Origin of the sequence: Massilia sp. 9I (assembly GCF_902506415.1) — a bacterium.
Lineage (GTDB): Bacteria > Pseudomonadota > Gammaproteobacteria > Burkholderiales > Burkholderiaceae_D > Telluria.
This window is the reverse complement of record NZ_LR733275.1, coordinates 682,486-794,744: the sequence shown is the minus strand read 5'-3', so window position 1 is coordinate 794,744 and position 112,259 is coordinate 682,486. Positions and strand designations below refer to the sequence as shown.

The window sequence follows — 112,259 nt, the reverse complement described above, 5'->3', positions numbered from 1 at the left end:
TGGCCCGACAGGTCCGGGATGTCCTGCATCACGGCCACGTGCACGTAGCCGGTGCGGCCCTGCCAGGCATCCTCAGGCAGCGCGTCCGACACCACCGGGATGTACTGGAAGTCCGGCAGCGTGGTTTCCCAGGCGCGGCACAGTTCGTCCATGTACAGGTCCTGTGGGCGGCGGCCGCCCCAGTAGAGGCGCACGGGGCGCGTGGACTTCAGGTGCATCAGGTGCTCGACCAGCGCCTTCACCGGGGCGAAGCCGGTGCCCGAGGCCAGCAGCACGATCGGCTTGCTGGATTCTTCGCGCAGGAAGAAGGTGCCGAGCGGGCCTTCGAAACGCAGGATGTCGCGCTCCTTCATGGCGCCGAACACGTGGTCGGTGAACAGGCCGCCCGCCAGGTGGCGGATGTGCAGCTCCAGCGGTCCGCTGAACGACGGCGCGCAGGCGATACTGTAGGCGCGGCGCTTGCCGTCCTTGAGCAGGAATTCGATGTACTGGCCGGCGCGGTAGGCCAGCGCCTCGTTGGCCGGCAGCTGCAGCGTGACGATGGCGACGTCCGGCGCGGCCTTCTTGATGCCGGCGATTCGGGTCGGCATCTTGCGCACCGGGTACTCGGAACTGCCGCCCACTTCGCGCGCTTCGATCACCAGGTCCTGCTGCGGCACGGCGCAGCAGAACAGGGACATGCCCTGGGTCTTTTCGATGTCGGACAGGGCGCGCTGCTGATGCGGCTTGTGGCTGAGTTCCCCTTCGAGCACCTTGCCCTTGCACGAGCCGCAGGCGCCGTTCTTGCAGCCGTAGGGCAGGCCGATGCCGGCGCGGATGGCGGCGGAGAGAACGGTTTCGTCGGCCTCGCAGCTGAACTGGTGGCCGCTGGGCTGGACGGTGATCTGGAACGTCATAAATGGCTTTTGCAGGTTGTATAACTCTTGGCTATTTTACACGTTGCAGGTGCGTCCCGCAGGCCGCTATCCAGCCTGGGTTTTCTGCCGGCCCTGCCAAAAGGCATGGGCGATACGCTATACAATCCATCGGCATCGACTTCTCGAGGAACCCCATGCAAGCCAGTGATACCCCGGCCGCGGCGCCGAACACCACCATCCTCCAGGTGCCTCATGGCGCGGGGCTGGCCTGGCTGGCAGCCGGGTGGGCCTGTTTCCGCCGTCGCTGGCAGCCGCTGGTCGTGCTCAGCGCCGGTGCGCTGATCCTGGTATGGCTGCTCGGCACGCGCGGCGGGATCCTGTATCCGATGGTGGCCACCATCTACCTCGGGACAGTTGCGGCTTACTGCCGCATGGACCGCGAAGGCGAGGCCTTCCTGGCCGGCAGCGGCGCCTGGCGCAATCCCTCGCTGTGGCTGCTGGCGCTCATCCTGGCCGCCGTGTCGATGGTCCAGGTGATGATCGTCGGCGCGATCGCCACCGGCGCCGCCATGCAGGGCCTGTACAGCGCCACGCACTTCGGCAAGGGCATGTTCTATGCATTCGCCTTCGCCCAGCTGCTGGTGATGCTGGTGTTTTCCACCATCTGGATGGCCCCGGCGCTGGTGGTGGAGCGGCGCGTCAAGGTGGGCCGCGCGCTGGTCCTGAGCGTGGCGGCATCGCTACGCAATCCGCTGCCCTTCCTGACGGTGGTCGTGCTGGGCGCGCTCATGACCCTGGTGGCGATGCTGCCGCTCGGCCTTGGCCTGATCGTGGCCATGCCGGTGCTGGCTGCGGCGGCAGCCAGGGCGGCCGACGATACCGTCGCCTGAGCGACGCGCGGCCGGCTCGCATACAATGCCTGCCGTGATGACCAAACCAAACCTGTTCAGGCGGCCGCGCCTGCTCGTCGTCGGTTGCGGCGACGTCGGCATGCGCCTGCTGCCGCTGCTTGCCGGGCGCTTTCGCCTGTTCGCCCTCACCAGCCAGCGCGAGCGCTGCGCCGAGCTGCGCGCCGCCGGGGCAGTGCCGGTGGTGGCAGACCTCGACCAGCCCGCGACCTTGGGGCGCCTGCGCGGCCTGGCCGACTGGATCGTGCACCTGGCGCCGCCGCAGCCGGAAGGCAGCGTCGATCGCCGCACGCGCCACCTGGTCGCGGCGCTCGGCAAGACCGCGCGCCTGGTCTACGTCAGCACCAGCGGCGTGTATGGCGACTGCGGCGGCGAACTGGTACATGAGACGCGGCCGGTGGCGCCGCGCAACGCACGCGCACTGCGGCGCGTCGACGCCGAGCGCGTGCTGCGCGCCTGGGCGCTAGCAAGGGAAGCGCGCCTGGCAATCCTGCGCGTGCCCGGCATCTACGCCGCCGACCGCTTGCCGCTCAAGCGCCTGGAGCAGGGCACGCCGGCATTGCGTGCGGAAGACGACGTGTACACCAACCACATTCACGCCGACGACCTGGCGCGCATCGTGGCGCGGGCGCTATTTCGTGCGCGCGGGGGACGGGTGGTGCATGCGGTGGACGACACCCGCATGAAGATGGGCGACTATTTCGATGCGGTGGCCGATGCCCATGGCCTCGCGCGTCCGCCGCGCCTGCCGCGCGCCGCGCTGCAGGCGGTGGTGACGCCGACGCTGCTGTCCTTCATGTCGGAGTCGCGGCGCCTCGACAATACGCGTCTGAAACGCGAGCTCGGCGTGCGCTTGCGCTATCCCGACGTGGCGGCGGCACTGGCGGCTGCAGTAGCCGAAGCGCGTCGGCCTCCCGTACAATCGGGCACTTGAAAAGAGAGGCCAGCATGACCTATGAAGAATACCTCGACGAAGTCACCACCCTGATCGTCGAAAAATACGGCGTGGCGGACGCCGCCGCCATCAAGATCGTCGTCGCCGCGCAGGACAAAGAATATTTCGTAGCACACGACGACAAGCCCGAGATGCGCACCCTCGAGCGCGCCCACACTGACGCCCGCACCCTGTACCAGGGCAGCGCTCTGGCCAAGGCCGCAGCCAAGAAGAAGTAAGCCTGCCGCCGTCCCGTGTCCGGGACGGCATCCCCCGCCATACCGACGCCATCCGGACACCCGCCGGAGGCCTGCGCACGTCGATCCGTATTGGAGCTTGGCTTCGAAAACGGCGATGCCTTGTGCAAAAATATATCCAAATGTGTATCATTTCGCCCCTGAGGTAAAAAGCCGTACAAATGATGCCATTTTGCCTCTGTGTGCAAATAATTCCTTAAAGATCACGGAAAGTGACAAATATTTAATAATCCTGAAAGATTCGCATGCCCATCAGACGCCTTCCGCCCGGAGCGGAATACGACCCCAACCGCGTCCTCGACGCCATCATCGCCAAGCTTCGCCTGAAGAACGACGCCGCCCTGTCGCGCTTGCTCGAAGTAGCACCTCCGGTGATCAGCAAGATCCGCCACAACACACTGCCGATCGGTGCCACGCTCCTGCTGCGCATGCATGAGGAAAGTGAACTCAGCATCCGCGAACTGCGCGCGCTGATGATCAAGCCATACGTTCAGTTGCAGTCCTTCGCGACCTAAAAAAAGGCGCTGTCACCGTCGAATGTGGAAGCGGTTTAATGCCGCTTGTAGCAGGCGTTCCGGCGCCGCGATGCGGTCCCCATCCAGCGCCCAGCGCCAGGCGAGGTAGTTCGGAAGGTAACGTGAGGCGACGCCATGAAAACGTGACAGCCAACTGCGCAGGCGCTGGTGGTAGGCATTCACATTTTGTACGTGGACCACGCCGCGCACGCGCTCGCCGGCTCGCAGGGTGACGAAGGCGTGCGCAATGCGCGCCTCGCGCGCGAACGTCCGGTAAGCCTTGTGTCCATCGGTTACCAGGAGGATCTCTGGGTCGAGCACGGGCAGCAAATACCGGTGCAGCTGCCTGGCCGTGACCGCCGCCCGTCCCGTGACGAAGGAGCAGGTCAGGCCGCTGCGATCGCGGGCAACGAGGATGCAATCGTGCTGTTGGCCTATGCCGCGGCGATGAGCGACGCCGCCACGCTTGCGCGCGGGTCGCTCGAGCTGGCGCGATCCCTTCTGCGATTCGAGCAGGAACATCTCATCGGCCTCGGCGATCCCGGCCAGGCGTTCCGGCTGGTCATGACGAACTCCGTGGAGGAAGCGATGGCGCCAGCGGAAGCTGGTGTTGCGGTGCACGCCGACCAGCTTGGCCGCCGCACGCACACTGCGTGAATCGAGCATCTCCTTGAGGTAATCCAGCCACTTGCTGCGATGGCGCAGCCTGGCGAGTGGCGTGCCGCTCAAGGCGCTAAAGGTGCGCCCACAATCACGGCAGCGGTAACGCTGAAGGCCCCGGACGATCCCGTGGCGGTAATGGCGTCCGCTGCCACAGCCAGGGCAGCCAGTGGGCGCGGGGCGTACGCCCTCGATTGCTGCGCACACCCTGTCCAGGCCGACGGCCGGGCGCAAGGCTTCAATCAGTTGCGAACGCTGTTGCCAGTTGAGCGAAGCGAGCTGCCGCAGCAAGCGGCGAAAGCCTTGGGACCTCATCGTACCTCCTGGTCATTCGGTCCAGGTTGGACATCCGCTCAGCTCAACAGTTCAGTTTCTACACGTAGCGATGACAGCGCCAAAAAAACGGCCGGTAGGCGCGTTGCGCCGTACCAGCCGTGAGGGGAACGAGTGAGGGAAACGAATCAGGCTGCGTGAGCCAGCGCCTTGCTGGCTGCATCGGCCTTTGCCTGTGAAGGCTTGTTCGGCGAAGAGCAATAGGCGAATGCTTCGTTGGCAGCGTTGCCCGGCTTGTTCGGTGACGAACAGTAAGCGGTCGCGGCGCCGGCTTCAAACTGCCTGTTCGGCGAGGAGCAATACGCGCTGGCGTCGTTGCCGGCGGCACGCGGTTTGTTCGGCGAGGAGCAGTAAGCGTAGGTCGCGGTGGCGGCCTGGCGTGGCTGGTTCGGCGAGGAGCAGTAGGCGTAGGTGCCATGGCCCGGCTTGTTCGGTGAGGAGCAGTAGGCGTATGCGCCTTCGGCCGACTTGTTCGGCGAGGAGCAGTAGGCATGCGCGTTGGCAGCCTCGCCCCGCTTGTTCGGCGACGAGCAATAGGCGGTCGCGGCATCGGCAGCGAGCGGCTGGTTCGGCGAAGAGCAGTAGGCGTATGCAGCGCCGGTCTGGAGCGGCCTGTTCGGCGAGGAACAGTATGCGTAGGCGGCGCCGGCGACGTCGAAGCGTTTGTTCGGCGAGGAGCAGTAGGCGTAAGCGTCGTTCGCAGCCGCCCCGGCGCCGAATTCGGCGTCGTAGATTTGGCGCATGCGCTCGCCGCCGGCGGCGTGGTCGCCATCGTTTGCGCTGGCGCCGATGCCGACATAGGGATAGTGGTGCAGGAAGTAGCCGAACACGGTCTCGCAGTCGAGTGCGTACTTCATCGTGTCCAGGATGTGGTAGTGCCAGAAGGTGTCGACGTCGACGCTGGGCGATGCTCCCGAGTCGGGATATTTCTTCATCAGGTGGAGGAAGCGGCGGTACTCCGCCTCCACCGCGTTGGCCCGCAGTGAGGACCAGCCTTCGCCGGACTCCACATGCATCAGTTTCATTTTGATCGGGGCAAGATCAAGCGTTTCAATCGCTGCGAATTCATTGGTCGACATTGTGATCACCTTATGGTTTCAAAGTTTATATAGGCATTTCTTTTTATCCCTAGTTTGAAGCGGTACGTCAGACTGTCCCTCCTGAATGAAGTGAACGTTACGCGTTAATCGGAAGCCGGAAACTGCTCGTTGACCGGAGGCAGTGATAACAATTGTCATGCGGACGGTCAGTGTTAATTTTGCGTTCTGTCAAGCAAGAAACTGCTGTGCGGAAATGCGACATACGGATACGGGCGCCATTGCAACACATGCTCATCCCACCGTGGACAGGACCAGGTTGCTGTCCTGCGCGGTCAGGCCGCGCACGCTTTGCTGCAGGCTGACAGGAATGGTGACGACGATGGTGGTGCCGGTATCCGGTCCGCTGCTGATCGAGAAACTGCCGCCGAGAATATTGACCCGTTCTTCAATGCCGACCAGTCCGAACGAACCGGTACGGTTGCGGCTGCCCGGCTGCATGCCGATGCCGTTGTCGCGAATCGTCATGGTCAGCATGTCGGCGTGCTGGTGCAGGTCGATGCGCACCTTGCTCGCGCGTGCATGCCGCGCCACGTTGTTGAGCGACTCCTGCAGGATACGGAACAGGGCGGTCGCGCATTGGTCGTCGAGGTGGTGTTCGTTCTCGTCTTCGACCAGCTCGCATTCGATGCCGGTGCGGCGCGCGAAGTCGCTCACCTGCCAGTCGACCGCCGCATTCAGGCCGAGGTCGAGCACGTTCGGGCGCAGGTCGTTGATGATCTGGCGCACGCTGCGGATCGTGCTGTCGATCTGGCGCACCGTGGCGGCGGCCCGCTCGTGCAGGCGGCCATGTTGGTCGCGCGTGCGGTTGGCCAGGATCTCGGCCTCGATCTTCAGCGCCAGCAGGTTCTGTGCGAGCTCGTCGTGGATCTCGCGTGCGATGCGCTTGCGTTCGCCTTCCTTGATCTGTTCCGCGTGCGCGGCCAGTTGGCGCAGTTTCTCGTTGGTGGCCTGCAGCTTGGCCTGGCTCGCGCGCAGTTCGCGCGTCATGTCCTCGGCCATGCGCAGCGCGCTGCGGCGCGACGAGGCCATGGTCTGGAACAGCGCGTAGAGCAGGGCGGTGCTGAGCGAACCGGCCAGCGCGGCCAGCCACGGATAGAACAGGTCGAAGCGCGTGTACAGGGCCGACTTGGCGATACTGAATTCGGCGTGCCATTTGCGCTGGTTGAATTCGATCGGCAGGGTGGCCCGCAGCAGCCCGGCATCGTCGAGCAGGCGCGGCGTGCGGACTTTCGCTTGCACATGGCTGTCGTACAGGACCGCGCTGGGCCGCTCTTCGCCCGGCGCCGGCGGTACGTCGTTGAGGTCGGTGAGCACCAGGCGCACGCCATTCACCGGGAAACCTTCGAGTGCGCCATTGACCATCTTGTTGACGCCGAAACCGATGCCGACCGAGCCGATGTAGGCCGCGCGGCGCTGGGTTACGGTGTCGATCGGCATGCCGCTGCGGTACACCGGCAGGCGCATTGCCAGGATGTTCTGGGTCGGGCCGGAGCCGGGCAGGATGTTGACCCGCAGGCCCGAGGCGGCGATCGTGTTGTTGTCGCGCGATTCCGCCGCCGTGCGCCGGATATAGCTGTTCGCTTCCAGGTCGAGGCCGAGCTTGTCCAGCGATTCCGGGATCGCCGGTTCCATGTAGACAAGGACCGTATAGGTGTCCCGTCCGGGCACGGGCCGCAGCTTCCTGGCAGGCTCCGGCATGCCGTATTGGCGCAGGCGACGGCGTACGTCGGCATCGACCGCCGCCAGGCCGCCCGGGCCGACCGTGCGCGCATAGTTCATGGCTTCGATGCCGGGAAAATTGCGGCTGATGTCGAGCTGCTCGACGTAGTGGCGGAAGTCGTCGGCGCTGGCGTCCGGATTGGCATGGAACAGTCCGGCCATGCCACGCAGGACGTCGGTATAGCTCTTGATGCGCGCGTCGATGGCGTACTGGGCGGTGCGCGTCATGCCGCGGAAGCGCGTCGAGGCGTCGCTTTCGATGGCTTCGGCCGTGGCAATGTACAAGGCAGTGCCGACCGTCAAGGAAAGCAGGGCCCCGGTCAGCATCGCTGTCGGCATGGCGACAAGATGGGTATGGGGGCGGCGGGGCGACATGATCCGTAATCTCGCTTGCTAGGTGAACTCGTCGCGTTAATGCGACAAACATTCATACGCTAAGCTTGTTTAGGAAACGAAGAACCTAGTAGGTTTGCTAGGTTTGGCGAGAATGCAACAAAGTAGAAAAAGTGGAAACGTTCTCGAAAGAAAAAGGCCCCGCAGATGCGGGGCCCTTCCATGCAAAACAGGCGCTAAGCGCGCTTATTTGCCCCAGCTGTCCTTCAGGGTGGTCACGCGGTTGAACACCGGTTTGCCCGGCGTCGAATCGACGCGGTCGGCGACGAAGTAGCCATGGCGTTCGAACTGGAAGCGCTGGTCGGCCACCGCATCCTTCATGCCCGGTTCCAGGTAGGCGGTCACGGTTTCCAGCGCGTTCGGGTTCAGCGCGGCCTTGAAGTCCTTGCCGCCGGCGTCCGGCTGCGGTTCCGTGAACAGGCGGTCATACAGGCGCACTTCGGCTTCCAGGGCGGTGGCGGCGCTGACCCAGGTGATGTTGCCCTTGACCTTGTAGTTGTCCGCGCCCGGCGTGCCCGACTTCGAATCCTCGAAGTACTTGACGTGCACCGCGGTCACCTCGCCGGCCTCGTTCTTGTCGAAGCCGGTGCATTCGACCACGAAGCCGTACTTCAGGCGCACGCGCGCGCCCGGCTGGTCGCCCACCGGCGGCGTGAAGCGGTGGTAGCCCTTGGTCGGGACTTCCATGAAGTCTTCCTGCTCGATCCACAGCTCGCGCGTGAACGGGAAGCTGCGCATGCCCATCTCCGGATGGTGCGGGTGGACCGGCGACGAGCACGCGACCGATTCGCCTTCGGGGAAGTTGTCGACGATGAGTTTCAAAGGACGCAGCACGGCGATCGCGCGCGGCGCCTTCGGATCGAGGTCGTCGCGCAGCGCGCCTTCCAGCGTGCTCATGTCGATCCAGCCGTCGGCCTTGGACACGCCGATGCGCTCGCAAAACAGCTGGATCGATTCCGGCGTGTAGCCGCGGCGGCGCAGGCCGACGATGGTCGGCATGCGCGGATCGTCCCAGCCCGTCACCACACCCTCGTCGACCAGCTGGCGCAGTTTACGCTTTGAGGTCACGACATAGGTCAGGTTCAGGCGCGCCATTTCGTACTGGCGCGGCACAGGGCGCGGGAAGAAGCCGCCGTCGGCCAGGGTCTCGACCAGCCAGTCGTACATCGGGCGGTGGTCCTGGAATTCGAGCGTGCAGATCGAATGGGTGATCGACTCCAGCGCATCCGAAATCGGGTGCGTGTAGTCGTACATCGGGTAGATGCACCAGTCGTCGCCCGTGCGGTGGTGGTGCGCATGGCGGATGCGGTACAGCGCCGGATCGCGGTTGGTCATGTTCGGCGAGGACATCGCGTCTTCGCTCATCTTGGCGCGCAGGATGTGTTCGCCATCCTTGTACTTGCCGGCCTTCATGTCGCGGAACAGTTGCAGCGACTCTTCCACCGGACGATTACGGAAAGGCGAGTTGGTGCCAGGCGTCGAGAAATTGCCCCGGTTCTTCGCCATCTCTTCCGGCGACTGGCTGTCCACGTAGGCCTTGCCTTCGCGGATCAGGTATTCGGCCATCTCGTACAGCTTGTCGAAATAATCGCTGGCGTAATGCAGGTATTCGCCGTCGCCCTGTTCCCAGGTGAAGCCGAGCCATTTCACGGAATCCATGATGGTGTCGACGTATTCCTGATCTTCCTTCTCCGGATTGGTATCGTCGAAGCGCAGGTGGCAGCGGCCGTTGTAGTCGCGCGCCAGGCCGAAGTTCAGGCAGATCGACTTGGCGTGGCCGACGTGCAGGTAGCCGTTCGGCTCCGGCGGGAAGCGGGTGATCACGGGCGGCATGCCCGGGCGCGCATGGGTGCCCGCCGCCAGATCGTTTTCGATAATGGCGCGCAGGAAATTAGACGACGGGGCATTGCCCGTCGCCGGGGTGTTCTTCTCGTTGCTCATGAAAAAAGAGTTTTGGATAGGTAAAGTTATAGACATTTTACCGTAACGCAGGAGCTGGCTGCCTCTGTATGTGGTGGAGCGCACGGTCAGACACGTTGAGCAGATACATACTGGGGACAATCGACCCATATGCAAGGCTCAACTATGAAAACCCTCGCTACCCATCCGGAACTGGTGCGCGCCTGGCTGCTGGCCCAGGCCGGCATGCCGCTGCCGCCACTGAAACAGGCCCGCCCCCAGGTTCCCGCCGAGAAGCCGCAGCCCCACAAGAAGCCCTTCAGCCACTGAATGGCTGGCCATCTGGGCAACTTGTCGTTTTCTATAGGATAATCTCGTTTTTGCCGTTTTGCGGCGCTGCCTGACGGCCTGTGCCGGGAGAGTTTCTTTGGAAAATTTATATGCGATCCTCGGCGTCGCGCCGAATGCCAGCGACGACGAGATCAAGAAGGTCTATCGCTCGCTCGCGATGCGCTACCACCCGGACCGCAACCAGGCGCCGGGCGCCGAAGCGCGCTTCAAGGCCGTCACCAAGGCCTATGAAATCCTGTCGGATCCCGCCAAGCGCGCCGAATACAACCAGAGCGTCAACCACCGTATCGTGCTCGACGCCGAGGCCGAAGCTTTCGAGCTGTGGCGCTCGCTGTTCGCCTTGAACGGCGTAAACCTCCAAGCCTGACGGCCGGCGCAGCCGCGCCATCACGAACAACAGGACACACAATGAAAAACGTACATCCCGAATTCTCGTTCCAGTCGCGCGAGCTGGAAGGGCAGATCGAGGGCACGCTGGGCGACCCGCCCAACAGGAAGAACTACGACATGATGGTCAGCGCGCTGGTCTCGGAATACGCCGCCGGCTCCGGCCTGGACGACGTCAACCTGATGGCCTTCGCACTCGTTGATTGCATCAAGTTCAAGGACCCGAAGGGCCTGATGCGCGAAGCGGCCGACTACGAAGGCAGCGATCCTGCGCGCGTGTTCGCGATGGCCGAGTGCGACTCCGAACAAGGCCGCGCCATGTACGAGGCGATGACGGCCAATTATCCGGAGCTGGCGCGCCAGGCCATCATCACGGCCTTCCTGTACAAGAACCAGGCCCGCTGGGAAGACGAAGACCGCGATCTCGCCCGCCTCGGCGAAGGCGACGAGGGTGAGGATGACGACGACCTGGACGGCACCGCCGCCAGCGACGACTTCACCCAGCTGTTCGATCCGGAAGGAGGAGAACGCGAATGAGCGACGAATCCAAGGAAAACAAAGGCGCCAACCTGCCGGCATTGACCAGGCAGGTCAGCGAACTGGTGCTGGCCGGCTCGCTGGAGCACGCCGAAGAAGCGTTCTCGGCGGCCGCCGACGAGCATGGCGACTACGCCGTCGTCGAAGTGCTGTCGACCCTGCCGCCGCAAGTGACCGCGCTGCACCTGTCCGGCTTCGACGGCGCCAAGACCTCGGTCGCGACCCTGCTGGTCCCGCCCAAGGCCTGGGCCGAGAGTCTGGCCTACATCGCAGCCACCTGGCCGGACAACCTGATCGAGGACGATCCGGAACGCATCGCCGAGAACCTGTTCAACCACGTCCACGGCATCGTCTACGCCAACGACGACGAGGACCGCCGCCACGAGCTGCTGCAGGAAGCTTCCGCTACCGACCACGGCGCCACCGTGTTCGCGATCCTGTGGTCGCTGGCGCCGAAAGAGATCCTGGAAGTGGCGGGCGAAATCCTGTCCAAGGGCCGCTACGTCACCGCCCAGACCAGCGGCGACAGCGACATCGCACCGCTGGCGGTCGACCTGGCCAAAGCCAGCGAGGACGGCTGGGAGCGTTCGCTGCTCGAGCTGTTCCCGGAATTCCGCCACAGCGCCGAGATGGCCGACGTCGAGCTGCCGGACGATCCGGACGAGGAATCGCCCTTCATGCAGCGCAGCACGCGCGAACTGCTGTACCGCCTGCGCAAGCAGGTGCCGTCGGTGCGCAGCATGCCGCGCCGCGGTACCCGCCGCAGCATGGGCACGGACATCTTCTCGTGAGCGGAGCGCCTGGAGCCATGCTGCCCGCAATCGTCATCGAGAAGCCGCCGCGCCTGGTCCGTGTGATCAAGCTGTTGGCGACCGAGGCCACCCCTGACGAAGCCGTGGTGCTGGCCGACGAGCTATCCGGCATCACCGCGATGGTGGCCGAAAAGTTCACCAACGACCGCACCGCCGAAGGCATCCAGCGCGCGCAGCTGCTGACCGTGGGCGGCGTTTCGCTGGGTCTCGAGCACCTGTGCGACAGCGATGACGACCTGGACGCGCTCGACATCCTGATCGAGGAGGGCGCCGAGCTGGTGTTCCAGCAGGGCTTCCGTCTGGTGAAGGAACTGTCTGCGCTGCCCGAGGACAGCCTGGTCGGCGAGTACGACACGGACCCCGTGTATTCGCAGCGCCGCCTGAAGGAACTGTTCGTCGACCTGTGTACGGCCGATCCGGGCGAGAGCTGGACCGGCTACGAACGCTACATCGGCCAGCTGCAGCAGCGCCAGGGCGTGCAGGCGATCGTGCGCGCGGCCCAGTGGATTCGCCGCCACCACTACGAAGGCCCGATCAACGACCCGGACCTGAACGCGGAAGGCGTGATCGCGCTGGCGATCATCTTCGCGATCGAGGGCGGCGGGCGCATCACGGCGCGCACCGGGCAGAAGGAATTCGAGCGCCTGGTAAAGTCGGTACGCAAGAACGATTCGGACTTCGAGGCCGGCTGGGCCGCGCTGATGGCGCAGGTCCCGGCGGCGCACCAGCCGATCATCGCGGAACGCATCGCAACCTACCGCGAGCACTGCACGGTGCTGCAGCACATCAAGACCAAGGCGACGATGAAGCAGCTCTTCACCGAGCTGGAAAACTACGCCGGATCCGAGCTCGACCCGGACCTGCCGTAACGGCCGCGAGATGAACACGGCGCGCGGTCCGATCGCGGCGGGAAGCCCGGAATTCCGCCGCATCAACCGCGCCATGGCCTTCGGCGGCTTCTCGGTGTTCGCGCTGCTCTACTGCGTCCAGCCCCTGATGCCGCTGCTGGCGCGCGACTTCTCCCTCACTCCCGCACAAAGCAGCCTGGCGCTGTCGGTGTCTACCGCGACCCTTGCCGTGGCGCTGCTCATGTCGGGCAGCGTGGCCGACCGTATCGGCCGCAAGCAGCTGATGGTGGCCTCGATGTATGGCGGCGCGCTGCTTACCTTGCTCTCCAGCTTTGCCCTCGACTACACCCAGCTGGTCGGGGTGCGCGTGCTGCTCGGCCTGGTGCTGGGCGGCCTGCCGGCGGTGGCGATGGCCTACCTCAGCGACGAGATCGAAGGCACTTCGCTCGGCCTGTCGATGGGCATGTACATCAGCGGCTCCGCCTTTGGCGGCATGAGCGGGCGGGTGCTGTCCTCGGTGATCAGCGACTTCGTCTCCTGGCGCGTCGCGGTCGGGCTGCTGGGTGCGGCCGGCCTGTATGCGGCCTGGGAGTTCTCGCGCAGCCTGCCGCCCTCGCGCCATGGCGAGTCGAAGCGGGTGCGGGGGCCGGGCTTTCTCGCCGGCCTGCGCACCCACCTCGCGGACGAAGGCCTGCCCTGGCTGTTCGTGCTGCCGTTTCTCCTGATGGGCTGTTTTGTGAGCCTGTACAACTACATCAGCTACCGCCTGCTTGCGCCGCCGTTTGGCCTCAGCCAGAGCGCGGTCGGCGCGGTGTCGCTGCTCTACCTGCTCGGCATGTTCAGCTCGATGTGGGCCGGGAAGCTGGCCGACCGGCTCGGGCGGCGCAACGTGCTGTGGCTGTTCATGGCCGTGATGATTGCGGGCCTCTTGGTGACGCTGCACGATTCCGTGGTCGCCATCGTGCTCGGCACCGGGCTGGCGACCTTCGGTTTCTTCGCCTCGCATTCGGTCACCAGCAGCTGGGTCGGTAGGCGTGCGCGGCCGCCCCAGGCGCTGGCCTCGGGCATCTACCTGTTCTGCTATTACGTGGGTTCGAGCGTGGTGGGCTGGTTCACCGGCTACGTGTGGGAGCACTGGGGCTGGAGCGGCGTGGTGGCCGTGCTCGGGGCGCTGCTGGGCGTGGGATTGGCGATCGCGCTACGCTTGCGTTCACTGGCGCCGGCGACGCCGCTCGCGCATGGCCCCGACACTGAAAACAGCTGAGGCGGTAGTCCACCCGAGCTCATCCGGCATCGCATCTATGCCAGATGAATTGTTTTGGCAGAAGTAATGGTTGTGCAGGCCGAGTAGGGCACAATGCCGGTCCCCACTCGTTTTTGGCTGTACTCGCATGCTTCGCCCATCGTTCATCGCCCTTTGCATCGCCACGCTGCCGGCCGACGCGCAGACCACGTCCACTTCCATTCCCGGTGAGCCCGCTCCCGTGAAAAAGGCGGAAACGCCGGCCAAGATCCAGCAGGTCGAGATCAAGGGTAACGCCAACACCTACGACCCGCGGCGCGACGACACGGCCAGCAAGATCGTGGTGACGAACGAGGAGATCAAGCGCTACGGCGACACCTCGGTGCTCGACGTCTTCAAGCGCCTGCCGGGCATCACCGTCAGCGGCGCGGCCGGGCGTGGCGGCGGCGAGATCCGCATGCGCGGCCTGGGCAGCGGTTACACGCAGATCCTGATCAACGGCGAGCGGGCGCCGGCCGGCTTCTCGATCGACCAGCTCTCGCCCGATGTCATCGAGCGCATCGAGATCCTGCGTGCGGCCAGCGCCGAGTTCTCGACCCAGTCGATCGCCGGCACCATCAACATCGTGCTCAAGAAATCGGTCCAGAAGGCGCAGCGCGAAGTGCGTGTCGGTGTCGGCAAGAGCCGCGACGCGACCAATCCGAATGCGAGCCTGCAGATGTCGGACCGGCGCGATGCCATGTCCTACTCGGTGAGCGCGAACGCCATGCTCTACGATTACGACCGCCAGTCGCCGGTCGAGGAATCCATGACCACACCCGATGGCCGGCTGACGATGCTGCGCCAGACCCGGTCCAGGGACAAGGGCAATCCGTACAACATCAGCCTGGCGCCGCGCATCAACTGGAACGGCGAACAGAGCGGCACGCTCACCTGGCAGTCGCTGCTGGCTGCCAGCCGCAACAGCTACCATGGCGACGCGGTGACGGATACGCTGCTCGGCCCCGCGCCGCTGTACGACCTGCGCGACACCGACAGCCGCGGCACCAACGCGCTCCTGCGCTCGGACCTGAACTGGGTACGCAGCCTGGCGGAAGGAGCGAAGGTCGACGTCAAGTTCGGCATCAACGGCATGCGCAATCGCGGCACCTGGCGCGAACACGACGATAGCGCCGGCCTGCGCGGCCGCGACGCCGTGGTGCTCAGCCGCACCTCGGAGCGGGGCCTTACCTCGACCGGCAAGTATTCGACCCCGTGGAAAACCGGTCATGCCCTCTCGGCGGGCTGGGACGGTGGCTACACCCTGCGCGACGACTCCCGCATCGAGGACGAATTCTTCCCGCGGAGCAGCCGCAGTGTGCAATCGGACGAGCGCTATGAAGCCACGCTCAAACGCCTGGCCCTGTTCGCGCAGGACGAGTGGAACCTCACGCCGCGCTGGTCCATGTACCTTGGGCTGCGCTGGGAAGGGCTGGAGACGACCAGCGAGGGCAATACCTTCGCCACGACGACGAATCGCAGCAGCGTCTGGAGCCCGCTGGCGCAGACCCTGTACAAGCTCCCCAACAGCCGCGACCAGCTGCGCCTGGCCCTGACGCGCACCTACAAGGCGCCCAACGCCAGCAGCCTGATCCCGCGCCGCTTCACGACGCCCAACAACAGCCAGACCGACCCCGACTTCCGGGGCAATCCGGATCTGAAGCCGGAACTGGCGACCGGCATCGACGCATCCTACGAGCACTACTGGGCCGAGAAGGCGCTGCTGAGCGCCAGCGTATCGATGCGCCGGATCCAGGACTTCACGCGCCAGGGGCTGATCCTGGAGAACGGCCGCTGGATCCAGACCCCCGTCAACGATGGCGATGCGGTGACGCGCAGCGTCGAGCTGGAAGCCAAGTTCCCGCTGTCGGCGGTGAAGAAGGGGGCGCCGGACGTGGACCTGCGCGCCAGCGTGTCGCGCAACTGGTCGCGCGTCGAGCAGGTGCCGGGTCCGTACAACCGCCTCGACCAGCAGACACCGTTCTCGAGCACGCTGGGCGTCGACTGGCGCGCGCCCGGCGGCAAGCTGTCGGCAGGCTCCAGCTTCGCCTTCAAGAGCGGTGGGCCGGTGCGCATCAACCGCAACCAGTCCGGTTACCAGAGCGTGCGGCGCGACCTCGACATCTACGCGCTGTACAAATTCAATCCGAAGTACCAGCTGCGCTTCGCCGTATCGAACCTGCTGCGCCAGGACTTCCTCGACGATTCCCTGTACACGGACGCGAATGGCACGCAGCGGCGAACGAGGGTGTTCCCGGGGTATGCCATGGCGCGCCTGACCCTCGAAGCGCGTTACTGAACGATGGCCTTACAATGGACGGCTACCGAACCTTGAGGAGCCGTCCATGTTACGAGGAAGCTGCCTGTGCGGCGCCGTCAGCTATACCGCTGCGGGCCCGGTCGAAAGCGCCAGCCACTGCTACTGCACGATGTGCCAGAAACAGCACGGCGCCGCTTCCGGCACATATGCCAACGTCGCCCGCGCCGGCTTGACGATCGAGCGTGGCGAGGACTTCGTCACCGAATACGCCTCGTCGAGCCATGCCTGTCGCGCCTTCTGCCGGCAGTGCGGCTCGACCCTGTTCTGGCGCAGCGAAGAGTCGCCGGAACGCATCGCGGTCACCCTCGGCACGCTGGACACGCCGTTCACCGATCCGGTCGAGATCGAACTGTACGCCGACACCAAGCCGTCCTGGCTGCCGCTCGCGAATCCGGACTGAGTGCCTCGAACGCTGACCCAGGCTTGACGCGCGCACGGCTGAAATGTGCGCTTGATATCGCCGGCAGGAGGACTAAAGTGATTGATTCCAGCGGATACGCCGCATTACTTTCAGGAGGTCAATCATGTTGCAACCTGCCGAAATTCAACAGCGTTTCAGCCAGATCCAGCAAACGATCAATCAGGCCGAAGAAGTGACCAGGAACGACCAGGGTGCGCCCAGCGACATTCGCGACTGCATCCAGAAAATCGCCCACGAAATGCCGGAAGCCCAGAGAGTCATGCAGTCGAACGACCAGTCGCAGATCGTGCAGTGCATCGACCGGCTCGAGGAGCTGGGCGACCAGGCGAAACGGATGGTCCGGAATGGCCAGCCATCGCCGCAGGTCGCATCGGTGGTGACGCGGGTGCATGACGTCCTTTCGGACCTCAAGCACCAGCTGCATTGAAACGCGCTTAAACGATCCCTTTGCCGCGCAGTGCGACAATCTCCGCCTCGCCGAGGCCCAGCACATCGTGCAGCACTTCATCGGTGTGCTGGCCCAGCAGGGGCGGGGCCTTGTCGCTGGTGGCCGGCGTGGCCGACATCCGGATCGGATTGCGCACCAGCTTGACCTTGCCCGCCGCCGGGTGCGGCAGTTCGATCGCTACTTTGCGCGCCTGCACCTGCTCGTTGGCGAACACCTCGCCGATGTCGTTGATCGGCCCGCAGGGCACGCCGACCGACTCCAGCAGCGCAATCCACTCGTCGCGCTGCTTCTCCTGCACCATCTCCGCCAGGATCGGCACCAGGATGTCGCGGTTCTTCACGCGCAGCGGATTGGTGGCGAAGCGCGCATCCAGGCCCAGCTCCGGACGGCCGCCTGCTTCGACGAACTTCTGGTACTGGCCGTCGTTGCCGGTGGCGACGATGATGTGGCCGTCGGCGCAGGCGAAGGTCTGGTAGGGCACGATGTTGGCGTGCGCATTGCCCCAGCGCTTGGGCGGCTTGCCGCTGTTGAGGTAATTGCTGCCCATGTTGGCCAGCATTGCCACCTGGGTGTCGAGCAGGGCCATGTCGATGTGCTGGCCTTCGCCGGTACGGTCGCGGTGGGTCAGCGCGGCCAGCACGGCGACGGTGGCGTACATCCCGGTCATCAGGTCGGTCAGGGCCACGCCAGCCTTTTGCGGGCCGCCGCCCGGCAGGTCGTCGCGTTCGCCGGTGACCGACATCAGGCCGCCCATGCCCTGGATCAGGAAGTCATAGCCGGCGCGGTGGGCGTAGGGGCCGTCCTGGCCGAAGCCGGTGATCGAGCAGTACACCAGGTCGGGCTTGATCGCCTTCAGGGTGTCGTAGTCCAGTCCGTAGCGCTTCAGGTGGCCAACCTTGAAGTTCTCCAGCACGACGTCGCAATGCTCCACCAGCTCGCGCAGCAGCTGCTGGCCTTCGCTGCTGGCGATGTCCACCGTCAGCGAGCGCTTGCCGCGGTTGGCTGCTAGGTAATAGGCCGCTTCGCTGGTGTCGTTCCCTTCCGCATCCTTGGCATAGGGCGGGCCCCAGGCGCGCGTGTCGTCGCCGTTGCCGGGACGTTCGATCTTGATCACGTCGGCGCCGAGGTCGGCCAGGTTCTGCGAGCACCAGGGGCCGGCGAGCACGCGCGACAGGTCCAGCACGCGGATGTGGCCGAGCGCCTTCGGCGGTACGGAAGGAATGGCTGCTTGCGTCATACTGTACCTGGAGGTTGTCTGGACAAGTCCCGGATTATAGCTGTCCGCGCGCCATGGTCTGTACCGAACGCGTAGCAGGCTTCAGCGCCGCGTCGATCACATCGAGCGCGCGTCCGGGCTGGGCGTCGCCGCACATGAAGATGTCGGCCGCGGCGAAGCCATGTTCGGGCCAGGTGTGGATCGAGATGTGCGATTCGGCCAGCAGCAGCACCCCGGTCACGCCCAGGCCAGGACCGAAGGTGTGGAAGTGGCTGTGCAGGATGCGCGCGCCGGCCGCCAGCGCGGCTTCGCGCAGCAGTGCGTCGATCGCGTCAGGGTCGACGAGGAGGGCGGCCTCGATGCCGGCCAGGTCGGCCAGCAGGTGAATGCCCGCCGGGCGGTGCGCCGTCGTCACTTGTGGCCGCCGCCCGAGTAGCCGCCGCCGCTGCCGCTGCCATAGCTGTGGCTGCGCCAGCTGTTGCCGCCGCCGCTGCGGCTTGACGATGCCATGCTGACCCAGCAGATGACGGTCGTGATCAAGGTGACCGCGATGGCGTAGAGGATGAATTTAGTTCTCATGCAGGCCCAATTATTTTTCCGGACTCAAGAGCAGCGGCAGGAACAGCGCAATGGCCCCTACCAGCATCCAGGCCAGCGTCGCACCGAAATTGGCGACCAGCGGGATGAAGTTCAGGCCGAATATCCACAGCAAGGCCTTCCATGCGATATCGCCGGCGCTCGAGGGCGCCTTGGTCTGTTTCGGCGCAACCGGCAGCTTGAACCAGGCGCGCACCTGGTCTTCCGCCACCGGCGTCGAGCGCGACCAGGTCAGTTCCTCGTTGGTATGCTCCGCCGCCAGCCCGTTCTGGCCGTGCTCGTACTCGGCCACGTCCACCATGTCGCCGGCCGCCACGCGCCAGTTGAAGGCGCCGGCCGCGTACAGCACGCGTGCCTGGTAGACCCAGGTGCGCTTGTATTCCACCTTATCGACCTGCACCGCGTTCATGGCCGGCAGGGGAGGCGTCGGCCAGTCGTCCAGCACGTCCGAGCGCGACCAGCCTTCGTTCGTCTCGACCAGCCAGAAGAACGGCCCCTGGGTCGAGTACAGCAGGTATTCATTCCAGGCTTCGCCCTCGTTGTCCTCGCGCCGCATCACGCCCAGCACGCGGTAGTCGTGCGCGCCGATCTTGGCGATCGCACCCAGGGTCAGGGTGAAGGGCACCCGCTCGTTCTGCTCGCCCTTGAGCAGCACTTCGACCTTCGGCGTGGACGCGTCCAGGCGCGCGCTGCACGAGGGGCAGACGCAGTTCGCGGCCAGGCCGGGAATGTAGCGGATCGAGGAACCGCAGGACGGGCACTGCAACACGTCGACCTTGCCGCGGTACTTGCCGGCGCTTGCCTTGATCTGTTCGTCGTCGCGCAGCAGCTGGCATTTCATGCTTTCCAGCGTCACCGCATTGCCGGCGTACAGGATGGGGGGCGTGCCGTCCGAATAGTCGAGGGTGGCGAAGCTCGGCCCGCGCCGGAAGTCGGCCACGCGCGCTTCCCAGCCTTCGCCGACCCGGAACGGCAGTTCGCCCTGGCCGCCGGTGCATTTCGCGATCCGCTTGTCCGAGGCCACATAGGGGCCAAAACCGACGTCGTACTGGCGCGTGACCTTGATGTCCTCGAAGGCGGGCCAGCCGGGCGCCAATTCGCGCTTGGTGGTCATGACGTACTGGCCGGAGCTGTCTCCGAGCCAGCCGTCGAGACCGTCATCGAACAGCAGGTACCACTCGTTCCACATGCCGGCGTCATAGCGCAGCTGGATGCGGCCCACCACGGTGAAGCTGCGTCCCGCGTGGATGCCCGAGGTGCCGAGCTGGATGCGCGAATAATCCTCCAGCACTTCCGACATCTTGCCGAGGTCGCGCACGGCGCCGGCTTCCTTCAGGACGGTCGCGCGGCAGTACTCGCACACCGCCAGGACGGAGGCGTGCGAGCGAAACTGGACCGGCGCCCCGCAGGAAGGACAGGAAACGGTCTGCATCAGCCGATCAGTTTCTTCAGCAGCTCGGCCTTGGTGCTGTCATAGTCGCCCTGCGAGATCAGGCCCTTGTCCAACAGGCCCTTGAGCTTGGCCAGGCGGTCTTCGATCGACTCGGAGCCGACCGGCACGCTAGCCGGCTGCGGCGGAGCGAAGGCTCCCTGCATGCCTTGCGCCATGGCCTGGCCGATGGCGATGCCGGCACCGGCGCCGGCCCCGATGCCGGCGACGCCGCCTTCGTTCTGGGCCGCCAGCGGGATGCTGCTCGCCACCTGGAACTGGGTGAAGCCGCCCATCTTGTCGGCGCCCAGGCTGGCCTTCATGCCGGCCGAGATGCGCTCGTCGAGGGCTGCCTGCAGTTCTTCCGGCAGGCTGACGCTGGCGACGTTGAATTCGTCCAGGCCAATGCCGTAGCGGCCGAACGCGGTGGCCAGGTCGCCGCGGATCTGCTGCGCCATCAGGGTCTGGTTGGCGGCCATGTCGAGGAAAGCGATCTTGGAGGCGCCCAGCGAATTGGCCATGGTGGCCAGCATCAGGCCGCGCAGCTGGTCTTCGACTTCTTCGCGGGTGAAGACGGCGCGGGTGCCGCTGATCTCGGTGAAGAACAGGCGCGGGTCCGCGATGCGATAGGAGTACATGCCGAAGGCGCGCACGCGGATCATGTCGAAGTCAAGGTCGCGGATCGTCACCGGCTGCGGCGTACCCCACTTGCGGCCGGTCTGCACGCGCGTGCTGAAGAAGTACACGTCCGACTTGAAGGGCGAGGCGAACAGCTTGTCCCAGTTCTTCAGGTTGGTCAGCACCGGCAGGGTGGAGGTGGTCAGGCGGTGCGTGCCCGGGCCGAACACGTCCGCCACGCGGCCTTCGTCCACGAACACGGCGACCTGCGACTCGCGCACGACAAGAGTAGCGCCGTTCTGGATTTCGAAGTCCTCCATCGGGTGGCGCCAGGCGAGAACCCCTTCGCCTTCCTCGTTCCACTGCAGGACGTCGAGAAACTGCTTCTTGATGAATGAGCCGAGAGACATGATGGTTCCTCTTTATGCAGGTGGGGTGAAGTCAGGAGATGCTGCCCGCGTTGATCAGGCCGATCGACAGCGAGATGGCGCCGAGCAGGGTGCCGAAGCCCAGGTTGTTGTGTTCGATCTGGTCCTTCGACATGCGCAAGAGGCGGGTGGCGATCACGAACACCAGTACCTGGATGAGCATGGCCAGCGCGGCCCAGCCGCAGAATTCGTAGTAGTCGTCGGTGTGCATCAGCGCCGAGGCGATCGTCACCGAAAAGCCGAGCAGGGTGCCACCCAGCGACACCGCGGCGGCGCAGTTCCCCTGGCGGATGAGCAGCACTTCGTCATAAGGCGTGACCCGCGTGTACACCACAAAAAATGCCAGAACCAGCGCGATCGCCGTCGCAAGATGGAGCACATAGTTTAGGATGGCGGGCACAACATTCTCCAGAGAAAATAATCGGGTTGCAGCACAGCGATCTTAGAACAAAAGTTGTTCAATGACCAAAAAAATTCTGATCCTTTCGGTATTCGTTGTCGCTTCCTGCGGACTCGCTTACGAACTTATTGCTGGTGCATTGTCCAGCTACCTGCTGGGCGACTCCGTCCTCCAGTTTTCCACCATCATCGGCTGCTATCTGTTCGCCATGGGGGTGGGGGCGCACTTCTCGAAATACGTGCGCGACGAAGACGTGCTGTCGCGCTTCATCGACATCGAGCTGGCGGTCGGCCTGATCGGCGGGCTCTCGGCGGCGACGCTGTTCATGACCTTCACCTGGATGGGCGCGCCCTTCCGCATGGTACTGTACGTGACCGTGTTCCTGATCGGGGCGATGGTCGGCATGGAAGTGCCGCTGGTGATGCGCGCGCTGAACGAGCGCCGCACCGAATTCGCCGAGATCGTCAGCCGCGTGCTGACCTTCGACTACCTTGGCGCGCTGGCCGTGTCGCTGCTGTTCCCGCTGGTGCTGGCGCCGCACCTCGGCCTGGTGCGTACCGGCTTCCTGTTCGGGATGCTCAACGTGGGCGTCGCGATGTGGACCTTGTACGTGTTCCGCGCCGAGCTGGATCGCCTGCGCGGCAAGGCGATCCGCGCCTGCGTGGTGCTGTTTACGCTGGTGCTGGGCTTCGGCTTCTCGGACCGCATGGTGGAGTGGGGCGAGCATGGCCTCTTCGGTGACGACGTCGTCTACTCGACCACCACGCCCTACCAGCGCCTGGTGATCACGCGCTGGAAGGACGACCTGCGCCTGTACATCAACGGCAACCTGCAATTCTCCTCGCGCGACGAATACCGCTATCACGAAGCCCTGGTGCACCCGGCGATGCAGGCGCTGCCCTGGGCGAAACGGGTCTTGGTGATGGGCGGCGGCGACGGCCTGGCGCTACGCGAGATCCTGCGCTATCCGCAGGTGGAAGAAGTGACCCTGGTCGACCTCGACCCGGCCATGACGCATGCCTTTGCGACCCGTCCCGAACTGGTGAAGCTCAACCAAGGATCCCTCAAGGACAAGCGGGTCAAGGTGATCAACGCTGATGCCGGTATCTGGCTGCAGAAGGAAGCGGGCATGTACGACGTGGCCATCGTCGACTTCCCCGATCCGTCCAGCTTCGCCCTCGGCAAGCTGTATTCGGTGCCGTTCTACGGCATGCTGCGCAAGCATCTGGCGGCGAATGGCTTGATCGCGGTGCAGTCGACGTCGCCGTTCTTTGCGCCGAATGCTTACTGGACCATCGAAGCGACGCTGCGTGAAGTGGGCTTGCAGACCTGGCCGTACCACCTGTATGTGCCGTCCTTCGGCGAGTGGGGCTTCATCATGGCCTCACCCCAGGGCCGCTTTGTGCCGCCCACCAGCTACCGCCTGCCGATGCGTTACCTGAACGGCGAAACCACGCGCGCCATGTTCGACTTCCCGCCCGACATGCCGCGCCGCCCCATGGCGCCGAACCGCCTTGACACTCAGTCGCTGGTGCGCGAGTTCGAGGAAGACTGGCGCCAGGTGATCCGCTGATGGACCGCCGTTCCTTCCTGCTCAGCGCGGCCGGCGCCGGGGCTGCCGGGCTGGCGACGGCGGCCGGCTTCTATCGCTGGCAGGAGGTGACGCCCTCGGTGCACACGCCGGGCCGTGCAGAGGGCCACTTCCTGCGCGACCGCGGGCAACTGCCGCCGCCATCGTCGGCCATCGACACCGACGTCCTCATCCTCGGTTCCGGCATCGCGGGCCTGAGCGCCGCATGGAAGCTCGGGAAGCTGGGGCACGAGGACTTTCTCCTGCTCGACGGGCCGGAGGCCTTTGGGAACGCCGCCGGCAGCCGCTACGGCGACCTGGCCTGCCCGACGGGCGCACATTACCTGCCGCTGCCGGGACCGGAATCCAGCCACGTGCGCGAGATGCTGGCCGACCTCGGCATCCTGCTGCGCGGCGCCGACCAGGACAAGCCGTACTACGACGAGCGCTTCATCCTGCACGGGCCGGAAGAACGCTTGCTGCGCGACGGCGTCTGGCACGAGGGCCTGGTTCCCGCCGACGCGGTGGATGCGGCCGAGCACAAACGCTTCTTCGACGCCATGGCGAACATGCGCCACCTGCGAGGTGGCGATGGCCGGCGCGCCTTTGTCTTCCCGTTGGCGCTGTCCTCCAGCGATCCTGAATTCACGGCATTGGACGGCCTCAGCTTCGCACACTGGCTTGGCGAGCAGGGCTACCGCTCCGCCACGCTGCGCTGGTACCTCGACTACTGCTGCCGCGATGACTACGGCGCCGGCATCGAGCGCGTCTCCGCCTGGGCCGGCATCCATTATTTCGCAGGCCGCTGGGGCCAGGCCGCGAATGCGGACGAGAATGCGCTGCTGACCTGGCCCGGCGGGCTGTCACCGCTGGCGGAAGCACTGGCGGCAAAGGCCGGACCGCGGCGCCGGGCGGGAACCGCGGCTTCCGTGCGCGAAGTCGACGGCAAGGTCGAGGCGCTGTGCTTCACGCTGAAGCAGGGCAAGCCAAACACCTTCCTCGTGCGCGCCCGCCGCGCGATCTGCGCCATGCCCCTGTTCGTCGCCAGCCGGGTGGTCGACGGCATCGAGCGTTACGGCTTCGATCCGGACAAGCACCTGCCGGACTATGCGCCCTGGATGGTGTCGAACTTCCTGATGCGCGACTTCCCGCGCGAGCTTCCCGATGGCCAGCTGGCCTGGGACAACGTGGTCTATGGGGGCAGGGGGCTCGGCTACGTCGTCTCGACGCACCAGGACATCCGCTCGCGCCCGCCCGAGAAGACCGTGTTCACCGCCTACACGGCGCTTTCCAGCCGCACGCCCCTGGAAGCGCGGCGCTGGCTGCAGTCGGCCAGCCCCGAGGCGTTGCTGGAGCTGGCGGGCAGCGACCTGAAGCAAGCCTATGGCTGGGCCTTCGCACCTTGCGTCGAACGTGTGGACATCACCCTGCGTGCGCATGCGATGGCGGTGCCGCGGCCAGGCTTTCGCAGCAATGCCGGCCTCGCGGCCTTGCGCGATGCGGACGGTCCGCTCCTGTTCGCGCATGCGGACCTCTCCAGTCTCTCGGTCTTCGAGGAAGCCGCCTGGTGGGGGTGTCAGGCAGCGCGGCGCGTGCTGGGCTGATCGCACAAATCGGTACATCTTTCCTTCATTTGCACGACAATTTCGCGCAAGTTGTATGAGGTCGTCTGGCTAGACTCGGCGTATTGACATGACGTACACGAGACAGCTTCCATGAAACGACGAGATTCGCTGCGTGCGCTTGGCGCGCTCCTCTTCACCGCGACTGCCGCAGGCTGCGGCGGCGGAGGGTCCACTGACGCGCCAGGTCCAGCGCCCGCCGCACCGAAAATCGACGCCTTCGTCAGCGACAAGGCCAGCCATTTCGTCGGCGATAGCGTCAGCGTGACCGCCACCTTCAGCGGTGGCGCCGGCCGCATCGAACCGGGTGCGATTCCTGTGACCAGCGGGGTACCGCTGCAGCTGGGGCCCCTGAAGGGAGATACCACCCTGCGCCTGGTCGTTACTGCCGGCCAGGCCCAGGTGAGTCGCGAGCTGGCGCTGAAGCTGAGTTACCGCGAGCGTTTCACGCCGGTGGCGATGGCCTTTGCCCGCGGCCAGCACCGGAGCGTCGAACTACCGAATGGCAAAGTGCTGGTGCTCGGGGGACGGGACCTGGGCGCCACGTATCCGGTCGCCGTCATGTCCTATGACGTGCAGGCGAACACCTTCAGCCAGGCCGGTACGCTGCTGACCGGGCGCGTGGGCCACACCGCCACCGTCCTCGCCGACGGCACGGTGCTGATTGTCGGCGGCGCCCGCTCGCTGACGGGCAGCCCTATCGCCGAACGCTTCAATCCGGCCACGGGAATCTCGCGCGCCACCGCGACGCAGCCGCTGCACTCCCGCAGCCTGCACAGCGCCACCTTGCTGGCGGACGGACGGGTCTTGTTCATCGGTGGCGTGAGCAGCGCCGCGAATGCGGCGGCCAGCACGGCCGACCTGTTCGATCCGGCCACCGACCAGTTCACCCGGCTGCCGCTGACCCTGGCGAGAGACAGGTTCGGGCATGCGGCCCTGCCGGTGACGCCGAACACGGTCGTGATCTATGGCGGCGCGACGCTGGCCAATCACGCGGCGCAGCCGGAGCTGTTCGACGTGTCGGCCCTGGCGACCAGCACGGCGGCGCTTCCCGCGCACGACGCCGCCCCGCGGTACGGCACGGCCGTCGTGCGTACCGCCAGCGGCGACTTTGCCGTCATCGGCGGCGTGAGTCCGGACGACGGCACCCTCTACGCGAAGATCGCGCTGGTCGCAGGCGGCGGCATCGCGTTCAAGGACGGCGGTCAACTGCTGCAGCCGCGGCTCTCGCATGCGGCGGCGCCGCTGTCCGATGGCCGCGTGCTGGTTGCCGGCGGCATCACGACCGACGGAAAGGCCTCGTCCAGCACCGAGCTGTATGCGCCCGTTGCGCGCAATGCGAGCGCCGGCCCGGTGATGGCACGGGCGCGCACGGAACACACGGCGACGACGCTATCGAACGGCAAGGTCCTGGTGATCGGCGGCCTCGGTGACGACGACGTGCCGCTCGCGTCCGCGGAACTGTTCGAATAGGGCGCTCGGCCGGGCGAACCCGTGGCATGCTATTCCTTTGCCTGGATGATCCAGGCGAGCACCCAAAGGGGGACAGCATGGCACAACGCCCGGGGATCTTCCCCACCTTCTTCCTGTCCGGCTTCGAATGCTCCAATTTTCTCTGGGGCGAAGAGCGTGTGCGGCGTAACCTGGTCGCGGAGACCGGACACGATCGCCACGCCGCCGAGGACTACCGGATCCTCAACCGGCTGGGAATCGCCGTCGCCCGCGAAGGCATTCCCTGGCCGATGGTCGACCGCAATGGCTGCTGCGACTTCTCGATCCTCGATCCGTTTATCGAGGCCATGAATGCCTCGCAGGTCCTGCCGATCTGGGATCTGTGCCACTACGGCTATCCGGAAGATCTCGACCCATTTTCGGATGCTTTCGTGGAGCGCTTCGCCACCTATTGCCGCGCCGCCGCCGAATATGTGATCCCGAAGGTCCGTGGCCCGCACTTCTTCACGCCGATCAACGAGATCACCTTTTTCTCTTACTGCGCCGGCGAATGGGGCTGGGCCGCGCCCTACCGCTGCAGCCGCGACGACCGGATGCGCCTGCGCGTGGCGCTGTGCCGGGCAGCGATCGCCGGCGTGAAGGCGATCCGCGAAGTCGACCCGCAAGCGCGCATGGTACACATCGATCCGCTGGTGCGGGTGGTAGCGCCGCGTGACCGACCCGACCAGGTCGAGGCCGCGCGCCATGAAACCGAGTCCGACACCTTCCTGGCCTGGGACATCATTGCCGGGCGCGAGCACCCCGAGTTCGGCGGCTCACCCGAGATCCTCGATATCGTCGGCGCCAACAATTACTCCTTCGGCCAGATGGAATACCGCGAGCAGGGGCCGCATGCGCCACTGGCGCCGGGTGACGACCGCATCGCGCCACTGTGCGACATGCTGGACACGGTCTGGCAGCGCTATCGCCGGCCGATGATCATCGGCGAAACCAGCGGCCTCGGTCACGGCCGCGCCGACTGGCTGCGCGACGTCATGGGCGAGTCGCTGGCGGCCGTCCGGCGCGGCATGGACCTGCAGGGCGTCTGCCTGTTTCCCGGCATCGACATGCCCGACTGGCATACCGGCGAATGGGTGAACAACGGCATCTGCGACATCGCCGAGGAAAACGGCGTCTTGAGGCGGGTGCCGCACCAGCCATACGTCGACGAACTGCGGCGCTGGCAGAAGGAACTGAACCGGGTCACGGAACTGGACGTGGATCCGTTCAGCGATCCGGTTGAACTGCAGGACGTGATCGATGCGGCCTATCGGCTGAATATGCAGCCGGATAAGAACTGGTCCTAACGGCTTTTCGCCAGGTCCGCTTCGGGCTCCAGCAGCTTTGCCGCAAACAGGTCGCGCTCGTGGTCGACGATGCCGTCGACCAGGCGCTCGTCCAGCCCCATCGACTCCAGAACGAAGGCCGACAGCTGCAGGCTGGCTTCCAGCGTCTCCGGCACCACCACGCTGGCGCCGGCCTGGCGCAGGGCGCGCGCGTGCTTCTCGTCGCGCGAGCGCACGAACAGGCGCGCGTGCGGGTATTCGCGGCGGATGCCGCGTACTGCTTGCAGCGCAGACGCCGGATGGTCCATGGTCAGGACGATGGCAGGCGCCTCGTCGGCATGCACCCGGCGCAGCAGCTCGGGGCGCGAGGCGTTGCCGAAGTAGACTGGCTTGCCTTCGGCGTGCAGTTTTGAAACCAGCTTGGCGTTGCATTCGAAGGCGACGAAGGGGATGTTCTGCTCGCCCAGCAGCTTGGCCAGCTGCTGCCCCACGCGGCCGAAACCGGCGATGATGACGCGTCCGCGCGCCGACGCCAGTTCCTGGTCGTCGGCTGCCGCGGCCTGTTGCAACGCCGCGTGTTCGTGGCGCTCGCCGATGGCGCGGCCGAGGCGCGCCAGCAGGGGCGTGATGAACAGCGACAGGCCCACCACCAGCATCACGCGGGCGCCCAGGCTTGGGTCCAGCACCTTCGAGGTGATGGCGTAGCCGATCGCCACGAAAGCGAATTCGCCGCCCTGGCCGAGCAGCAGGCCGCCCTCGACGGCGCGGCCCCAGGGCAGGCCGCCGATGCGCGTCAAGAGCGCCACCACGACGGCCTTGATCAGCACCAGCCCCGCCAGCGCGGCGCCCAGCAGCAGGGGCGCTTCCAGGATCTGGCGCGTGTCGATGCTCATCCCGACGGACATGAAGAACAGGCCCATGAGCAGGCCCTTGAAGGGTTCGACCATCAGTTCGACTTCGTGCTTGAACTCGGTCTCGGCCAGCAGCAGGCCGGCGATCATTGCGCCCAGCGCCATCGACAGGCCGGCCGCGGCGGACAGGCCTGCGATGCCGAAGGTGCTGAGCAGGATCAGGGCCATGAAGACGTCCGGCTGGCGGTGCTCGGCGAAGGAGCGGAACAGTTTGTGGACCACGCGTCCGCCGACCAGGTAGATCAGGGCTATGGCGATGGCTGCCTTGGCTAAAGTCGTGATGGCCAGCATGGCGACGCCATCGCCTGCGCCACTTCCCAGCGCGCCGATCAGGAGCAGGATTGGCACCACGGCCAGGTCCTGCAGCATCAGGATGGCGAAGGCGGCCTGGCCGAGGCGGCTGCCGGTGGCCTGCTGCTGGGCCAGCAGCTGCATGACCACGGCGGTGGAGGACAGCGACAGCACCAGGCCGAGGATGACCGAGGCCTGCGTATCGAGGCCGTACAGAATCAGGGCGCCGCCGATCAGGGCGGCGGTGATCAGCACCTGCGCAGTGCCGGCGCCGAAGACCCAGCGCCGCATGGCCCACAGGCGGGCCGCCGAGAGTTCGAGGCCGATCATGAACATCAGGAACAGCACGCCGATTTCGGCCAGCATCGAGATGCCATCGTCGCGCGGGAAGGTAAGGAAGGCGAGCCAGGGAAGGTCTTCCGCCAGCAGGCCCAGGCCGAAGGGGCCGACCAGGGTGCCGACGGCTAGGAAGCCGATCACCTGGTTGATGCGCAGGCGCTGCAGGGTGGGGATCAGGATGCCGGAGAGGATCAGGAAAAGCAGGATCTCCCGCAGGAAGGGAAATGCGTGTTGCTCTTGCACGGTGGGGCGTCCGGGTGGTTGTTTGCCCGGGATTGTAGCGTGGGCTGGTGTCGGATCGACGGAATTGGATCCCGGCCTTCGCCGGGATGACGGTTTTGAAGGTAGCGGAAGTGGGTGCGTTGCCGATTACCTAACCAACGTCGTCCCGGCATAGGCCGAAGTGATGCCACAGGCATCACTTCGCCCAAGTTGCCTTTACAGCGCCATCAGCAATTCCCCGCCTGCACCGCCTCCGGCGGCGTCTCTTCCTGCTGCCGATGCCCGCTGGCCACCGGCTGGCGGCTTTCGGCGGTGTGCTGGAGCTCTTCGATCTCCGGATCGTCGACGTTGCGCAGCTCCAGATAGCGGTCGAGCGCCTGATCGAGGCGCGGCAGCAGGATGCCGCGCTCGCTTGTCAAGGCGCAGTAGGCGGGGCGCGCCGCCGGATAGGCGATCGAACGCGTCTCCAGCCGGCTCGCATCCACGCCCGCCCGCTCTGCCGCTTTCAATGCCAGTTCTGCCCAGGTCAGTTCGCCGCCGTTCGACAGGTGCCAGATGCCGGCCTCGCGGTCGATCGCCAGGTCCAGGCAGGCGTGCACCAGGTCCGGCACGTAGGTCGCCGTGATGGTCAGGTCGTTCGAGGCGACAAACGGCTCGCCGCGTTCCAATGCATTCAGTGCCACGGTAACGAAGTTGTACTGGTCCCACGGACCGAAGAAGGCGCTCGTACGCACCACCAGGGCGTCCGTGTTCTCGTCCAGTACCGCCACTTCGGCTTCGGCCTTGCTGCGGCCGTAGACGTTCAATGGCGCCACCGGGTCCGATTCCACATACGGACGGTCTTGCTTGCCGTCGAAGACCAGGTCGCTCGAGAAGGTGGTCAGGTGCACGCCATGGCGCGCGCAGGCCGCGGCCAGGATCGCAGCGCCCGCGGTGTTCTCGCGCATGCAGCGCTCGACGTCGTTCTCCGCGTCGTCCACGCGCACATAGCCGCAGGTGTTGATCACGGCCCACGGCTGGTACTGGGCGAGGGCACGTTCGACCGAAGCGGCATCGGCGATGTCCATGTCCTTGCGCGACAGCAGGCGGTAGGACAGGTTGCGCTTGCGGCAGACGCGGGCAAAAGCGCGGCCCAGGGTGCCGGTCGCGCCCAGGATCAGGATCGGGGAGGCAGCAGTGCCGACCAGGCGGTGGCCATCTGCTGAGATCGAGGTCAGGGCCGCCGGCGTGGCCACCGGCGGGTGGCACAGGAAGCGGCCGGCACGGCGCCACCAGCCCTGGCCGCGCAGCACCGGGTGCGACAGAGGCGCGCCGGAGGACAGCTCCTTCATCATGCGCGCCAGCGCGGTCGGGCGCGGGGTAGGGGAGCGCACGTCGAACGGCCCCGGCTCGTAGTAGCCCCGATTTTGCGTCACCAGGCTGTTCCAGTCGAAGGAGCCGAGCAGCGACCATACCGTCACGGCGCGCACGTCGACGCCGTTCTGCTGCGACTGCTGGGCCGCTTCCCAGATCTCGAGCAGCCAGCGCAGCTGGTCTTCGCGGTTGGCGTCGATGTGGGCTTCGGTGATTGCCAGCGGGATGCCGTAGCGGTCCCAGATTTCCGACAGCAGCGGGGCGATGCCCGGGGTCGGCGTGGCCAGCACGCGCGAGGCTTCGATGTCGGCGCAGGGGACGCCGTCGGCCATGCCGCGGTGGTGTTCCGGAAAGCGCTCGGGGCGGTGATCCAGCCAGCGCTCGGAGGTGACGTAGTAGTTGACGCCGATGATGTCGGGCGGGCAGGGGTTCTCGCGGAACCACAGGAATTCTTCGGCAGGGATGCCGGTCTTGGTCAGGTACTTCCACAGCTTGTGCTTCTCATCGACCATGCCGCACAGCAGGTCCCAGGCCAGCCAGCGGCGCTCGTTGTAGAACTCGGCCACATGGCTGAGTTCCAGGGTGCTGTAGGTCTTGCCGAGGTCGTCGGTCTGGACCAGCTTGGCGTCCGGATTGACGGCGCGGATCGCGCGCATCGACAGCACCACCGCGCGGCACTGCACCAGCAGCGCTTCGATGAAGGTGCGGTCGTCGCGGCCGTGCGGATACCACACGCCGTACAGGCCGGCGAAGCGGGCGGTGGTGCAGGGTTCGTTGACCGGGGTGTAGTACTCGAGCCACGGATAGCGGGCAGCGACGGCGCCGGCGTACTCGGCCAGGCGCTCGGGGAATTGTGGGTCGACCAGGCTGGTGTCGCGCGGACCGCTGCCGTGGTGGACCAGGCCGGCGATCGGGGTGACATTCGCTTCGCGCAGGGCATTCAGGCGCTCGTCGGACCAGCTCCAGTCGGCCTTGGCGATGCCGTCCGGGGCGGTGCGTTCCCATAGCACGGGATAGCGGATTGCGCGGATGCCGGTGGACGCGAAACGCTGGATGTCGCAGGCGCGGCCGTGGTGGCCGTTGCGTTCCAGCTGGCTGAAGTACTCGTCGCGGACACGGTTGACCGTGCATTCGAGGCCGCCCCAGAGTTCCAGCGGGCGGATTTGGCTGTTCGTGCTCTTTTGTGGATTCATCAGTTTCACCAATATTAGTTTTCTAGCAACAATTTCCCTACGGCTTGGCTTCCCAGGTAATAAAGTGTCGAAAGGGGAGCCGGCCCGCAGGCCATGGGACCCGAAGCGGTTGACATCCTTGCGCCAACCTGCAACCATGCGGTCCATGAATTTTCCGAAAGCACATCATCTTTTGTTGACCTGGTGGCGCCGCTCCTAGCAAGCGGCCACAGGAATGATCTGCATTTCGACTGACGCCGCCTCGATCCGGGTGGCGTTTTCACATCTAGCGCGGCAGGGATCGGGGCACTAACAAGGAAACCCGATGAGCTCCACGACCCCAAACAACACCGCACCCATCATCCTCACCGGCGACCGTCCGACCGGTCCGCTGCATCTCGGCCACTTCGTGGGCAGCCTGCGCAATCGCGTTGCCTACCAGGACAGCTACCGCCAGTTCGTCATGCTGGCAGATGCCCAGGCGCTGACCGACAACATGGATGACATTGGTAAGGTACACCGGAACGTCGTGGAAGTGGCGCTCGATTACCTTGCGGTAGGCATCGATCCGGCCCGCACCACCATCCTGATCCAGTCACAAATCCCGGAACTGACCGAGCTGACCTTCTACTACCTGAACCTGGTGACGGTAGCGCGCCTGGAACGCAACCCGACCGTGAAGCAGGAAATCATCCAGCGCGGCTTCGAGCGCGACATCCCGGCCGGCTTCCTGACCTACCCGGCCAGCCAGGCCGCCGACATCACCGCCTTCAAGGCCAGCGTGGTGCCGGTGGGCGAGGACCAGATCCCGATGATCGAGCAGTGCAACGAGATCGTGCGCAAGTTCAACCGTACCTATGGCGGCGACAAGGACATCCTGGTCGAGTGCAAGGCGATCGTGCCGGAAGTGGGCCGCCTGCCGGGCATCGACGGCCGCGCCAAGATGAGCAAGTCGCTCGGCAACACCATCAACCTGGGCGCCAGCGCCGACGAGATCCGCGCCGCGGTCAAGCAGGTCTATACCGACCCGCTGCACCTGAAGGTGTCGGACCCGGGCCACCTGGAGGGCAACGTCGCCTTCATCTACCTCGACGCCTTCGATACCGACAAGGCCGGCCTGGAAGAAATGAAGGCCCACTACACCCGTGGCGGCCTGGGCGACAGCGTGGTCAAGAAGCGCCTGGAAGGCATCCTGCAGGACATGCTGGCGCCGATCCGCGCCCGCCGCGAAGAGTTCGCCAAGGACCGTGGCCAGGTGCTGCAGATCCTCAAGGAAGGCACCATGAAGGCGCGCGAAGTGGCGGCACAGACCACGGACGAAGTGAAAAAGGCGCTCGGCCTGTCCTACTTCTAAGGCATGAGGCGCCGGGTATCGGAGCCTGATACCCGGCGTGGCAACGGGTGATGCTCTTGCGTTTGATGCTAGAGCGCACTTTCTTTCCGTGGCAAGCTGGCGGCTTCACCCTTACTGGAGGAAGTCCATGAGCAAAGGCTTGCGCTTCACCGAGAAATGGCTGCAACGGGCGTTATGGCTTGTTGCGTTCGCATTCGCCGCCTTCCTAATCGGTCTCGGCAGCGCTATTGTCGGGAACCTGTGGGATGTCGAGCCGGAGCTCACGGTCGAGCAGTTCATGGACTCGGCCCAGGTCGCCCGGCTGCGGGGCGAGCAGGAGAGCGCGCAGGGCAAGCGCGATACCGCCCAGCTCGCCTTTGAGCAGGCCAAGCAGAAGCATGAGGTGGCGCGCTCGAATACCCGCTCGGCACGCGAAACCTTTGACAACTGGCTGGCGACCCGCCACGCTACCTCCCGGCCTGACCAGGATCCCGAACTCATTACGCGCACGCGCGCCCTCGACGCCCTGGAAGCGCAGGAGCGCGCTGCCCTCGCTGCGGTGCAAGCCCAGGAACAGATTCTTCTCGATGCAAACCAGGCTCTGCAAGTGGCAGAGGACCGCTGGGAGAAGATGCAAGACCCGGCTCGGACCGCCTACGTCGATGCGGCGCGGGCCAAGGAACTGCGCGTTTTCCTGTACCGCCTGGCGCTGACGCTACCATTGCTGGTGATCGCCGGCTGGATGTTTGCGCGCAAGCGTAAAGGAGCTTACTGGCCCTTCGTGTGGGGCTTTATCATCTTTGCGGTATTCACCTTCTTCTTCGAGCTGGTGCCTTACCTGCCGAGCTATGGCGGCTATGTCCGCTACCTGGTCGGCATCGTGGTGACATTCCTGGTCGGGCGCTACGCGATCCAATCGCTGCAGCATTACCTCGCGCGCCAAAAGGAAGCGGAAGCGCTGCCGGACGTGCAGCGCCGCCGGACGCTGCGCTACGACGCCGCCCTTGCCCGGCTGGGCAAGGGCGTGTGCCCGGGCTGCGAGCGCCCGGTCGACCTGAAGGACACCAGCGTCGATTACTGCCCGCACTGCGGCATCGGCCTGTTCGATCGCTGCGGCGGCTGCAGCAGCCGCAAGAACGCCTTTGCCCGCTTCTGCTTCTCGTGCGGGACCCCGGCGAATACGTCCTTGGCCGACTAGATCAGTCGCGCAGGTCGGCCGGCACCTTGCCGCCATTGGCCGCCAGCTTGTTCATGACCTGGCGGTGCAGCCAGATGTTCATCGAGGCCGAGTCGCTGGTGTCGCCGGTGTAGTGCAGCTCGGCGGCCAGTTCCTTGCGCGCCTGCAGGCTGCTGTCCAGGCCGAGCAGCTTCATCAGGTCGACGATGGAGGTGCGCCAGTTCAGCTGCTGGCCCGAGGATTTCTGCATGTTGGTCAGGATCTCCTCGACGTCGACCTGGTCCATCATCGCCGGCGCAGCCTGCGGCTGGGCCTGTGGAGCGGCCTGCGGGGCTGCCTGTGGCGCGGCCTGCGGAGCGGCAGGCGCCGGCGCCTGGGCCTGCGGCTGTGCCGCCGGTCCCTTGTTGGCGGCGTGCGATTTCGGGAAGATCTTGCTGAAGATATTGCTCAGGATGCCCATACAGTCCTCTCTGGTTGATGAGTGATTAGTGGCGGCGCATGTTCTGCGCCATGTGGCCGAGTGCGATCGCGAGGGCCGCGCCGCCGATGGCTTTCACCAGCGTCGGGTTCTGGGCGTAGAAGTCGCCCATGCGGTCGACGATGCTCGGATTTTCCTGCTCGGCCTTTTCGGCCAGCTCGCGCACCTGCTCGGGTGACACCTGCGAGGCCTGCTCCGGCGTCACCTGGGTCGGCGTACGGCCGCCGAACAGGTTGCCGAGGCCGCCCAATCCGCCACTGCCCAACTGGGCCAGCACGGCCGGGCCGAGCGTGGTCAGCAGCTGGTTCAGCATGCCGGCCCGCTGATGCGGGTCGCTTTGGCCGAACATCTGGCTTACCATCTGGGGGAAGGGCGGGGTCTGGTCGGAGCGCAGCGCGCCCGTCACGCCGCGCGCCAGCACGTCCTGCGGCGCGTTTTGCGCTACGCGGTCGAAGTCGTCGTGGGCCTGCTGCTGGTTGGCGGCGGCGCCACCCAGGTACTGGTTCAGTAGATTGCCAAGGTCAAATGCCATGTCGTACTCCCTTGCTTCATGTCGAAGGATGAGCGTAGGCGCTTTGACCGTGCATTCTCTGTTCGTTATCCAACGCCCGACCACTGAAAGCAGTATTTTGTTTCCATGTAGACATTTTCCCGAAAGCCGGGTTAAGCTTCCTCGCATGCCTTACCTGCCGCTCCTGCTGTTCGCTCTGATGTACGCCGCTGCGACCGTCCTGTGGGACTTGCCGCTGCTGGTCGGCGGAGCCTATCTGGCGATCAGCCTGAGCTGCTTCGTGGCCTATGCGATCGACAAGGCGGCGGCCCGGCGCGGCGACTGGCGCACGCCGGAATCGACCCTGCTGCTGCTTGGGCTGGCCTGTGGCTGGCCCGGCGGACTGCTTGCGCAACAATGGCTGCGGCACAAGACTTCAAAGACGTCGTTCCAATGGAAGTTCTACCTGACTGTGGTGCTGAACGTGGTGCTGTTCCTGGTACTGGGACGGCAGATCGGCAGCGGCGCGGTCACCTGACCCCAACGGGAGGAGTGCGGCATGTGGCGTTATCCCCGGATCCTGGCCCATCGCGGCGGCGGCACGCTGGCTCCCGAAAACACCTTTGCCGGCTTGAAGCGCGGCATGGATTTCGGCTTCCGCGCAGTGGAGTTCGACGTCATGCTGGCGCGCGACGGCGTGCCGGTGGTGATGCACGACCCCTACCTCGGCCGCACCGTGAGCGGCGCCGGCCATGTGTTTGATTATGACGCCCTGGAACTGGCGCGGATGGACGCCGGCAGCTGGTTCGGCCCCGATTACCGCGGCGAACCGGTGCCCCTGTTCGTCGAATTCGCCCAGTACTGCAAGGCGAACGGCATCTGGATGAACATCGAGGTCAAGCCGGCGCGCGGTTTCGACCGCGAGACCGGGGAGACGGTGGCGCGCATCACCCGCGCCATGTTCGCCGACGAGCTCGCAGCCGGGCAGCTCGAACGGGCGCCGCTGCTGTCCTCGTTCAGCCTGGCAGCGCTGGAGGCGGCGCGCGACGCCGCCCCGGACCTGCCGCGCGCCTGCCTGATGAGCGAGCTGCCGCCCGGCTGGGAGCCGCTGGCGCGCTCGGTGGAGGCGGTCGCGATCCACACCAACCACCGCCACCTGACGCTTGAACTGGCCCAGGCCGTGCGCGATGGCGGCTTCGGGCTGTTCTGCTACACGGTCAACGAGCCGGTGCGGGCGCGCGAACTGCTGGACTGGGGCGTCGAAGCCTTCTGCACCGACCGGGTCGATTTGATCGGCCCCAACATGGCCTGAATCTGGCCATATAAATATTTTAAGAATACCCTTCAGAAAATTGACCGGTTGTCGATAAGTTGTGACAACTGCCAAAACGGATGGCTGTCATGTCATTGTCAATTAATAACAATACGCTGTCGCTCAATGCCCAGCGCAGCCTCGGCAAGCACGTGGCTGCGCAGGAGTCCTTGATCACTCGCCTGACGGCGGGCACGCGCATCAACAAGGCTTCGGACGACGCGGCGGGCCAGGCCATTGCCGCGCGCATGGACGCGAGCCTGCGCGGCAATACCCAGGCGATGCGCGCGATCAGCGACGGCAGCTCGATGCTGCAGGTGGCGGATGGGGCACTGGCCAACGTCTCCGACAGCCTGCAGCGCCTGCGCGAACTGGCGGTCGCGTCCGGCAACGGCAGCTACAGCGACAAGGACCGCAATACGCTGCAGAGCGAGGCGAACGAGATCCTGAACCACATCAACCAGGTCGCGGCGCAGACCCAGTTCAACGGCGAGACCATCTTTTCGCAGGAACGCCTCAGCATCGGCGGGCAGGACGAAAAGAAGCGGGCGGTGATCGACGGCCTCAAGACCGGCTGGCTGAGCTCCTCGGAAAAGATGCTGAAAGACCTGTTCGGCCTGCAGGCCGACGGCGTCAAGCTGACCGTCAACCTGGACACCACGGACGGCGCATCCGGCGTGCTGGCCTCGGTCTCCGGCAACATCTCCGGCGGCAAGTTCTCCAATGTCCACCTGAACATCGACATGGCCGACTTCGGTACCGGCACCACGGCGGACGGCGGCGGCGCGCCTTTCTACAGCGACCGCATCATCGCGCACGAGATGGCGCACGCCATCATGTCGCGCTCGATGAACTTCAATTCGCTGCCGCAGTGGTTCATCGAGGGCACGGCGGAACTCATCCACGGCGCCGACGAGCGGGTGAACCCCGCCTCCGCGGCCAGTATCGTCAGCACCATCGCGGGCGGCGGCTTCAGTTACGAGGGCGGCTATGTCGCCTCGCGCTACCTGCACGACAAGCTCAAGGGCCTGGGCGTGGAGGGCGGCATCAAGGGCGTCATGCAGTACCTGACCCAGAACCAGAGCGCCGACCTGAACACCGCGCTGAACGCCGTGACGGGCGGCAAGATCGCCAACACCGCGGCCTTCCTCACCGATTTCGGCGCCAACGGCGTCGCCTACATCGGTTCGAATATCAACGTGACCAATGCCGACACCGGCGCCATCGGCGGCTTCGACGCGGACGGCAAGGCGGTCAAGACCGCGCGCAGCGTGGTGGCCGACACGGGCGACAACAATGCCAGCGATGGCCTGAGCGGCTTCGAGGTCGTGTATCCGGAGCTGGGCGGCGCGACCGGCACGCGCCGGGTACAGGTCCAGGTGGGCGACGGCGCGGGCGACCTGATCGACATGGAATTCGGCGCCATCAACGCCTCCGCGCTCGGGCTGGCCAGCCTGGACATGAAGCGTGGCGCGGTGGCGCTGCTGCACGTCGACCAGGCGCTGGAGTACGTGAACCAGCAGCGCGTGGTTGCAGGCGCGTCCAGCAACCGCCTGGACGTGGCGGCAAGCTCGCTGCAGACCAATTACGCCAACACGGCGGCGGCCAAGGAGCGGATCGAGGGCATCGATTACGCCGGCTCGGCGGCGGGGCTGACCAGGTCGCAGATCCTGCAGCAGGCGGCGTCGGCGATGCTGGCGCAGGCGAATAGCCAGCCGCGGGCTGTTTTGTCGCTGCTGCGTTAAGCGAAATTCAAATTGGGTCCCGGCCTTCGCCGGGACGACGTATTAAGGCTGCAGGATGAATAGTGTTGCGACTATTCTTCCGTTAGCCTTCAGACCGTCGTCCCGGCGAAGGCCGGGACCCAAGTCCGTCGCACCCCCGCAGCACCTCCTTCCCCCCACAATCCGTAAATATCACCCGGACCAATATTCCGGCAAGCAGCTACGCTATAATCGTTTTTTTATAGCGCACGCTCCCTCATTCCGCCCTTACGACATGAAATCCTCCGAAATCCGCGAAAAGTTCCTCAAGTTCTTCGAGTCCAAAGGCCACACCATCGTCCGTTCCAGCCCGCTGGTGCCGGGCAACGACCCGACCATGCTGCTGACCAACAGCGGAATGGTGCAGTTCAAGGATGTGTTCCTGGGCCTGGATACGCGCCCGTACTCGCGCGCCACTTCCGTGCAGCGCTGCGTGCGCGCCGGCGGCAAGCACAACGACCTGGAAAACGTCGGCTACACCGCGCGCCACCACACCTTCTTCGAGATGCTGGGTAACTTCAGCTTCGGCGACTATTTCAAGCGCGACGCGATCAACTACTGCTGGGAGCTGCTGACCAAGGTCTACATGCTGCCGGCCGAGAAGCTGACCGTCACCGTCTACTTCGAGGATGACGAGGCCTACGACATCTGGGCCAATGAAATCGGCGTGCCGAAAGAGCGCATCATCCGCATCGGCGACAACAAGGGTGCGCGCTACGCTTCCGACAACTTCTGGCAGATGGCCGACACCGGCCCATGCGGCCCGTGCACCGAAGTGTTCTACGACCACGGCGCCGACATCTGGGGCGGCCCTCCGGGTTCGGCCGAGGAAGACGGCGACCGCTTCATCGAGATCTGGAACCTGGTGTTCATGCAGTTCAACCGCGACGAGTCGGGCACCCTGACCCCGCTGCCGAAGCCGTCGATCGACACCGGCATGGGCATGGAGCGCCTGGCCGCCGTGCTGCAGCACGTGCACAGCAACTACGAGATCGACCTGTTCCAGAACCTGATCAAGGCCGCCGCCCGCGAAACCGGTGTGACCGACCTGGCGAACAACTCGCTGAAGGTCATCGCCGACCACATCCGCGCCGCGTCCTTCATGATCGTCGACGGCATCATCCCGAGCAGCGAAGGCCACGGCTACGTCCTGCGCCGCATCATTCGCCGCGCGCTGCGCCACGGCCACAAGCTGGGCCAGACCAAGCCTTTCTTCTACAAGCTGGTGGCCGACCTCGACATCGAGATGGGCGACGCCTATCCGGAGCTGCGCGAAGCCAAGGACCGTGTTGCCCAGGTGCTGAAGGCCGAGGAGGAGCGTTTCGGCGAGACCCTGGAAAACGGCATGAAGATCCTGGAAGCGCAGCTTGCGAAAGATGCGAAGAACCTGGACGGCGCTACCGCCTTCACCCTGTACGACACCTACGGCTTCCCGCTGGACCTGACCGCCGACATCTGCCGCGAGCGCGGCGTGACGCTGGACGAAGCCGGCTTCACGGCCGCCATGGAGCAGCAGAAGAAGACCGCGCGCGCCGCCGGCAAGTTCAAGATGGCCGCCAAGGTCGAGTACGCGGGCGAGAAGACCAAGTTCGTCGGCTATGAATCGCTGGCCCACAATACCCACGTGCTGGCCCTGTACGCCGACGGCGTCTCGGTCCAGGAGCTGAAGGCCGGTCAGGAAGGCATCGTGGTGCTCGACACCACCCCGTTCTATGCGGAGTCGGGCGGCCAGGTCGGCGACCAGGGCGTGATCAAGACCGCCAGCAACGTGTTCGAAGTCGAGGACACCCTGAAGATCCAGGCGGAAGTCTTCGGCCACCACGGCGTGCTGCGTGAAGGTTCGCTGAAGGTCGGCGACACCGTCGACGCGCAGGTCGACACCGTCAAGCGTGCGCGTACCATCCGCAACCACTCGGCGACCCACCTGATGCACAAAGCCTTGCGCGAAGTGCTGGGCAGCCACGTGCAGCAGAAAGGCTCGCTGGTCGACGCGGAGAAGACCCGTTTCGACTTCAGCCACGGCGCTCCGCTGACCGCGGAAGAAATCGCGAAGGTTGAAGCCATCGTCAACCGCGAGATCCTCGAGAACCACGCGACCCAGTCGCACCACATGAGTTTCGACGACGCCGTGAAGCATGGCGCGATGGCGCTGTTCGGAGAGAAGTACGGCGACACCGTGCGCGTGCTGGACATCGGTTCTTCGAAAGAGCTGTGCGGCGGCGTGCACGTCACCCGCACCGGCGACATCGGCCTGTTCAAGATCGTGTCGGAAGGCGGCGTCGCAGCCGGCATCCGCCGCGTCGAAGCCGTGACTGGCGAAGGCGCGCTGGCGCTGGTGCAGTCGATCAACCGCAAGCTGCAGGAAGCCGCCGGCGCCCTGAAGACCAGCCCGGACGAACTGCCGTCGCGCATCGCCCAGGTGCAGGACCAGGTGAAACTGCTCGAGAAGGAAGTGGCCGCGCTGAAGTCGAAGCTGGCCGCAGGGCAGGGCGACGAGCTGGTGACCAAGGCCATCGACGTCAACGGCATCAAGGTGCTGGCCGCGACCATGGAAGGCGCCGACGTCACCGCGCTGCGCGAAACCATGGACAAGCTGAAGGACAAGCTGAAGACCGCCGCCATCGTGCTGGCCAGCGTCGCAGACGGCAAGGTCAGCCTGATCGCGGGCGTGACCAAGGACGCCACCGGCAAGGTCAAGGCCGGCGAGCTGGTGAACTTCGTCGCCCAGCAGGTGGGCGGCAAGGGCGGCGGCCGTCCGGACATGGCGCAGGCCGGCGGTACCGATCCTGCAGGTCTGCCGCAGGCACTGGCCGGCGTGGCTGGCTGGGTGGGTGAGCGCGCTTAAGTTGGGCGCTTGATCCGCAAATAACGCCGCCTTCGGGCGGCGTTTTCATTGGTGGCCGGCGACGCCGATCCACCCGACAAATCAGCGACGCGAGCGGCGCCGTACAAGCGCCGCTGCGCCGACCAGAAGCAAAGCGATCGAACCGGGCTCCGGCACCGCGGCCGCATCCTGCGCGTCCAGCCGGAACGCCGCCACCACGAAGTTCAGCACCTCGGGCCCCATCGCCCCATCCAGCCCCACGAAGGCCCCCTGATCCCACAGCACGTTCTCGTTGTTGTAGTAGAAGTTGCTGTTGGCCTCTCCGGCAAACGCGAACTCCAGCAGATACAGCTTGCCCGTATCGAGCACTACGCCACCCAGCGCGTAGTCGATCCAGTCGCGCCCGTTCGTGGTGACGGTCGAGCCGCCGCTGGCGAGCGTGGCCAGCTTGGCCAAGGTGATGCCGTTGGTCGAGATCTCGTACAGGCCATAGGTCACGTCCATGTTGCTCAGGTCATGCAGGAAGCCGATGCTGGACAGGGACTGGCGCGCGTTGACGCCGAAGGTGATGCCGCGGCCCATCCACCAGCTGTCGTTGGCGGCAGGGTAGTCGGTGCCGACCCCGTCATTCGGCGGAACGAACTCGATGGGTGCGGCGACGCTGGCGCCGCCGAGGAGGAACGCCGTGCACAGCAGGGCGCTTCGAAGCAGGTTTGCGAACATTGTGGTCTCCTTGTTGTGGAGTCACCAGAAGTGCAAAACCTGTGCCACCTGAGCGGTTTCTTGCCGAATCAAGCACTTAACGATGAACGGTTGGTAACGTTTCCAATTTGTGTAATCTTTTTCGACATCCCGCGCGAAGGCTGAGTTCGCTTGCAATCAGGGGAAGGGGGTCGTATCTACCCTGTATCGCACCATGGTGGTGCCGTCCACCGCGGCTTGTGTCAAGCCGTGGTGCGCAAGCATGGATAATTTTACAATCGGTTGCAGGCGTGCAACAATATATGACTATTTTGGTGCGCTGCGTCATACTGCCGGAAAAGGAGTAGTATTCGACTTCCGAGCACCTCCTACTATGCAGGCAAGCGATGAGCGACATCACTATCGACATTGATACCATGGAATTCCAGAGAGACCTGGATGCGCGCGGGCTGAATTGTCCGCTGCCGATCCTCAAAGCCAAGAAGGCACTCGCCGAAATGGAAAGCGGCCAGGTGCTGCGCATCGTGGCGACCGATACCGGTTCCGTGCGCGACTTCCAGGCCTTCGCCAAGCAGACCGGCAACGCCCTGCTGGCCCACACCGTCGAGAACGGCGAATTCACCTTCCTGATGCGCCGCAAGTAAGCCTCTTTTGCGCGCTGCGACAGCGGGGCAGGCCTGCGCCAGCCCCGTTTCTTTCTCTCCCTAAGCCTCATGATCGCGATTTAGTCGAAATCCTCTAAAAAAAATCGCACGATCGTGCTTTAATTTCGACCTGAAGCCGAATTTCTCTTATAATCTAGGCCATTTTCGTCTGTCCCCATTCCATTTTCTAAAGGCACCCTATGAAAGTCCTGGTACCCGTCAAACGCGTGGTCGACTACAACGTCAAGGTCCGCGTCAAATCCGACGGCAGCGGCGTGGATATCGCCAATGTCAAAATGTCGATGAACCCGTTCGACGAGATCGCGCTGGAAGAAGCCACGCGCCTCAAGGAAGCCGGCAAGGTCACTGAAGTGGTCGCCGTGTCGGTGGGCGTGGCCCAGTGCCAGGAAACCCTGCGTACCGGTATGGCGATCGGCGCCGACCGCGGCATCCTGGTCGAGACCAGTGTCGAGACCGAGCCGCTGGCCGTGGCCAAGATCATGAAGGCGCTGGCCGACAAGGAACAGCCGCAGCTGATCATCCTCGGCAAGCAGGCGATCGACGACGATTCGAACCAGACCGGCCAGATGCTGGCTGCGCTGCTGGGCTGGCCGCAAGCCACCTTCGCCTCGAAAGTGGTGCTGGAAGACGGTAAAGTGACCGTAACCCGCGAAGTCGACGGCGGCCTGGAAACCGTGGCCCTGTCGCTGCCGGCCATCGTCACCACCGACCTGCGCCTGAACGAGCCGCGCTACGTGACGCTGCCGAACATCATGAAGGCCAAGAAGAAGCCGCTGGAAACCATCAAGCCGGAAGACCTGGGCGTCGACGTGAGCCCGCGCCTGAAGACCCTGAAAGTCACCGAGCCGGCCAAGCGCTCGGCCGGCGTCAAGGTCCCCGACGTGGCGACCCTGGTGCAAAAACTGCGCACCGAAGCCAAAGTCATCTAACCAGATTAGGAAAAGAACATGGTCGCACTCGTCATTGCTGAACACGACAACGGCTCCCTCAAGGGCGCTACCCACCACACCGTGACCGCGGCCGCCCAGTGCGGCGGCGAAGTCCACATCCTGGTCGCCGGCTCCGGTTGCGGCGCCGCCGCCGAAGCGGCCGCGCAGATCGCCGGCGTGGCCAAGGTGCTGGTTGCCGACGCGCCGCACTTCGCCGACGGCCTGGCCGAGAACGTCGCCGAGCAGATCCTGGCGATCGCCGGCAGCTACTCGCACATCCTGGCGCCGGCAACCGCCTACGGCAAGAACATCCTGCCGCGCGTGGCCGCCAAGCTGGACGTGGCCCAGATCTCGGAAATCACCAAGGTCGATTCGCCGGACACCTTCGAGCGCCCGATCTACGCCGGTAACGCGATCGCCACCGTGCAGTCGAGCGACAGCGTGAAGGTCATCACCGTGCGCGGCACCGCCTTCGACAGCGCCGCTACCGGCGGTTCGGCCGCCGTGGAGCAGATCGCCGCCGTCGGCGACGTCGGCAAGTCGTCCTTCGTGGGCCGCGAGCTGGCCAAGTCGGACCGTCCGGAACTGACCGCCGCCAAGATCATCGTGTCGGGCGGCCGCGGCATCGGCTCGGCCGAGAACTTCAAGCTGCTCGAACCCCTGGCGGACAAGCTGGGCGCCGCCATGGGCGCTTCGCGCGCGGCAGTGGACGCGGGCTTCGTGCCGAACGACTGGCAGGTTGGCCAGACCGGCAAGATCGTCGCGCCGACCCTGTACATCGCAGTCGGCATCTCGGGCGCGATCCAGCACCTGGCCGGCATGAAGGACTCGAAGACCATCGTCGCCATCAACAAGGATCCGGAAGCGCCGATCTTCTCGGTGGCTGATTACGGCCTGGTGGGCGATCTGTTCGAAGTCGTGCCGCAGCTGGTCAAAGAACTGGGCTAATCCCCACACATAAGCTGTCCATCGTCGTTCCCGTGCGGCCCAGGTCGTGCCGGAACGGCGTTTTCACATCAGGAGACAAAGGTGAGCTATCAAGCCCCGCTGAAAGACATGCAGTTCGTGCTGAACGAACTAGCGAACCTGGCAGAGATCAACCAGCTCCCGGGTTGCGAAGACGCGACCCCGGACACCGTGGACGCCGTGCTGGAAGAAAGCGCGAAGTTCTGCGGCGAAGTCATCGCGCCGCTGAACCACGCGGGCGACAAGGAGCCGAGCTTCTGGAAGGACGGCACCGTCACCACCTCGAAGGGCTTCCGCGAAGCCTTCCGCGCGTTTGCCGACGGCGGCTGGCAGGGCATCCAGCACCCGAGCGAATTCGGCGGCCAGGGCCTGCCGAAGCTGGTCGCGACGCCGTGCATGGAAATGCTGCACGCTGCGAACCTGTCCTTTGCGCTGGCCCCGCTGCTGACCGACGGCGCCATCGAGGCGCTGCTCACCGCAGGCTCGGACGAGCAGAAGAAGCTGTTCCTCGAACCGCTCATCAGCGGCAAGTGGACCGGCACCATGAACCTGACCGAGCCGCAGGCCGGTTCGGATCTCGCCGCCGTGCGCACCCGCGCCGAGCCGCAGGGCGACGGCACCTTCAAGATCTTCGGTACCAAGATCTTCATCACTTACGGCGAGCACGACATGGCGGAGAACATCATCCACCTCGTGCTGGCGCGCACCCCGGATGCACCGGCGGGCGTGAAGGGCATCTCGCTGTTCATCGTGCCGAAGTTCATGGTGAACGCCGACGGCTCGCTGGGCGCGCGCAACGATGCGCACTGCGTCTCGATCGAACACAAGCTGGGCATCAAGGCCTCGCCGACCGCTGTGCTGCAATTCGGCGATCATGGTGGAGCAATCGGCACCCTGGTGGGCGAAGAGAACCGCGGCCTCGAATACATGTTCATCATGATGAACGCGGCCCGCTTCGGCGTCGGCATGCAGGGCGTCGGCCTGGCCGAACGCGCCTACCAGCAGGCGGTCGCGTTTGCGAAAGACCGCGTGCAGTCGCGCGAAGTGGCCGGTTCGCCGGGCCCAGTCGCCATCATCAACCACCCGGACGTGCGCCGCATGCTGATGTCGATGCGCTCGCAAACCGAAGCGGCGCGTGCGCTGGCCTACGTCGGCGCCGGACTGTCGGACCTGGCGCACAACCACGCCGACGAAGCGACCCGCAAAGCGAATCTCGCGGTGTATGAGTACCTGGTCCCGATCATCAAGGGCTGGTCGACCGAGATGAGCGAGAACGTGGCGCGAGACGGCGTGCAGGTGCACGGCGGCATGGGCTTCATCGAGGAGACCGGCGCGGCCCAGCACTACCGCGACGCCAAGATCCTGACGATCTACGAAGGCACCACCGCGATCCAGGCCAACGACCTGGTCGGCCGCAAGACCGTGCGCGACGGCGGCGCCGTGGCCAAGTCGCTGATCGAACAGGTGCGTGCTGTCGAGGCGCAGCTGGGCGAAGTGCAAGGTGAAGAATTCGCCGCGATCCGCCGCCAGCTGGCTGCGGGCTCTGTCGCGCTGGAGCAGGTGGTGGACTTCGTCGTGGCGAATGCCAAGTCGGACGTGCGTGCCGTGTTCGCCGGCAGCGTGCTCTACCTGAAGCTGGCCGGCATCGTGCTGGGCGGCTGGCAGATGGCGCGTGCGGCCCTGGCCGCGCAGAAGAAGCTGGCGGCAGGCGAGGGCGATGCGTCCTTCCTGCGCGCGAAGATCGCCACCGCGCGCTTCTTCGCCGACCACGTGGTGTCGACGGCCCCTGGCCTGCGCACTGCGATCGTCGAAGGCGCACCGGGCGTGCTGGCGCTGGACGTCGACCAGTTCTGACCGCGCATCAATGTTGTTGAGAAGCGGCCTGCGGGCCGCTTTTTTTATGGGTTGATGTTGAACAAACGGCGCACCATGGCCGCGTTCGTATGCTGGCTCCATCCACTCATCGATACAGGAGCCGATATGCTATCAAAGCTACGACGCAATATCCGCTGTCCAGCCCTCGCGCTATCCTCGCTCTTGCTGCTAGCCTCTTGCGGCGGGGGAGGCGACAGTGACGGTGGCAAGACCGCCGCCGATCCGCCACCGACGTCACCCACCCCGCCGCAGCAACCGACACCGCCGGCCCCGCCGGATCCGCCGCAGCCACCGCCACCTCCGCCGGCCCAACCGAGCCCGCCGCCCGAGATCGTGCTCGCCGACACCTATACCGAGCTGGTCGCCGGCACCATCAACAGCCCGCCAGGCTGGGCGGCCTGGACCGGGCCCGGCAACCGCCTTCCCGTGAACGGCGTGGGCTGCCTGATCAACGAGAGCTACCACCTGCACTCGCTCGTCTCGATCTACAAGGATGGGGTGCGCATCGGCCTGCCCGACAACGTCGGCCGCAGCGGCTGCACCTACGAACTGCATACCCACGACGTGATGGGCGTGGTGCACATCGAAACCGACGTTCCGAAGAAGTTCACGCTGGGCCAGTTCTTCGCGCTATGGCGGCAGCCGCTCGGCGCGGCGGGGACGGCCGGTTTGCCCGGACCGATCCGTTTCTACCTGATCGAGAACGAGCGGCTTACGCCGTTCACGGGTGACCCGGTGCAGCTGGAGCTGGCGGCGCACCGCGAGATCGTCATCGTCAGCGGCACGGCGCCGCGGGTGTTGCCGAAGTACCGCTGGCCTTTAGGGCTTTAAGAAGCTGCTCGACGGTGTGAGCCTGCTGTGAAGGAAATGCTATGTTGATGGCCCACAAAATTAGGCTCGACCCTAATAACGTGCAAGTCACACATTTGGCGCGGGCAGCTGGCGTGGCCCGATTCGCTTACAACTGGGCGTTGAATGAATGGGGTTGTCTGTATCAGGCTTACTTGGTGGATCCTGCGCTGCCAAAGCCCACCGAAGCAGCGTTGGGTCGTAAGCTGAACGCAATCAAGCGCATTGAATTCCCCTGGATGCTGGAGGTCACCAAGTGCGCGCCACAGATGGCGATCTTGCAGCTTGGACGTGCATTCTCGAATTTCTTTGCCCACCGAGCCCGTTATCCGAAGTTCCGCTGCAAGGGGCGCGACGACCGATTCACCCTGAGTAACGACCAGTTCCAGGTCAAGGACAAGCGCATCCGTGTTCCAAAACTTGGCTGGGTGCGTATGTGCGAACGGTTACGTTTTACTGGTCGCATTGTCTCGGCATGCATCCGCCGGGTCGCTGATCACTGGTATGCCAGCATCACTGTTGATGTGCCCGAGCGCGCACACCGGCCGCCATCCGAAAACCAAGGCGCGGTCGGGGTCGATCTCGGCGTGAGCAGGCTGGCGACGCTTTCCACTGGCGAAACCTTCACCGGGCCAAAAGCCCTCCGGCATTCACTGCAGCGGCTTCGTCGGCTGTCGAAAGCGTTGTCGCGGAAAGTTAAGGGGTCGCGCAATCGAGTCAAAGCTAAGCGAAAGCTGGGCAGACATCACGCGCGCATTGCGGCTATCCGGCACGATGGTCTGCATAGGGTAACGACCAACATCACACGGCGCTTTCACACGATCGGCGTTGAAGATTTAAATGTGAAGGGCATGGTGAAAAACGGGCGCTTGTCGCGTGCCATTGTGGACATGGGTTTTGCAGAGCTGCGCCGTCAGCTAGAGTACAAGGCAGAATGGTGTGGCGGGCAGGTTGTCGTAATAGATCGCTGGTACCCCAGCAGCAAAACCTGCTCATGCTGCGGCACTCGGATTGATACCCTCTACCTCGCGCAGCGGCAGTGGTGCTGCGCGGCATGTGGAACCACGCATGATCGGGATATCAATGCGGCTATCAACTTGAGAGACATGGCGGTGAGTTCCACCGTGTCGGCCTGTGGAGGGGAAGGCACTGGCCTTGTGAGCGAGCACAAGGTGAAACCGGCCTTGGTGAAGCAGGAATCCATCGGCAAAGCAAGCTTCAGGTAAATCCAAGCAGCTTTACACAAGTGTGGAAGAACGGATCGAGAAATACGACAAGCAGCTTCTCTAAGAGGAAATAAGTGCGGCCACGATCATATTGGGATAGCAGCAACGGTTTGCGATAAATTCACGGCCAATCCGTTTGCCTGCGGCCGCGGCGGCAGCAGGCATACGGTCCGTGCACGGCGGGGGAGCTGGTCCTGGCTCAGCCGTAGGAGCCGCCCGTGTACAGCAAATCGAACACCCGCGCGATGGTCCCGATCAGCACGATCGCACCCACCCCCAGGATCAGCACCAGCAGCAGCGCCAGCATCCAGTTGGAACGCGAGGCCTTGCCGCTGCCCTTGTTGTATTGCCCATCCCAGGCCTCGTCCGGCGTCAGCCCGATGACCAAGCCTTCCACGAAGCCCGCGATATACGACACCAGCAGCGGCAGCATCACGTAAAAGGGATGCGGCTGCACCGCCCCATACAGGATGCCGATGACCGGCAGGCTGCACAGGTGCAGCAGCCCGAGCCGGTCGGTGCCGCCTTTCAGGTAGAAGCGGTGGGCGCCGAAGCCGCCCAGCAGCAGGGCGAGCAGGGTGGCGAAGGTCTTGTTTTTGTGCGGGACAGCCATGAGCGTTGCCAAAAGTTCAGGAAAGCACGAGTATCGTGCAAAATGACAAGGAAGGCACGCATTGCGTGAACTCTGCCGTAGCTCGTCCGGTCACACTACCATGCTCAAGACACGCTCTTACCTCGCCGAAGTCCAGCTGAAGCCGACCGCCCCGGTCGAGCCGCCGCTCTTTCCGTTCACCTTGCCGGCCATCCGCTCAATCGAGCGCCTGGTATTGCATCCGAACGTCACCTTCCTGGTCGGAGAAAACGGCTCGGGCAAGTCGACGCTGCTGGAAGCCATCGCGGTTGGGATGGGCTTCAATGCCGAGGGCGGCAGCCGCAACTTCCACTTCGCGACCCGCGCTTCCCATTCCGACCTGCATGAGCATTTGCGCTACGTGCGCGGCATCGAGCGGCCGCGCGACGGTTTCTTCCTGCGCGCCGAGAGCTTCTACAACGTCAGCACCGAAATCGAACGCCTCGACGAGGATCCGGCGGGCGGGCCGCCGATCATCAATTCCTTCGGGGGCAAGTCGCTGCACAACCAGTCGCATGGCGAATCTTTCCTGACCCTGTTCATGGAACGATTCGGTGGACAAGGCTTCTACCTGCTCGACGAACCAGAGGCCGCTCTTTCACCGCAGCGCCAGCTGGCCCTGCTCAGCCGCCTGCACGACCTGGTCGGCCAGCGCTGCCAGTTTGTGATCGCCACCCATTCCCCCATCCTGATGGCCTACCCGAACGCCACCATTTACGCGTTCGGCGAACAGGGCATCCGCGAGATCGCCTACGAAGATACGGAACACTACCGCGTCACGCGCGACTTCCTTGCCAATCCGGCACGGATGTTGCGCGTCCTGATGGGCGAAGAGTAGGGCAGGCTGCCTGGCAGTGGCCTTGTGGCGAAAAATAGGCGATAATGCTCAATTCGCCGAACCTCACGCTGCGTGTCCGCCGTGTTGCTATAACCGCTTGCCCCTATCTAGGCTTACGCGCTATAATCGTCGGCTTTCTCCGTCCAATACAACTTTTTGGAAATATTATGGTCGTTATCCGTTTGGCTCGTGGCGGCGCAAAAAAGCGCCCGTTCTACAACATCGTTGCAACCGATTCGCGTAACCGTCGCGATGGCCGTTTCATCGAGCGCATCGGTTTTTACAACCCGATGGCTTCGGGCGCTGAAGTCGGCCTGCGTATCGCTGCTGACCGTCTGGCTCACTGGCAAGGCGTTGGCGCACAACTGTCGCCGACCGTTGCTCGCCTGGTTGCAAACCAGCAGCCTGCAGCCTAAGTAAGGCAAACAAGGTTTGACCGATTCGGCAGCAGCAGGGAACGCAGTTCCCGACGACCTGGTCCAGGTCGGCTATGTGTCCGGCGCGTTCGGAATCGTGGGCGGCCTGCGCGTCACCCCGTTTTCCGTCGACGCCGACGCGCTGCTGAAGGTCAAAACCTGGTGGCTCGACAAGCCGGCCCTGCGTTCCGTCTCGGTGCGCACGGCAAAGATGCATGGCGGCGACGTAGTCGCCACCCTGGTCGGCATGCGCGACCGCGATGACGCCGAAGCGCTCAAGGGCGCGGCGGTGCATGTGGCGCGCAGCGAGTTCCCGAAGCTCGAAGAAGACGAATACTACTGGTCCGACCTGATCGGGCTGGATGTGGTCAACCTGGAGGGCGAAGCCCTCGGCAAGGTGACCGACATGATGCACAACGGCGCGCAGTCGATCCTCAGGATCGCTCCCGTCGATGCTGGTGCTCCTGACGCGAAAGTGTCGGAGCGCCTCGTGCCGTTTGTCGACGCCTTCGTCAAGAAGGTCGACTTGGGCAGCAAGCTGATTACCCTGGACTGGGGTCTGGATTATTGATGTCTCTAACGTGAAGCGAGGTCCCGATGCAGTTTGACGTCGTGAGCTTGTTTCCAGAGATGTTCGCCGCCTTGACGCAGTCGGGCGTGACCCGGCGCGGCATCGAGCAGGAACGCTGGGGCTTGACGATCTGGAACCCGCGCGATTTCACGCAGGACCGCCACCGCACCGTGGATGACCGCCCCTACGGCGGCGGCCCCGGGATGGTGATGCTGGCCAAGCCCCTGGAAGCCGCGATCGCTGCCGCGAAGGCGCGCCAGGTCGAGCTGGGCCTGCCGGCGCCGCGCGTGGTGTTCATGTCGCCGCAAGGCAAACCGCTGACGCACGAGCGGGTGGTGGCGCTGAAGGACGAGCCGGGACTGGTCGTACTGTGCGGCCGCTACGAAGGCGTGGACCAGCGATTGCTGGACCGCTGCGTCGACGAGGAAATCTCGCTGGGCGACTTCGTGCTGTCGGGCGGAGAATTGCCGGCGATGGCGCTGATGGATGCGGTGGTGCGGCTCCTGCCTGGCGTGCTGGGCGACGAAGCCTCGGCGGTCGAAGACAGTTTCGTCAACGGCCTGCTGGATTCGCCGCATTACACGCGCCCGGAAGTCTACGAAGGCGAGCCGGTACCGCCGGTCCTGATGGGCGGCAACCACGCCGAGATCATGAAGTGGCGCCGCCAGCGCATGCTGGAGGCGACATTGAAAAAACGGCCGGATCAGCTGGAGCGTGCGCGCGCCGCCGGCCAGCTGACGAAGGCCGATGAAAAGTTTCTGGCAGAGCTGGACAAGCCTGCCGAGTAAGAATGCACTGATGTGCATGGTACGGCGGGCATGTTGCCCGCATGTTCAACCCCATCCTCTACTGGGCACGCTTTGTAAATAAGCAGCGCCAGCAAGATGGTTTTTGGAGTGATAAAAATGGATCTGATCCAACAACTCGAGCAAGAAGAAATCGCGCGCCTCGGCCGCTCGATTCCTGATTTCGCACCTGGCGACACCGTCGTCGTCAGCGTCAACGTCGTCGAAGGCAACCGCAAGCGCGCCCAGGCATACGAAGGCGTCGTCATCTCGCGTCGTAACCGCGGCCTGAACTCGAACTTCATCGTTCGCAAGATCTCGTCGGGCGAAGGCGTTGAGCGTACGTTCCAGCTGTACTCGCCGCTGATCGCTTCGATCGAAGTGAAGCGTCGTGGTGACGTGCGTCGTGCGAAGCTGTACTACCTGCGCGAACGTTCGGGCAAATCGGCACGTATCAAGGAAAAGCTGCCGCAGCGCAAAGCAGCTATCGTTGCTGCTGCTGAGTAATAGCGTCTGTGTTCTGAAAAAGGCATCCGCAAGGATGCCTTTTTCTTTATGTACTCGAGGAATGTGTTTTGGTTAAGCCCGTGTTCGATCCCCTCGCCATGCCCGTCGAAGGCCTCGCCGGCGAGCCCGCACTCGCGCCCGAGCGCCTGACTGCCGAGGCCGTGCGCGCGCGCTTTGCACGCACCCTGCCGTGGGAACCGGAAGCCTCGGATGAAGCCCTGGCTGCGCCGGCCCTGCGCCTGCGCCGCGCCGCCGTGCTGGTGCCGCTGGTCGAGCGGCCGGACGGTTTGCACGTGCTGCTGACCACCCGCACCGACCACCTGTCCAGCCACGCCGGCCAGATCAGCTTCCCGGGCGGCCGCGCCGAAGAACTGGATTCCTCGCCGATCGAGACCGCCCTGCGCGAGGCGGAAGAAGAGATCGGCCTGCACCGCCGCCACGTCGAAATCATCGGCGTGCTGCCCGAACACGTCACCATCAGCGCCTACCGCGTGACGCCAGTGGTCGCCATCGTGTCGCCGCCGTTCGAGCTGAGCGCCGATCCGGGCGAGGTGGCCGAGATCTTCGAAGTCCCCTTGAGCTTCCTGATGTCCGGCGCCAACCACGAGCGCCGCTCGGTGTCGCTGCCGGAAGGGAAGGGCAAGCGCACGTTTTATGCGATGCCGTACGAGCATTACTTCATCTGGGGTGCGACGGCGGCCATGCTGCGCAACCTCTACCATTTCCTGCGCGCCTGAGCTGCGTCCTGTCCCTCAGGCAAGGTAATGCCAGCCGGTCAGTCCTGGTAGCGCCGTGCCAGCGCCAGGAGGTTTTGCCGCCCATCCTCGAAAGCTTTCGCAAGATATATCGGGAACAGGTCTGAGCCCACGGTTTTCAGTGCGCTTAGCGCACCCATCCGCTGGTATTCGTCCCCGGTATTCCATGCCGCCTCCGCCAGTGCCGGAACCGAGCTCGACTGTAGCGCTGCGAGCGAAAGCAACGCCATCCTCCGGGTGCGTTCGTGCGAATCGCCCAAGAACGCCAGCAGGAGCGATTCAGCTTCATCGCGATGTCCGACGCAATATTGCAACTGCTCGGCGAGGTCGTCGGACGCGACACCGCCGCGTGCAAGCGAGTGGCGCGCAAGCGCGAGCAGGGTTTCCTCGTCCTGGCCGAACAGTTCGGCGATGTAGGAGGTGCTGGACTGCTCCAGGACGAACAGCAGGTCTGTGACATCGTCGTCGGACCAGTCTTGCGGACCTAGCTTTATTAAAAACTGCTCCAACGCAGTGACCACGCCGCCGACACGCCACCAGTCTTCATCATCGGTCCGACCGTGAGAGCCGACCCGCTGTCGCAGTTTCTGCACCTCGGTATGAAAGTCTGGAGTCATTGCTCGCCGATTCAAATGTGTCTGTGGCCAGTGTAGCGAGCACATTAGCGAGAAGGCAAGTCAGGCTCCTTCACCGAAATCCGAATCCATATTCCAGTTCCTCATTTGATTCCGGCTGGCTTCTCCGCTATCGTAGCGGGCAGCACAGTATTGCCAGAACAAAAAAGGATTCCTGAATGACATTTTTCTCCATCCTCGTCGCGCTGATCATCGAGCAGCTGAAGCCGCTGCGCGCCGACAACCAGGTCTACGGTGGCATCAAGGGATTCGCGATGCGCATCGAGGGCTGGTTCAATGCGGGCGAGCAGAAGAATGGCCGCATGGGCTGGATCCTGATGATGCTGGCGCTGATGGTGCCGACGTGGCTCATCTACTGGGTGTTCATGCACTTCAACCTGGTGCTGCTGGCCTTTGCCTGGAATGTCCTGATCGTCTACCTGACCCTGGGTTTCCGCCACTACAGCCATTATTTCACCTCGATCCAGCTGGCCCTGAACCAGGGCGACGAAGCCACCGCGCGCCAGTTGCTGGCCGAATGGACCCGCACCGACACGGTCGGGATGGACCATACCGAGATCTGCCGCGTAGCCGTGGAAAAGTCCCTGATCACCACCCACCGCAACGTATTCGGCGTATTCTTCTGGTTCCTGATGCCGCTGGGGCCTGCGGGCGCGGTGATGTACCGCGTGTCCGAATACCTGGCGCGCGCCTGGAACGAACCCGACCACATGCGCAACGAGGCCTTCGGCCAGTTCGCCGCCAAAGCCTTCTACTGGATCGATTGGATCCCGGTGCGCCTGACGGCGGTCGCTTTTGCCGTGGTGGGAAACTTCGAAGACGCGATCTATGCCTGGCGTAACTTCGCCAGCCGCTGGGCCGACGAATCGAAGGGCATCATCCTGGCCGCGGGCGGCGGGGCGATGGGAGTGCGGCTGGGTACGCCGAACGAGAACGCGCCGCAGCTGTTGCCGGCGGACGCGGCCACGGTCGACCTGGGCGACAGCGAAGCCGAGGTGCTGCCGGGCGAGGAACCGAACCTGCGCGCGCTGCAGAGCACGGTCGGGCTAGTGTGGCGGGCGCTGATCCTGTGGATGATCCTGCTCCTGCTGCTGTCCAGCGTGGTGTGGCTTGGGTGAGGGCGAATTGTCGCAAAGCGCACGGCAGGCCTCGTCCGCAAGTCTTCTATAAGATATAATACTGAGCTGAGGTTGTTCATCCACGCAGTATTCTTGTTTCAGCAAGCAGCACTATGGCCGAGTCACCGCACACCGCGGATAAAAAGCTGAAGGACGAGTTTTTTATCCTGGGCATTACCAGCAATGGCAGGCAGTTCCGCCCCAGCGACTGGGCCGAACGCCTGTGCGGCGTCATGTCGTGCTTTGCTCCCGGCGCCCGCGGCCGCGATTCCCACCTGCAGTTTTCCCCCTGGGTACACCCGACCATGGTCAACGGCGTCAAGGCCGTGGTGGTCAGCCGAGAGCTGCAGAAAGTCGAGCCGCTGGCTTACCACTTCGTGCTGAACTTCGCCAAGGACAATGACCTGCAAGTAGCGGACGCCTGCTTCGTGCCGCCGCCGGACGAGAAAAAACCGGCTGTCTAAGTCCCCTTTCGGATTCAGGAACTAGCGCTATGATGAAAGTCGTAGCGCCAGTTTTGTTTGCGGGAGGACCGTACTATGCACATCCGCGACATCTGCACCAGCCAGGCCGCCCACTGCAACCGTGATGAAACCGTGCAGGGCGCGGCCCTCATGATGCGCCGCCAGCACGTGGGCGACGTCATCGTCGTCGACCAGTTCGACGGCGCCAGCGTCCCGGTCGGCATCCTGACCGACCGGGACATCGTGGTCTCGGTCATCGCCCCCGGCCTCGACCCGGCCAGCCTGCAGGTCGGCGACATCATGACCGACGACCTGCTCACCGCGCGCGACACCGACGACGTCTACGAGACCATCGAACGCATGCGCCTGCGCGGCATCCGCCGCGTGCCCGTCATCGACAGCAATGGCAGCCTGTCTGGCATCGTCAGCGCCGACGACCTGCTCGAATTCCTCGCCGAAGAGATGGGGGAATTGTCCCGTATTAGCCCATATCAACAATCGCACGAACGCCGCGCCCGCCAGTAGCCGGGCGCTCTGTTACCATCCTGCATTGTTCAAGAACATGCAGGACGGCACTGTCCTGCCAACATGACAGGACACCATGAACCTGATGACGATGAAGCGCGGCCTGGTCGCGCCCCTGGTGGCGGGCAGCCTCTGCTTCGTGATGGTCGGCAGCGCTTGGGGCGCGGCGCAGGCGAAAAGCGCGCCGCTGCCCAAGGGTGCGAGCCTGGGACCCTCGGCCGAGGGCATTACCGAATACCGGCTGGCCAACGGCCTCAAGGTGCTGCTGTTCCCGGACGCCTCGCGCCCGACCGTGACGGTGAACGTGACTTACCTGGTCGGCTCGCGCCACGAGAACTACGGCGAGACCGGCATGGCCCACCTGCTCGAGCACCTGCTGTTTAAGGGCACGAAAAAGAACCCCGACATCACCGGCCAGTTCGCGCGCCGCGGCATGGACTTCAACGGCACCACCTCGCTCGACCGTACCAATTACTACGAGGTGTTCCAGGCGTCGCCAGAGAACCTGAACTGGGCGCTGCAGATGGAAGCCGACCGCATGGCCCATTCGCCGGTAGCGCAGAAGGACCTTGCTTCGGAAATGACCGTGGTGCGCAACGAGTTCGAGAGCGGCGAAAACTCGCCGGCCCAGGTGCTGTTCAAGCGCATGCAGAGCATCGCCTATGATTGGCACAGCTATGGGCGTTCGACCATCGGCAACCGCAGCGACATCGAGAACGTCCGAATCGCCAACCTGCAGGCCTTCTACCGCACCTACTACCAGCCCGACAATGCGGTGCTGCTGGTGGCCGGCAAGTTCGAGCCGAATGCGACCCTGGCTACCATCAGCCGCCTGTTCGGCGCGATCCCGAAGCCAAGCCGCACGCTGCCCCAGTTCTGGACGGTCGAGCCGACCCAGGACGGCGAGCGCAGCTTCGCCGTGCGGCGCCAGGGCGACGTCCAGATCGTCGCGGTCGGCTACAAGATCCCGTCCGACCTGCAGCACGATTCGGAAGCACTCGGCTTCGCCTCCGAGATCCTGGGCGACGCGCCCAATGGCCGCCTGCACAAGCTGCTGGTGGAAACCGGCAAGGCGAGCCAGGTCTTCAGCTTCGGCCAGACCGGCTATGCGCCGGGCCTGCAGTTCTACGGGGCCGTGGTGAAGAAGGGCGACCCGATCGAACCGGTGCGCGAAGCGCTCACGGACGCGGTCGAGGGCCTGGCCAAGCAGCCGCCAACCACGGAAGAGATGGAGCGCGTGCGCCGCTCCTGGCTCAACAGCCTGGAACGCAGCATCAACGACGCCCAGGGCTTCGGCGTGGCGCTGTCCGAGGCCATCGCGCTGGGCGACTGGCGCCTGTACTTCCTGGGGCGTGAGCGCATCAAGGAAGTCAAGGCGGGAGAGGTGGCGGCCAGCGCCGCACGCTACTTCGTGCGCAGCAACCGCGTCACCGGCACCTTCCTCCCCGAGGACGCGCCGGTGCGCGCCGTGATCCCGGCCGCGCCGCCGGTCGAGACCGTGATGAAGGACTACAAGCCGTCCGCCTCGAGCCTGGTGTCGGAAGACTTCGACCCCAGCCAGGCCAACATCATGAAGCGCACCACCTTGACCACCGCGGGCGGGGTGAAGCTGGCGCTGCTGCCTAAAAAGAACCGCGGCGAGACCGTGACCGTGCGCCTGAGCCAGCACATGGGCGACGAAAAGAACCTGTTCGGCAAAGGCATGATCTCCGGGATGACGTCGGCCATGCTGATGCGCGGGACCAGCAAGTACAGCCGCGCCGAACTGGCCGACGCCTTCGACAAGCTCAAGATGACGGGCAGCCCGAACGGCTTCCAGACCACGCGCGAGAACCTGGTCGAGGCGCTCAAGCTGGCGGCCCATGTGCTCAAGGAGCCGGCCTTCCCGGCGGCGGAATTCGAGCAGCTGAAGCAGCAGATGCTGGTCGGCCTGGAAGCCAGCCGCGCCGAGCCGCAGGCGGTGGCCTCGCGCGCGCTGTCCACCCACTTCAACCAGTACCCGCGCGGCGACATCCGCCATGCCAACACGCTGGAAGAAGACGTCGAGGACGTCAAGGCGGTGCGCCTGGAAGACCTGCCGGCCTTCCACCGCGAGTACTACAACGCCAACCCGGCCGAGATGGCGATCATCGGCGACTTCGATGCAAAGGAAATCGTGCCGCTGGTCGATGCGCTGTTCGGCAGTTGGCGCGCCCCCGCCAACGTGGCGCCGGTACTGCGCCGCCACGCCGAAGTCGCGCCGATGTCGACCTCGCTGAACACGCCGGACAAGGAAAACGGTGTCTACATGGCGAGCATGAACCTCGACCTGAACATCGAGGATCCCGACTATCCGGCGCTGATGCTGGCCAACTACATCTTCGGCGAGGGCGGCCTCAAGTCGCGCCTGATGGACCGCATCCGCCAGAAGGAAGGCCTGTCCTACGGCGGCGGTTCCGACCTGGGGGCGGGTGACCTCGACCGTGCCGGCGGCTTCTCGATCAGCGCCATCGCCGCACCGCAGAACCTGCGCAAGCTGGACGCCGCGGTGCGCGACGAACTGGCGCGTGCGGTGAAGGGCGGTTTCACGGCCCAGGAACTGGCCGACGCCAAGTCGGGCCTGATGCAGCAGCGCCAGCAAACCCGCGCCAACGACGCGGCCCTGGCCTCGGGCTGGACCTCGTACCTGTACCGGGGCCGCACCTATGAATGGTCGGCCGAGTTCGAGCGCAAGCTGATGGCGGTCACGCTGCCGCAACTGAACGCGGCCTTCCGCAAGGCGATCGATCCGGCCAAGCTATCGGTGGTGATGGCGGGGGACCTGGACAAGGCCCAAGCCAAGCCCTAGAAGCAACACCCTACGAACCGTTTGTGACAAGCCCCCCGATGCTGCGTTAAAATGTTTCCCTTGGGAAGCATTAGTTGCGAAGCATCAGGAGCATCATGAAAGGCATATCGAAAGTGCAAGTCCCGGCCGAACTCCCGTTCGCCGGCAAAGTGGCCCTCGTGACCGGCGCCGCCAGCGGCATTGGCCGCGCCACGGCCTTGGCCTTCGGCCGCGCCGGCGCCCATGTCGTGGTCGCCGACACGGCGATCGACGGCGGCCATGCGACCGCGGCGATGATCGTGGAATCGGGCGGCAAGGCGCTGTTCGTCCGCAGCGACATCACCAAGGCGATCGAGGTCGAGGCGCTGGTCGAGAAGACCATCAACTATTACGGCCGCCTCGACATCGCGGTGAACAATGCTGCGGTGGATGAGGAAAGTGCGCCGCTGGCCGAAGGCGACGAGGAACAGTTCGACCGCATCATGGACGCCAACGTCAAGGGCGTGTGGCTGTGCATGAAGTACCAGCTGCGCCACATGCAGAAGCAGGGCGCCGGCGCGATCGTCAACGTGGCCTCGGTATCGGGCCTGGTGGGCGCGCCGAACCGCGCGGTCTACGCGGCCAGCAAGCATGCCGTGGTGGGTCTCACGAAGAGCGCCGCGGCCGAGTACGCGCGCGAAGGCATCCGCATCAACGCCCTGTGCCCGGCGGCGGTGAAAACCCCGATGCTGGCGCGCGCCGTCGAGCGCGATCCGGCGGCCGAGAAGAAACTCAAGGCTTCGCATCCGATGGGGCGCTTTGCCGAGACGGTGGAAGTGGCGAATGCGGCGCTGTGGCTGGCGTCGGAGCAGGCGTCGTACGTCAACGGCCACGAGTTGGTTGTAGACGGCGGTTTCACCGCGATTTGATGGCGTGGGCGGGGCAATGCGTTACGACGCGTTCAGCTCCGCCACAAAGTCATACATGTCGCCCCTGAAGTAAGAGCGGCAAAACTCCACCGCCCGCCCGTCCCGGGCAAACCCCAGCCGTTCCACGCACAGCCCGGCGTCGCCTTCGCGCGTCTGCAGCAGGCGTGCCTGCTCGCCGTTGAGCAGCAGCGCCGACAGCCGCTGCAGCGCCCGTACCGGGCGATTGCCGGTGGTGGCCAGCGCCTCGTACATCGAATCGCCCACCGCATCCAGCGAACCCAGGGCAAAGGCGGCGATGGTCGCGTATTCGAGGCACATCGGGACCTCGTCGGCGTAGCGGATGCGGTTGAAGCGGTACACCGGCGTCCCTGGCGACAGGCGCAGGCGCAGCGCTTCTTCGGGCGTCACCAGGCCTTCCGAACGCTTGAGCCATTCGTTGCGCGGCACACGGCCACGCGCCCGCATGTCCTCGGAAAACGAGGTCAGCTTGGCGAAGTTCTTTTCGATGCGTGTGTTGATGAAGTTGCCCGCTCCCGCGCGCCGCACCAAGAGGCCTTCCTCGACCAGGGCGTCGATCGCCTTGCGCACCGTGATGCGCGAGATGCCGAGTTCCTGCGCCAGCTGGCGCTCGGCCGGCAGCGCCGATGCCGAGCCCCAGGCGCCTTCGTCGATCGCGCGCCGCAGCGCCTGCTGCAGCTGCTGGTAGAGGGGAAGCTTGCCGCCGCCGGCGGCCGATTGCATCAGTTCTGCGAGTGCGTTCATCCGCGCATTCTACCGCCTACTTCGGCCGCGGGTTCTTGAGCGGATGCTCGACGACGGCCACGCGCCCGGCGCGGATTTCCTTTACCGCCGCGCCCACCGCGCGCGCCACGTTGCGCACCTCTTCCTGTACCGCGGTATCGCGATCGAGCGTCTCGTGGCTCTCGGCATAGGACTCGTAGTAGCCGATGTAGCGGTCGAGCTGGGCGAAGCTGCCGGCATCCACCAGGCCCATCCACGAGAGCCAGTCGGCCAGCGAGCGGCGCGTGCCTTCGATGCCGGCGACGTCGCCGTGCACCACCAGGCCATAGGCGCGGCCGGCCAGGTGCTTGGGATAGTCCCAGCCCTCGAGTTCGAGCGCCTTGGCCTGCTCGGCCTTCTTGCCGTGGGTAGAGGAGGGGTCGGGGTTGCCGCCGTCGGCGCATACCAGGCGGTCGATCATCAGCTTCAGCACGGCGGGCGACTGGTACCAGTACACCGGGGTCACGATGATGACGCCGTGCGCCAGCACCCAGCGCTCGTAGATCTCGTTCATCCAGTCGTTGACCTGGCGCTCGGCGTGGTTGGGATAGCAGCTGCACGGCCAGTGGCACAGCGGCATGGCGGTCGAGACGCAGCCTTTGCATGGGTGGATGTGGCGGTCGTAGTCGGAATTGAGCAGGCTGAGGTCGAGCACGTCGGCCTCGAAGCCTTCGCTTTCCAGCACCTCGCGCGCCAGCATGGTCATGCGCCAGCTCTTCGAGACCTCGCCGGGGCAGGTGCCGTCGTTGCGCGCGGCGCCGTTGATCAGCAGGACGCGGTTGCGCGAGCCCGGATCCTTCTGGTGGCGCTCGGCGGCCAGCAGGCGCTCGTGTGCTTCCTTCCATTCGACCGACAGGTCATAGCCCGGATCGGCAAAGCCGGGACCGGCCTTGACGGTGCGCGGGGCCTTGCGGCCCTCATGGTAAGCGTCCCAGGCCACCTGTTCGATGGCGTCCAGTTCCTGCGCCAGCGCGTCGTAGGCGGGATCGTGAAAGGCGTTGCGGAAACGGATGTGGAATTCGTCGCGTCCCAGCTTGGCGGGCGCCTGCCCTTTGCGTACTTCCGGTACCTGTGTCATGCGGCCTCCCTGAATTGCGGCGATTATCGATCCCGCAAGAAAGGACCGATGTTCGCGCGCGCACATAGCATCCAGAAAATCCGGACAATGCAGGGACGAAAAAAAAACCGGACATGAGGTCCGGTTTTTTTTGGGGGTGTGGAAGCTTACTGTGCAGCGACCGCGGTGCCGCCCTGCTGCTGGAGCAGGAGCACCCAGTACTTGGCCAGGTCGGCCGCGCCGCCCTTGCCGTTGATGCCCTGGAAGGTCTGGATCGCTTCGGCTTTCTTGCCGGCGCGGGCCTGGGCCATGCCGAGGCGCAGCTTGGCTTCGTCCGGGGCCTTCAGGCCGCCCTTGGCGATACCCTGCTGGATGAAACCGATGCCCTTGTCGGCCTGGCCCATGGTGGAGTAAGCCCAGCCGATGTTGACGAGGCCAGCGCCGGTCTTGGCCTTCTGCGCGTTCGCTTCGCCCGCGCCGATGGTCTTGACGTCGTCGGCAGCCTGCTTGGTCGCCTTGCTGCGCAGGGCGTTATGGGTCTTGGCATCGCTGCCCTTGCCCAGCACGCCGGCGGCGAAGCCGGCATCCAGCACTTCCTTGGCTTCGGCCGGGAAGCCGTCGCGCAGGGCGACTTCGGCCAGGTAGGTGTAGTGCTCAGGCGGGACCTGGTCTTTCTTCACGGCGGCCATTTCCAGGCGCAGCATCGTCGGGCCGTAGGTCGGCTCGTCGAAGCCGGCCTTGCGGGTCACGCCACGGCTCAGCAGGTCGAGCCAGAAGTCGTCGGTCGGGTAGTACTGCACCAGGTTTTCCAGGGCGAACAGGTAGGTTTGGGTGTCCTTGACCTTGTTGGCTTCCTGGCCCAGCAGACGCAGGACGTTCTCGTCCGGCTTCTGGCCAGCCTGCTTGGCTGCGTTGACCTGGCTCATCAGCTGGTCCTTGGCGCCGGCGAAGTTGCCGCTGGCTATCTGGGCGCGCGACAGGGCGCCGCGCACCTTGGCCGCATCGCCTCCTTCTTTCTCGAAGCGGGTGTACCACTCGATCGCCTTGGGGTAGTTCTTCGAGTTGTAGTTGGCGTCGCCCAGTGCCTGGTAGTAGTTCAGCTGGTCGGCCTTTTCCAGGCGGCCCGAAGCCAGGATCGCTTCCATGGTCGGGATCGCGATGGCGTTGTTGTCGCTGCCCAGGGCCCACGACAGCTTCATGCGGTTGATGACGTAGTCTTCGTACGGGGTACGGTTCGGCATCGCTTCGGCCTGGGTGATGCGGGTCTGCACCTCGGCATAGTTCTTCGCATCCATCAGGGTCTTGATGGCGGCCGGGTCGAGCAACTTGAACATGTCGGGACGGACGGTGTCCTTCGCCGCTGCCTGCGCGGCGGCGGCAGCCGCAGCATCGTTCTTCTGCTGCGCGTGGGCGCTGGATACCAGTGCCGGGGCGGATACGCCGATCGCGGCGAGCATCAGGCAGAGACGGGCAAGACGGAATTGGGCCATGAATAATCCTTCAATCAAGTCAATAATGAACTGTGGAACATGCATACTCGGCAATATGGCGAGAATGCTATCCCGGACAAATGTGCATTGTCCCATAAAAGTGCCCGGCCATTGTGACGTACTGTGCGCTGCTTTGCGTGTGTCGTTACATAGCGTTACCTCATGCGTGCAGGAAAGAAGAAGGGGGCGCAGGCCCCCTTGGTTTTACTGCGTTTCGAAACCCGGCACCGGACAATGTCCCGGCGCCTCGATCTCGCCCGCCAGCCAGGCGACGACCGCATCCACCGCGGGCGGTGCGAAGCCGTAGGTCATCAGGGCCGGGGCCGCGAAGTCGAGCGCCTGGTAGGGGTTCCACAGCGCCAGGTGCAGGTCGGGACGCCAAGTGGCGCGGGCCTGCGGGCCGTAGCGGCGGCGTGCGGTCGAGGCGAGGATCGTGAAGCGGCCGTCCTGCGGCAGTGCGTTCCAGTCGAAAGTCTCGGCGTCAAGGAAGGTGACCAGTTCGACCTCGTACAGGCGCCCCAGCGCCGCGGCCACGCTGGCTGCCGGAACGCCGGCTTCGGACACGCCGTCGCTGACCACGTCGGCGCGCGCCACCAGGCGCACCTTGCTGCCCCTGGCAGGACGCTGCGGCCGGCCGAGCGCGGTCAGGCCGGCGCGCCAGGCACGCGCCATCAGGGCGCGGTCATCGTGCTCGGCCAGGTAAGCGACCGGGCCGGCGGGATGCGCGGCCGCCAGCTTGGCCAGGCGCGCCAGGCGCGCTTCGACTTCCGCCAGCGGCAGCACGCCGTCGGCAATCGCCCGCGCGATCGCGTGTACGGTCTCGACTTGCGTTTCGCGCGCGCCGATCGCCATCACCATGTCGGCGCCCGCCACCAGAGCGTTGACCGCCGCTTCGCCGGCGCCGTAGCGGTGCGCGATCGCATGCATGTCCATGCCGTCGGTGATGATCACGCCCTCGTAGCCGAAGCGTTCGCGCAGGATGCCGGTCAGGATGGGACGCGACATCGTGGCCGGGAATTGCGGGTCGAGCGCCGGATAGACGATGTGGGCGGTCATCACGGCGGAAGCCTTGGGCGCAGCGATGCGGAAAGGCGCGAACTCGAAGCGCTCCAGTTCCGCCAGCGGCTTGTCGACCGTCGGCAGGTCGCGGTGCGAATCGACGTGGGTGTCGCCGTGGCCCGGGAAGTGCTTGACGCAGCAGGCCACGCCTTCGCTTTCGCTGCCTTCCATCCAGGCCATCGCGATGCGGGCTGCGGTCTCGGGATCGGCGCCGAAGGAGCGTTCGGCGATTACCGGGTTGTGCGGGTTGTTGTTCAGGTCCAGCACCGGCGCGAAGTTCCAGTTGAAGCCGAGTGCGCGCACCGCGCGCGCTACCGCGGCGCCGACTTCGCGGGCGAGCTGCGGATCATTCGCCGCGCCTAGCGCCATGCCGCTCGGCGGCGCCGGCACCCAGGTCGAGCGCACCACGGCGCCGCCTTCCTGGTCGAGCGCGACCAGCGCCTCTGGCCCCATCGCATCGCGCAGGGCGCCCGTCAGACTGGTGAGCTGGGCCGCGTCCTGCATGTTCTGGCGGAACAGGCAGGCGCCGCGCACCTTGTACTGGCGCAGGAAAGCGTCGGTCTCGGCATCCAGTTCGGTGCCGAACAGTCGCACCATGATCAGCTGGCCGGCGAGGGCGACGTAGTCAGTCATTGATTCGTCGGTCATCGTCTTAATTCGTCTTGGTGACTTTGCTCAGGTGGCGTGGCTTGTCCGGGTCGAGGCCGCGCGCTTCCGATAGGCGCGCCGCCATCATGTAGAAGGCCTGGATCGCGGCGATCGGGTCGAGGTCGGAAATCGCGGCCGTCGGCAGGGTCAGGTCGCGGCTGGCGATGTCGCCCGGCGCCGCCAGCAGCACGCGCGCGCCGCGGCCGCGCATCTCGTCGGCCAGCGCCACCAGGCTGGCCTGGGCCGGTCCGCGGGTCGCGAAGATCAGGAGCGGATAGCCTTCCTCGATCAGCGCCATCGGGCCGTGCTTGATCTCGGCGCCGCTGAAGGCTTCGGCCTGCAGCGCAGAGGTTTCCTTGAACTTCAGGCTGGCCTCCAGCGCCACCGGGAAGCTGATGCCGCGGCCCACCACCATGATGTTGCGGGCCGGCGCCAGCACTTCGATCGCGGGCGACCAGTCGGCCTGGCTGGCCGCACGCAGCGCGTCCGGCAGGGCCGCAATGCCGTCCTTCAGCTCCGGATCGTTCTGCCATTCGGCGACCAGGCGCGCGCCGGCCACCATGCTGGCGATGAAGCTCTTGGTGGCGGCCACGCTCTGCTCTTTACCGGCGTGCAGGGGCATGGTCCACTCGGCCGCCTGGGCCAGGGGCGAGCTGGCGTCGTTCACCAGCGCCACCGTGGTGGCGCCGCCGTCGCGGAAATAGGTGATCGGTTCCACCACGTCCGGGCTCTGGCCCGACTGCGAGATCGACACCGCCAGGGTGTCGCGCGTGACCAGCGGTGATTTGTACAGCGTGATCAGGGACATCGGCAGCGAGGTCACCAGGCGGCCCATGCGCGCCATGATCAGGTAGGCCAGGTAGCTCGACGCATGGTCGGAGCTGCCGCGCGCCACCGTCACCGCGCTATGGAAGTTGGTCGAGCGCAGCGCACGGCCCAGGTCCGCGTAGCGTTCGGCATCCTGCGCCAGCTGCTGCGCCACGCAGTCGCCGGCGGACAGGGCTTCCTGGTACATGAGGGACGTGGGGGTGTTCACTGCGCTTCTCCTTCGATATAAACGGCTTTGATGTTCAGGTCGCGGTCGAGGACCACGAAGTCGGCGTGGCAGCCCGGCGCGAGGCGGCCGCGCTGGGTTTCGCCGAGGTAGTCGGCGGCATTGGTGGAAACGCGGCGGCTCGCTTCGCTGAGCGGCAGGCCGATCTTCACCAGGTTGCGCAGGGCCTGGTCCATGGTCAGGGTGCTGCCGGCCAGCGTCCCGTCGGCCAGGCGCACGCCGCCCATGCACTTGTGGACGACCTGGCGGCCCAGCATGTATTCGCCGTCCGGCATGCCGGCGGCGGCGGTCGAATCGGTCACGCAGAACAGCTTCGGAATGCAGCGCAGCGCGGTCTTGATCGCGCCCGGATGCACGTGCAGCAGGTCGGGGATGATCTCGGCGTATTCGGCGTGGGCCAGCGCGGCGCCGACCATGCCGGGATCGCGGTGGTGCAGGCCGGGCATGGCGTTGAACAGGTGGGTGAAACCGGCCGCGCCGTGCTCCAGCGCCTGCACGCCGGTTTCATACGAACCGTTGGTGTGGCCGATCTGGACCCGGATGCCGGCATCGGCGATCGCGCGCAGCAGTTCCATGTGGCCGTCGATTTCCGGCGCCACGGTGATCAGGCGCATCGGCGCGGCTTCGTTGAAGCGATTGACTTCGTCGAGCGTGGCTTCGCGCGCATAGGGCGGCTGGGCGCCCAGCTTGCCGGAATTGATGTACGGGCCTTCCAGGTGCACGCCCAGGATGCGCGCCTCGCCCTTGGCGCGCGCCTTGCATGCGGCGCCGATGGCGCTGAGCGCCCGGTCGATGTCCTCGACCGGCGCGGTCATGGTGGTGGCCAGCAGGGCGGTGGTGCCGTGCTTCGCGTGCAGGGCCGCGATGACGTGGGGCGCGTCGCCGCCTTCCATCATGTCGCGTCCCGCGCCGCCGTGCACGTGCACGTCGATGAAGCCGGGCAGGATGTAGTCGTCGCCGTTGGCGGAAGGATCGACTTCATGGCCGTCGATGCCTTCGATGAAGGCGCCGTGGCGCAGTTCGCCGTGGATCCAGCCGCCGGGGGTGAGGATGTTGCCTTTCATTGTGCTGCTCCTTCAAGTTGGCGCGCGATCATGCGCAGCGCACCGGCGGCGGAATCGCCTTGCGCCGGCACGCAGCGCGCCAGCGTGGCGGCCGGCAGCCAGGCGCGCAGCGCCTCGCCCAGCCCGCCGCACAGGGCCAGCGGCAGGGTGTGGCTGCGGTCGAGCGCTTCGGCGATGCTGGCCACTTCGCGGCCCGCGTGTTCGAGGATGGCGCGCGCCACCGGATCAAGCTCGCCATGGGCCACCACGAAGCGCGCCAGGCCGGCGTAGGCGGTCTGGTTGGCGCGCCCTAACCAGACCTGCACCGCGTCGCGCGAGCCGCCGCAGAATTCGATGACGTCGCGCGCAAAAGCGCGGCCTTCGACGCGGCCGTCCAGCACCTGTTCGATGTGGTTCAGCGCGCGCAGGCCCATCCAGGCGCCGCTCGCTTCGTCCCCGGCCGGGAAGCCCCAGCCGCCGACTTCCACCTTGGTGCCGTCGCCAAGCATGGCTTCGCCGACGCTGCCGGTGCCGATTGCGACGATTGCGCCGGGCTTGCCCCCATGGGCGCCCATCAGGGTGGTGAAGCCGTCGGTGTCGAGGGCCAGGGCGGCGTAGCCGGGATTGCTTGCCACGAACTGGGCCGCCCATTCCTTGTTGTGCACGCCCGCCAGGCCGAGGCCGATCGCGCAGGAAGCCATCGGGACCTTGTCGATGCCGAGGGAAGCGAAGGCGTCGGCGACGACGCCGTTGATGGTGGTCCAGGCATTGTCGATGCCGCGCGACAGTGCCGAAGGCCCGCCGCTTGCCTGCGCGAGTTCGGTGCCGTCGGGACGGGCCAGGCGCACGCGGGTACCGGTGCCGCCGCCGTCGACGCCGATGAGATAGTCGGTCATGGTGTGAGTGTTGAGCCGGGAGGTCAGCGCACTATAGGGAGGCGCTAAGGCGATGTCAACAGGTATTTAACTGGTATGCAAATTTCCTGTGCAAGAATGCGTTGAAATGCACACGAAATTTGCATAAACCATTGATTTTGCAAATGTTTTTATTGGTACGCGAACTGGTATTGTCGAGCGCTCGAAAAGCGGCTGGTATTGCTTGAGGAAGAGGTGGCGCCGCCGGACGGCGGCGCCGGGATCGATCAGGGTGCGTTCTGGCGGCTGCCGTTGCGGTCGATCAGCAGCAGCGCCGCCTGGCGCTCGCCGCGCGCGGCCTTGCGGCGCTCGTCCTGTCCATTCACCTTCACCGCCGCGCTGGATGGGCCGGTGACGGAGATGTCGGCGCGGCCGGCCGTCAGGCCGCGGCCCTCCAACCCGCCCGAACCGCTGATGCGCGCCTTGACCAGTTCGACGTTGCCGTCGATGTGGGCGGAGCCCGGTCCGCTGATCTTGAGCAGCAGGCGCTTGCCGTCGATGCTCGCATTCAGGCCGCCGGAGCCGTGCAGTTCGGCGTCCAGGATGTCGGACACGCCGGCCAGCTCGATGTCGCCGGGGCCGCTGGCCTTGAGCGCCGCACGGCGCACCTTCAGGCCGCGCGCATCGAGGTCGCCCGAGCCGCTGACGTCCGCGGTGAGCTCGCCGATGCTGCCATCGAGCTTGGCGCTGCCGGGGCCGCCGAGGCGCACGATGGCGCTCGCTGCCTGCAGGCCGCGGGCTTCCAGCGAACCGGAACCGTTCACCTGGGCGTCGAATTTCTTGATGCTGCCGGCGACGCAGGCGCTGCCCGGTCCCTGCTGGACGGTGGACACCGCCTCGGCCGCCAGCGCGCAGGCTTCGAAGTCGCCCGAGCCGCCGATCTCGGCGCGCAGCTCGCGCGCGCTGCCCGACAGTTTCATGCTCCCGGGCCCGTCCAGGCGTGCGCTCAGGCGCGCCAGGCGCAGGTCGTCGGCTTCCAGGTCACCGGGACCGCTCAGCGTCGCCGCCAGCTCGTTGCCGACGCCGGACAGGCGCACGTCGCCCGGCCCCGACTGGGTGAGGTTGACGTTGGCCGCCTTCAGCCGGTGCAGGTCGACGTCGCCGCTGCCGCTCGAGCGCAGCGCCAGTTCTCGCACTGCGCCGGAGGCCTGCAGGTCGCCGGGACCGTCGACGCTGAGCGTGAAACTGTCGCCGGCGAGCTGCGCCAGCTCGACGTCGCCGCTGCCGCTCATCTTGAGGCTCTTGAGCTGGCCAGCGGTGATGCTGATGGTGGGCGTCTCGCGCTTGCCCCAGCTGAAGTGGAAGCCGTTGCGCTGCACCGGACGCACCACCAGGGTATCGCCGCGCACGAATGTCTCGATCTCGGCGAGCTGCTTGGGGTCGCCCGACAGTTGCACCGCCTGGCGGCCCTGGGCCCGCACCACGACCTGATAAGGGCCTGACAGTTCGATGGCGCTGAAGCCCGCGACCGCGCGCTGCTGCGTCACGCTCGCCGCAGGCGCCTCGGCGTGGCTGGCCTGGATGGAGAGGAAGCCGGCGCCGAGGGCGGCGGCAAGCACGAGGGGTTTCAGGGCTGTCTTCATGTTCTTGTTCTGTGAAGGATCATCGGGAGCCTGAACGATACGGCAGGCCGCTGCGCGCCGCATGGGGAAACCGACGGATGCGCGAAAACGCGGAACAGAGTGCATTTTCCGGCGGATGAGTTGCGGAAGCGGTCTGGCGCCTGCGCGCGGAACCGGCCAACGCCGGCCTGGTGCTGGTGGCGCTGACCAGCTGGGGCCAGGAGGAAGACCGGCGCCGCACCCGGGACAGCGGTTTCGACCACCACCTCACCAAGCCGGTGGACGTCGACCAGTTGCTGGACATGCTGGCGCGGATTCCGGTGGCGCGCTAATGCTATAGTGGAGGCCTCTTTTCGAGGGGGTGCCATGTCTTCGCTTACCGTCCGCCAGCTCGACGTCGACCTGTCGCGCGGCTTCGGCCGCCGCTGGCTGGGCGGCGATGCCTATCGCACCCAGCTGTTCAATGCGCTGTCGATGACCTTCCCGATCGGCGAGCAGATGTTCATCGACAGCCTGCGCGCCATTCCGCCAGAGCGCCTTACCGATCCGGGGCTGCGCGCCGAGGTCAAGGACTTCATCGGCCAGGAAGCGACCCACCGCCACATGCACGTCCAGTACAACGCCGAACTGGAGCGCCAGGGCCTGTCCTTCGTCACCGGCGATCGCATCGCGCGCCGGGTGCGGCGGGTCACCGGCTTTTCCGTGCGCAGCCGGGTGGCGATCACCTGCGCGCTGGAGCACTACACGGCCATGCTGGCCGACGGCGTGCTGCGCCATCCGGAATGGATAGCCGATGCCGAGCCAAGCCTGCGCCGGCTGTGGGAATGGCATGCGGTCGAGGAGCTGGAGCACAAGGCGGTCGCTTTCGACGCCTACCGCGCCGCCGGCGGCGGCTATTGGCGCCGGGTGCTGTGGTTCGTGCACGTGAGCCTGGTGTTCTGGTTCGATAACTTGGTCCAGACCGCGCACAACCTGAAGCGCGACGGTGCGCTGTGGAGGGCGGGCACCTGGGCCAGCGCGGCGCGCATGTGGTTCGGGCGGCGCGGGCTGGCCTGGCACATGGCCGGTCCGGTGCTGCACTACTTTTCGCCGCGTTTCCATCCTTGGCAACACGACAACCGGGCCATGCTCGAAATGTGGCTCGACCGCAACAGCAGCGCCTACCGGGCGGTGCGCACGACCACGCCTTGACCGCTGTCGGGCCTGGCGCGTGGCGGGGCAGGGCCGGGCGGTGTCATAATGCGGGGATGGAAGGAGAACTCCCGTGATTCGCTATATGGGCACCCGCAAGAACGATGAAGGCGCTGCCGTCTACGTCTTCCTCATCAACGGCATGCAGAAGGAAGTGCGCGAGCATGCGCTCAAGCAGCACCCCGGCTGCTTCGAGGCCTTGCCGGCCACGGTCAAGGCCCAGATCGCGGCCAACCGCGCCTGGCTGTCCAGGCTGTAGGCCGCCGTGCGCGTTTCCCGCCTGGCGCTCGCCGCTGCACTGTCTGCCGCTTCCCTGGCTACGCAGGCCATGCCCTCGACCTTCAGCCAGGTGGTGGGCAACGCGCTGCTGTGCCGCAGCCACCTCGAGAACCGCTATTTCCACGACTACCTGACCAGCTCCTTCGGCCCGGCCTATAAGCGCGAGGGCGGGGCGTACTGGTTCAAGGTCGAGGCCACCCTGTGGGGCGCGGAAGTGAAGGAAGTCATGGTCAGCGACGATACCAGCGAGATGGTCTTCATCGCCGCCCTCACCGACAGCACTCCGCAAGAGCTGGAAGGCGCGATCCAGGCCGCCTCCGGGACGGCCTTCCGGGCAGTCGACGCCTCGCCATTTCCTTTGCGCGTGTCAAGCTCGGGCAGCACGATCGCTTACAAGAATGACAAAAGCAAGATATATTGCGCGAAGTTCAAATCGCTGCCCGTCCGCTAGCATTGTTCATGTACAACCACTACTTCCACCTGAAGGGCGCGCCGTTCTCGATCGCCCCTGACCCGCGCTACCTGTTCATGAGCGAGCGCCATCGTGAGGCGCTGGCGCACCTGCTGTACGGCATCGGCAGCGGCGGCGGCTTCGTCCTGCTGACCGGCGAGATCGGGGCCGGCAAGACCACGGTGTGCCGCTGCTTCATCGAGCAGATTCCCGACAACTGCCGCCTGGCCTACATCTTCAACCCGCGCCTGAGCGTCGAGGAACTGCTGCTGAGCGTGTGCGACGAGCTGCGCATCGAACTGCCGCCGGCCGGCACGCCGCTCGGACTGAAAGGCTACGTCGACGCCATCAACCGCTACCTGCTGGAGTCGCACGCGCAGGGGCTGAACAACGTGCTGGTGATCGACGAGGCGCAGAACCTGTCGGCCGAGGTGCTGGAGCAGCTGCGGCTCCTGACCAACCTCGAGACCAGCGAGAGGAAGCTGCTGCAGATCATCCTGATCGGCCAGCCCGAGCTGCGCACCATGCTCGCCAGGCCCGAACTGGAACAGCTGGCCCAGCGCGTGATCGCGCGCTACCACCTGGGGCCCCTGTCGGAGGGCGAGACCGGCGCCTATGTCGCGCACCGGCTGGCGGTGGCGGGCGCGGGCGGCTCGCCGTTCCCACCCTCGCTCACGCCCCTGATCCATGCGCTGACGCACGGCGTCCCGCGCCGCATCAACCTGCTGTGCGACCGCGCGCTGCTCGGCGCCTACGTCGAGAACAGCCCGCAGGTGACGCGCACCATCCTCAAGAAGGCGGCAAGCGAAGTGTTCGCCGGCGAGCCCTCGCCGCGCAGCCTGCGCTTGCCGCTGGTGGCTGGCGGCGTGCTGGCGCTGGCGGCGGTCAGCGCGGCGGCGTGGCAGGCTATCCCTGCGCGGACGCCGGGACCTACGGCGGTCGCCTCGGCGCCTGCCAAAGCGGCGCCGGTGGCCTCGGCGGTGCCGCCGGTGCAGGCCGATGAAGCGAATGCGCTGCGCGAGCTGGCGGCGCTGTGGGGCCAGCCGCTGGTGGGCGACAAGCCCTGCGAGGCGGCCCTGCGCCTCGACCTGCGCTGCCACCAGGGCCGCGGCGGCCTGTACGAATTGCGCCTGCTCGACCGTCCGGCCGTGGTGACCCTGCACGACGGCCCGCGCACCGGCTACGCCATCCTGTCGGCGCTGGACGCCGACAGCGTCACCCTGAGCGCGGGCGCACGGCGCGAAAAGATCGACCTGGCCACGTTTGTTGCGCGCTTCGGCGGCGAGTTCACCACCTTCTGGCGCATGCCCAAGGCTTTCCGCGACGAGCTGGCCGCGGGCGACCGCGGGCCCGATGTCGACTGGGTGGCCGGGCGCCTGGCCCAGATCAACAAGGCGCCGGCGCCGAAACCCGAGCGTCCGCTCGATGCCGCGACGCGCGAATCGCTGCAGCGCTTCCAGGCGGCGCAGAACCTGAAGGCGGACGGCCTGGCCGGTCCGCGCACCTACATGCGCCTGAACCAGCTGTCCGGCGTGCCGGAGCCACGCCTGCTGGCGCAGGCCGCGATAGGAAAATAACGCATGTCGTACATCCTCGAAGCCCTCAAGAAGGCCCAGGCCGAGCGCCAGCTCGGCAACGCCCCGACCATCCACGCACCGGCGCCAAGCTACACGGCCGCCGTGACCCGCAGCAGCCGCAACCCGCTGATCGTCGGCGTCGTCGCCGGCACCCTGGTGGTGGCGCTGGGGGCGCTGTTCCTGCTGCGCCAGCAGGCGCCCGCACCGGCCCCCGTCGTGGCGCAGGCGGCGCCTGCGCCAGTTGCCCCGCCCGTGGCGGCCGTGCCGGCGCCCGTTCCAGTGCCGGAGCCGGTCGCGCCGCCCAAGCCGGTGGAAGCGGTGAAGCCGAAAGAAGCGCCGGCCAGGCCGAAGGCGGAACCGGCCCCAGCGCCCGCGCCGGTCGAGGCCGCGCCGGAATCGCCGCGTCCCGTGCTGGTGGCGGCGGCGCCCGCGCCGGCCGAGGACAACGTCGGCCCGCTGCAGTCGCTGCCGGAAGCGGTGCAGCGCGATATCCCGAAAGTGGCCTTCGGCGGCTACATCTATTCGCCGAATCCGGCCGAACGCCTGCTCCTGGTTGACAAGATGCTGCGCCGCGAAGGGGAAGAGGTCGCGCCCGGGCTGGTGCTGGAGCGCCTGCTGCCGAAGGCGGCGATCATGAATTTCCGTGGCTATCGCTACCGTGTCGGCTACTAGCGGCGGCCACGGTCCGGTATTGGGCGTGGTCGGCTGGTCCGGCAGCGGCAAGACCTCGCTGCTGGAACACCTGATTGGCCGGCTGGCGGGGCAGGGCCTGCGCGTGAATGTCGTCAAGCATAGCCACCATGACGTCGAACTGGAGCCGCCGCGCAAGGACAGTGCGCGCCTGCGCATGGCGGGCGCGGCCGAGGTGATGCTGGCCTCGCCTTACCGGGTCGCCATCCTGCGCGAACTGCGCGGGGCGGACGAGCCTTCGCTGCTTGAGCACTTGGCGCGGCTGGCGCCGGCCGACCTGACCCTGGTGGAAGGCTACAAGTGGGAGCGGATCCCCAAGCTGGAAGTGTTCCGCCCCAGCCTGGGGCGGCCGGCGCTGTATCCGGAGGATGCGGACATCGTGGCCGTGGTGTCGGATACGCCGCGCCCGGACGGGGCGGGCGGGCTGGCCTGGCTGGACCTGAATGATCCCGATCAAGTCCTGGCCTGGTTGCAAAATTGGATGCGCTGAAGGCCTAAAGTTCTCGCGGATGGCGCCGTAAATGGTGGATACGCCTCAATGGGAGAATGACATGGATGTTTCCAGCATTGCCAAACTGTCCACCAGCATCGCCGAAACCGGCAACCGCCAGGAAGTGAGCCTGGCCGTGTTCAAGAAGGCGCAACAGATCCAGGAAGCAACCGCCACCCAGCTGCTCGACGCGCTGCCGGCGGTGCAGTCGGCGAATCTGCCGGCGCATTTGGGTAACAAGATCAATACCACGGCTTGATCGTCGCGCTTCGGCTGTTCTGACAGAAATTGGATCCCGGCCTTCGCCGGGATGACGGTCTTTAGGCTGGTAGTGATAGTTAGCGTTACCTTTTGGGCCATTACTTGAGCACGTCGTTCCCGCGCAGGCGGGAACCCAATTTACATTGAGCTGCCACTAGCTCCACCATCCTCCCACCTTGCATCTTTCCCCCGCCTGATAAATACTGGCGCCTTTCCCCAGCCAGGAGTACCCGCATGACCCACCGCCACGCCCTGATCGCCGCTGCCCTTGCCAGCGTCTGCGCCCATGCCGCCGCCCAGGACCAGATGGGAGCGCCGAAGGCCGACCAGGAAGCCTGCTATGGCGTGGCCAAGGCCGGCCAGAACGACTGCGGCACCGCCACCCACGGCTGCGCCGGCGTGGCTAAGGTCGACAACGATCCGAACGAGTGGAAATTTGTCGCCAAGGGCAGCTGCACCAAGCTGGGCGGCTCGCTGGAAGCAGGAAAGACCGAACCGGCCAAGGCCGAAGCCAAGAAGTAATCCATGCACACCGCCGGCGTGGGACTGCGCGCGCCGCACTACCGCGCTTTCCTGGAGCAGCGCCCGCCGGTCGGCTTCATCGAAGTCCACAGCGAGAACTACCTCGCCCGCAGCGGTTGGGACTGGCATGTGCTGACCCAGCTGCGCCGCGACTATTCCCTCAGCCTGCATGGCGTCGGCCTGGGCCTCGGCTCGGCGCACGGCTTTTCCGATGCCCACCTGGAGCGCGTGCGCGCGCTGGTCGAGGCGGTCGATCCCTTCCTCGTTTCCGAACACCTGAGCTGGGGCGCACTGGCCGACCGCCAGCTCAATGACCTGCTGCCGGTGACGCTGGACGAAGCCTCCTTGCGGCTGCTATGCGAGCGCGTCGACCGGGTGCAGTCGCGGCTGGGCCGCCGCTTGCTGGTCGAGAACGTCTCGACCTACGTGCGCTTCTGTGCCGACACCATGAGCGAGGCGCAATTCCTGGCTGAGCTGGCGCGCCGTACCGGCTGCGGCATCCTGCTCGACGTGAACAACCTCTACGTCAACCAGCACAACCATGGCGAAGACGCACGCGCCGCCATCGCCGCACTGCCTGTGGGCAGCGTGGGCGAAATCCACCTGGCCGGGCACCTCGAAACGCCGCTTGCCCTGGTCGACCACCACGGCGCGGCGGTGGCGGAGCCGGTCTGGGACCTGTACCGGGCGGCCCTGCAGCGCTTCGGCGCAGTGCCAACGCTAGTCGAGTGGGACGCGGACCTGCCGTCGCTCGAGGTCCTGGTGGCGGAGGCTGACAAGGCGAGCGCCATCGCGCGTGCGTTTCCTGCGGCGGCTGCCGCGCCGCCTATCCGGCCCGTAGCAAGCGCGGCCTCATACGACCAATTGGCCACGCTGCAGCAGCGCTTCGGCGACGCGCTGTTCGACCGCCAGCACGAAGCCACGCTGCAGCCCTTGCTGAGCGAGGGCAGGGTGGACCGGCTGGCCCTATACCGCGGCAACCTGACTGCCGGCGGGGAGCGCGCCCTTGGCGACACCTATCCGGTGCTGCGCCAGCTGGTGGGCGAGGAATTCTTCGCAGGCCTGGCGCGCGCCTACGGCAAGGCGTCGCCTTCGCAAGACCCGGACCTGGCCGGTTTCGGCGCACGGTTCGCGGATTTTCTGGCGGATTTCGCCCCGGCGGCGCCGTACGCCTACCTGCCGGACGTGGCGCGCCTCGAGTGGGCGGTTCACCGTGCCCACCTTGCGCCGGAGCTCGAACCGGTCGGCGCCGACGCACTGGCGACAATGGCGCCGGAAACCCTCGACGCCGCCCGTTTCACCCTGCATCCGTCCGTGGCGCTGCTGCACAGCCCCTGGGCTATCGTTTCCTTATGGCGAGCACACCAAGCGGATGGTCCACCCCTGCCGGCACGCGTGGACGTGCCATGCACCGCGTTGGTGGTGCGGCGCGGCTGGCAGGTGGAGGTGGTGGAGACGGGTGCGCCGGAGGCGGCTGCTCTCAAGCGGCTGGCAGCGGGCGCCAGCTTCGGTGAGGCGATCGACGCCGCGTTGGACGTCGACAGTGCGCCGGACATCGGCGCCATGCTGCAAGGCTGGTTCAGGCACGGCGTGGTGGCCGCGATTGCGGCGGACGGAGCCGGCCGGGTATCTGAATAGTGCTTAGTGGAAAGCGCGCAGGATGCGTTGTTCGCCGGTACAGTCGCAGAAGCGCTCGTTGGCGGCGCGAGTGGCGGCCATCATGCGCTCGAGCTGGGCATCCTCGAAACGGGCAAGTTCCTCGTTGGCCGCTTCCAGTGCCAGCGCCAGCTTGGCGCGCGCGTTCTGGTACAGCGCACTGGTGTAGTGGTCGGTGTTTTTCAGCAGCTCTTCGGCGTTCTCGATGACGAGACGCAGGTCTCCGATGAGCTGTTCCTGATTCTGGGCGCGGTTCGGGGTTTCCATGGCTTCACCTGTGGCCGGTTGATTTAAGTCGATTCTGATGACTTAAAATATAAACAAGGAAGCCCCGCTCTGTTTGTTAGGGCGCAAACATAAGCCCGCCGTTTTTTGGACGTTTATTGGACGCGGATCTGAATGTCGCCGACGCTGACGGTCTGGCCGCTGCGGATCTTTGCGGTTTTGCGCAGCTCCTGCTTCCCGTCGACCGACACCACGCCGCTGGCGACCATGTTCTTGCCGGCGCCGCCGCTGTCGACCAGGCCGACCAGCTTCAGCAGCTGGTTGACCTCGACGAATTCTGATGTCAAATCGAAATCTATTTTTTGCATTCTATCCTCGGGGTAATATGGTTTAGTCGACTGGATCCGGCCTGGTCATATCGATCGGCACGATCCACTGGTCGAACTGCTGCTCGTCGACGAAGCCGGATTGCAGCGCGGCCTGGCGCAGGGTCAGGCCCTCGTGCGACGCGGTCTTGGCGATCTGGGCGGCGCGATCATACCCGATGTGCGGGGCCAGTGCGGTCACCAGCATCAGCGATTTTTCCATCAGCTCGGCGATGCGGCTGTGGTTCGGCTCGATACCCTGGGCGCAATGCTCATCAAAAGAGCGCATGCCGTCGGCCAGCAGGCGCGCGCTCTGCAGGAAGTTATGCGCAATCATCGGCTTGAACACGTTCAGCTCGAAGTTGCCCTGCGAACCGCCGACCGTGATCGCGACATCGTTGCCGAACACCTGGCAGCACAGCATGGTCAGCGCCTCGCACTGGGTCGGATTGACCTTGCCCGGCATGATCGAGCTGCCCGGCTCGTTCTCGGGGATTGTGATCTCGCCCAGGCCCGAGCGCGGGCCGGACGCCATCCAACGCACGTCGTTGGCGATCTTCATCAGGGCGGTGGCCAGCGTTTTCATGGCGCCGTGGGCGGCGACCATGGCGTCGTGGCCGGCCAGGGCCATGAACTTGTTGGGCGCGCTCTTGAAGCTTAGGCCCGTGCGCGAGCTCAGCTCGGCGGCGATGCGCGGCGCGAACTCCGGGTGCGCGTTCAGGCCGGTGCCGACCGCAGTGCCGCCGGCGGCCAGCGCCAGCAGGCCGGGCAGGGTGGCGCGGATCGCGCTTTCGGCGAATTCCAGCTGGGCCACATAGCCGGAGAATTCCTGGCCCAGCGTCAATGGCGTCGCATCCTGCAGGTGGGTGCGGCCGATCTTGACGATGCTTTCAAAGTCGCGCGACTTGCGCAGCAGGGTCGAGCGCAGCTGGCTCAGGGCCGGCAGCAGGTTTTGCGCCACCGCGGCTGCCGCCGCCACGTGCATGGCGGTCGGGAAGATGTCGTTCGAGGACTGGCCCATGTTGACGTGGTCGTTTGGGTGCAGAAGGCGCTTCTCGCCCCGTTCGCCCCCCATCAGCTCGGAACCGCGGTTGGCCAGCACCTCGTTCATGTTCATGTTGCTTTGGGTGCCGGAACCGGTCTGCCAGACCGCCAGCGGGAATTCGGCCGGGTGGCGGCCCTCCAGCACTTCGTCGGCGGCGCGGATGATGGCCTCGGCTTTCTCAAGCGGCAGCTTGCCGAGCGAGCGGTTGACGGCGGCGGCGGCGCGCTTGACCTGGGCCAGGGCGGCGACCAGTTCCGGCGCCATGCGCTCGGTCGAGATGTGGAAATGGTGGAGCGAACGCTGGGTCTGGGCGCCCCAGAGGTGGTCCGCCGGTACCTCGATCGGGCCGAAGCTGTCTTTTTCAATCCTGTTTTCCATGGCTTTTCCTCTGGTATGCGGGGCTATGGCTAAAGAGTTTAGCTGATTGTCCGTTAAATACGCTCGGGCTTCATTTTTCCTGGTTTCCTATGGCTAGCCGCCTTCCACTGTTATTCACTTGCGCCTTGCTGGCCGGCGCTGCCCAGGCGGCCGAGCTCGGCGAAGCGCGCGTCAGTTCCTTCATCGGCCAGCCGCTGGTGGCCGACATCGAGCTGACCATGCTGGAAGACGCCGCCAACCCGGTCCAGGTGCGCCTGGCAAGCGCCAATGTCTACCGCGGCGCCAACATCGGCATGCCGGCGGTGCTGTCAACCGTGCGGATGTCGGTGATGCGGCGCGACGGGCGCCAGTTCCTGCACCTGACCTCGACCGGGGCGGTAGCCTCGGAACACCTGCATCTCTATCTCGAACTGGCCGATGGCTCGCAGCGCAGCGTGCGCCTGGCCACCCTGTGGCTGACGCCGGATCCGAACCCCGCGCCGCCGCCTGCGCCTGCGCCACCCGCGCCGGTAGCACCAGTCGTCGCCGCCAAGGCGGAGTCGAAACCGGAGCCTGCGCCGAAGCCTGTTATCGCGAAGCCGAAGCCGGTTCCAGCCAAGCCGAAACCGGTTGCCGTGGCGCCCAAGCCGGTCGAACCCATCCCCGTCAAGCCTGAGCCGACGCCGCCCCCGGCGGGCGCCGCCTGCGCCCCGGCGGTCCAGAAGGATGTCGACGCCTGCGTCATGCTGGGCGCGAAGAACGCCATGCTGCGCGAGCAGCTGGGCCAGCTCGAGGACAAGGTCAAGGTACTGCAGGTGGCGGCCGGCGCGTCGGCGGCATCGGTCGTGCCGCCGGTGAAGGCGCACAAGCCGAAAAAGAAGAAGCCGGAGCCGGTGCCGGAGGCGGGTACGCCCTGGTTGCCGGTCGCCGGCGCCGCTGCCGGCGTGCTGGCGCTGCTGACGGCGCTGCTCGTCGTCCTGCGCCGCCGCAAGGCCAAGGCGCGCGTGGTCGAGCCGCGCGTCGGCCTGGTCACGCGCCTGAAAGCGCGGTTTGCCCGCAAGCCTGCGCCGAAAGCAACAGTCGAGCCGACCCTGGAAGAGGGCGCACACGAGTCGTCTACACAAGTTTAATTTTTGCGATATACTCATTTCGTGGTCGCGAGATCATGAACGGCACAGAGTCCTGGCGCAGCCACCACCGATAGCGTGGCGCGGAAACCGGGTAACGTTGAAGAAACGCCTGTGTCCGGAAGCAGTTCGATTGCCAGCTGCGGCAGCGAACGCCGGATGCAACCGGCAAGAGGCGACGCCAGGAGATACCTGGTGATCGCTCTCCCGAATTCCATCAAAAGCGCCTTCGGGCGCTTTTGTCTTTTCAGGGCCAGGATGCGCTGCGCGATGCGGCATGCATACTTGGTCTGCCGGTGGCGCGCCGGACAGGCTACAATCACTGTGCGGCACAGACCTGGCCACCTATGAAAAACTGGATCAATCGAATACTCAGCGGTACGGAACCGCAGGCAGCCCCGCTGGAAGACGGCGAGGGCGTGCAAGAAGAAGCGGCGGATAAGGCCCAGACCGACGCCCTGTATTACCGCTGGCTGGCAGGGCCGGCCGTCTTCGACGCGCCGCCGGACACCGAGCGCGAGATCCTCGACCAGGTGCGCGCCCTTGCGCAGAACCCCGCGGTGGCGGCCGAACTGGTGCCGCGCGTCCCCGAGCTGATTCCCCGCCTGCTGCGCAGCCTGCGCGACGAAAGCGTCTCCACCGGCGAACTGGCCAGCCAGGTTGGCGAAGACGTGGTGCTGGTCGCCGAAGTCCTGCGCGAGGCGAACAGCGCCTACTACCGGCCCGCCACCCCGATCAAGACCCTGGACGCGGCCATCATGATGCTGGGCCAGAATGGCTTGCGCATGCTGCTGGCGCGGGTCGCCTTCCGGCCCATCATCCGGCTGCAGGAGGCGGGCTTCACGCGCCGGGCGGCGCCGCTGGTGTGGAACCACTCCGAGAAATGCGCGGTCGCGGCCAGCCTGATGGCTTCAGCGGTGACGGCCGACATCTTCGAATCCTGCCTGGCCGGGCTGATGCAGGACGTGGGGCTGGTCGTCGCCTTCCGGCTGGCGGACCGCATCTGCCTGAACGGCAAGGTGCCGCGTTCGGAAGCCTTCGGCCTCGAACTGCTGGCGCGCAGCAGGGAGCTGTCGGCGGTCATCGCCAGGCACTGGGATTTCCCGGGCAACGTGGCGGAGGCGATCCTGCAGGCAGGGGAGGCGGGCGGGTCGAGCCTGGCCCAAGCCTTGGAGCAGGGCGACCAGATTGCCAAGCTGCGCCTCCTGATCGACGCGGGGCTGATGGCGGAAGACGATGCGCTGGTGACGGAAGGGCTGAACAGCTACCAGCGCCGTTGCCTCGGCAAACTGAGCAACCTGGAAGCGTAATAGCAAAAGAAAAGGCACCCGCAGGTGCCTTCATTCTCGAATCCTAATTGGCTCAGTGCGCGCACATCGCGCGATCCAGCTGGCCCATCCACGGTTCGGTCACTTCGCGGATGGCACGGTCATTGGCCATCAGCTGCTTGATCAGGTCGACCTTGCGCTGGCGCATCGCGCCATCCAGCGCCGGCACGCCACCCGCTGCGGCGCCTGCCTCTGCACTTGCCTGTGTCTTCAGCTTGTCGAAACCGGCCCAGTCGCCAGCCTCAGCGGCGCCCTTCATCTGGCTGCTCACGCCAGCGAGGTTTTCGTACATCGAGAGGACGTCGTTCGAGGTCATGTTGGCACCGAGACAAGTAACGCCGGCCGGATTGCCGGGTATCTAAGGCGTTTACGGACGGGTTTTGGACAACTTGAGGGTTTCTCGAAAAAATATTGAAAAATTTTTCGATAGACATGAATGTTGTCAGTAATGCATGTTCGATCTATAGTGCATGGTCCCGAAAGCCCGCCGCCATTCCCCGTTTTCAGCAGTCTGGCCCCGTTTTTTGCAGTCTGTCGCAATCCGGGCGCAGGCGATGTCCGGCTTTCTTACATTGCATGCTGGGTTTTTGCGCCATCGAGCGCAGGAGCCGCACCAATAAAAACAGATTCGAGAGAGAGACTTTTATGAGAGACATGCCAGTCGCCCGAGCCAGCAAGGCCGCGCTTGCGGTCGCCTTTGCGCTGAGCGCCGCCGCGGCACAGGCCGAGGCGCCGTTCAGCTTTTCCGCCACGCCGGGCAAGCTGCCGAAGGATGTGGTGCCGCTGCAGTACGCGGCCCACATCATGCCTGACGTCGCCGGCAACACCTTCCGCGGCACGCAGACGGTCGAGATCGAGGTCCTGAAGCCGACCTCGACCATCATGCTGAACGCCGACAACATGCAGATCGATGAGGCTGCGCTGAGCGGCAAGGGCATCGGCAAGCTCAAGCTCGAGCCGATCCTCGACAAGGAACAGCAGACCCTGCGCTTCCAGCTGGACAAGCCGCTGGCCTCGGGTAAATATGAGCTGGCGCTGGCCTTCCGCGGCCAGATCAACCGCGAAGGGCGCGGCCTGTTCTACGTGAACTACAAGGCGGCCGGCCAGGACAAGAAGCTGATCGCCACCACGATGGCGCCGACCGACGCGCGCCGCATGCTGCCCACCTGGGACGAGCCTGCCTTCCGCGCCCGCTTCAAGCTGACCGTCGACGTGCCCGGCAACTTCAAGGCCTATTCGACCACCCCGATCGAGAAACGCGAAGAGCTCGCCGGCGGCCTGCAGCGCATCACCTTCGGCAATACGCCGAAGATGCCGAGTTACCTGGTGGTGCTGGTAGCGGGCGAGATGGAGCGCCTGGCCAGCAAGCAGGATGGCGTCGACATCGGCATCGTCACCACCGAGGGCAAGCTGGGCTCGGCCACCTTCCCATTGGCCGCCACCCGCGACCTGCTGCGCTACTACAATAATTACTTCGGCATCCCGTACCCGCTGCCCAAGCTGGACCAGATCGCCATTCCCGGCGGCTTCAACGGCGCCATGGAAAACTGGGGCGCGGTGGTCTACAACGAGCCGACCCTGCTGTACGACCCGAAGAAGAGCCCGGACAAGGTCAAGAAGCAGACCTTCAACATCAACGCCCACGAAGTGGCGCACCAGTGGTTCGGCAACCTGGTCACCATGGCCTGGTGGGACAACCTGTGGCTCAACGAAGGTTTCGCGTCGTGGATGGCGGCCAAGGCGACCAACCACTTCCATCCGGAGTGGCGCCCCTACCTGGAGGGCATGGCCGAGCGCGAATACGTGATGAACCTCGACGCGCGCAAGACCACCCACCCGATCCAGACCCGCATCGACACCGACGAGCAGGCCGCCGCGGCATTCGATGCGATCACCTACATGAAGGGCCAGGCCTTCCTGCGCATGCTGGAAGCCTATCTGGGCGAAGAACCCTTCCGCAAGGGCATGCGCGCCTACATGGCCAAGCACCAGTATTCGAATACCACGTCCGCCGACCTGTGGGCGGCGCTGGAAAAAGCCTCCGGCAAGCCGGTCGAGAAACTGGCTTCGGACTGGACCCTGCAGCCGGGCTTCCCCCTCATCAAGGTGGAACAAACCTGTGAAGACGGCAAGCGCAAGGTGACCCTGTCGCAGGAACAGTACCGCCTCGACGAAGCCGCGAGCGAAAAGCGCCTGTGGAACGTGCCGCTGCAGGTCGGCACCGTCAACGGCAAGGCCTGGTACACGCTGCTGTCCGGCCCCAGCACCACCATCAACCAGGGCGGCTGCGAAGGCGCGCTGGTGGTCGACCCCTACAGCGTCGGCTACTTCCGGGTGCAGTACGACCCGGCCAGCTTCCGCGCCCTGGCCGAGCAGGCGCCGCGCCTGCCGGACAGCACCCGCTTGAAGCTCCTTACCGATACCTGGAGCTTTGTCTCCGCCGGCCGCATGGGGCTGGACGCTTATTTGAAATTAGTGCGCAGCTATGGCGATGAGCCGCGTGTGGCGGTCTGGGACTCGATCCTGTCCAACCTGCGCACCCTCGATTCGCTGGCGCGCGGCGAGCCGGAGCAGGCGCTGATCCGCCGCTTCATGATCGACTTCATACACCCGAAGATGGACAGGCTGGGCTGGGATGAAAAGCCGGGCGAAAGCGCCGAGGACAGCCAGCTGCGCGGGATCCTGGCCACTGCACTGGCGCGCGCCGGCGACCCGCAGGCGATCGAGCAGGGCCGCACCCGCTTCGCGGCCTACCTGAAGGATCCGTCCTCGGTGCCGCCATCGATGATCGATTTCGTGACCAGCACCGCCGGCCGCTACGCCGACGCGGCCACCTACGAGGCCCTGGCAGCGCGCGCCGCCAGCGCGCCGACCAGCGAGGAGCGCAACCGCTTCGGCCGCGCGCTGACCAGCGTGCAGGACCCGGCCCTGGCCACGCGCACCCTGCAGGCGCTGCTGTCGCCGGATACGCCGCCCGACCTGACCCCCTACATCCTGGGCGGCGTGGCCAGCGAGCATCTCGACCAGACCTGGAACTTCGCCATCGCCAATCGTGAGGCGCTGCTCAACAACATGGAAGCGCTGGGCCGCAACGCCATGTTCGCCAGCATCGTCGGCTCGTCCGCCAACCCTGCCCACGCGGAGATGATGGAAGCCTACATGCGCAAGAACTTTGGGCCCGACGGCGTTGTCGAAGCCGAGCGCGTCGGCAATGGCGTGCGCATCCGCGCCGCCCAGAAGGCACGCCTGCTGCCGCAAGTGCGCGCCGCCCTGCAGTAATCGCAGCACCAAACCTCATTACAAAGAAGGGATTTATGAAAACCAGCTGGAATCCGATCAAGACCGCCGTCACCCTGGCGCTGTGCGGCGCCGCGTTCGCCGTTGCGCCGCTGCAGGCCGCCGAGCAAAGCACCGCCGCCAGCACCGCGCCTGCCAAGCCGGCCGGCGTGACCATGCTGCCGGGCGACGACTTCTACGCCTATGCCAACGGCGAGTGGATGAACAAGACCGAGATCCCGGCCGACCGCGGCGCCTGGGGCTCGATGTACGCGCTGGCCGAGGAGACCAATGCCCGCATCGTCAAGCTGATCGAGGAAGCGGCGGCCAACAAGTCCGCCAAGCCTGAAGCGCGCAAGGCGGCCGACTTCTACAAGGCCTACATGGACGAAGCGGCGATCGAGTCCGCCGGCCTGAACGCGCTCAAGCCGCGCCTGGCGAAGATCGACATGATCAATGATCGCGCCAGCCTCTCGCGCGTGCTGGGCGAATTCCTGCGCGCCGACGTGGACCCACTGAACGCCACCAACTTCAACACGCCGAACCTGTTCGGTGTCTGGATCAACCAGGGTTTGACCGACCCGTCGCGTAACGTGCCCTACATCCTGCAAGGCGGCATCGGCCTGCCGGATCGCGCCTATTACCTCGACAACAGCCCGAAGATGGCCGAGCTGCGCACCAAATACCAGCAGTACATCGCGCAAATGCTCAAGCTTGCCGGTCTCGATAACGCCGAACAGCGCGCGGCGAAGATCTTCGCCCTGGAGTCCGAGCTCGCCACGAGCCATGCATCGCGCGAAGAGTCTGCCGACATTCAGAAGGCCAACAATACCTGGACCATGCAGGATTTCGCCGCGAAGGCGCCGGGCATGGACTGGAAAGCTTTCATGAAAGGTGCGCGACTCGACAAGCAGGACCGCTTCATCGCCTATCATCCGGGCGCGCTCAAGGGCGCCGCGGCGCAGGTGGCCGCCACCGACCTGGCAACCTGGAAGGACTACCTCGGCTTCCACAGCCTGAACCAGTTCGCCAGCACCCTGCCGAAGGCCTACACCGACCTGCGCTTCGAGTTCTACGGCAAGACCCTGACCGGCTCGCCGCAGCAGTCGGCGCGCTGGAAGCGGGCGCTGTCGGCCACCAATGGCGCGATGGACGAAGCGGTCGGCAAGATGTACGTGGAGAAGTACTTCCCGGCCCAGGACAAGGCCCGCATTCTGAAGATGGTCGCCGACATCAAGACCGCCTTCGAACGCCGCATCGACAAGCTCGAATGGATGGCGCCGACCACCCGCACCCAGGCCAAGGAAAAGGTCCGCACCATGTATGTGGGCGTGGGCTATCCGGACAGCTGGAAGTCGTATGCCGGCCTGCAGGTATCGCCGACCGATGCGCTGGGCAACGTGCTGCGCGCGCAGGAATTCAACTATACCCAGCAGCTCGCCAAGCTCAAGCAGAAGCCGAAGAAGACCGAGTGGGCCATGCCGCCGCAGCTGGTCAACGCAGTCAACCTGCCGCTGCAGAACGCCCTGAACTTCCCGGCCGCGATCCTGCAGCCGCCGTTCTACGATCCGAAGGCCTCGGACGCGCACAACTACGGCGCGATCGGCTCGGTGATCGGCCACGAGATCAGCCACAGCTTCGACGACCAGGGCGCCCAGTTCGACGCCCAAGGGCGCCTGCGCGACTGGTGGACCAAGGAAGACCTGGCCCACTTCAAGACCGCGTCGCAGAAGCTGGTGGAGCAGTACAACACCTACAAGCCCTTCGACGACCTGGCGGTGAATGGCCAGCTGACGCTGAGCGAGAACCTGTCCGACCTGGCCGGCCTGGCCGCGGCCTACGACGCGTTCAAATCCTCGCCAGCCGGCAAGGGCACTGGCGTCGAGGCGGACCGCGAGTTCTACACGGGCTTCGCCCAGAGCTGGCGCACCAAGATGCGCGAAGCCTCGATGCGCCGCGCCGTGCTGACCGACGGCCACGCACCGGGCCAGTACCGCACCTACACCGTGCGCAACCTGGACTCCTGGTACAAGGCCTTCGACGTGCAGCCGGGGCAGAAGCTGTATTTGGCGCCGGAGCAGCGCGTTCGCGTTTGGTGATGGGGTAGGGCGGGAGCGGCCTGCTTGTAGTTAGCACCAATCCTGTCCGCACCCTCAAGACCGTCATTCCCGCGAAGGCGGGAATCCAAGTTTCTTCGATCCGTCGATGAGCATGCTTTAGCTGTGGAGCAAGCAAACTTGGATCCCGGCCTGCGCCGGGATGACGTGCTGAAGGCGGTGGTGAAAGCATGTTGTTCGACGGTTCGGGCTAATGCGCTGATAATGTCGCCATGAACTCCGACGACATCTCCCGCCGCACACTGGCCCACTACGAGCAAAACGCCGACGCCTTCTTCGCCGGCACCATCGACCACGACGTCAGCCAGAACATCGACGCCTTGCTCGGCGCGATCGAAGCTCCTTCGCCGTACACCATCCTCGACCTCGGCTGCGGACCAGGACGTGACCTGAAAACCTTCACCCAGCTCGGCCACAAGGCCATTGGCCTGGACGGCAGCAGCCGTTTCGCCGAGATGGCGCGTGCCTACAGCGGCTGTGAAGTATTGCACCAGGATTTCCTGCACCTCGACCTGCCGCCCGCAATGTTCGACGGCATCTTCGCCAATGCCTCGCTATTCCACGTTCCCAGCGCCGAGCTCCCTGCCGTGCTTGCCCATCTACACGACGCACTGAAACCCGGCGGCGTCCTGTTCAGCTCCAACCCGCGCGGCGACAACCGCGAAGGCTGGAATGGCCCGCGCTACGGCAGCTACCATGATTACGCAGCCTGGGAGCGCTACATGAGCACGGCAGGTTTTACTCCACTGAATCATTACTACCGTCCAGCCGGCCTGCCGCGCGAGCAGCAGCCCTGGCTGGCGAGCGTCTGGCGCAAGCCCGTGTGTTAGTTGGCGAACAGAGTTGCATCTTCAACAGGCCTATGGTGGGACTTCCTCCCACCAACACAAGAGGTGACTGAAATGAACGACGATCAAATCAAAGGCAAGGCCAAGGACATCGGCGGCAAGATTCAGGAGAAGGTCGGCGAAGCCACCGGCAACCGCCAGACCCAGCGCGAAGGCGTATCGAAGCAGGTCGAAGGCAAGGTGCAGGAAAAGGCCGGCGACGTGAAGGACATCTTCAAAGGCAACAATTAAAGTTCCCCCACTTAGCAAAAAGCCGCGCACTGCGCGGCTTTTTGCTTATTGGTCGGCTACTCCGGACTTCGCTTTTGCGCCGGTCTGTCCCCGAGAACATCCTCGATGTAGAGCATCTTGACCAGCACCGACAGCGCGGCCGCCAGCGGGGTCGCCAGCGCCACCCCGGCAAAGCCGAACAAGGTGCCGAAGATCAGCTGCATCACGATCACCAGCGCCGGCGGCATGTCAACCGCCCTGGCCTCGATCAGGGGTTGCAGGCCATAGCCTTCGATCAGCTGAATGCCGACGAACAGCAGCACCGTGTACAGCGCCAGGTCGGGACTGATCGACAGCGCCAGCAGCACGGCGGGGATGCCCGCCATGATCGGTCCCAGGTAGGGAATGAAATCGAGCAGGCCGGCGATGATGCCCAGGATCAGCGCCAGCGGCACGCCCAGCAGGCTCAGGCCGATCGAGGTGGCGACGCCGACGATCAGCATCGAGGCGCCCTTGCCGAGCAGCCAACTGGCCAGGGTATTGCCCAGTTCCTGCTGCACTTCGCGGGCACGGCTGCGCTTGGTCTTTGGAATCAGGCGCAGCACGCCGGTCGTGTAGGTATGCGGGCTGGCGGCAAAATAAATGCCGACGAACAGGATGATGACCACGTTCCCCAGCGCGCCGATCACGCCGCCGAAGAACAGGCCCGCATTCGGCACCATATTGCCCATCTGCTTGACGATCTGATCCGGAGGCGGCAGTTCCGCCACGACCCGCTTCATCAGTGGATGCTGTTCGACGGTCGACTTCAAGCGCTCGACCGCGGCCGGCACTTCCTTGGCCAGCTTGCTGGACTGCTCCGAAATCTGCGGCGCCATGGCCCAGCCACCGATGCCGATGATGGCGACTAGCAAGAGCACGACGATGCCGAGCGCAACCTTTCGATTAATGTGGAAGCGTCGCGCCAGGATCTCGCTCAGCTTGAAGAGCAGGATGGCGCACAGGATGCAGGCAAAGATCAGCAGCAGCGCATCGGCAGCCAACACCACAGCGGCGGCCAGGGCGATAAAGAGGATGGCGATCCCGCTGATCATGGTGACCCGCTTGGCAACGCGGCGTTGCGCCGGCGGCGGGTCGGTGGCGTGTTCTTGTGCTTGTTCGTTCATGGCATCGGCCTTTCAGTCGGCATGGTCGTGTTGACAAAAGGTTAGCATTGTCAGCGTCTCGACGTCGCGCAAATGCTGACATTTGTGCAATGTGCGGACACGAACAGAAGAGCTTGGCCGACGGTCGTAATCTGTACCCATGCATGGCCATCCGGACATGTTTACTCAAGGAGAAGACCATGATTAACGAAAATCAAGTTAAAGGTAAACTGAAAGAAATCGGCGGCAAGATCCAAGAAGAATTCGGTGATGCGATCGACAGCACGACCCAGGAAGCCAAAGGCAAGGCAACCAAAGTCGAAGGCCAGGCCCAGAAGAAGGTGGGCGATGCGCAAGAGAAGGTGGAAGAAAAGCTGGACGACGTTACCCGCCGCCCGCACTAATCCGCTGCTACGCGTAGAGAACAGCTGCCCATGGGCAGCTGTTGTCGTTTACGAGGCACCAAATAAAACAGCCGCCCTCAGGCGGCTGCTTCTACCTGGCAAACGCCGGCTTACTTCGCCGCCGTCCCACCCAGGTTCTTCTTGAAGAAGGCCTCGATCATCCCGTACACGTGACGCTGGTTGACCTTGCCTGAAATGCCGTGCTTGGCGCCCGGGTAGGTCATCAGGTCGAACTGCACGTTGCGCTTCACCAGCTCGTCGATCAGGCGCGTGGTGTTGGTGAACAGCACATTGTCGTCAGCCATGCCGTGGATCAGCAGCAGCGGCGACTTCAGGCCGTCCAGGTGCGCGAATACGCCACTGCGCTTATACGCTTCCGGATCCGACTTCGGCGTGCCGCCCACGAACTGCTCGGTGTAGTGGGTGTCGTACAGCGCCCAGTCGGTCACCGGCGCCACCGACACGCCCATCGCGATCTTGTCCGAGGCCGCGGCCAGCAGGCGCAGGGTCATGTAGCCGCCATAGCTCCAGCCGAATACGCCGACACGCTTCGGATCGACAAAGCTCTGCTGCGACAGCCAGTCGATGCCGGTGACCTGGTCCTGCACTTCGTTCGCGCCGAGGTTGTTGTAGATCACGTCGGTGAACTGGCGTTCGCGGCGGCTCGAGCCGCGGTTATCCAGCACGAACACCACGAAGCCCTGCTGCGCCATGTACTGGTTGAAGTAGCCGCCCCAGGTGCGGGTCACGCGCTGCGAGTGCGGGCCGCCGTAGGTGAACAGGAAGACCGGATAGCGCTTGCTCGCATCGAAGTTGGCCGGCTTGATCATCGAGTAGTGCAGCGTCTGGCCATCCTTGGCCTTGATGGTGCCGTACTCGGTCGGCAGGTGGTCCGGCAGGTACTTCGCGTACGGGTGGCTGGCGTTCAGCTCATTCTTCTCCAGCCATTCCACCATCGAACCGTCGGCGCGGCGGATCGACACCTGCGGCGGGGTTTGCGGGTTGGAATAGGTGTCGACAAAGATCTTGCCGTTGCCTGCGAAGGCGGCGTCGTGCCAGCCGTCGCCGCTGGTGATGCGCACCGGCTTGTCGGCGTTCTTGCCGTCCAGGTTCAGGGCATAGGTCTGCTTGTCGATCACGGCGTCCTTGTTGGACGCGATGTAGACCTTGCCGGCCGACTCATCGACCGCCAGGATATTGTCTACACCCCATTCGCCCTTCGACAGCGGGTGCTGCAGCTTGCCGTCCATGCCGTACAGGTACAGGTGGTTGCGGCCGCTGCGCTCGGAAGCCCAGATGAAGGCCTTCTTGTTCTTCAGGAAGCGCAGGTCGTTGTGGATGCTGACCCAGGTTTTCGAGGTTTCGGTGAGCAGCGGGCGCTGCGCCAGGGTGTCGACGTCGACGGCGATCAAGTCGAGGCGCTTCTGGTCGCGCGTCTGGCGCTGGTAGACCAGGGTCTTGGCGTCGGCGCTGAAGTCGGCGCGCACCAGGTAGATGTCCTTCTCGGCGCCGAGGTCGACCTTGCGTTGCTGGCCGGTGGCCGGATTGACGATCATCAGGTCGATCAGCACGTTCGGATCGCCCGCGGCCGGGTAGTGCTGGTCGATCACTTCAGTGCGGTCGGCAAAGATCTCGAAGCGGCGCGCCACCGGCACCGGTGCTTCGTCGTAGCGGCGGTAGGCGATCGCGGAATCGTCCGGGGCCCAGTAGTAGCCGGTGTGCTGGTCCATCTCTTCCTGCGCGACGAACTCCGCCTCGCCATTGTGGATGGTGCCCTTGCCGTCGGTGGTCAGCTGGCGCTCGGCGCCGGTCTGCAGGTCGATCACGACCAGGTTCTGGTTGCGCACGAAGGAGACGTAGCGGCCCTTCGGCGAGATCTTCGGATCGATCACGTTGCCCGACGCGACCTTGCGCGGCGCATCCGGTTTGGCGGCATCGACCAGATAAAGGTCGCCACCGATCGGCACCAAGAGCTGCTTGCCGTCCGGCGACCAGTTATAGGTCAGGATGCCCGACAGGCCGGCGGTACGGGCGCGTTCGCGGCGCGCTTTTTCTTCCAGCGACAGTTCCTCGTTCGGCACCAGGCGCTTGGAATCGACCAGACGCTGGGTCGTCTTGGTCTTCATGTTGTATTCCCACAGGTCCTGCTGGTACTGATTGTCGGCACGGCCGCGCAGGAAGGTGACGCGTTCGCCGTCCGGCGACACGCGCAGGTTCTTCACGCTGGCGCCGGCCAGGGCCGGATCGCCATAGATACGGTCCAGCGTCAGGCGTTCGGCCGATGCGGGGGCCGCCGCGAGGGTGGCTGCGAGGGCAGCCAGGAGGAGAGTAGGGCGCATGAAATGTCTCTGGTGTAAGTTAATTTGCTACAACTGCGGAACGATACCAGAGTCAGCACCCGAAAGCTGTAATTACGTATGCATTAATTCGTCCTTGGCGCCCTCGCGAATCCGTTGGCGCGCCAGCTTCTCGAAGGACCAGGTCAGCAGCACCGCCGCCACCGTCAGCGCTACCACCAGGCCGATCCAGAAACCGGTGGTCTCCAACGGCGCATCGGGCGTCCACGGGAACCACTGCGGCGCCAGCCCCAGGATGCAGCCGAGCGGCAGCGAGATACCCCAGAAGGCCACCAACTGGATGATCATCGGCGGGCGCGTCACCTGATAGCCGCGGATCGCCGAGGCGGTCGCCACCTGGGTGGCGTCGGACAGCTGGAACAGGGCCGCGAGCAGCAGCAGGTTGGCGCAGGCCGCCTGCACCGCCGGGTCGGAGGTGTAGACCGCCGCGATCTGCCAGCGGAACAGGGCAATGAAGATCGCCGACAGCGCGCCGAATGCGACCGAGGTACCGACGCCGACCCAGCCGACGAAACGGGCGCGCACCGGGTTGCCTTCGCCCATGGCCTGGCCGACGCGGGTCATCATGCCGATCGAGAAGCTCAAAGGCACCATGAACACCAGCGACGCGAAGTTCAGCGCCACCTGGTGCGAGGACACGGCGACCACGCCGAAGCGGGCCACCAGCAGGCCGATCAAACCGAAGGCGCTGACCTCGGCGAAATACGTGACGCCGATCGGCAGGCCGAGGCGGAGCATGGCGCCGATCTCTTTCCAGTCCGGGCCTTCCCAGCCGGTGAAGGGATAGGTCATGCGGTAGGCCGGCGCGTACTTGATCCAGACGATCATCGCGCCCAGCATCAGCCACATGCCGACCGCGGTCGACACTGCGCAGCCGACCGCGCCCAGGCGCGGGAAGCCCCAGTTGCCGTACACCAGCAGCCAGTTCGACACCACGTTGAAGACCAGGCCGAAGATCGCGATCCACATGATCGGCTTGGTCTGGTTGATGCTGGTCGTGTAGCCATACAGCGCGCGGTAGCAGGCGAAGGCCGGCATGCCGACGCTGATCACGTGCAGGAACAGCGCGGCGCGGTCGGCTACGTGCTGGGCCAGGCCGACATGGTCGAACAGCAGGGTGCACAGGTTCGCGAACAGGCAGGCCACCAGGCCGACAAGCAGGCCCTTCCACATCGACTGGCGCACCGAGTGCGGGATCTGGTCGTAGCGCGCGGCGCCGATCTCGTGCGCGACCACGGTGTTGATCGCCATCATGGTGCCCATCACGGTGACCAGCACGATCGACCACACCGAGGTACCGAGCGAGACCGCGGCCAGCTCCTCGGCGCTGACGTGCCCGGTCATCGCCACGTCGGCCACGCCCATCCCGACCGTCGCCAGCTGCCCCACCAGCATCGGCCAGGACAGGCGCCACAAGGTGGCGATCTCGAGGCGGACGGGGGAGGCGGCGGAGGAGGAGGTGGTGGCGGTCATGTCGGTCTGCTGGCGATGCTGAAAAGCCCTCCATTTTACTGACTAAGCGACAATTCCGCGCCACATCAGCCACGCCCATGCATGCCGGATAGATACTGCTCATCCGTTCTTGATTGGCCGCAAGGTCCCGTGCACAAAACTGCACGACCTTAAACCCTTCAGAGAGGAGAGCGCCATGGAAGAACTGTTGCCGTACTACGAGCGCGAGCTGGTCTACCTGAACACGGTCGGGCGCGAGCTGGCGCACCAGTACCCGCGCCTGGCGAGCGAACTGGGCATTGGCGCCGAAGGCACCGAGGATCCGCACATCCGGCGCCTGATCCAGGCCTGCGCGCTGCTCAACGCGCGCACCGCGCGCAAGCTCGACGACGACTATCCGGAATTCACCGAGGCCCTGCTCGGCAGCCTGTATCCCTACTTCCTGCAGGGCATCCCGGCCTGCTCGATCGCCCGCGTCGGCAGCGAGCATGCGCCCCAGGCGACCGGCAAGCCGGAACGGGTGGAAACCGTCCCGCGCGGCACCGAGATGAGCGCGCTGCACCACAAGGGCACCGCCTGCCGCTTCCGCACTGCCAGCCCCTTGACGCTGGCGCCGGTAGGCGTGGCGCGGGCGCGCTACGAGCCGGTAGTGCACGCCCCGGCCCACGTGCGGCTGCCGGCGCGCGCTACCGGCCAGATCGCCATCACGATCGACAGCGCAGCCCCGGCGCGCCTGCTGCGCCAGCTCGGCATGCCGCGCCTGCGCCTGTATGTCGACGCCGACCCGCTGCTGGCAGCAGCCCTGATCGACACCCTGTTCATGCACGTCGGCGCCAGCTACCTGGAAATCGGCGACGGCGGCCCGTGGCGCCAGCTCGAGCGCATGCCCTTGAGCCTGGGCGGCTTCGGCGACGACGACGCCCTGGTGCCGTTGCGCCCGAGCGACCACGCGGCCTACCGGCTGCTGAGCGAATACTTCGCCTTCGCTGACAAGTTCCACTTCATCGACATCGACCTGGGCAAGCTGGCGCCGATGCTGCCGGCGGCGGCGCACCGTTTCACCTTGCACCTGATCGTGAGCGGCCTGCATGGCGATAGCGGCGCCGCGCGCCTGCTCGGCACCCTGCAGGCATCGCACCTCTTGCCCGGCTGCGCGCCGGTGGTCAACCTGTTCCACCAGGCCGCCATGCCGGTCCGCATCACGCACCGCACCGCGATGTACGACGTGCTGCCCGGCCGCCACGAAGAAGACGTCGAGGTCTACAGCATTGACAGCGTGAACGTGCTGCGCACGCTTGAAGGCAGGGTGCAGTCGATCGCCTACCGCCCGTATTACGGCCTGCGCCACGGCGAAGGCGCCGAGCTGCGCGAGCGCTACTGGTTCGCACGGCGCGACGAGCGTAGCGTACACCGCCAGCGCATGAAGATCGGCTTCACCGACGCCGGATTCTCGCTGACGCCGGACGAACAGTGCGTGGCCTCGATCGACCTCACCTGCACCAACGGCGTCCACGCCACCACCACCGGCTTCGGCGCGCCCGGCGGCGACCTCACCAGCGAAACCGCCACCGGCGGACTGCCGATCCACCTGCTGCGCCGGCCGACGCTGCCGCACCGCTTCCCGTCCTCGGGTGGCGCGCACTGGCGGCTGGTAGCCCAGCTGGCGCTCAACCACCGCTCGCTGGGCGACCTCGACGCCTTCCGCGAAGTGCTGACCCTGTACGATGTGTCGCGCTCGGCCGCGACCCAGCGCCAGATCGCCGGCATCACGGCCATGGAAACCCTGCTGTCTTCGGCCTGGATGCGCAACAAGATCGGCGCCACGCTGGTGCATGGCACGGAGGTGCGCATGACCGTGGACGAAGAAGCCTTCGCCGGCAGCAGCGTGTACGTGTTCGCGGAAGTGGTGAACCGCTTCTTCGGCCTATACGTGCACATCAACAGCTTCACGCGGCTGGTGGTGCGCTCGGCGCAGACCGACAGGGAGCTCCTGCGCTGCGAGCCCCGCAACGGCAACCTGACGCTGGTGTGATCGACCATCTCCTCGCCGAACCCTGGCGCTACGAACTGTTCCAGGCCATCCGCCTGCTGTCGCGCTGGCTGCGCCGCTACGGCGTGGCGCCCGAGAGCGCACTGCGTTTCGAGAACAGCCTGTCGCTGGCCTTCCCCGCCAGCGACATCGACGCGCTGCGCCTGGAGCAGGGGGCGGGCGGCGATGGCGCCATGCGGCTGCGGATCCGCACGGCGGTGATCGGCCTGCTGGGCGTGAACGGCGCGCTGCCGCTGCACTACACGGAGCGGATCGCCGCCTGGGAGCACGACACCCGCGACGAAGGTCCGCGCGCCTTCTACGATGCGTTCTCCAGCCGCCAGATGGTGCTGTTCTATCGCGCCTGGTGCAAGTACCGCGTGCGCGGCGGGCCGGATGAACATAACCGCGACCGCTTCCTTGCGCAGCTGGCGGCGCTGGGGGGCGTCGCGGGGCAGGGCCAACTGGATGCGGGCTTGGCTTTTGAAAGCCTGGCCTATTTTGCTTCCCAGCTGCGCAGCCGGGTGGTGCCGGCCAGCCTGATCGCCGGCGTGCTCGGCGAGTACCTGGAGGTGCCGGTAACGGTCGAGCAGTTCGCGGGACGCTGGGATCCGCTCGGCATTGGCGAGCGCACCCGGCTGGGTGAGAACAACTGCGACATCGGCCTTGGCGCGACCTTGGGCGGACGCCTGCCGCGGCCGGAATTGGGCATCCGGATTCGCGTGGGGCCAGTGTCCTCGACGGTGTTCGAGCGCTTCCTGCCGGGGGCAAGCGGAGCGCGCGCGCTGGCGGCGCTGCTGGGGCGCTTCGCGATCGACATCCCGTACCGCGAACTGCAGGTAGTGCTGCGCGGCGACGAGGTCGACGGCGCTAGCCTGGACGGCACGGTGCGGCTCGGACTCGACGGTTTCCTCTGCACGCAGCCGGATAAACGCGACCGCGACGACGTCTGCTACCTGCTCGATTGACCCTGCATCATCCGCGCGACGCCTGCCAGGCCGGCGACCTACAATCGTTCCCGACAAGTGAATGATCAGACAGGAGGGCATATGGACGATTATGTAGATGCAGGCGATCACCTGGACCTGGTGAGCGAGAAAGACGTGATCGGCCGGCGGGTCGCGGTCCTCATGACCGACGGCGTGGAGCAGATCGAGTACACGGCTCCGCGCAGCTTCCTGGAAGGGAAGGGCGTGCGCGTAACGCTGATTTCCCCGAAAGGGACGGGCGAGGAAGTGCAGGGTATGAACCACGACCAGCCGGGTGACAAGTTCAAGGTGGAACTAAGCCTGTCGCAAGCCAACGTCAACGATTACGATGCGCTGCTGCTGCCGGGCGGCGAAGAGAATCCCAAGAAGCTGCGCCAGATTCCGGAAGCGATTGCCTTCATCAAGGCCTTTGACGATGCGGACAAGCCGATCGCGGCGATCTGCCACGGCCCATGGCCGCTGATCGAGGCGGGGATTGCAGAGTCGAAGCACCTGACCAGCTATCCTGCGATTCAGGACGACCTGAAGGCCGCAGGCGCCGAATGGACGGATGATGAGGTGGTGGTGGATGGCAAGCTGGTGACGAGCCGCAAGCCGGATGATATTCCGGCGTTCAATGACGCGCTGATGAAGGAGCTGATGGTGATTCAGCAGGCGGGGGCGGATCCGGGGCCGACGTCGTAAGACCCGCCCTATGGCCTGGCTCGTCATTCGATTGCACGACGAGCCAGCGTTTCAGTCTCCGCCGTTGATGTGCCCTTGAATCCTCCAGCCATTGCTGAGTTTTCTGAAGCAAAGCTGCGAGCATGGGAAGGGTTCTCTGTCCAGTGCTCCGTGAGGAGTGCACAGTTGGCCGTCGCGCTTTCTCTCGAAATTCCGTCCAGAGATCATTTCTCGGAATTCTTTCCAGCCGTGGTCCTTGTATTTGACACCAAGTTTAGTGTTTTCAAACTGGAAGCTGGTGCTGAAATTCTGGATAGGCGAAGCTGCCGGGTCGAATGATCCGCCAAAGTCTCGTGCAATGTAATAGTTTGGGGCAACTAGCGCGTACACAGCCTGCGCGTCCTTGTCTCTCGCAGCAACCCGGAGCGAGCCAATAAATTGTTGGAATGACTTGTCAGTAGCGCTGAAAGAAATTGGCTTCGATTCAGCCGCTACTGCCCCAACTGGACAGAGGGTGGCCACGAGAACTGGGATGCAAATCGCAGCGAAGCCGGCCCTAGAACTCCATCGAAACAGGCCGGGCAAGATGTACGCTTTCATCGACGCCTCTTGATCTCAACATGGAAGTGGTCATTGTGGCCGGGTACCGCGGTAACACGACCGCCGCCGATTGCCTTCTGAACTTCCTTGTCGTTGAAGTAGATAACCCGGGTCTCCGGATGCTGTGCAAATAGGCGCAAGAGTTGGATGGTCGCCGCCTGATCGTAGACTGCATCCCAATATGACACGCGGGCAGCCTGCCCAGTTGCGTCGTCTTTGCGGACCGGGCCGCAGTCCATCTTAATTCCCCTCTTGTGCGTGGCATGGCCGTCATAAACTAGTCCGCCGTCGATGCTGATGTTGCCGATGCCAAATTTGCGGTCGCAAATCGGTAGGCTGAGTTACGCCCCAGCTAGCCGAGGCGAGCTCGATCCAGCCTTGGTGGCCGAAGTCTGCCGACTCACCCTTGATGCCGTCGATTTGCAGATATGCGTCAGCGGCCATGATGCCTCCATTAGGTGTTGGGGCATCCTCGCAGAGGTAGGTTTACCGCTATTTGGCGATGCTCAATCCCAACCTACTATGAAGATCAAATCTGCATGTCGCCACACCGCATCGGAGAGGGCTTCCCAGCGAGTCGGAAATACGCCATCGCGCTCTAGAGCGCCGTTAGAGAGGCCGACGAAGGTAGGCGGTAGGGCATGGTCTTAGGGTTCTCACTTGGGGTACCAAGACCAAAACAGGCGCTAGAAAAGAAAAAGCCGCTAACGAATCAGCGGCCTTTTGGAAGAGGTTGGTGGAGGCGGAGGGAATCGAACCCTCGTCCGCAAGCACTCTACAGACAGTTCTACATACTTAGCACTATCAATTAATTTAACCTGAGCAACGGGGATGTGCACCCTTTGAACAGGCTAGTCACCTATTATTTAACAGTCGACCAAGTGACCCGGCCTACTGCGAGCCCCTGTAAATGACTCTACTGCCTTGCGGCCACCCCAGGGGCGAGGTGTTGTAGAGCTAGCAGCAATTAAGCTGCGAGTGCGTACGAGTTATCGTTTGCAGTTATTGATTTCTGGATGTATTTACGAGGTAACCAGTCCTCGGTATGCCCTGCGCTGCTTTGCAACCCACGTCGAAACCAGGTCGCCCCCAACGAAAGAAGCTCCATTGTACTCCAGTTTTCCTGCGCACGCAGCGTATCTGCCCGAGATGCGGCCGGTGTCAAATGAGCTACAAATGGACGACACGATTATGCGCATAGCATGTCAGAACTGCAATATCATGGCCCGGTTACGCCGTCTGCATCAGCTCTTTTCGACAAGGAATGGGAATGGTTTGTATCGTCTGCGGAAATACTCAAACGGCCGGGATCGCTTCGTGGCACGCGACCTGTCCTGCATGTCACTATGAAAGCGCGGCGCTATCCGTCGCGATCAACAAGCACACCGGACCCGAAGTCAACGAAGCCGAGCGCGAAGCCGGCCTGAAGGCTTTGCGTCTCGAGAATTTCCGCGCCATCGTCCAGTACGCCAAGCGGCACGTCCGGCCCGGCGCGCGCAGCCTGCTCGACGTCGGCAGCGCCCACGGCTGGTTCCTGGAAACGGCGCGCGAGGATTTCGACGTGCTCGGCGTCGAGCCCGACGCGGTGGTCGGTTCGCGCGCCGCAGCGCGCGGCCTCCCGGTGCGGGCCGGTTTCTTCCCCGACGTGCTGGAAGATGGCGAGCGCTTCGACGTGATCGTCTTCAACGACGTCATCGAACACATCCCGGACATCCGCAGCGCCCTCGACGCCTGCCAGCAGCGCCTCAATCCCGATGGCATCCTGATCCTCAACCTGCCGAATAGCCGCGGCTTCTTCTACCGCCTGTCGAAAGTCATCGCCCGCCTGGGCTGGCGCACGCCCTTCGAGCGTCTCTGGCAGAAAGACCTGCCGTCGCCCCACGTGCATTACTTCAGCAGCGACAACCTGTCCAAGCTGGTGGCGGGACGCGGCTTCGAGCTGGTCGACAGCGCCGAGCTTCCGGCCCTGCGCGCCAAGGGGCTGCGCGAGCGCCTGAGCTGCGCTGGCAACGTGCCCTTGTTGTCGCTGTGGGCGCAATACATCGCGATCATGTGCGCGATTCCGGTGCTGCGCATTTTCCCGAGCGACATCATCGTTTGCATCTTCCGAAAAAAAACCGCAGGCTGACAGCGCCTGCGGTTTTTGGAGGGGTGAAGACGGCTTAGCGGTTGCGGTTGGCGATCTCGTTACCGATCATGCCGCCACCGATGACGCCGGCCACGGTGGCCAGCTTCTTGCCGTTACCGCCGCCGATCTGGTTGCCGATCAGGCCACCGATCACGGCGCCGGTACCGATGCCGATGTAGTTCGGCTGGCTGGGTGCCGGTGCGTGCTGCGGGTAGTAGCGCGGCTCGCTGGCCCTTGCGTGCACCACGCGGGTCTTCTCGACGACCTTGACCACCGGCTTTTCACGAATCACTTCCTTGATCACCACCGGAGCCGGTTGCGGCGCGGCTTGGGCGTAGGCGATCGGCTGCGCCACCGGCATCGCCATCTGCGGCGCGGTACCGGCTGCCAGCTGGCTTGCCAGCTGCGGCGTCACCGGGGTGGCCGACAGCGGCGTAGCCATCTGGCCCTGCAAGGCGGAGGCCGGCACCATCACGACCTGGCCTTGTGCATTCGTCACCGGCACCATGCCTGGCTGCTGGGTGGCGTAAGGCGAGGCGGCTGCCAGCGGCATGACCGGGACCTCGCTGGCGCTCTTCGAGCTCGGCAGCAGGCCGGTGATGGCGGCGGCGCCGGTCAGGCTGACGATCACGACCGACACAGCGGCTGCGGCCATCAGCGGGTGGATGCGGGAGGTGAGGGGATTCTGGCGTGCGATGGTTTCCATGTTTTTCTCCGAAAGACGTTGTGTTGTCGTATGGGAGTAGATTACCGGCGCACCCTTTCCAGAACTAGCCCTGAGGCTGTATCACTCGTAAGGAGATGTAAGCGGACCCAGGAGGGTCCGCTGCAGGAAAGAAAGGACTCAGGCCGCGGATGCGGTCGCGCGTGCGGTGTCCACCACGGTGCGCAGGGTCTGCAGCAGGTCAGTCGGGGTGTCCAGCAAGAAATCGGCGCCCCAGGTCGAGGGTTCGATGGCGCCGCAGTAGCCCCAGTTGCAGGCCACCGTCACCATGCCCGCGGCGTGGCCGGCTTCGATGTCGCGCTTGTCGTCGCCCACATACCAGCAGTGGGTCGGATCCACGCCCAGGCGGCGCGCGCCTTCCAGCAGCGGGGCAGGGTGGGGCTTCGGGAAGCCGGTGGTGTCGCCCGAAATGACGCAACCCGCATGCGACAGGCCGATCTGCGGGATCAGCGGGTCGGTGAAGCGCGCCGGTTTGTTGGTGACGATGCCCCAGGCCATACCCGCTTGTTCGATTCCATACAACAGTTCGGTGATGCCGCCGAACAGCGAACTGTGCACCGCCATGGTTTCCTGGTACCGGTCGAACCACTGCATGCGCAGTTCTTCGTAACCCTCGTCGCCCGGCGCCAGGCCGAAGGCGGCGCCGATCATGCCGCGCGCGCCGGCGGAAGCGGTCGGGCGCAGCACCGAATACGGGGTCGGCGGCAGGCCGCGCTCGGTACGCAGCCAGTTGACGGCGGCCGCGAGGTCGGGCGCGGTGTCGGCCAGGGTGCCATCGAGGTCGAACAGGATGGCACGCGGTGCCGGCAGGACGGTCGGGAGGGTCATGGGAAGATAAAGATCAGAGCGGTTTGCTGCACGCCACCATGTAGTTCACATCGGTGTCGTTGTTGAGCGAGTAAATTTTGGTCAGCGGATTGTAAGTCAGGCCCTTCAGGCCGTCGACCTGCAATCCAGCGAGACGCGCAAATTGCGACAGTTCGGCCGGCGTGATGAACTTGCCGTAGTCGTGGGTGCCGCGCGGCAGCATGCGCAGGATGTATTCCGCGCCGATGACGGCGAACAGGTAGGACTTCGGGTTGCGGTTGAGCGTCGAGAAGAACACGTGCCCGCCCGGCTTCACCAGGGTGGCGGCGGCCTGCACGATCGAGGCCGGATCCGGAACGTGCTCGAGCATTTCCATGCAGGTGACCACGTCGAACTGGCCCGGTTCCGCAGCCGCCATCTCTTCGGCGGCGATGTGCTTGTAGCGCACTTCCACGCCCGATTCGAGGCTATGCAGGTCGGCAACCTTCAGCGCCTTCTTCGACAGGTCGATACCGGTGACCTTGGCGCCCTTGCGCGCCATGGCTTCCGACAGCACGCCGCCGCCGCAGCCGATGTCGATCACGTTCTTGCCCAGCAGTGGGGCGCGTGCATTGATCCACTCGAGGCGCAGCGGGTTGATTTCGTGCAGCGGGCGGAATTCGGAGGTCGGGTCCCACCAGCGGTGGGCCAGCTCGCTGAATTTCTGGATTTCTAATGGGTCTGCATTCGTATTCATACTCGGGATGATACTGGAAATGATGAAGCTCACGGAGTGCCGCACAGAAATATGTACGGCCTTGTCGCCCTGTTTTTGCCGAAAAAACGAAAAAAAACCCCGCCAGGGCGGGGTTTCATGAGCAATCCGTCAGGATTACTTGTTGACGGTGCGGGTACCGACGACTTCGATTTCCACGCGGCGGTTCTTCGCGCGGCCAGCCGAGGTCTTGTTATCGGCTTCCGGCTGCTTCTCGCCCTTGCCTTCGGTGTAGATGCGGGTTTCTTCCACGCCCTTGCCCTTCAGGTAGGTCTTGACGGCTTCGGCGCGGCGGATCGACAGCTTCTGGTTGTAGGCATCGGTGCCGATCGAGTCGGTGTGGCCGACGGCGATGATGACTTCCAGGTTCATGTCGCCCAGCTTCGAGACCAGCTCATCCAGCGAGGCTTTGCCCGCCGGCTTCAGGATGGCCTTGTCGAAGTCGAAGAAGGCGTCAGCCGAGTAGGACACTTTTTCCGAGGTCGGGACCGGAGCCGGGGCCGGGGCAGGCGCCGGAGCCGGGGCAGGAGCCGGCTCGACGACCGGTGGCGGCGGCGGAGCGACGCACTTGCCGTTTTCCAGCTTCTCTGGCGGGACGCACAGCGGCGCGTCGCAACCTGGGACCGCGTCAGCCGGGGTCCAATAGCCGGTACGCCAGCACAGACCGAAAGGATTGCGGGCGATCACGCCGCGGCTGTCCTGCACGTAGGCGCTGTACGGCGTGCGCGCCTTGATGTCGGTGGTCAGCGGCGCATACGGCGCATCGCTCTGGGCAAATGCGTTGCCGGCGATCGCAGCCGAAGCAGCGAGCAGGAGGGTTGCCAGTTTATTCATATTCTTTTTTCCTTTCGGGTAAATGCCTTGCGAAACTCAGCGGGGCGTTATGGTCAAGATACTAACACGTCCAGGGAAGGGCCTAGTTTCGCATTGTGAAACAAACAATTAATTTCCTGTCCATTTTGCCACATGCACCAAAAACGCACGACTGCACCTAAATCAAACCTGATGCATATTTTTGTTGCGTTGTTTTGTTGCAACATTTGGGCAAGCGGACGGGGCCGGCATCGACAACTTTGGAAGCGTCCGCCACTAAAAGAGGAATTGTGCTGCCGCTAAGGTGGGCATGGTAGAATCGTCCGTTGCAATCAATAACCATTAGCCTGAAAGCAGTCGACCCGCCCAATGGATCAATTCGCAAAAGAAACAGTTCCCATTTCCCTAGAAGAAGAAATGCGCAAGAGCTACCTCGATTACGCGATGAGCGTGATCGTGGGCCGTGCTCTGCCGGACGTGCGCGACGGCCTCAAGCCGGTGCACCGCCGCGTGCTGTACTCGATGCACGAGAGTAACTATGCGCACAACCGGCCGTACGTGAAGTGCGCGCGCGTGGTCGGCGACACCATGGGTAAGTACCACCCGCACGGCGACGCCTCGATCTACGACACGCTGGTGCGCATGGCGCAGGACTTCTCCCTGCGCTACACCCTGGTCGACGGCCAGGGCAACTTCGGCTCGATCGACGGCGACTCCGCCGCGGCAATGCGTTATACCGAGTGCCGCCTGGACCGCATCGCCAGCGAACTGCTGGCCGACATCGACAAGGACACGGTCGACTACCAGCCGAACTATGACGGCAAGGAAAAAGAACCGACCGTCCTGCCGACCAAGATCCCGAACCTGCTGATCAACGGTTCCTCGGGCATCGCGGTGGGCATGGCCACCAACATCCCGCCGCACAACCTGTCGGAAGTCATCAACGGCGCCCAGCACCTGCTGAGGAACCCGGACTGCACCATCGACGAGCTGATCGAACTGATTCCTGCGCCGGACTTCCCGACCGCCGGCATCATCTACGGCGTCTCGGGCGTGCGCGATGGCTATCGCACCGGCCGCGGCCGCGTGGTGATGCGCGCCAAGACTCACTTCGAAGAATATGGAAAGGACGGCGGCCGCGTTGCGATCATCATCGACGAGCTGCCGTACCAGGTTAATAAAAAATCGCTGCTCGAGCGTATCGCCGAGAACGTGCGCGACAAGAAGTTGGAAGGCATCAGCGACATCCGCGACGAGTCCGACAAGTCGGGCATGCGCGTGGTCATCGAGCTGAAGCGCGGTGAAGTGCCGGAAGTGGTGCTGAACAACCTGTACAAGCAGACCCAGCTCCAGGACACCTTCGGCATGAACATGGTGGCGCTGGTCAACGGCCAGCCGAAGCTGCTGAACCTCAAGCAGATGCTCGAGTGCTTCCTGTCGCACCGCCGCGAAGTGGTCACCCGCCGCACCGTGTTCGAGCTGCGCAAGGCGCGCGAGCGCGGCCACATGCTGGAAGGCCTGGCCGTCGCACTGGCGAACATCGACGACTTCATCGCGATCATCAAGGCCGCGCCGACGCCGCCGATCGCGAAGACCGAACTGATGCAGCGCGCCTGGGATTCGTCCCTGGTGCGCGAAATGCTGAACCGTACCGAGCTGGCTGGCGCCGGCGGCATCGAAGCCTTCCGTCCAGAGCACCTGCCGAAGCACTATGGCATGCAGAGCGACGGCCTGTACAAGCTGTCCGATGAGCAGGCCCAGGAAATCCTGCAGATGCGCCTGCAGCGCCTGACCGGCCTGGAGCAGGACAAGATCGTCAACGAGTACAAGGAAGTGATGGACCACATCGCCGACCTGCTCGACATCCTGTCCAAGCCGGAGCGTGTCACGACGATCATCAGCGACGAAATGGCGCAGATCAAGTCGGATTACACCGAAAACGGCAAGGACCAGCGCCGCTCGGCCATCGAGCACAATGCCAGCGACCTGGAGACCGAAGACCTGATCACCCCGCAGGACATGGTGGTCACGCTCTCGCACTCGGGCTACATGAAGTCGCAGCCGATCGCCGAATACCGCGCCCAGAAGCGCGGCGGCCGCGGCAAGCAGGCGATGGCGACCAAGGACGAGGACTGGATCGACCAGCTGTTCATCGCCAACACCCACGACTACATGCTGTGCTTCTCGAACCGCGGCCGCATGTACTGGCTGAAGGTGTGGGAAGTGCCGCAGGGCTCGCGCAACTCGCGTGGCAAGCCGATCGTCAACATGTTCCCGCTGCAGGACGGCGAGAAGATCACCGTGATCCTGCCGCTGTCGGGCGAGAACCGGACCTTCCCGGAAGACCACTACGTGTTCATGGCGACCTCGCTGGGCACCGTCAAGAAGACGCCGCTGCGCGACTTCAGCAATCCGCGCAAGGCCGGCATCATCGCGGTCGACCTCGACGAGGGCGACGTGCTGGTGGGCGCCGCGCTGACCGACGGCCAGCACGACGTGATGCTGTTCTCGGACGGCGGCAAGGCGGTGCGCTTCGATGAGAACGACGTGCGTCCGATGGGCCGTACCGCGCGCGGCGTGCGGGGCATGAACCTGGAAGAAGGCCAGCAGGTCATCGCGCTGCTGGTGGCCGAGAACGAGCAGCAGTCGGTGCTCACGGCCACCGAGAACGGCTTCGGCAAGCGTACCCCGATCACGGAGTACACCCGCCACGGCCGCGGCACCAAGGGCATGATCGCGATCCAGACCTCCGAGCGTAACGGCAAAGTGGTGGCTGCCACCCTGGTCGATGCGACCGACGAGATCATGCTGATCACCACCGGCGGCGTCCTGATCCGCACCCGCGTGGCCGAGATCCGCGAGATGGGCCGCGCGACCCAGGGCGTGACCCTGATCGCGGTGGAAGACGGCACCAAGCTGTCCGGCCTGCAGCGCATCGTCGAGACCGACCTGGAAGAGGTCGAGCTCGAACAGGCTCCGGAATAACAGCCTCCCGACGGGCCGCGCTTGCGCGGCCCATTTTTTTTCACCTGTTTGACGGCATCATGAAAAAATTCGTTCTGTCCCTGGCAACTGCCGCAGCATTCGCAGCGACGCCGGCCTTTGCCCAGACCGCCCCGAGCGCCAGTCCACAAACCACCGCCGCCGCGAAGGCGATGATCGATGCGATGGAAATCCGCAAGAGCATGGTCCTCATGTACGCGGAAATGCAGAAGTCGCTGCCGGGCATGATGCGCCAGCAGATCGGCGCCATGATCGAAGCCGACGCCTCGCTCAACGCAGCCCAGAAGAAGGAAGCCATCCAGAAGTTCGAGGCCAAGCTGCCCGGCATGGCTCAGGCGGTCGGCAAAGTGTTCAGTGACCCCGCCTTGATCGACGAGATGATCGCCGAGATGGTGCCCCTGTATGCGAACAACTACACGGTCGACGAGATCAAGACCCTGACCGCTTTCTATCAGAGCCCGGTCGGCCGCAAGATGATGACCCTGATGCCGAAACTGGCAGGCGAAAGCATGGCGATCGGCCAGCGCGTCATGAATCCGCGCATCGGCAAGCTGATGCAGGATGTGATGCAGGAAGTTCAGAAACAGTAAGCGAAAGGACCGCATGACGACGCCCATCTTCAATTTCTCGGCCGGTCCGGCCGTCCTCCCGAAAGAAGTGCTGCAGCAGGCCGCCAGCGAAATGCTGGACTGGCATGGCAGCGGCATGTCGGTCATGGAGATGAGCCACCGCGGTCCGGAATTCATCTCGATCTACAAGCAGGCCGAAGCCGACCTGCGCGAGCTGCTGGCGGTCCCGCCGAATTACAAGATCCTGTTCATGCAGGGCGGGGGACTGGGCATGAACGCCATCATCCCGATGAACCTGGTCGGCTGCTGCGCCCAGCCGGCCACGGTCGACTTCATCCACACGGGTTCGTGGTCGGGCAAGTCGATCAAGGAAGCCAAGCGCTACGCCCACGTCAACGTGGCCGCCAGCAGCGAAGCCACCGGCTTCACCGGCGTGCCGCCGCAAGCCTCATGGAACCTGAGCCCGGGCGCCGCCTACCTGCACATCTGCACCAACGAGACCATCGACGGCGTCGAGTACAACTTCGTGCCTGAGATCGATCCGAAGGTGCCGGTGGTGGCCGACATGTCCTCGCACATCCTGTCGCGGCAAATCGACGTGTCGAAGTACGGCGTGATCTTCGCCGGCGCCCAGAAGAACATCGGCCCGGCCGGCCTCACCCTGGTGATCGTGCGCGACAAGCTGCTGGACGACGCGCTGCCGATCTGCCCTTCGGCCTTCCACTGGAAGACCGTGGCCGAGCACGAATCGATGTTCAACACCCCGCCGACCTACGCGATCTACATCGCCGGGCTGGTGTTCGCCCACCTGAAAAAGCAGGGTGGCGTGGCGGCGATGGAACAGCGTAATATTGAAAAAGCGCGCCTGCTGTATGAGGCGCTCGATGCAGACGACTTCTACCAGAACCGCGTCTCGCACGAATTCCGCTCGCGCATGAACGTACCGTTCTTCCTGCGCGACGAATCCCTGAACGACAAATTCCTGGCCGGCGCCAAAGAGCGCGGGCTGCTGCAACTGAAGGGCCACAAGTCCGTCGGCGGCATGCGGGCATCGATCTACAACGCGATGCCGCTCGAGGGTGTGCAGGCCCTCGTCGATTATTTGAACGAATTCGCGGGACGCTGATCCGCATGCGGGCGGATCAACCGCCCGTGCGGCGGTCCGTCCGCAAATAATACGACCGAACGATGACAGACAAACTTACTCCCCTGCGCGAGCAGATCGATGCGATCGACGCGCAAATCCTCGAGCTCCTGAGCCGTCGCGGCAAGATCGCCCAGGAAGTCGGCCACGTGAAGGCCGAAACCAACGCCCCGGTGTTCCGTCCCGAACGCGAAGCCCAGGTGCTGCGCGGCGTGGCCGAACGCAATCCTGGTCCGCTCAAGGACCGCGACGTCCAGACCATCTTCCGCGAGATCATGTCCTCCTGCCGCGCGCTGGAAAAGCGTGTCACGGTGGCCTATCTCGGCCCGTCCGGCACCTTCAGCGAGCAGGCCGTGTACCAGCAGTTCGGCACCGCCATCGAGACGCTGCCCTGCGTCTCGATCGACGAGGTGTTCCGCGCCACCGAGGCCGGCACCGCGGATTTCGGCGTGGTCCCGGTCGAGAATTCGTCCGAAGGTGCGATCAACCGCACCCTCGACCTGATGCTGGCCACCACCACCGTCATCAGCGGCGAGATCTCGATCCCGGTCCACCACAGTTTGATGACCAAGACCGGCAGCATGGATGGCGTGACCGTCGTGTGCGCGCATTCGCAGGCGCTGGCCCAGTGCCAGGTCTGGCTCAACCTGCACCATCCGGGCATCGAGCGCCGCGCCGTGGCGTCCAACGCGGAAGCGGCGATCCTGGCCAGCCAGGACCCAAGCGTTGCCGCGATTGCCAGTGAGATGGCAGGCGAGCAGTACCAGCTCGGCGTGGTGCAGGCCCACATCCAGGACGACCCGCACAACCGCACCCGCTTCGCCGTGATCGGCAGCCTGGAGACCGGCCCCTCGGGCCGTGACCACACCTCGATCGTGCTGGCCGTGCCGAACAAGGCGGGCGCGGTCTACAACCTGCTGGCGCCGCTTGCCAAGCACGGCGTGTCGATGACCCGCTTCGAGTCGCGCCCGGCGCGTATCGGCACCTGGGAGTATTACTTCTACGTCGACATCGAAGGCCATGTGGTTGATCCCGCCGTCGCCCGCGCCCTCGGTGAGCTCAAGGACAACGCCGCCTTCTTCAAGGTGCTGGGCTCCTATCCGCAGAGCCTCTGATTTCCACTTTTATTCGAGAATACTTATGTCGCAATTCGGTCCAGATTACGTCCGCGCCATCGCCCCTTACCAGGCCGGCAAACCCATCGCTGAAGTCGCCCGCGAGTTCGGCCTCGACGAAGCCAAGATCGTCAAGCTGGCGTCCAACGAAAACCCCTTCGGCGTGCCGGAATCGAGCCGCGCCGCGATGGCGCAGGCCGCCGCCGACCTGGGTCGCTACCCGGACGCCAACGGCTTCGAGCTGAAGGCGGCGTTATCTAACCGCTACGATGTGCCGGCCGACTGGATCACGCTGGGCAACGGCAGCAACGACATCCTGGAAATCGCCGCGCACGCCTTCGTGCAGAAGGGTGAGTCCGTGGTGTACTCGCAGTACTCGTTCGCCGTGTACGCGCTCGCTACCCAGGGCGTGGGTGGCCGCGCCATCGTGGTCCCGGCCAAGGATTACGGCCACGACCTCGACGCCATGGCCGCCGCCATTCAGAGCGACACCCGCCTGGTCTACGTCGCCAACCCGAACAACCCGACCGGCACCTTCTTCCCGGCCGCGCAGATCGAGGCCTTCCTGCAGAAGCTGCCGTCGAATGTGGTCGTCGTGCTGGACGAGGCCTACAACGAATACCTGGCGCCGGAACACCAGTTCGAATCGAGCCAGTGGGTGCGCAAGTACCCGAACCTGATCGTCTCGCGCACCTTCTCCAAGGCCTACGGCCTGGCCGGCCTGCGCGTAGGCTTCGCTATCGCCCAGCCGGCGGTGACCGACCTGATGAACCGCATCCGCCAGCCCTTCAACGTCAATTCGCTGGCGCAGGCCGCCGCGATCGCCGCGCTGAACGACAAGGCCTTCCTGGAGAAGGGCGCGCAGAACAACGCGGAAGGCTACAAGCAGCTGACCGCCGCCTTCGACGAACTGGGCCTGGAGTATGTGCCCTCGTTCGGCAACTTCGTGCTGGTGAAAGTCGGCGATGATGACCAGGCCGGCGCGCGCGTCAACCTGGCGCTGCTCAAGCAGGGCGTGATCGTGCGCCCGGTCGGCAACTACGGCCTGCACCAGTGGCTGCGCATCTCGATCGGCCTGCCGGAAGAGAATGCGGCCTTCATCGCGGCGCTCAAGCGAGCGCTGACAAGCGCGAGCGTGCGAGGCTGAATGATTGACCGCCTCGTCATCGTCGGTGTCGGCCTGATCGGCGGTTCCTTCGCGCTGGCGCTCAAACAGGCGGGCGTGGCAAGGACCGTGGCAGGGCTGGGCCGCGAACCGCGGGCGATGGCGCGTGCGCTCGAACTAGGCATCGTCGACGAGGTCTGTGACACGCCAGAACAGGCGATGCGCGGCGCCGACCTGGTGCTGCTGGCGGCGCCGGTGGGCCAGACCGGGACCATCCTGGCGTCGCTGCTGCCGCACCTGGAGCCGCACACCATCATCACCGACGCCGGCAGCACCAAGTGCGACGTGGTGGCCGCGGCGCGGGCGGCGCTGGGTGAACGTGTACGCCAGTTCGTGCCGGGCCACCCCATCGCCGGCAGCGAGTCGAACGGGCCGGATGCGGCGCGCGCGGAGCTCTACCGCGGAAAGAAGACCGTGCTGACGCCGCTGCCGGAGAACGATCCGGCGAGTGTGGAACGGGTGGCCGTTGCCTGGCGCGCCTGCGGCTCGCTCATCCATACCCTGAGCCCCGCAGATCACGATCGCGTGTTCGCCGCCGTCAGCCACCTGCCGCACCTGCTCGCCTATGCGCTGGTGGACGACATCGCCGCCAAGCCGCACGCCGAGATGCTGTTCCAGTACGCCGCCAGCGGCTTTCGCGACTTCACGCGCATCGCCGGCTCCTCGCCCGAAATGTGGCGCGACATCAGCCTGGCCAACCGCGATGCCTTGCTCACCGAGCTCGATGCATATCTGGCACAATTGACTTCATTGCGGGCGAGCCTCGCTGCCGCCGACGGACGCGGCCTCGAAACCGTCTACGCCAACGCGCAGCGCGCACGGCAGGCGTGGATCGAGGCGATCGAAGCCGGCTCGCCGCCGCCCCCGCAGAATCAGGACATAGAATGACGCAGTCTAAACACTACCCCCAGCACATCGACCTCGAACCCGTGATCCACGTCGAGGGCGCCGTGCGCCTGCCGGGCTCCAAGAGCATTTCGAACCGCACACTGCTGCTGGCGGCGCTGTCCGAAGGGACCACGACCATCCACGACCTGCTGGCCTCGGACGACACCATGGTGATGCTGGGCGCGCTGCGCTCGCTGGGCATCCAGTGGGACGAAGTCGACGAGCGCACTGTGGTCGTGCACGGCAACGGCGGCGTGCTGCCGAACCACGAGGCCGACCTGTTCATGGGCAATGCGGGCACCGCGATCCGTCCGCTGACGGCGGCGCTGGCCGTGATCGGCGGCGACTACACGCTGCATGGCGTCTCGCGCATGCACGAGCGCCCGATCGGCGACCTGGTCGACGCATTGAACGAAGTGGGCGCGCAAATCGAGTACACGGGCGAGCAGGGCTTCCCGCCGCTGCGCATCCGCCGCGGACACATTCACGCCAACCGCATCGCAGTGCGCGGCAACGTGTCGAGCCAGTTTCTGACGGCGCTCCTGATGGCGGCTCCCTTGATGGCGACCACCCATGCCGTCTCGATCGACGTGGTCGGCGAGCTGATTTCCAAGCCCTACATCGAGATCACCCTGAACCTGATGCGCCGCTTCGGCGTGACGGTGGAGCAGAACGGCTGGGCCTCGTTCACCGTGCATCCGGGCCAGCGCTACGCTTCGCCCGGCAGCATCCACGTCGAGGGCGACGCCTCGTCGGCGTCCTACTTCCTGGCGGCCGGCGCGATCGCCGGCGGGCCGGTACGGGTCGAGGGCGTGGGCGAGCACAGCATCCAGGGCGACGTGCGCTTCGCCGATGCGCTGGAGCGCATGGGCGCCATCGTCACCCGCGGCGACAACTGGATCGAGGCGCGCTCGAACGGCGTGCTGAAGGCCATCGACGCCGACTTCAACCACATCCCGGACGCGGCCATGACGATTGCGGTCGCCGCGCTGTACGCCGACGGCCCCAGCACCCTGCGCAACATCGCCAGCTGGCGCGTGAAGGAAACCGACCGCCTGGCCGCCATGGCGACGGAATTGCGCAAAGTCGGCGCAGAGGTGGAGGAGGGCCCGGACTACATCCGTATCACGCCGCCCGACCAGTTGAAACCGGCTACCATCGACACCTACGACGACCACCGGATGGCGATGTGCTTCTCGCTCGCCTCGCTGGACGGCAAGGCGCGGCGCGGCAACGCGATGCGCATCAACGATCCGAAATGCGTCGCCAAGACCTTCCCCGAATATTTCGAAGCCTTCGCCGGCATCGCCAAGAACGAACTTTTCTAAGAACATGCCGAACAATCCCATTCCCGTCATCGCCATCGATGGTCCCACCGCTTCGGGCAAGGGCACGGTCGCGGCCAAGGTTGCCGAGCGCCTGGGTTTCCACCTGCTCGATTCGGGCGCGCTGTACCGCTTGAGCGCGCTACAGGCACTGCGCCGAGGCGTCGAGCTGCGCGACGAGCATGGCATCGCCAAGCTGGCCGAGCACCTGCCGGCGCACTTCGTGGGCGGTGACATCTTCCTGAACAACGAGAACGTCACCGCGGCGATCCGTGCGGAAGAGGTGGGCAACATGGCCTCGAAAATCGCCGCGCTGCCGAGCGTGCGCCAGGCCCTGTACGCCCTGCAGCTGGGCTTTCGCGAGACCCCCGGCCTGGTGGCCGACGGGCGCGATATGGGTACCGTGATCTTTCCCGGCGCGAAATTAAAAGTTTTCTTGACCGCAAGCGTCGAGGCGCGTGCGCAACGCCGGTATAAGCAATTGATTGACAAAGGATTTTCTGCTAATATGGACGATCTCCTGAAGGATTTGAAGGAACGAGACGAGCGCGACACCAAGCGCGCGATCGCTCCCCTGGTCCCGGCGGAGGATGCGCATTTGCTGGATACCTCGAACATGACGGCTGCGGAAGCGGTCGAACAGGTCTTGGCCTGGTATGCGCATGGATGAGTTTGAAATGGCGGTTTTTCTGGAGTCGTTAGCCTGAAAACCGTCATTCCGGCGCAGGCCGGAATCCAATTTCGTTGCGTCTAGTTGGCTTGAGTCATCGCCGCGAACACGCGAACAAACTTGGGTCCCGGCCTTCGCCGGGACGACGCGCGTAGGCACGTTGTCCTTGTTGGTGCCTGCAACGGCAATCCTGTCGGTGCAGGTGTGTTTCAACCTAACCCCAGTTCAGTCCGCAATATCGCCGGCCTGCTGGGCTAACCTGAGTAATTTCTTTTATGTCTACTGCAACCCCTAAAGATACCGGTATGGAAAGCTTTGCCGCCCTGTTCGAGGAATCGCTGTCGCGTCAAGACATGCGTTCGGGCGAAGTCATTTCGGCTGAAGTCGTGCGTCTGGATCACAACTTCGTGATCGTCAAC

The 112,259-nt window shown here is 65.1% G+C and carries 108 protein-coding genes, 1 other RNA gene and 1 pseudogene (2 of these 110 only partly in view); 70 read left to right on the top strand and 40 right to left on the bottom strand.

The features are described from left to right. Positions 1-896, bottom strand: partial view of a CDP-6-deoxy-delta-3,4-glucoseen reductase gene (locus GV068_RS03615; RefSeq protein WP_159696040.1) — the 5' portion only. The gene continues 127 nt to the left of window position 1, outside the view; the window shows 896 of its 1,023 coding nt (coding positions 1-896); it begins with the start codon at positions 894-896; the stop codon falls past the left edge of the window. A 155-nt stretch (positions 897-1,051) separates the two neighbouring features. Here GV068_RS03615 and GV068_RS03610 point away from each other — a divergent pair, with 155 nt between their 5' ends. The 4 genes from GV068_RS03610 (at position 1,052) to GV068_RS03595 (ending at position 3,471) form a co-directional block, all read left to right on the top strand. Continuing rightward, positions 1,052-1,747: a hypothetical protein gene (locus GV068_RS03610; protein WP_159696039.1), complete on the top strand. Its 696-nt coding sequence runs from the start codon at positions 1,052-1,054 to the stop codon at positions 1,745-1,747. Between the two features lie 37 nt (positions 1,748-1,784). Further along, positions 1,785-2,699, top strand: coding sequence for an SDR family oxidoreductase (locus tag GV068_RS03605; RefSeq protein ID WP_159696038.1), 915 nt, complete (start codon positions 1,785-1,787; stop codon positions 2,697-2,699). A 14-nt stretch (positions 2,700-2,713) separates the two neighbouring features. Next, positions 2,714-2,938 carry a hypothetical protein gene (locus GV068_RS03600; protein WP_159696037.1) on the top strand — a complete coding sequence of 75 codons (225 nt, stop codon included), beginning with the start codon at positions 2,714-2,716 and terminating at the stop codon, positions 2,936-2,938. Positions 2,939-3,201: 263 nt separating this feature from the next. Continuing rightward, positions 3,202-3,471 (top strand): hypothetical protein, encoded by a 270-nt coding sequence (locus GV068_RS03595; protein WP_159696036.1) that lies wholly within the window; start codon positions 3,202-3,204, stop codon positions 3,469-3,471. Positions 3,472-3,483: 12 nt separating this feature from the next. Here the strand turns inward: GV068_RS03595 and GV068_RS03590 are convergent, their stop codons facing one another. The 4 genes from GV068_RS03590 to GV068_RS03575 all read right to left on the bottom strand — a co-directional run bounded on the left by GV068_RS03590 (position 3,484) and on the right by GV068_RS03575 (position 9,617). Further along, positions 3,484-4,446 (bottom strand): IS1595 family transposase, encoded by a 963-nt coding sequence (locus GV068_RS03590; protein WP_159696035.1) that lies wholly within the window; start codon positions 4,444-4,446, stop codon positions 3,484-3,486. A gap of 146 nt (positions 4,447-4,592) precedes the next feature. Beyond that, positions 4,593-5,489, bottom strand: coding sequence for a hypothetical protein (locus tag GV068_RS03585; RefSeq protein WP_229463659.1), 897 nt, complete (start codon positions 5,487-5,489; stop codon positions 4,593-4,595). Positions 5,490-5,795: 306 nt separating this feature from the next. Continuing rightward, positions 5,796-7,658, bottom strand: coding sequence for a CHASE domain-containing protein (locus GV068_RS03580; protein WP_229463657.1), 1,863 nt, complete (start codon positions 7,656-7,658; stop codon positions 5,796-5,798). 204 nt (positions 7,659-7,862) lie between these two features. Further along, positions 7,863-9,617 (bottom strand): glutamine--tRNA ligase/YqeY domain fusion protein, encoded by a 1,755-nt coding sequence (locus tag GV068_RS03575; protein ID WP_159696033.1) that lies wholly within the window; start codon positions 9,615-9,617, stop codon positions 7,863-7,865. Positions 9,618-9,761: 144 nt separating this feature from the next. On the opposite strand from GV068_RS03575, the gene GV068_RS03570 reads away from it, so the two are divergent. From GV068_RS03570 to GV068_RS03530, 9 genes are all read left to right on the top strand, one after another. Continuing rightward, the gene (locus tag GV068_RS03570; protein WP_159696032.1) at positions 9,762-9,905 is read left to right on the top strand and encodes a hypothetical protein; all 144 of its coding nucleotides are present in this window, start codon (positions 9,762-9,764) and stop codon (positions 9,903-9,905) included. Positions 9,906-10,002: 97 nt separating this feature from the next. Beyond that, positions 10,003-10,293: a DnaJ domain-containing protein gene (locus GV068_RS03565; RefSeq protein ID WP_159696031.1), complete on the top strand. Its 291-nt coding sequence runs from the start codon at positions 10,003-10,005 to the stop codon at positions 10,291-10,293. Positions 10,294-10,334: 41 nt separating this feature from the next. Continuing rightward, the gene (locus GV068_RS03560; RefSeq protein ID WP_159696030.1) at positions 10,335-10,850 is read left to right on the top strand and encodes a hypothetical protein; all 516 of its coding nucleotides are present in this window, start codon (positions 10,335-10,337) and stop codon (positions 10,848-10,850) included. After that, complete coding sequence (locus GV068_RS03555; protein WP_159696029.1) at positions 10,847-11,641, top strand: hypothetical protein; 795 nt, start codon at positions 10,847-10,849, stop codon at positions 11,639-11,641. Before GV068_RS03560 ends, GV068_RS03555 begins: the two co-directional genes overlap by 4 nt. 17 nt (positions 11,642-11,658) lie before the next feature. Continuing rightward, positions 11,659-12,531, top strand: coding sequence for a hypothetical protein (locus GV068_RS03550; RefSeq protein WP_159696028.1), 873 nt, complete (start codon positions 11,659-11,661; stop codon positions 12,529-12,531). Between the two features lie 10 nt (positions 12,532-12,541). Then, positions 12,542-13,774, top strand: coding sequence for an MFS transporter (locus tag GV068_RS03545; protein ID WP_159696027.1), 1,233 nt, complete (start codon positions 12,542-12,544; stop codon positions 13,772-13,774). Positions 13,775-13,901: 127 nt separating this feature from the next. Further along, entirely contained in the window at positions 13,902-16,091 is a 2,190-nt protein-coding gene (locus tag GV068_RS03540; protein ID WP_159696026.1) for a TonB-dependent siderophore receptor, read from the top strand. A 46-nt stretch (positions 16,092-16,137) separates the two neighbouring features. Further along, positions 16,138-16,512: a GFA family protein gene (locus GV068_RS03535; RefSeq protein WP_159696025.1), complete on the top strand. Its 375-nt coding sequence runs from the start codon at positions 16,138-16,140 to the stop codon at positions 16,510-16,512. Between the two features lie 124 nt (positions 16,513-16,636). After that, a complete protein-coding gene (locus GV068_RS03530) occupies positions 16,637-16,960 on the top strand; it encodes a hypothetical protein (RefSeq protein ID WP_159696024.1) in 324 nt (107 codons plus the stop codon). 7 nt (positions 16,961-16,967) lie between these two features. Here GV068_RS03530 and GV068_RS03525 read toward each other — a convergent pair whose 3' ends face one another. Genes GV068_RS03525 through GV068_RS03500 form a run of 6 tightly spaced genes read right to left on the bottom strand, consistent with a single transcriptional unit; the run spans position 16,968 to position 21,669 of the window. Next, positions 16,968-18,218 (bottom strand): CaiB/BaiF CoA-transferase family protein, encoded by a 1,251-nt coding sequence (locus GV068_RS03525; protein WP_159696023.1) that lies wholly within the window; start codon positions 18,216-18,218, stop codon positions 16,968-16,970. Positions 18,219-18,252: 34 nt separating this feature from the next. Next, positions 18,253-18,612 (bottom strand): adenosylmethionine decarboxylase, encoded by a 360-nt coding sequence (speD, locus tag GV068_RS03520; RefSeq protein ID WP_159696022.1) that lies wholly within the window; start codon positions 18,610-18,612, stop codon positions 18,253-18,255. Next, positions 18,609-18,776, bottom strand: coding sequence for a hypothetical protein (locus GV068_RS03515; RefSeq protein ID WP_159696021.1), 168 nt, complete (start codon positions 18,774-18,776; stop codon positions 18,609-18,611). The genes speD and GV068_RS03515 overlap by 4 nt, the downstream gene beginning before the upstream one ends. Before the next feature lie 10 nt (positions 18,777-18,786). Next, positions 18,787-20,226 (bottom strand): DUF4178 domain-containing protein, encoded by a 1,440-nt coding sequence (locus GV068_RS03510; RefSeq protein ID WP_159696020.1) that lies wholly within the window; start codon positions 20,224-20,226, stop codon positions 18,787-18,789. After that, positions 20,226-21,251 carry an SPFH domain-containing protein gene (locus GV068_RS03505; RefSeq protein WP_159696019.1) on the bottom strand — a complete coding sequence of 342 codons (1,026 nt, stop codon included), beginning with the start codon at positions 21,249-21,251 and terminating at the stop codon, positions 20,226-20,228. The genes GV068_RS03510 and GV068_RS03505 overlap by 1 nt, the downstream gene beginning before the upstream one ends. 31 nt (positions 21,252-21,282) lie before the next feature. Further along, positions 21,283-21,669, bottom strand: coding sequence for a DUF350 domain-containing protein (locus tag GV068_RS03500; protein WP_159696018.1), 387 nt, complete (start codon positions 21,667-21,669; stop codon positions 21,283-21,285). Positions 21,670-21,730: 61 nt separating this feature from the next. Here GV068_RS03500 and GV068_RS03495 point away from each other — a divergent pair, with 61 nt between their 5' ends. From GV068_RS03495 to GV068_RS03480, 4 genes are all read left to right on the top strand, one after another. Further along, entirely contained in the window at positions 21,731-23,242 is a 1,512-nt protein-coding gene (locus GV068_RS03495) for a polyamine aminopropyltransferase (protein ID WP_159696017.1), read from the top strand. Then, a complete protein-coding gene (locus GV068_RS03490; protein WP_159696016.1) occupies positions 23,242-24,843 on the top strand; it encodes an NAD(P)/FAD-dependent oxidoreductase in 1,602 nt (533 codons plus the stop codon). Before GV068_RS03495 ends, GV068_RS03490 begins: the two co-directional genes overlap by 1 nt. 111 nt (positions 24,844-24,954) lie before the next feature. Beyond that, on the top strand, positions 24,955-26,334 hold the full coding sequence (locus GV068_RS03485; RefSeq protein WP_159696015.1) for a kelch repeat-containing protein: 1,380 nt from the start codon (positions 24,955-24,957) through the stop codon (positions 26,332-26,334). 77 nt (positions 26,335-26,411) lie between these two features. Beyond that, the gene (locus tag GV068_RS03480) at positions 26,412-27,659 is read left to right on the top strand and encodes a b-glycosidase (RefSeq protein ID WP_229463648.1); all 1,248 of its coding nucleotides are present in this window, start codon (positions 26,412-26,414) and stop codon (positions 27,657-27,659) included. Here GV068_RS03480 and GV068_RS03475 read toward each other — a convergent pair. Continuing rightward, positions 27,656-29,422, bottom strand: coding sequence for a cation:proton antiporter (locus GV068_RS03475; RefSeq protein ID WP_159696014.1), 1,767 nt, complete (start codon positions 29,420-29,422; stop codon positions 27,656-27,658). The genes GV068_RS03480 and GV068_RS03475 overlap by 4 nt on opposite strands. A 206-nt stretch (positions 29,423-29,628) precedes the next feature. Then, complete coding sequence (locus tag GV068_RS03470) at positions 29,629-31,947, bottom strand: family 1 glycosylhydrolase (RefSeq protein ID WP_159696013.1); 2,319 nt, start codon at positions 31,945-31,947, stop codon at positions 29,629-29,631. 304 nt (positions 31,948-32,251) lie between these two features. Here GV068_RS03470 and trpS point away from each other — a divergent pair, with 304 nt between their 5' ends. Continuing rightward, complete coding sequence (gene trpS / locus GV068_RS03465; RefSeq protein WP_159696012.1) at positions 32,252-33,280, top strand: tryptophan--tRNA ligase; 1,029 nt, start codon at positions 32,252-32,254, stop codon at positions 33,278-33,280. Positions 33,281-33,407: 127 nt separating this feature from the next. Beyond that, positions 33,408-34,457, top strand: a complete 1,050-nt coding sequence (locus GV068_RS03460) for a zinc ribbon domain-containing protein (RefSeq protein WP_159696011.1) — start codon at positions 33,408-33,410, stop codon at positions 34,455-34,457. Position 34,458: 1 nt separating this feature from the next. Here GV068_RS03460 and GV068_RS03455 read toward each other — a convergent pair whose 3' ends face one another. Next, positions 34,459-34,896, bottom strand: coding sequence for a DUF3597 domain-containing protein (locus tag GV068_RS03455; protein WP_159696010.1), 438 nt, complete (start codon positions 34,894-34,896; stop codon positions 34,459-34,461). A gap of 25 nt (positions 34,897-34,921) precedes the next feature. Beyond that, positions 34,922-35,446 (bottom strand): hypothetical protein, encoded by a 525-nt coding sequence (locus tag GV068_RS03450; protein ID WP_229463646.1) that lies wholly within the window; start codon positions 35,444-35,446, stop codon positions 34,922-34,924. A gap of 145 nt (positions 35,447-35,591) precedes the next feature. On the opposite strand from GV068_RS03450, the gene GV068_RS03445 reads away from it, so the two are divergent. From GV068_RS03445 to alaS, 4 genes are all read left to right on the top strand, one after another. Continuing rightward, entirely contained in the window at positions 35,592-35,942 is a 351-nt protein-coding gene (locus tag GV068_RS03445) for a DUF1294 domain-containing protein (protein ID WP_159696009.1), read from the top strand. Between the two features lie 21 nt (positions 35,943-35,963). Further along, complete coding sequence (gene ugpQ / locus GV068_RS03440) at positions 35,964-36,716, top strand: glycerophosphodiester phosphodiesterase (RefSeq protein WP_159696008.1); 753 nt, start codon at positions 35,964-35,966, stop codon at positions 36,714-36,716. Positions 36,717-36,805: 89 nt separating this feature from the next. After that, positions 36,806-38,461, top strand: coding sequence for a flagellinolysin (locus GV068_RS03435; protein ID WP_159696007.1), 1,656 nt, complete (start codon positions 36,806-36,808; stop codon positions 38,459-38,461). A gap of 253 nt (positions 38,462-38,714) precedes the next feature. After that, a complete protein-coding gene (gene alaS, locus GV068_RS03430; RefSeq protein WP_159696006.1) occupies positions 38,715-41,324 on the top strand; it encodes an alanine--tRNA ligase in 2,610 nt (869 codons plus the stop codon). An 81-nt stretch (positions 41,325-41,405) separates the two neighbouring features. Here alaS and GV068_RS03425 read toward each other — a convergent pair whose 3' ends face one another. Then, complete coding sequence (locus GV068_RS03425; protein WP_159696005.1) at positions 41,406-42,026, bottom strand: PEP-CTERM sorting domain-containing protein; 621 nt, start codon at positions 42,024-42,026, stop codon at positions 41,406-41,408. 395 nt (positions 42,027-42,421) lie between these two features. Here GV068_RS03425 and GV068_RS03420 point away from each other — a divergent pair, with 395 nt between their 5' ends. From GV068_RS03420 to GV068_RS03395, 6 genes are all read left to right on the top strand, one after another. Beyond that, entirely contained in the window at positions 42,422-42,649 is a 228-nt protein-coding gene (locus GV068_RS03420) for a sulfurtransferase TusA family protein (protein WP_036216507.1), read from the top strand. Positions 42,650-42,849: 200 nt separating this feature from the next. Beyond that, on the top strand, positions 42,850-43,599 hold the full coding sequence (locus GV068_RS03415; RefSeq protein ID WP_159696004.1) for an electron transfer flavoprotein subunit beta/FixA family protein: 750 nt from the start codon (positions 42,850-42,852) through the stop codon (positions 43,597-43,599). Positions 43,600-43,617: 18 nt separating this feature from the next. Continuing rightward, positions 43,618-44,547: an electron transfer flavoprotein subunit alpha/FixB family protein gene (locus GV068_RS03410; RefSeq protein WP_159696003.1), complete on the top strand. Its 930-nt coding sequence runs from the start codon at positions 43,618-43,620 to the stop codon at positions 44,545-44,547. 81 nt (positions 44,548-44,628) lie between these two features. Next, complete coding sequence (locus GV068_RS03405; protein WP_159696002.1) at positions 44,629-46,419, top strand: acyl-CoA dehydrogenase; 1,791 nt, start codon at positions 44,629-44,631, stop codon at positions 46,417-46,419. 354 nt (positions 46,420-46,773) lie between these two features. Next, positions 46,774-47,271 (top strand): hypothetical protein, encoded by a 498-nt coding sequence (locus GV068_RS03400; RefSeq protein WP_159696001.1) that lies wholly within the window; start codon positions 46,774-46,776, stop codon positions 47,269-47,271. Positions 47,272-47,312: 41 nt separating this feature from the next. After that, on the top strand, positions 47,313-48,515 hold the full coding sequence (locus GV068_RS03395; protein WP_159696000.1) for an RNA-guided endonuclease TnpB family protein: 1,203 nt from the start codon (positions 47,313-47,315) through the stop codon (positions 48,513-48,515). Between the two features lie 199 nt (positions 48,516-48,714). Here the strand turns inward: GV068_RS03395 and GV068_RS03390 are convergent, their stop codons facing one another. Next, positions 48,715-49,128, bottom strand: coding sequence for an NINE protein (locus tag GV068_RS03390; protein WP_159695999.1), 414 nt, complete (start codon positions 49,126-49,128; stop codon positions 48,715-48,717). Between the two features lie 100 nt (positions 49,129-49,228). Between GV068_RS03390 and GV068_RS03385 the strand changes: the two genes are divergently transcribed. The 6 genes from GV068_RS03385 (at position 49,229) to GV068_RS03360 (ending at position 53,000) form a co-directional block, all read left to right on the top strand. Continuing rightward, a complete protein-coding gene (locus tag GV068_RS03385; protein ID WP_159695998.1) occupies positions 49,229-49,984 on the top strand; it encodes an AAA family ATPase in 756 nt (251 codons plus the stop codon). A 167-nt stretch (positions 49,985-50,151) separates the two neighbouring features. Continuing rightward, a complete protein-coding gene (gene rpsP, locus GV068_RS03380) occupies positions 50,152-50,400 on the top strand; it encodes a 30S ribosomal protein S16 (protein ID WP_036216003.1) in 249 nt (82 codons plus the stop codon). A 16-nt stretch (positions 50,401-50,416) separates the two neighbouring features. Further along, on the top strand, positions 50,417-50,971 hold the full coding sequence (gene rimM, locus GV068_RS03375) for a ribosome maturation factor RimM (protein ID WP_159695997.1): 555 nt from the start codon (positions 50,417-50,419) through the stop codon (positions 50,969-50,971). A gap of 26 nt (positions 50,972-50,997) precedes the next feature. Further along, positions 50,998-51,759: a tRNA (guanosine(37)-N1)-methyltransferase TrmD gene (gene trmD / locus GV068_RS03370; protein ID WP_159695996.1), complete on the top strand. Its 762-nt coding sequence runs from the start codon at positions 50,998-51,000 to the stop codon at positions 51,757-51,759. Positions 51,760-51,876: 117 nt separating this feature from the next. After that, the gene (gene rplS / locus GV068_RS03365) at positions 51,877-52,263 is read left to right on the top strand and encodes a 50S ribosomal protein L19 (RefSeq protein WP_159695995.1); all 387 of its coding nucleotides are present in this window, start codon (positions 51,877-51,879) and stop codon (positions 52,261-52,263) included. 98 nt (positions 52,264-52,361) lie between these two features. Further along, positions 52,362-53,000, top strand: a complete 639-nt coding sequence (locus GV068_RS03360; protein ID WP_159704520.1) for a CoA pyrophosphatase — start codon at positions 52,362-52,364, stop codon at positions 52,998-53,000. 38 nt (positions 53,001-53,038) lie between these two features. Here the strand turns inward: GV068_RS03360 and GV068_RS03355 are convergent, their stop codons facing one another. Then, a complete protein-coding gene (locus GV068_RS03355) occupies positions 53,039-53,635 on the bottom strand; it encodes a HEAT repeat domain-containing protein (RefSeq protein WP_159695994.1) in 597 nt (198 codons plus the stop codon). Between the two features lie 176 nt (positions 53,636-53,811). Here GV068_RS03355 and GV068_RS03350 point away from each other — a divergent pair, with 176 nt between their 5' ends. The 5 genes from GV068_RS03350 to GV068_RS03330 all read left to right on the top strand — a co-directional run bounded on the left by GV068_RS03350 (position 53,812) and on the right by GV068_RS03330 (position 59,474). Then, positions 53,812-54,771 (top strand): CobD/CbiB family protein, encoded by a 960-nt coding sequence (locus tag GV068_RS03350; RefSeq protein WP_159695993.1) that lies wholly within the window; start codon positions 53,812-53,814, stop codon positions 54,769-54,771. Positions 54,772-54,884: 113 nt separating this feature from the next. After that, positions 54,885-55,235, top strand: coding sequence for a DUF3579 domain-containing protein (locus GV068_RS03345; RefSeq protein ID WP_159695992.1), 351 nt, complete (start codon positions 54,885-54,887; stop codon positions 55,233-55,235). Between the two features lie 75 nt (positions 55,236-55,310). After that, positions 55,311-55,760 carry a CBS domain-containing protein gene (locus tag GV068_RS03340; protein WP_159695991.1) on the top strand — a complete coding sequence of 150 codons (450 nt, stop codon included), beginning with the start codon at positions 55,311-55,313 and terminating at the stop codon, positions 55,758-55,760. 76 nt (positions 55,761-55,836) lie between these two features. Next, the gene (locus GV068_RS03335) at positions 55,837-58,587 is read left to right on the top strand and encodes a M16 family metallopeptidase (RefSeq protein ID WP_373888402.1); all 2,751 of its coding nucleotides are present in this window, start codon (positions 55,837-55,839) and stop codon (positions 58,585-58,587) included. Between the two features lie 95 nt (positions 58,588-58,682). After that, a complete protein-coding gene (locus tag GV068_RS03330) occupies positions 58,683-59,474 on the top strand; it encodes an SDR family oxidoreductase (protein WP_159695990.1) in 792 nt (263 codons plus the stop codon). A gap of 21 nt (positions 59,475-59,495) precedes the next feature. On the opposite strand, the gene GV068_RS03325 is transcribed toward GV068_RS03330, so the two are convergent. From GV068_RS03325 to GV068_RS03290, 8 genes are all read right to left on the bottom strand, one after another. Continuing rightward, positions 59,496-60,236: a GntR family transcriptional regulator gene (locus tag GV068_RS03325; RefSeq protein ID WP_159695989.1), complete on the bottom strand. Its 741-nt coding sequence runs from the start codon at positions 60,234-60,236 to the stop codon at positions 59,496-59,498. A 16-nt stretch (positions 60,237-60,252) separates the two neighbouring features. Next, positions 60,253-61,332 carry a flavodoxin family protein gene (locus tag GV068_RS03320; protein WP_159695988.1) on the bottom strand — a complete coding sequence of 360 codons (1,080 nt, stop codon included), beginning with the start codon at positions 61,330-61,332 and terminating at the stop codon, positions 60,253-60,255. Between the two features lie 146 nt (positions 61,333-61,478). Beyond that, complete coding sequence (locus tag GV068_RS03315; RefSeq protein WP_159695987.1) at positions 61,479-62,801, bottom strand: lipopolysaccharide assembly protein LapB; 1,323 nt, start codon at positions 62,799-62,801, stop codon at positions 61,479-61,481. Between the two features lie 204 nt (positions 62,802-63,005). Then, the gene (gene nagZ / locus GV068_RS03310; RefSeq protein ID WP_159695986.1) at positions 63,006-64,493 is read right to left on the bottom strand and encodes a beta-N-acetylhexosaminidase; all 1,488 of its coding nucleotides are present in this window, start codon (positions 64,491-64,493) and stop codon (positions 63,006-63,008) included. A 19-nt stretch (positions 64,494-64,512) separates the two neighbouring features. Beyond that, positions 64,513-65,523 (bottom strand): SIS domain-containing protein, encoded by a 1,011-nt coding sequence (locus GV068_RS03305; RefSeq protein WP_159704514.1) that lies wholly within the window; start codon positions 65,521-65,523, stop codon positions 64,513-64,515. A gap of 17 nt (positions 65,524-65,540) precedes the next feature. Beyond that, positions 65,541-66,626 carry an N-acetylglucosamine-6-phosphate deacetylase gene (gene nagA, locus GV068_RS03300; RefSeq protein ID WP_159695985.1) on the bottom strand — a complete coding sequence of 362 codons (1,086 nt, stop codon included), beginning with the start codon at positions 66,624-66,626 and terminating at the stop codon, positions 65,541-65,543. Then, entirely contained in the window at positions 66,623-67,501 is an 879-nt protein-coding gene (locus GV068_RS03295; protein ID WP_159695984.1) for a BadF/BadG/BcrA/BcrD ATPase family protein, read from the bottom strand. Before GV068_RS03295 ends, nagA begins: the two co-directional genes overlap by 4 nt. A 245-nt stretch (positions 67,502-67,746) precedes the next feature. After that, entirely contained in the window at positions 67,747-69,102 is a 1,356-nt protein-coding gene (locus tag GV068_RS03290; protein WP_159695983.1) for a GIN domain-containing protein, read from the bottom strand. 176 nt (positions 69,103-69,278) lie between these two features. Between GV068_RS03290 and GV068_RS25325 the strand changes: the two genes are divergently transcribed. The 10 genes from GV068_RS25325 to GV068_RS03245 all read left to right on the top strand — a co-directional run bounded on the left by GV068_RS25325 (position 69,279) and on the right by GV068_RS03245 (position 76,180). After that, a complete protein-coding gene (locus GV068_RS25325) occupies positions 69,279-69,413 on the top strand; it encodes a hypothetical protein (RefSeq protein WP_267874522.1) in 135 nt (44 codons plus the stop codon). A 34-nt stretch (positions 69,414-69,447) separates the two neighbouring features. Continuing rightward, positions 69,448-70,272 (top strand): metal-dependent hydrolase, encoded by an 825-nt coding sequence (locus GV068_RS03285; protein ID WP_159695982.1) that lies wholly within the window; start codon positions 69,448-69,450, stop codon positions 70,270-70,272. A 73-nt stretch (positions 70,273-70,345) separates the two neighbouring features. Then, complete coding sequence (locus tag GV068_RS03280; protein WP_159695981.1) at positions 70,346-70,531, top strand: hypothetical protein; 186 nt, start codon at positions 70,346-70,348, stop codon at positions 70,529-70,531. 6 nt (positions 70,532-70,537) lie between these two features. Beyond that, positions 70,538-71,002: a hypothetical protein gene (locus GV068_RS03275; RefSeq protein ID WP_159695980.1), complete on the top strand. Its 465-nt coding sequence runs from the start codon at positions 70,538-70,540 to the stop codon at positions 71,000-71,002. Between the two features lie 8 nt (positions 71,003-71,010). Further along, on the top strand, positions 71,011-72,579 hold the full coding sequence (locus GV068_RS03270; protein ID WP_159695979.1) for an AAA family ATPase: 1,569 nt from the start codon (positions 71,011-71,013) through the stop codon (positions 72,577-72,579). A 3-nt stretch (positions 72,580-72,582) separates the two neighbouring features. Beyond that, complete coding sequence (locus tag GV068_RS03265; RefSeq protein ID WP_159695978.1) at positions 72,583-73,251, top strand: general secretion pathway protein GspB; 669 nt, start codon at positions 72,583-72,585, stop codon at positions 73,249-73,251. Further along, entirely contained in the window at positions 73,223-73,759 is a 537-nt protein-coding gene (mobB, locus tag GV068_RS03260; RefSeq protein WP_229463644.1) for a molybdopterin-guanine dinucleotide biosynthesis protein B, read from the top strand. Before GV068_RS03265 ends, mobB begins: the two co-directional genes overlap by 29 nt. A gap of 61 nt (positions 73,760-73,820) precedes the next feature. Then, complete coding sequence (locus tag GV068_RS03255) at positions 73,821-74,018, top strand: YjfB family protein (protein WP_159695977.1); 198 nt, start codon at positions 73,821-73,823, stop codon at positions 74,016-74,018. A gap of 236 nt (positions 74,019-74,254) precedes the next feature. Then, positions 74,255-74,542 (top strand): DUF2282 domain-containing protein, encoded by a 288-nt coding sequence (locus tag GV068_RS03250; protein WP_159695976.1) that lies wholly within the window; start codon positions 74,255-74,257, stop codon positions 74,540-74,542. A 3-nt stretch (positions 74,543-74,545) separates the two neighbouring features. Continuing rightward, the gene (locus tag GV068_RS03245; protein ID WP_159695975.1) at positions 74,546-76,180 is read left to right on the top strand and encodes a DUF692 family multinuclear iron-containing protein; all 1,635 of its coding nucleotides are present in this window, start codon (positions 74,546-74,548) and stop codon (positions 76,178-76,180) included. A 3-nt stretch (positions 76,181-76,183) separates the two neighbouring features. On the opposite strand, the gene GV068_RS03240 is transcribed toward GV068_RS03245, so the two are convergent. From GV068_RS03240 to fumC, 3 genes are all read right to left on the bottom strand, one after another. Next, on the bottom strand, positions 76,184-76,465 hold the full coding sequence (locus GV068_RS03240; protein WP_159695974.1) for a DUF883 family protein: 282 nt from the start codon (positions 76,463-76,465) through the stop codon (positions 76,184-76,186). Positions 76,466-76,578: 113 nt separating this feature from the next. Continuing rightward, a complete protein-coding gene (locus GV068_RS03235) occupies positions 76,579-76,791 on the bottom strand; it encodes an RNA-binding S4 domain-containing protein (RefSeq protein ID WP_159695973.1) in 213 nt (70 codons plus the stop codon). Between the two features lie 22 nt (positions 76,792-76,813). Beyond that, positions 76,814-78,211, bottom strand: a complete 1,398-nt coding sequence (fumC, locus tag GV068_RS03230) for a class II fumarate hydratase (RefSeq protein WP_159695972.1) — start codon at positions 78,209-78,211, stop codon at positions 76,814-76,816. A gap of 89 nt (positions 78,212-78,300) precedes the next feature. On the opposite strand from fumC, the gene GV068_RS24885 reads away from it, so the two are divergent. Further along, positions 78,301-79,320, top strand: coding sequence for a FimV family protein (locus GV068_RS24885; RefSeq protein WP_201303237.1), 1,020 nt, complete (start codon positions 78,301-78,303; stop codon positions 79,318-79,320). A 344-nt stretch (positions 79,321-79,664) separates the two neighbouring features. After that, positions 79,665-80,627, top strand: a complete 963-nt coding sequence (locus GV068_RS03220; protein ID WP_159695971.1) for an HDOD domain-containing protein — start codon at positions 79,665-79,667, stop codon at positions 80,625-80,627. Positions 80,628-80,679: 52 nt separating this feature from the next. Here the strand turns inward: GV068_RS03220 and GV068_RS03215 are convergent, their stop codons facing one another. After that, complete coding sequence (locus GV068_RS03215; protein ID WP_159695970.1) at positions 80,680-80,961, bottom strand: flagellar protein FliT; 282 nt, start codon at positions 80,959-80,961, stop codon at positions 80,680-80,682. Positions 80,962-81,299: 338 nt separating this feature from the next. Here GV068_RS03215 and GV068_RS03210 point away from each other — a divergent pair, with 338 nt between their 5' ends. From GV068_RS03210 to GV068_RS03195, 4 genes are all read left to right on the top strand, one after another. Further along, the gene (locus GV068_RS03210; protein ID WP_159695969.1) at positions 81,300-83,924 is read left to right on the top strand and encodes a M1 family metallopeptidase; all 2,625 of its coding nucleotides are present in this window, start codon (positions 81,300-81,302) and stop codon (positions 83,922-83,924) included. 35 nt (positions 83,925-83,959) lie between these two features. Further along, on the top strand, positions 83,960-86,020 hold the full coding sequence (locus GV068_RS03205; RefSeq protein ID WP_159695968.1) for a M13 family metallopeptidase: 2,061 nt from the start codon (positions 83,960-83,962) through the stop codon (positions 86,018-86,020). A 230-nt stretch (positions 86,021-86,250) separates the two neighbouring features. Continuing rightward, positions 86,251-86,868 (top strand): bifunctional 2-polyprenyl-6-hydroxyphenol methylase/3-demethylubiquinol 3-O-methyltransferase UbiG, encoded by a 618-nt coding sequence (locus GV068_RS03200; protein WP_159695967.1) that lies wholly within the window; start codon positions 86,251-86,253, stop codon positions 86,866-86,868. 72 nt (positions 86,869-86,940) lie between these two features. Beyond that, positions 86,941-87,117: a CsbD family protein gene (locus GV068_RS03195; RefSeq protein WP_159695966.1), complete on the top strand. Its 177-nt coding sequence runs from the start codon at positions 86,941-86,943 to the stop codon at positions 87,115-87,117. A gap of 56 nt (positions 87,118-87,173) precedes the next feature. Here GV068_RS03195 and GV068_RS03190 read toward each other — a convergent pair whose 3' ends face one another. Beyond that, the gene (locus tag GV068_RS03190; protein ID WP_159695965.1) at positions 87,174-88,262 is read right to left on the bottom strand and encodes an AI-2E family transporter; all 1,089 of its coding nucleotides are present in this window, start codon (positions 88,260-88,262) and stop codon (positions 87,174-87,176) included. Positions 88,263-88,441: 179 nt separating this feature from the next. On the opposite strand from GV068_RS03190, the gene GV068_RS03185 reads away from it, so the two are divergent. Beyond that, a complete protein-coding gene (locus tag GV068_RS03185; protein ID WP_373888401.1) occupies positions 88,442-88,645 on the top strand; it encodes a CsbD family protein in 204 nt (67 codons plus the stop codon). Between the two features lie 110 nt (positions 88,646-88,755). Here the strand turns inward: GV068_RS03185 and GV068_RS03180 are convergent, their stop codons facing one another. Both GV068_RS03180 and GV068_RS03175 read right to left on the bottom strand, forming a co-directional pair. Beyond that, positions 88,756-90,984, bottom strand: coding sequence for a S9 family peptidase (locus GV068_RS03180; protein WP_159695964.1), 2,229 nt, complete (start codon positions 90,982-90,984; stop codon positions 88,756-88,758). A gap of 72 nt (positions 90,985-91,056) precedes the next feature. After that, a complete protein-coding gene (locus tag GV068_RS03175; RefSeq protein WP_159695963.1) occupies positions 91,057-92,475 on the bottom strand; it encodes an MATE family efflux transporter in 1,419 nt (472 codons plus the stop codon). Positions 92,476-92,650: 175 nt separating this feature from the next. Between GV068_RS03175 and tssF the strand changes: the two genes are divergently transcribed. The 3 genes from tssF to GV068_RS03160 all read left to right on the top strand — a co-directional run bounded on the left by tssF (position 92,651) and on the right by GV068_RS03160 (position 96,156). After that, positions 92,651-94,486: a type VI secretion system baseplate subunit TssF gene (gene tssF / locus GV068_RS03170; RefSeq protein ID WP_159695962.1), complete on the top strand. Its 1,836-nt coding sequence runs from the start codon at positions 92,651-92,653 to the stop codon at positions 94,484-94,486. Continuing rightward, positions 94,483-95,451 (top strand): type VI secretion system baseplate subunit TssG, encoded by a 969-nt coding sequence (gene tssG, locus GV068_RS03165; RefSeq protein ID WP_229463642.1) that lies wholly within the window; start codon positions 94,483-94,485, stop codon positions 95,449-95,451. Before tssF ends, tssG begins: the two co-directional genes overlap by 4 nt. A gap of 81 nt (positions 95,452-95,532) precedes the next feature. Then, the gene (locus GV068_RS03160; protein WP_159695961.1) at positions 95,533-96,156 is read left to right on the top strand and encodes a type 1 glutamine amidotransferase domain-containing protein; all 624 of its coding nucleotides are present in this window, start codon (positions 95,533-95,535) and stop codon (positions 96,154-96,156) included. A gap of 51 nt (positions 96,157-96,207) precedes the next feature. Here GV068_RS03160 and GV068_RS03155 read toward each other — a convergent pair whose 3' ends face one another. From GV068_RS03155 to ssrA, 3 genes and pseudogenes are all read right to left on the bottom strand, one after another. Next, on the bottom strand, positions 96,208-96,735 hold the full coding sequence (locus tag GV068_RS03155) for a hypothetical protein (RefSeq protein WP_159695960.1): 528 nt from the start codon (positions 96,733-96,735) through the stop codon (positions 96,208-96,210). A gap of 333 nt (positions 96,736-97,068) precedes the next feature. Continuing rightward, a pseudogene (locus GV068_RS25100) lies at positions 97,069-97,179 on the bottom strand (type VI secretion system tube protein Hcp); the annotation flags it as partial. A gap of 290 nt (positions 97,180-97,469) precedes the next feature. After that, positions 97,470-97,826, bottom strand: a transfer-messenger RNA (tmRNA) gene (gene ssrA, locus GV068_RS03145). 179 nt (positions 97,827-98,005) lie between these two features. On the opposite strand from ssrA, the gene GV068_RS03140 reads away from it, so the two are divergent. After that, positions 98,006-98,863, top strand: a complete 858-nt coding sequence (locus tag GV068_RS03140; RefSeq protein ID WP_159695959.1) for a bifunctional 2-polyprenyl-6-hydroxyphenol methylase/3-demethylubiquinol 3-O-methyltransferase UbiG — start codon at positions 98,006-98,008, stop codon at positions 98,861-98,863. Between the two features lie 34 nt (positions 98,864-98,897). Here the strand turns inward: GV068_RS03140 and GV068_RS25390 are convergent, their stop codons facing one another. From GV068_RS25390 to ompA, 4 genes are all read right to left on the bottom strand, one after another. Next, a complete protein-coding gene (locus GV068_RS25390; RefSeq protein ID WP_308636873.1) occupies positions 98,898-99,569 on the bottom strand; it encodes a glycine zipper 2TM domain-containing protein in 672 nt (223 codons plus the stop codon). A gap of 138 nt (positions 99,570-99,707) precedes the next feature. Further along, positions 99,708-100,415, bottom strand: coding sequence for an HAD family hydrolase (locus GV068_RS03130; protein WP_159695958.1), 708 nt, complete (start codon positions 100,413-100,415; stop codon positions 99,708-99,710). 13 nt (positions 100,416-100,428) lie between these two features. Then, positions 100,429-101,130 (bottom strand): bifunctional 2-polyprenyl-6-hydroxyphenol methylase/3-demethylubiquinol 3-O-methyltransferase UbiG, encoded by a 702-nt coding sequence (ubiG, locus tag GV068_RS03125; RefSeq protein WP_159695957.1) that lies wholly within the window; start codon positions 101,128-101,130, stop codon positions 100,429-100,431. A 135-nt stretch (positions 101,131-101,265) separates the two neighbouring features. Continuing rightward, positions 101,266-101,982, bottom strand: coding sequence for an outer membrane protein OmpA (gene ompA, locus GV068_RS03120; protein WP_159695956.1), 717 nt, complete (start codon positions 101,980-101,982; stop codon positions 101,266-101,268). Positions 101,983-102,330: 348 nt separating this feature from the next. Between ompA and gyrA the strand changes: the two genes are divergently transcribed. From gyrA to rpsA, 9 genes are all read left to right on the top strand, one after another. Next, a complete protein-coding gene (gene gyrA / locus GV068_RS03115) occupies positions 102,331-104,946 on the top strand; it encodes a DNA gyrase subunit A (protein WP_159695955.1) in 2,616 nt (871 codons plus the stop codon). A 59-nt stretch (positions 104,947-105,005) separates the two neighbouring features. Next, positions 105,006-105,554, top strand: a complete 549-nt coding sequence (locus GV068_RS03110) for a DUF2059 domain-containing protein (protein ID WP_159695954.1) — start codon at positions 105,006-105,008, stop codon at positions 105,552-105,554. A gap of 13 nt (positions 105,555-105,567) precedes the next feature. Beyond that, entirely contained in the window at positions 105,568-106,659 is a 1,092-nt protein-coding gene (gene serC, locus GV068_RS03105; RefSeq protein WP_159695953.1) for a 3-phosphoserine/phosphohydroxythreonine transaminase, read from the top strand. A 62-nt stretch (positions 106,660-106,721) separates the two neighbouring features. Then, positions 106,722-107,792, top strand: coding sequence for a prephenate dehydratase (pheA, locus tag GV068_RS03100; protein WP_159695952.1), 1,071 nt, complete (start codon positions 106,722-106,724; stop codon positions 107,790-107,792). Between the two features lie 25 nt (positions 107,793-107,817). After that, entirely contained in the window at positions 107,818-108,939 is a 1,122-nt protein-coding gene (gene hisC, locus GV068_RS03095; protein WP_159695951.1) for a histidinol-phosphate transaminase, read from the top strand. Next, positions 108,940-109,845 (top strand): prephenate dehydrogenase/arogenate dehydrogenase family protein, encoded by a 906-nt coding sequence (locus tag GV068_RS03090; protein ID WP_159695950.1) that lies wholly within the window; start codon positions 108,940-108,942, stop codon positions 109,843-109,845. Continuing rightward, positions 109,842-111,173 carry a 3-phosphoshikimate 1-carboxyvinyltransferase gene (gene aroA / locus GV068_RS03085; RefSeq protein WP_159695949.1) on the top strand — a complete coding sequence of 444 codons (1,332 nt, stop codon included), beginning with the start codon at positions 109,842-109,844 and terminating at the stop codon, positions 111,171-111,173. Before GV068_RS03090 ends, aroA begins: the two co-directional genes overlap by 4 nt. Positions 111,174-111,177: 4 nt before the next feature. Further along, complete coding sequence (cmk, locus tag GV068_RS03080; protein WP_159695948.1) at positions 111,178-111,840, top strand: (d)CMP kinase; 663 nt, start codon at positions 111,178-111,180, stop codon at positions 111,838-111,840. A 305-nt stretch (positions 111,841-112,145) separates the two neighbouring features. Next, positions 112,146-112,259: the 5' portion of a 30S ribosomal protein S1 gene (rpsA, locus tag GV068_RS03075; RefSeq protein WP_159695947.1), read on the top strand. The gene runs 1,563 nt beyond the window's last position; only the first 114 of its 1,677 coding nucleotides appear in the window; the start codon lies at positions 112,146-112,148; its stop codon lies off the right edge, out of view.

Excerpts from the sequence above, each read along its gene's own strand:
- GV068_RS03245 (WP_159695975.1), top strand. The coding sequence starts at position 74,546 with ATGCACACCGCCGGCGTGGGACTGCGCGCGCCGCACTACCGCGCTTTC.
- GV068_RS03460 (WP_159696011.1), top strand. The coding sequence starts at position 33,408 with ATGAGCAAAGGCTTGCGCTTCACCGAGAAATGGCTGCAACGGGCGTTA.
- GV068_RS03420 (WP_036216507.1), top strand. The coding sequence starts at position 42,422 with ATGGAATTCCAGAGAGACCTGGATGCGCGCGGGCTGAATTGTCCGCTG.
- GV068_RS03605 (WP_159696038.1), top strand. The coding sequence starts at position 1,785 with ATGACCAAACCAAACCTGTTCAGGCGGCCGCGCCTGCTCGTCGTCGGT.
- GV068_RS03240 (WP_159695974.1), bottom strand. The coding sequence starts at position 76,465 with ATGGAAACCCCGAACCGCGCCCAGAATCAGGAACAGCTCATCGGAGAC.
- GV068_RS03535 (WP_159696025.1), top strand. The coding sequence starts at position 16,138 with ATGTTACGAGGAAGCTGCCTGTGCGGCGCCGTCAGCTATACCGCTGCG.
- GV068_RS03490 (WP_159696016.1), top strand. The coding sequence starts at position 23,242 with ATGGACCGCCGTTCCTTCCTGCTCAGCGCGGCCGGCGCCGGGGCTGCC.
- GV068_RS03110 (WP_159695954.1), top strand. The coding sequence starts at position 105,006 with ATGAAAAAATTCGTTCTGTCCCTGGCAACTGCCGCAGCATTCGCAGCG.
- GV068_RS03330 (WP_159695990.1), top strand. The coding sequence starts at position 58,683 with ATGAAAGGCATATCGAAAGTGCAAGTCCCGGCCGAACTCCCGTTCGCC.
- GV068_RS03315 (WP_159695987.1), bottom strand. The coding sequence starts at position 62,801 with ATGGCCCAATTCCGTCTTGCCCGTCTCTGCCTGATGCTCGCCGCGATC.
- GV068_RS03340 (WP_159695991.1), top strand. The coding sequence starts at position 55,311 with ATGCACATCCGCGACATCTGCACCAGCCAGGCCGCCCACTGCAACCGT.
- ubiG (WP_159695957.1), bottom strand. The coding sequence starts at position 101,130 with ATGAATACGAATGCAGACCCATTAGAAATCCAGAAATTCAGCGAGCTG.
- fumC (WP_159695972.1), bottom strand. The coding sequence starts at position 78,211 with ATGGAAAACAGGATTGAAAAAGACAGCTTCGGCCCGATCGAGGTACCG.
- GV068_RS03335 (WP_373888402.1), top strand. The coding sequence starts at position 55,837 with ATGAACCTGATGACGATGAAGCGCGGCCTGGTCGCGCCCCTGGTGGCG.
- rpsP (WP_036216003.1), top strand. The coding sequence starts at position 50,152 with ATGGTCGTTATCCGTTTGGCTCGTGGCGGCGCAAAAAAGCGCCCGTTC.
- GV068_RS03435 (WP_159696007.1), top strand. The coding sequence starts at position 36,806 with ATGTCATTGTCAATTAATAACAATACGCTGTCGCTCAATGCCCAGCGC.
- GV068_RS03360 (WP_159704520.1), top strand. The coding sequence starts at position 52,362 with ATGCCCGTCGAAGGCCTCGCCGGCGAGCCCGCACTCGCGCCCGAGCGC.
- GV068_RS03470 (WP_159696013.1), bottom strand. The coding sequence starts at position 31,947 with ATGAATCCACAAAAGAGCACGAACAGCCAAATCCGCCCGCTGGAACTC.
- GV068_RS03495 (WP_159696017.1), top strand. The coding sequence starts at position 21,731 with ATGACCAAAAAAATTCTGATCCTTTCGGTATTCGTTGTCGCTTCCTGC.
- GV068_RS03195 (WP_159695966.1), top strand. The coding sequence starts at position 86,941 with ATGAACGACGATCAAATCAAAGGCAAGGCCAAGGACATCGGCGGCAAG.
- aroA (WP_159695949.1), top strand. The coding sequence starts at position 109,842 with ATGACGCAGTCTAAACACTACCCCCAGCACATCGACCTCGAACCCGTG.
- GV068_RS03090 (WP_159695950.1), top strand. The coding sequence starts at position 108,940 with ATGATTGACCGCCTCGTCATCGTCGGTGTCGGCCTGATCGGCGGTTCC.
- GV068_RS03235 (WP_159695973.1), bottom strand. The coding sequence starts at position 76,791 with ATGCAAAAAATAGATTTCGATTTGACATCAGAATTCGTCGAGGTCAAC.
- alaS (WP_159696006.1), top strand. The coding sequence starts at position 38,715 with ATGAAATCCTCCGAAATCCGCGAAAAGTTCCTCAAGTTCTTCGAGTCC.
- GV068_RS03200 (WP_159695967.1), top strand. The coding sequence starts at position 86,251 with ATGAACTCCGACGACATCTCCCGCCGCACACTGGCCCACTACGAGCAA.
- GV068_RS03510 (WP_159696020.1), bottom strand. The coding sequence starts at position 20,226 with ATGCAGACCGTTTCCTGTCCTTCCTGCGGGGCGCCGGTCCAGTTTCGC.
- GV068_RS03345 (WP_159695992.1), top strand. The coding sequence starts at position 54,885 with ATGGCCGAGTCACCGCACACCGCGGATAAAAAGCTGAAGGACGAGTTT.
- cmk (WP_159695948.1), top strand. The coding sequence starts at position 111,178 with ATGCCGAACAATCCCATTCCCGTCATCGCCATCGATGGTCCCACCGCT.
- tssF (WP_159695962.1), top strand. The coding sequence starts at position 92,651 with ATGGAAGAACTGTTGCCGTACTACGAGCGCGAGCTGGTCTACCTGAAC.
- GV068_RS03600 (WP_159696037.1), top strand. The coding sequence starts at position 2,714 with ATGACCTATGAAGAATACCTCGACGAAGTCACCACCCTGATCGTCGAA.
- GV068_RS03355 (WP_159695994.1), bottom strand. The coding sequence starts at position 53,635 with ATGACTCCAGACTTTCATACCGAGGTGCAGAAACTGCGACAGCGGGTC.
- GV068_RS03545 (WP_159696027.1), top strand. The coding sequence starts at position 12,542 with ATGAACACGGCGCGCGGTCCGATCGCGGCGGGAAGCCCGGAATTCCGC.
- rplS (WP_159695995.1), top strand. The coding sequence starts at position 51,877 with ATGGATCTGATCCAACAACTCGAGCAAGAAGAAATCGCGCGCCTCGGC.
- GV068_RS03210 (WP_159695969.1), top strand. The coding sequence starts at position 81,300 with ATGCCAGTCGCCCGAGCCAGCAAGGCCGCGCTTGCGGTCGCCTTTGCG.
- GV068_RS03220 (WP_159695971.1), top strand. The coding sequence starts at position 79,665 with ATGAAAAACTGGATCAATCGAATACTCAGCGGTACGGAACCGCAGGCA.
- GV068_RS03610 (WP_159696039.1), top strand. The coding sequence starts at position 1,052 with ATGCAAGCCAGTGATACCCCGGCCGCGGCGCCGAACACCACCATCCTC.
- GV068_RS03530 (WP_159696024.1), top strand. The coding sequence starts at position 16,637 with ATGTTGCAACCTGCCGAAATTCAACAGCGTTTCAGCCAGATCCAGCAA.
- GV068_RS03205 (WP_159695968.1), top strand. The coding sequence starts at position 83,960 with ATGAAAACCAGCTGGAATCCGATCAAGACCGCCGTCACCCTGGCGCTG.
- GV068_RS24885 (WP_201303237.1), top strand. The coding sequence starts at position 78,301 with ATGGCTAGCCGCCTTCCACTGTTATTCACTTGCGCCTTGCTGGCCGGC.
- gyrA (WP_159695955.1), top strand. The coding sequence starts at position 102,331 with ATGGATCAATTCGCAAAAGAAACAGTTCCCATTTCCCTAGAAGAAGAA.
- GV068_RS03320 (WP_159695988.1), bottom strand. The coding sequence starts at position 61,332 with ATGACACAGGTACCGGAAGTACGCAAAGGGCAGGCGCCCGCCAAGCTG.
- GV068_RS03385 (WP_159695998.1), top strand. The coding sequence starts at position 49,229 with ATGCTCAAGACACGCTCTTACCTCGCCGAAGTCCAGCTGAAGCCGACC.
- nagA (WP_159695985.1), bottom strand. The coding sequence starts at position 66,626 with ATGAAAGGCAACATCCTCACCCCCGGCGGCTGGATCCACGGCGAACTG.
- GV068_RS03575 (WP_159696033.1), bottom strand. The coding sequence starts at position 9,617 with ATGAGCAACGAGAAGAACACCCCGGCGACGGGCAATGCCCCGTCGTCT.
- GV068_RS03155 (WP_159695960.1), bottom strand. The coding sequence starts at position 96,735 with ATGAAAGCGTACATCTTGCCCGGCCTGTTTCGATGGAGTTCTAGGGCC.
- GV068_RS03555 (WP_159696029.1), top strand. The coding sequence starts at position 10,847 with ATGAGCGACGAATCCAAGGAAAACAAAGGCGCCAACCTGCCGGCATTG.
- GV068_RS03570 (WP_159696032.1), top strand. The coding sequence starts at position 9,762 with ATGAAAACCCTCGCTACCCATCCGGAACTGGTGCGCGCCTGGCTGCTG.
- GV068_RS25390 (WP_308636873.1), bottom strand. The coding sequence starts at position 99,569 with ATGGAAACCATCGCACGCCAGAATCCCCTCACCTCCCGCATCCACCCG.
- GV068_RS03290 (WP_159695983.1), bottom strand. The coding sequence starts at position 69,102 with ATGAAGACAGCCCTGAAACCCCTCGTGCTTGCCGCCGCCCTCGGCGCC.
- GV068_RS03585 (WP_229463659.1), bottom strand. The coding sequence starts at position 5,489 with ATGAAACTGATGCATGTGGAGTCCGGCGAAGGCTGGTCCTCACTGCGG.
- GV068_RS03285 (WP_159695982.1), top strand. The coding sequence starts at position 69,448 with ATGTCTTCGCTTACCGTCCGCCAGCTCGACGTCGACCTGTCGCGCGGC.
- serC (WP_159695953.1), top strand. The coding sequence starts at position 105,568 with ATGACGACGCCCATCTTCAATTTCTCGGCCGGTCCGGCCGTCCTCCCG.
- GV068_RS03410 (WP_159696003.1), top strand. The coding sequence starts at position 43,618 with ATGGTCGCACTCGTCATTGCTGAACACGACAACGGCTCCCTCAAGGGC.
- nagZ (WP_159695986.1), bottom strand. The coding sequence starts at position 64,493 with ATGACTGACTACGTCGCCCTCGCCGGCCAGCTGATCATGGTGCGACTG.
- GV068_RS03480 (WP_229463648.1), top strand. The coding sequence starts at position 26,412 with ATGGCACAACGCCCGGGGATCTTCCCCACCTTCTTCCTGTCCGGCTTC.
- GV068_RS03580 (WP_229463657.1), bottom strand. The coding sequence starts at position 7,658 with ATGTCGCCCCGCCGCCCCCATACCCATCTTGTCGCCATGCCGACAGCG.
- GV068_RS03130 (WP_159695958.1), bottom strand. The coding sequence starts at position 100,415 with ATGACCCTCCCGACCGTCCTGCCGGCACCGCGTGCCATCCTGTTCGAC.
- GV068_RS03445 (WP_159696009.1), top strand. The coding sequence starts at position 35,592 with ATGCCTTACCTGCCGCTCCTGCTGTTCGCTCTGATGTACGCCGCTGCG.
- trpS (WP_159696012.1), top strand. The coding sequence starts at position 32,252 with ATGAGCTCCACGACCCCAAACAACACCGCACCCATCATCCTCACCGGC.
- GV068_RS03485 (WP_159696015.1), top strand. The coding sequence starts at position 24,955 with ATGAAACGACGAGATTCGCTGCGTGCGCTTGGCGCGCTCCTCTTCACC.
- GV068_RS03595 (WP_159696036.1), top strand. The coding sequence starts at position 3,202 with ATGCCCATCAGACGCCTTCCGCCCGGAGCGGAATACGACCCCAACCGC.
- GV068_RS03180 (WP_159695964.1), bottom strand. The coding sequence starts at position 90,984 with ATGCGCCCTACTCTCCTCCTGGCTGCCCTCGCAGCCACCCTCGCGGCG.
- GV068_RS03255 (WP_159695977.1), top strand. The coding sequence starts at position 73,821 with ATGGATGTTTCCAGCATTGCCAAACTGTCCACCAGCATCGCCGAAACC.
- GV068_RS03525 (WP_159696023.1), bottom strand. The coding sequence starts at position 18,218 with ATGACGCAAGCAGCCATTCCTTCCGTACCGCCGAAGGCGCTCGGCCAC.
- GV068_RS03540 (WP_159696026.1), top strand. The coding sequence starts at position 13,902 with ATGCTTCGCCCATCGTTCATCGCCCTTTGCATCGCCACGCTGCCGGCC.
- GV068_RS03140 (WP_159695959.1), top strand. The coding sequence starts at position 98,006 with ATGGTTTGTATCGTCTGCGGAAATACTCAAACGGCCGGGATCGCTTCG.
- GV068_RS03395 (WP_159696000.1), top strand. The coding sequence starts at position 47,313 with ATGTTGATGGCCCACAAAATTAGGCTCGACCCTAATAACGTGCAAGTC.
- GV068_RS03295 (WP_159695984.1), bottom strand. The coding sequence starts at position 67,501 with ATGACCGACTATCTCATCGGCGTCGACGGCGGCGGCACCGGTACCCGC.
- GV068_RS03455 (WP_159696010.1), bottom strand. The coding sequence starts at position 34,896 with ATGGGCATCCTGAGCAATATCTTCAGCAAGATCTTCCCGAAATCGCAC.
- GV068_RS03425 (WP_159696005.1), bottom strand. The coding sequence starts at position 42,026 with ATGTTCGCAAACCTGCTTCGAAGCGCCCTGCTGTGCACGGCGTTCCTC.
- GV068_RS03215 (WP_159695970.1), bottom strand. The coding sequence starts at position 80,961 with ATGACCTCGAACGACGTCCTCTCGATGTACGAAAACCTCGCTGGCGTG.
- trmD (WP_159695996.1), top strand. The coding sequence starts at position 50,998 with ATGCAGTTTGACGTCGTGAGCTTGTTTCCAGAGATGTTCGCCGCCTTG.
- GV068_RS03560 (WP_159696030.1), top strand. The coding sequence starts at position 10,335 with ATGAAAAACGTACATCCCGAATTCTCGTTCCAGTCGCGCGAGCTGGAA.
- GV068_RS03450 (WP_229463646.1), bottom strand. The coding sequence starts at position 35,446 with ATGGCATTTGACCTTGGCAATCTACTGAACCAGTACCTGGGTGGCGCC.
- pheA (WP_159695952.1), top strand. The coding sequence starts at position 106,722 with ATGACAGACAAACTTACTCCCCTGCGCGAGCAGATCGATGCGATCGAC.
- GV068_RS03590 (WP_159696035.1), bottom strand. The coding sequence starts at position 4,446 with ATGAGGTCCCAAGGCTTTCGCCGCTTGCTGCGGCAGCTCGCTTCGCTC.
- GV068_RS03160 (WP_159695961.1), top strand. The coding sequence starts at position 95,533 with ATGGACGATTATGTAGATGCAGGCGATCACCTGGACCTGGTGAGCGAG.
- GV068_RS03185 (WP_373888401.1), top strand. The coding sequence starts at position 88,442 with ATGATTAACGAAAATCAAGTTAAAGGTAAACTGAAAGAAATCGGCGGC.
- GV068_RS03305 (WP_159704514.1), bottom strand. The coding sequence starts at position 65,523 with ATGTACCAGGAAGCCCTGTCCGCCGGCGACTGCGTGGCGCAGCAGCTG.
- GV068_RS03350 (WP_159695993.1), top strand. The coding sequence starts at position 53,812 with ATGACATTTTTCTCCATCCTCGTCGCGCTGATCATCGAGCAGCTGAAG.
- GV068_RS03250 (WP_159695976.1), top strand. The coding sequence starts at position 74,255 with ATGACCCACCGCCACGCCCTGATCGCCGCTGCCCTTGCCAGCGTCTGC.
- GV068_RS03175 (WP_159695963.1), bottom strand. The coding sequence starts at position 92,475 with ATGACCGCCACCACCTCCTCCTCCGCCGCCTCCCCCGTCCGCCTCGAG.
- GV068_RS03325 (WP_159695989.1), bottom strand. The coding sequence starts at position 60,236 with ATGAACGCACTCGCAGAACTGATGCAATCGGCCGCCGGCGGCGGCAAG.
- hisC (WP_159695951.1), top strand. The coding sequence starts at position 107,818 with ATGTCGCAATTCGGTCCAGATTACGTCCGCGCCATCGCCCCTTACCAG.
- ugpQ (WP_159696008.1), top strand. The coding sequence starts at position 35,964 with ATGTGGCGTTATCCCCGGATCCTGGCCCATCGCGGCGGCGGCACGCTG.
- GV068_RS03505 (WP_159696019.1), bottom strand. The coding sequence starts at position 21,251 with ATGTCTCTCGGCTCATTCATCAAGAAGCAGTTTCTCGACGTCCTGCAG.
- GV068_RS03270 (WP_159695979.1), top strand. The coding sequence starts at position 71,011 with ATGTACAACCACTACTTCCACCTGAAGGGCGCGCCGTTCTCGATCGCC.
- GV068_RS03190 (WP_159695965.1), bottom strand. The coding sequence starts at position 88,262 with ATGAACGAACAAGCACAAGAACACGCCACCGACCCGCCGCCGGCGCAA.
- GV068_RS03550 (WP_159696028.1), top strand. The coding sequence starts at position 11,659 with ATGCTGCCCGCAATCGTCATCGAGAAGCCGCCGCGCCTGGTCCGTGTG.
- GV068_RS03390 (WP_159695999.1), bottom strand. The coding sequence starts at position 49,128 with ATGGCTGTCCCGCACAAAAACAAGACCTTCGCCACCCTGCTCGCCCTG.
- GV068_RS03415 (WP_159696004.1), top strand. The coding sequence starts at position 42,850 with ATGAAAGTCCTGGTACCCGTCAAACGCGTGGTCGACTACAACGTCAAG.
- GV068_RS03515 (WP_159696021.1), bottom strand. The coding sequence starts at position 18,776 with ATGAGAACTAAATTCATCCTCTACGCCATCGCGGTCACCTTGATCACG.
- GV068_RS03265 (WP_159695978.1), top strand. The coding sequence starts at position 72,583 with ATGTCGTACATCCTCGAAGCCCTCAAGAAGGCCCAGGCCGAGCGCCAG.
- ompA (WP_159695956.1), bottom strand. The coding sequence starts at position 101,982 with ATGAATAAACTGGCAACCCTCCTGCTCGCTGCTTCGGCTGCGATCGCC.